Below are 115,058 nucleotides of genomic sequence, written 5' to 3' on the forward strand. Positions count from 1 at the left end.
CTGACAGCGCCTTTGGTCACACGGCGGGCCAGGTAATCATCCAGCGTGACTTTTTTCTCAGGCTGGTTTTTATCAGACGTTATAACACGTTCGATAAAATGAAAATTCTCAAAAGCGCGGGTCAGTGTGGATTCTTTAATACCCTCCTGACGTGCCATCGCTTTCAGCTGTTCAGCATAGGCCGGAAATTGTTCTGCTGTCCGTGAGTCAGCCGGAAATTCCCGCTGTAAATCCGCCACGGACAACCGTGCAGCGGCCGGCTGCTGCACTGCCGGAGCATCAGCCGTTAATTTGGCCGGTGATACCGGTGTCTGAGATGCACTGCATGCCGTCAGCGATGCCGTAATAATCACGGCGCTTAATAATGTCAGGCGCATAGCGATATCCTTTCTGGTTATTTCGCGGGGATTATTATTAGGATTTATCCTGAATATTCAGTGTATCCCGGTATTCCGATAACAGATCTTCCACCGGTGGCGGGAACTGCAGATAATAACCGGCATCTGTCAGTTCCTGTTTCACTTTCTCAATATCCGCATTGGCCAGTTTATCGCGGTTTGCAAGGTTGATCAGCATGCTGAAGACGGGCTTGCCGAAACTTTTCAGCAACTCTTCCGGGACACGGGAAAAATCATCTTTCTTTTCGATGAACAAATAGGTTTGATCGCGGTTCGGACTTCTGTAAATTGCACACAACATTGGAATTATCCCGTTTAAATCAAATCGTGACTTGCCAGTAAATGGCACTAACTATAACATGCTATTGTTTTTGATAATATCGTTACCCGGCATTGCGTCGCTGCAATGCAATTTATATATGGCTGAATAGCGGGCCGCTAATTATACTGAGTCGGACAGATGTCACCATCGCCAATTGATCTTAAAGGCAGTAACTTCACACTTTCGGTTCTTCATCTGAATAATGAGGATCCTCAGATTATTGAACAGGCTGTGCGCGAAAAAGTCAGCCAGGCGCCGGCCTTTTTCCAAAATGCTCCTGTTGTGCTTAATGTCAGCCAGATTTCATCCGGCGCGAACCTGAAAATTATCTGCCGTGCCGTCACTGACGCCGGTTTGCGGATTGTCGGGATCAGCGGCTGTCAGGATGAGAAAATGCGCCGGGCCGCAACCCGAAGCGGGCTTCCGCTGCTCAATGAGGGCAAGAGTGCCCGTGTTGCTGAACCGGAAGCGCCGGAGCCTGAAACACCGGCAGTATCATCCGCCGCAGATTCATCCTGCCGGAAGACCCGGCTGATTAATGTGCCTGTCCGTTCCGGCCAGCGCATTTATGCCCCGAACAGTGACCTTATCGTGACCGCCAATGTCAGTGCGGGCGCGGAACTCATTGCGGATGGTAATATTCATATTTACGGGCTGATGCGCGGACGTGTGTTAGCCGGTGCGGCAGGTGATACGGAAAGCCAGATTTTCTGCACCCATCTGCATGCGGAACTGATTTCTATCGCCGGACAATATTGGCTGAGTGATCAAATCCCGGGCGAATTCGCCGGGAAAGCGGCCAAACTCAGTCTGGTTAATAATGAACTCACTATCAACAATCTAATATAGACCTTTAACAAGGAATAATTCCATGGCACGCATTTTAGTTGTTACTTCAGGTAAAGGTGGCGTAGGCAAAACCACTTCCAGCGCGGCCATAGCGACCGGCCTTGCCCAGAAAGGAAAGAAAACCGTTGTGATCGATTTTGATATCGGTCTGCGTAACCTTGACTTAATCATGGGGTGTGAGCGTCGCGTCGTGTATGACTTCGTGAACGTTATTCAGGGCGATGCCACACTAAATCAGGCACTTATCAAAGATAAGCGGACTGAGAATTTATTTATCCTGCCTGCTTCGCAGACCCGCGATAAAGATGCACTGACCCGCGAAGGCGTGGAGAAAGTGCTGAACGAATTAGGTGAGATGGACTTTGATTTCATCATCTGTGACTCCCCGGCAGGGATTGAGAGCGGCGCACTGATGGCGCTCTATTTTGCTGATGAAGCCATTATTACCACCAACCCTGAAGTTTCATCTGTCCGTGACTCTGACCGTATTCTCGGGATCCTGTCCTCCAAATCCCGCCGTGCGGAACAGGGACAGGAGCCGATTAAAGAGCATCTGCTGCTTACCCGTTACAATCCGGGCCGTGTCAGCCGCGGTGATATGCTGAGTATGGAAGATGTGCTGGAAATCCTGTGCATCCCGCTTATCGGTGTGATTCCGGAAGATCAGTCTGTTCTGCGTTCATCCAACCAGGGTGAGCCGGTGATTCTGGATCAGGAATCAGATGCAGGTAAAGCTTATGACGATACCGTCGCCCGTATTCTGGGTGAAGATCGTCCTTTCCGTTTCATTGAGGAAGAGAAAAAAGGTTTCTTAAAACGCTTATTCGGGGGGTAAACCATGGCGCTGTTAGACTTCTTCCTGTCGAGAAAAAAACCGACAGCTAATATTGCAAAAGAACGTTTGCAAATCATTGTTGCAGAGCGTCGCCGCGGTGAATCTGAACCGAATTACCTTCCGGATCTGAAACGCGATTTACTGGCAGTTATCTGCAAGTATGTTCAGGTCGATCCGGAGATGCTGTCTGTCCAGTTTGAGCAGAAAGGCGATGATATATCCGTTCTTGAACTGAACGTCACGCTGCCTGAAGGCGATGAAGGCACGAAGAAAGACGAGACTGCAAAAAAAGAGTAGTTTTAGTGACTGATAATAACACGGCGGGTTACCCCGCCGTGTTTTTTGCTGTTTATTCCCCGGAGACAGCACTGACCTCAATACCGGCAACCACCTCTGCCAGAGCAGTCTCCAGCAATGGTTTACGCCAGCCGTTCAGCAGTTCCGGCTCTTCGGATGACGTTTTAAATCCCCACACTTTATTCAGATACTGGTTAATCTGACGGCGTGATGCCAGCAGCTCCGGACTGAATTGTTCCGCTTCGCTCAGCTCAGTAATGCGTGCTTTAATCGCCTTAAATGTTTTGCGGTATAACGGATGATCGGACACATTTTCCACCGGAGCCGGATAATCAGCCTCATTCAGTGCACGGCTTTCTTCCGTTAACGCCAGCAGGCGTCTGCCGTGACAGCGGATTTCCTGGCCGGTCAGCCCCAGTCCGTCCAGCTCGCCCAGCGAGGTCGGCATATAGCGCGCCACTTTCCACAGATGTTCTTCACGTACCACAAAATTGACCGCCATATCACGCTGACGCGCCTGTTCCAGCCGCCATTGCGCCAGTTTCTGTAAACAGGCCAGTTGCTGCGGACGCAGTTGTGCGGCACCGCTGAAATCGCGGTAAGCTTCCGCCGGGTCAGTCTGGGTAATACGGCGCTGCGCCATCATGGCACACTCTTCTTCCGCAGAAGCCAGGTAACCGGCCGCACGGACTTTTTCTGTCAGTTTTTCCGCCAGCGGCAACAGGTAATACACATCCGCCGCTGCATATTCACACTGTTTTTCTGTCAGCGGACGCGCCAGCCAGTCAGTGCGGGATTCACTTTTATCCAGGGTAACACCGAGGTAGGTTTCCACCAGCGTGGCAAACCCGCAGGAGAGCGGATGCCCGGTAAAGGCGGCCAGCACCTGGGTATCCACCAGCGGCTGCGGCACACATCCCATGCTGTTGAAAAAGACTTCGATATCCTCACTTCCGGCATGGAGATATTTGATCATATCCGGTGCAGCCAGTAAGGTTTTCAGCGGTGTCCAGTCAGTGATCCCCAGCGGATCGACCAGTGCGAGATGCTCCCCGTCATAAAGCTGAACCAGACCGAGATGCGGATAATAGGTTCGTATCCGGACAAATTCGGTGTCCAGAGCAAGATAAGGTTTGCCGGTAACCTGTCCGCAATAGGCGGCAAGGTGTGTATCGCTGGTAATCAACTGATAATTCAAAACAACTTCTCTTAGTCTTTGACGACGTGGTTAAGTGATGTGATACAGAATAATTCAACAGATCAGAGTATTTCAATCAATAGTCGTAACAGAACAGATAAACGCCGGTTTTAACCGGCGTTATTATTCTGCGGCCTGATGTGGTGTCATGCAACCGGCTGAACATCCGTTTTGTGCTTTTCCTCATCGCGCAGTTCGCGGCGCAGAATTTTACCGACATTGGATTTCGGTAATTCATCACGGAATTCAATGATTTTCGGGACTTTATAACCGGTCAGATAACGGCGGCAGTGCAGACGCAAATCATCTTCTGTCAGTGATTTATCTTTACGGACCACAAAAATCTTCACAGTCTCACCGGAGCTTTCACTCTCCACGCCGATAGCAGCACACTCCAGCACTGCCGGATGCAGCATGACCGCATCCTCAACTTCATTCGGATAGACGTTGAAGCCGGACACCAGAATCATGTCTTTTTTGCGGTCAACAATGTGCAAAAAACCGTTCTCATCAAACTGCGCGATATCCCCGGTGGCGACCCAGCCATCTTTCAGCACTTCAGCGGTGGCATCCGGGCGGTTCCAGTACCCTTTCATCACCTGCGGACCACGGACCCACATTTCACCCGGCTGCCCTTCCTGTACATCCGTGCCGTCATCATCCAGCAGGCGGATCTCAGTGGACGGTACCGGGAATCCGATACTGCCGCTGTAACTTTTCAGGTTATGCGGGTTGCCGGCGACCAGCGGGGAGCATTCTGTCAGCCCGTAGCCTTCCAGCAGATGTTTGCCGGTCAGTTTTTCCCAGTTTTCCGCCACTGCTTTCTGCACCGGCATACCGCCGCCGACAGAAAGATTCAGGGTGGAGAAATCGAGTTTGTGAAATTCCGGATTGTTGATCCAGGCATTAAACAGGGTGTTTACCCCGGTAATAGCCGTGAACGGGTATTTGCTCAGCTCTTTAATCGTTCCGCTGACATCACGCGGGTTAGTGATAAGCAGATTACGGCCGCCGATTTCAATAAACAGCAGGCAGTTCACTGTCAGTGCAAAGACGTGATACAACGGCAGTGCGGTGACAATCAGTTCTTTGCCGACATTCAGCTCCGGAATATAGGCCGCCCGCGCCTGCTCAAGGTTTGCCAGCATATTGCGGTGGGTCAGCATCGCGCCTTTAGCCACCCCGGTGGTACCGCCGGTGTATTGCAGAAATGCCAGGTCTTCACGGTGAATTTCCGGTTTGACATACTGCATGCGGTAACCCTGATGGATAGCGCGGCGGAATGAGATAGCATCCGGCAGGTTATATTTCGGTACCAGACGCTTGATATATTTGACCACAAAATCCACCAGCGTGGCTTTCGGACGGGAAAGCTGATCACCCATACGGGTCAGGATCACATGGCGGATTGGCGTGTTATAAACGATTTTTTCGAGGGTGTGTGCAAAATTGGAAACAATCACAATCGCGGCACAGCCGCTGTCATTTAACTGATGTTCTAACTCTCTTGGTGTATAGAGGGGGTTGACGTTCACCACCACCATCCCTGCACGCAGGATCCCGAATAAAGCTATCGGGTACTGCAGTAAGTTCGGCATCATCAGCGCGATGCGATCCCCTTTTTTCAGGCCCAGTCCGTTTTGCAGGTAAGCGGCAAATGCGCGGCTTCGCTCTTCCAGTTTCCGGTAGGTCATCACCTCGCCCATATTGATAAAGGCGGGCTGGTCCGCAAAGCGTGATACCGCATTCTCCAGCATCTCTGCCATTGAGGCATAGGTGTCAGGATTGATATCTGCCGGGACATCTTCCGGATAGTGTTTAAGCCAGACTCTTTCCAAGGTTTTACTCCTGATTATTGCTGCTCATCTCATGACCCGCCGGTGTTAACAAAATATTTACATAAATAAAGTATTTACATAAAACGGCGTTTTCGGATAATTTTTCTGTTTCAGGTTGAGAGTCACATCACTAATTTGTTTTATAAAGCCAGATAACAATCGAGGCGGCAAATGCCGCCTCTTAATCTATTCACTGTAACAAGCTGAGGATAATCATTCCTGCTTATCGTCACGGGCGGGATTATACACTCAAATCCGCATTTATGCTGAACTTTAAGGTTACCGTACCCGCAAATCCGCGCGATTAAGGTACTAAATAATCCTGCACCACTGCCGGTCCCGGCGGATAATACCAGCCGCCGCCATAATAGCCGCCGCCGTAGTACCCGTTATGCCAGCGCCACGGATCCGGACCATACACCGGCGGCGGCATAATCACCTGCCGTGCCTGGTGCCAGCGCTGGAAACCAGTGACATCAATCACCGGGAAAGTATAAGGAACATCGCCTATCTTACCGGCTTGTGTACCGTTCATCAGCCCGACCACCGTGACATACTGGTCGCGGAAGTTATCCGGCTCCATAAAACTGTTGATCCGGGCATACATCCGGCCGGTGATCGTTGAACCGAGGAATGGCGCACCGGTGCTGTTCAGCGGCATCACCGCGATTTCCAGCTGTGTCATATCCGGCTGATTCTGCACGCTGAGTACCCGCCCGCCGAAACGCGCTTCCATCCCTTTGTAAGCCTGCGGCGCTTTCTGAACGGCCTGAAAATCCGTCAGCATCGTGGTGCCGCTGCCCTTAATGGATTCCGGTACTGTGGCGCAGCCGGCCAGCGCCAGTGATAAAATCACAACACCATACTTCAGACTGCCCCGTAAGCGATTCATCATGATATGAGCTCCTGTGACGGATAGTATTCATTTATTGTGGCTGATGATTGCCGGTTCAACAATTGACACAGGCTATTTTTTTACGTTATTCCCGGCCCGGTAATTTCTTCCAGGTCACTTCGTTGCGCAAATACACCGGCTCTGCCGATTCAGGGGCAGATGTTTCCCCGCGGCGCAGTGCATTCAGTGCAGGCGGCAGCATATCCTGTGCATGCGGCAGCGTAATCTCTGTCATTTGTGTGCTGAGGGTCAGCGTTTCCTGCATCTGCGGATACGCCGCCCAGCCGGTGCCTGCCAGTCCCCATTCGCCGGTGAGTGCGGCACAGCGGGTGACAAAATCAGCCGGTTTCAGCACTGCTTCCGCCAGTTCCTGCCGGAAAATACCCTGCTCATCACGGACATACGCCGCGCAGTACACTTCATCCATGCGGGCATCAATGGCAACCAGCACACGGGAGAGCCCGGCAGTACGGAAAACCCCTTCCGCCATGGTTTCCAGTGATGAGACACCGATCATCGGCAGCTCAGCGCCCAGCGCCAGACCCTGCGCGATCCCGACACCAATCCGCACGCCGGTAAAGCTGCCCGGCCCCTGACCAAAGGCCAGTGCATCAAGATCACGGAGAGAGAGATTCTGCTGTGCCAGCACCGCCTGCACCATCGGCAGAATGCGCTGTGTGTGTTCGCGGGGGGTGACGGCAAAATCGGCGGTGATCTCACCATTGTTGTAAAGTGCAACAGAACAGGCTTCTGTTGCTGTATCTAAGGCTAAAATTCGGCTGGACATGCCATAACTCCGGCAAATAAATAAGGTTTATGGTAACAAAAAAATCACGGTAACAGTGACTTTTATTGCGAAACTGATTCAGTGTTATTCCGCTGTGCGGCGCTGTGACTGCCGTGCTGCCAGAAATTCCGCAGCTTTGGTCAGCGAACGGGTCCGTGGCGACGGCGGCAGACTTTTCAGGAAGATTTCCCCGTAAGGCCGCATAACAATCCGGTTATCACAGATCACAATCACGCCGTAATCCTCCGTATCACGGATAAGCCGCCCGACCCCCTGTTTAAGGCTGATCACCGCATCCGGGATCTGAACATCACGGAACGGATCGCCACCGCGTACCTGACAATCTTCCATGCGTGCTTTCAGCAGCGGGTCATCCGGTGCGGTAAACGGCAGTTTGTCGATGATGACACAGGTCAGTGCATCACCGCGCACATCCACCCCTTCCCAGAAACTGGCGGTGGCCACCAGCAAGGCATTACCGGAGGAGATAAAATCACGGAGCAGCTGTGTTTTACTGGTTTCCCCCTGCACCAGCACCGGCAGTGTCAGTGACTGGCGGAATTCGGCGGCGAGATCACGCATCATCTGGTGTGAGGTGCATAAAAAGAAACAGCGGCCACGGTTATGGTTGATCAGCGGGCGCAGTTGTTCCGCCAGCTGTTTTGCCGCACCGTACTGATTCGGCGACGGCAGAAAACGCGGCACACAGAGCAGAGTCTGTTCCTGATAATTAAACGGGCTCGGCAGGATCAGGGTTTCGGCGTTATCCAGCCCGAGGCGGCGGGTAAAATGGTGCAGATCATCATTCACCGACAGTGTCGCGGATGTAAATACCCACGCCATTTTCTGATTACTCATCATTTCGCGGAATTTGTCTTCCACGGTCAGCGGTGTCAGTGCCAGCAGGAAATGACGTCCATAGCTTTCAAACCAGTAACTGTAACCGGGGATGGAAACATCTTTCAGCCGTTTGAGCCGGTTGCGGTACAGGGTCGCCCGTTCAAACGCCGCATCCAGCATGGCAGAGCGGCCGAGAGAGAGCTTCATCACGTCATAACAGAGTTCCAGCGCATCATCGAGCAAGGTGAGCGCCCGCTGAAACTGCGGCTGTGCCAGCAGTTCCCGCAGATTACCGCGAAAACCGGTATCACCGAGTGCCAGCCGGAAATCCTGCACACTCATCGTCAGGCGATCCGCGCATTTCTGTAACTGCGCCTGGTCACGCAGCTCGCTGCGGTAGGCTAATGTGATATCGCGGGTCAGATCAAATAACTGACGGCTGCTGAGCTGCTGACCGAAATACTGACTGGCGATATCCGGGATCTGATGCGCCTCATCAAAAATAATCACATCCGCCTCAGGGATAAGCTCCCCGAAACCGGTGTCTTTCACCACGCGATCCGCCATAAACAGATGATGGTTGACCACCACCACATCCGCTTCCAGTGCCTTGCGCCGGGCTTTCAGTACAAAGCATTCTTTATACTGCGGACAGTCGCTGCCGAGGCAGTTATCGTTGGTACTGGTGATCAACGGCCAGACCGGGCTGTCTTCCGGAATATCGTGACAGGTGGTGATATCCCCCAGTTCAGTCGCTGTTGCCCAGCGCCGCGCTGCCACTATCTGCGTGAGCGTTTCCGGCTCCATATTAATATCGCCGAGAGTCTGCTGCTCCAGCCGCTCCAGACAGAGATAGTTCGAGCGCCCTTTGAGCAGTGCCACCCTGCCGTCATAATCCAGCGCCTGAATAATGGTGGGGAGATCGCGGTTATAGAGCTGATCCTGCAACGCTTTGGAGCCGGTGGAAATAATAGTTTTCTTTCCGGCACGCAGCGCGGGTACCAGATAGGCAAACGTTTTGCCGGTCCCGGTTCCGGCTTCCGCCACCAGTTGCCCCTGCGTTTCAATTATCCGGCTGATCGCCGCCGACATAGTGACCTGGGCTTCCCTCGGCTGAAAACCGGGAATGACACGGGCTAAGCGGCCGTTTTTTGCAAAATCGTCTGACACGCGCGTTCTCTTCTGACAAAATAGGCGCTAATTATGCCAAGGGTTGAGCAATAGCACCACCTTGCCGTGTAAGAAACTGGATATATTTACAGGAGAGAGAATGACAATTCAGCGAATTGATCCGGAAGACCGCTGGTCTGAAGCGGTTGTACACAACAACACCGTTTATTACACCAGTGTTCCGGAAGATCTGAGCGGCGATATTACTGCCCAGACCACCAGTGCCCTGCACGCGATCGATAAAATTCTGGCCCGCGCCGGTTCAGATAAAAGCAAAATCCTCGATGCGACCATTTTCCTGGCAGACAAAGCCGATTTTGCCGGTATGAATACCGCCTGGGATGCATGGGTCGCGAAAGGCAGTGCGCCGGTTCGCTGCACCGTGGAAGCTGCTCTGATGCACCCGGATTATAAAGTCGAAATCAAAGTGATCGCAGCAGTCTGAGTGTTGAAAAAAGCTCTGCCGGTCAGGTACTGAGCCGGTAACGGGCAAAGGAAACGAAAAGCATGCGAGCCATGGATGGCGAGCCTGAGCGTACAGGGACTGTATTCACAGCGACTTTTCGTTTTTGCCCGTTAACGGCCCTCTCCGGAGCCGGATTATACCCCCGGTTATTTCAGCCCCGGCGCCTTCCACATCGATGTTGTCAGGCCCGAATCCACCAGCGAAAGCTGATCCGCATATACCTTCTGCCAGTTCTGTTTGGCTTTGTCATAAACCTCGCGGTGTGCCGGATTTGGCTGATACTCATGCTGCCACTGCACCAGACGCTCACCCGCCGTCACCACATCATCATATAACCCGACACCCGCTCCGGCGGCGATCGCACACCCCAGCGCCGTGGCTTCTTTGACAACCGGTACCCGTACCGGCACACCGGTAACATCCGCCAGGATCTGGCTCCACAGTTTGCCTTTCGAACCACCACCGGCGAACACCAGTGAATCCGCTTTCACACCACTGAATTTTGCAATCAGATCAAGATTGAGGGATGAAACAATCGCTGCGTTCTCCTCCAGTGCGCGGAACAGCGAGGCTTTGTTACTCTTTTCCGCATCAATGGAGAGGTTAATAAAGGAAGGCGCAGCGTGATACCAGGATTTAAAGCGCATCACATCGGAGAAAATCGGCATAATACCGTGAGAGCCGGCAGGCACACGGGCCGCCATATCTTCCAGTAATGAGTAAGTGTCCACGCCGAGACGTTCAGCGATAATTTTTTCTTCCGCGCAGAACGCATCACGGAACCAGCGCATCGTCAGGCCGGTAAAAAAACTGATGGATTCCGCCTGTACCATCCCCGGGATCACATGTGGGTTGATGCGGGTATTCATATCCGGATCGGTGACCGGTGCCGGTAAATTCACCACCTGCTGCCAGAACGTGCCGCCGAGCACCGCAGTTTGTCCCGCTCTGACCACGCCCAGCCCGAGGCAGCCCAGTTGAACGTCCCCGCCGCCCATCACCACCGGCGTGCCTTCTGCCAGACCGGACTCTTTCGCGGCATTCGCTGTGATATAGCCCAACACGGTACCGGTTTCTTTAACCGGAGAGAGAATATCCGCGCGCAGCCCGGCCATTTCCAGCAGGCCAGGCCGCCAGTCACGGGTTTTCAGATCCAACATCCCGGTGGTACCGGCATTGGAAGGATCAACTGCCAGCTCGCCGGTCAGTTTGCAGGCCAGCCAGTCGCTGATCATAGTGAGTGTGCCCGCCTGACGGTAGATATCAGGCCGGTGATGTGCCAGCCACAGCAGACGCGGCATAGCACCGAGGGCTAAAGTCTGGCCGGAGCACTGATAAACATCATATTCAAAAGTGTTATCGTACAGCTCTTTTAATTCACTGACTTCATGGCTTGAGCGCGCATCCACGTTGGCACATGCCCAGATCGGTTCGCCGTTGCGGTCATACAGTACAATGCCTTCACGCATTGAGCAGGCCGCCACCCCGGCAATCGCCGAAGCAGGCAGACCGGCATTTTTCAGCGCCAGCGCAATACAGTGACACGCCAGCTGCCAGTTCACCGGCAGATCAAATTCCATCGAGCCCGGTACATCCGGCAGCTCATTGTGACGCCACTCCGCCTGTCCGACCGCCACCTGATTGCCGTGAAGATCAAAAATAACGGCTCTGATACTGCCTGTTCCCGCATCCAGCGCCATCAGGTATTTTTCTGATGAGCCGCTGCCCGTAATCTGATTCATGTCGCCATCCTCACAAATTCAATTGGACTGATACCGTTACACCATGAAATACAGCGTGATTTTCGTCTGCGGGACAGTCAGTGCATCAGGTTAATAATGTCAGCATCACCCGTGCCGTCTGCTCGTCTGTCACCAGGGAGTTGATATAGCCCCCCAGCAGTGCCGCCACAATCACCTCGGCCTTTTCCTCACCGCCCGCCACTCCGACCACCGTCGGAATATTTTTCAGTTCTGCGGGGGTGATACCGATAAGTTCGCGGTGCATCTCCACTTCTTCTGTCAGTTCCCCTTCGCGCCCGATAAAGTAGCCGAGGATATCCCCGACCGCCCCGCGCCGTGCCAGCATCAGTTGCTCACCGCTGCTGATATAGCCGGAACGCATAATGGTCGCATCCTGTTTCTGATTCACAGCGCCCAGGCCGACAACGGCAATATCAGCTGCACTGGCTGCCATCAGCACATCCTGCACGCTGCGTTCCTGACGGAATGTCGCTGCCACTGCGGCACTTGATGCCCGCAGCGGTGCCGGAATAATGCTGACCGGGCAGTTGGCATCAAGCTGGCCGATGCCGGTCATGTACTGCCCGACGCCGCCGGAGAGAGTCACCAGACGGATCTGCTGCGAAGAGACAAACCCGCTCAGATGCTGCAATGTCGCCATTGCCGCCTCCCCAAACCCGACTGCCAGCAACTGGCCGGGCGAAAGCTGAGACATCAGCAGATGTGCACCGGCCACGCCGAGGCGGGTATGGATCTCCGGGCCGTTCAACGCCGGGAGTATGCGAATTTGTTTTAACGAAAATCTTTTTTTCAGAATATCTTCAAGTTCAAGGCAGCCTTCAAACCGGGAATTTATCTGTACCCGGATGACGCCGGACTGACGTCCTTTTTCGAGCAAACGCGAAACTTTCAGCCGTGTCAGACCGAGCAGATCCCCGATATCTCCCTGCGTGAGACCATCGTGGTAATAAAACCAGGCAATACGGGCCAATAACTCTTCTTCATTCATACTAAGTCCTGAGGCGTCATAGTCCATCGAAGAAACGGAGCTTACCGGGGCTGCTTTCGTGTTTTTTGAAACTGTTGTCATGTGAACTTTTGTTTTCCGTTTTTACAGATAAGCACCTTTTACAGAAATCTGCCAGAGGTGCAGGCCAAAATTTTGAACAAATTCTAACGCAGATCTGATTTTTTCACAAAATATGGCCGAAATATTGTCTTATTTGATTTTTATGGCTTACATTTATGAACAAATGTGTTTATAAATTATAAATGTTCATTTTATTGATGTTTTCTTAACCACATAACATCCGGCAGCAATACCCATAACACCAGAGGTGCCGTTATGTCAGAGAAGCAACACCCGATTCAGCCGCTGCTCACCGCCCGCGGAATAGCCAAACAGTTCTCCGGTGTGGTTGTCCTCAAACACATCGATTTCACACTGTTGCCGGGACAGGTTCATGCGCTGCTGGGCGGCAACGGCGCGGGAAAATCCACGCTGATGAAAATTATTGCAGGGATTGAACAGCCGGATGCAGGCACCCTGACGCTGGAAGGTCAGGAGATATCGCACCTGACTCCGGCGAAAGCCCATCAGCTGGGACTGTATCTGGTTCCGCAGGAGCCGCTGCTGTTCCCGAATCTGTCTGTGCAGGAAAACATTCTGTTCCGGCTGCCGAAACATCAGGCGGGCAAAGCCAAATTACAGCAAATGCTGACATCACTGCGCTGCAATTTTGATCTCAGTGCGCGGGCGGGCAGCCTGAATGTGGCGGATCAGCAGCTGGTGGAGATCATGCGCGGTCTGATGCGGGATTCCCGCATCCTTATTCTTGATGAACCGACAGCATCTCTGACCCCCGCCGAAACCGAACGCCTGTTTGGGCGGGTGCGGGAATTACAGCAGCAGGGTGTCGGGATTGTCTTTATCTCTCATAAACTACCGGAAATACATGCCATTGCCGATTATCTGAGCGTGATGCGTGACGGCAATATTGCGCTGGCCGGTCCGGCAAAACAGTTTTCCACTGATGAAATCATTCAGGCCATCACACCTGAAGCGAAGAAAAAGCCGCTGTCAGAGACGCAGAAGCTCTGGCTGGATCTGTCCGCCACCCGTAACAGTCCGCAGGATGATACGCCGGTGCTGGATGTCCGTAATGCGTGCGGCGAAGGATTCCGTAACATCAGTTTTGTTGTCAACCCGGGGGAAGTGGTCGGGCTGGCCGGTGTCGTCGGCGCCGGCCGGACCGAACTCGCAGAAACATTATACGGGCTGCGCCCGCTGATCGCCGGAGAGGTTTTCCTCAACGGTGACAATCTGCGCGGTGTCAGCAGTGAAAAACGCCTCACCCGGGGGCTGGTCTGTTTACCTGAAGACCGTCAGGCCTCCGGACTTTTCCTTGATGCCCCGCTCACCTGGAATATCGGTGCGCTGGTGCATAACCACCAGGGGCTGCTGGTCAACCGCTCGCGGGATGATGCCTTGCTCGAGCGTTACCGCCGTGCCCTCAATATTAAATTCAGTGACGGGCAACAGACGGTACGCACGCTGTCCGGCGGTAATCAGCAAAAAATCCTGATCGCCAAATGCCTCGAAGCCAATCCGTCACTGCTGATTATTGATGAACCGACACGCGGCGTGGATGTCGGCGCCCGTAATGACATTTATCAACTGATACAAAGTATCGCACAGCAGAATGTGGCAATTTTACTGATCTCCTCTGACCTCGATGAAGTGGTGGCGCTGGCTGACCGCGTGCTGGTGATGCATCAGGGGGAATTCTCCGGGGAATTGCAGCACAACGAGCTGAACACCGACACTATTATGCATATGGCGTTCGGCGAACACCGCCCGCAGACAGAAACAGAAAGCAGCCCGTTACAGGAGGCCGCATCATGCTGAAATATATCCAGAATAACCGTGAAGTAACGGCACTGCTTGCTATTCTCTGCCTGTTTGTCCTGCTCGGCGGCATGGAAACCCGTTATTTCAGTCTGCAAACCGTCACCATGATTTTCGGCAGTGCGCAAATCCAGATGCTGCTGGCCATCGGTGCCACCCTGGTGATGCTGACCCGTAATATTGATGTGTCTGTCGGATCCACCACCGGGCTGTGTGCAGTGATTGTCGGTATCGCGCTGAATGCGGGACTGCCGCTGACGGTGGCGATCCTGCTGACTGTCGCTGCCGGTCTGCTGGCCGGATTCTTCAACGGCATCCTGGTCACCTGGCTGCGGATCCCCGCCATTGTTGCCACCCTCGGTACGCTCGGGCTATATCGCGGCATTATGCTGCTGCTCACCGGCGGAAAATGGATTGAAGGTTTACCGGCGGAACTGAAAGATCTGTCAAAACCGGTCTTCCTCGGGCTGTCGCCAATCGGCTGGTTTATTATCCTGCTGATTATTCTGATGACCCTGTTCCTGTCCCGCACCACCGCCGGACGCGGTTTCTACGCCACCGGCGATAACTTACAGGGCGCGCGCCAGTTGGGTGTGCCGGTTGATCGCACCCGCATCATTGCCTTCTCTGTAAACGGCATGATGGCGGCACTCGCCGGGATTGTGTTTGCCTCACAAATCGGTTTTATCCCGAATCAGACCGGTAACGGCCTTGAAATGAAAGCCATCGCCGCCTGTGTGCTGGGCGGGATCAGCCTGCTCGGCGGCACCGGTACCATCGTCGGCGCTATCCTCGGTGCCTATTTTATGACTCAGATTGACAGTGTGCTGGTGCTGCTCAGATTGCCGGCCTGGTGGAATGACTTTATCGCCGGCTTTGTTTTACTCGCGGTTCTGGTCTTTGACGGCCGTCTGCGTGTGGCGCTGGAGAAAAACCTCCGCGCCCAGCGCTATGCCCGGTTCCTTAATCCTTCCGCACCGCAGGAGGCGAAAAAATGAGCATCACCAAACGTTACGGCTGGGAAATTGCCCTGGCGCTGCTGATTGTCCTCGAAATCCTGTTATTCGGTATGGGTAACCCGCGCCTGCTGGATGTCAATGTGCTGCTGTTCAGTACCAGTGACTTTATCTGTATCGGTCTGGTGGCGCTGCCGCTGACGCTGGTGATTGTCAGCGGCGGGATGGATATCTCCTTCGGCTCCACCATCGGGCTGACCGCTATTGTGCTCGGGATCCTCAATCAGGCCGGTGTACCGATGATTGCCGCCATTCCGCTCACTCTGCTGACCGGCGCACTGTGCGGCCTGATTAACGCCCTGCTGATCCTGTTTACCGGGGTTAACCCGCTGGTGATTACGCTCGGCACCATGTATCTGTTCGGCGGCTGTGCCTTGCTGCTCTCCGGCCTGTCCGGTGCGACCGGTTTTGAGGGGATCGGCGGCTTCCCGGCAGCCTTTACTGATTTTGCTAACCTTGATTTACTCGGTATTCCGCTGCCGCTGATCATTTTTGTCCTGTGTGTGCTGGTGTTCTGGTTTTATCTGCACCGTACCCATCCGGGCCGTAATGTCTTTTTAATCGGGCAGAATGCCCGTGTCGCACGATACAGTGCTTTCCCGGTGACACGCACTATCTGTCTGCTGTATGCGATGGTCGGTGTCAGTGCCGCACTCGCCTCTGTCATTTTAGTGTCCTATTTCGGCTCTGCCCGTGCGGATCTCGGGGCATCGTTCCTGATGCCTGCTATCACCGCTGTTGTACTGGGTGGTGCCAATATTTACGGCGGTTCCGGCTCTGTATTAGGCACCGCGCTGGCTGTTTTGCTGATCGGCTTTTTACAGCAGGGATTGCAGATGATCGGCGTACCAAATCAGGTCTCCAGTGCACTCTCGGGTGCGCTGCTTATTGTTGCCGTTGTTGGTCGTTCCGTTTCTTTACACCGACATCACATCCTTGGCTGGTGGGCGCGTAAACGCAACAGGCAATTCGTATCAGAGTAAAACACGTTTGTTATCACAGATTTGACGAAATGGAGAAAACCATGAAACCCATCATGAAAAAACTGGCGCTCGCCACTGCATTAAGTCTCGCATGTGTTTCCTGGGCGAATGCAGCAGAAAAAGTCGCCTTTATTCCTAAACTTGTCGGTGTCGGCTTCTTTACCAGCGGCGGCCAGGGTGCTGTGGAAGCCGGGAAAAAACTCGGTATCGATGTCACCTACGACGGCCCGACCGAGCCGAGTGTGTCCGGTCAGGTGCAGCTTATCAACAACTTCGTTAACCGGGGCTATGACGCGATTATTGTTTCTGCCGTTTCGCCGGACGGGTTATGTCCGTCACTGAAACGCGCTATGCAGCGCGGTGTGAAAGTCCTGACCTGGGATTCCGATACCAACCCGGAATGCCGCTCCATTTATATCGACCAGGGCACACCGAAACAGCTCGGCGGCATCCTGGTGGATATGGCTGCGGATCAGGTGAAGAAAGAGAAAGCCAAAGTCGCCTTCTTCTATTCCAGCCCGACCGTAACTGACCAGAACCAGTGGGTCAAAGAAGCGAAAGCGAAAATCGAAGCCGAGCATCCGGGCTGGGAAGTCGTCACCACCCAGTACGGTTATAACGATGCCACCAAATCCTTACAGACTGCCGAAGGTATTCTTAATGCCTGGAGTGACCTGGATGTGATTATCGCGCCGGATGCCAACGCCCTGCCGGCGGCGGCTCAGGCCAAAGAGAACCTGAAACGTAACGATGTGGCGGTTGTCGGGTTCAGTACCCCGAACGTGATGCGTCCGTATGTGGAGCGCGGCACAGTTAATCAGTTCGCGTTATGGGATGTTGTCAAACAGGGCGAAATTTCTGTCGCCGTGGCTGATGCACTGATGAAAAAAGGCGAACTGAATGTCGGCGATAAGATTACCGTCGCCGGTGTCGGTGAAGTTGAAGTCTCCCCGAACAGTGTTCAGGGCTATGACTACGAAGCAAAAGGCAACGGGATTGTGGTACTGCCTGAGCGCGTGATCTTCACCAAAGAGAACATTAACAACTATGATTTCTGATGTAGTTGCTGATTTAACCAATGGCGCGGGCACCCTCCGCGCCAGTTTAACCAGGGGAGAATTCCATGGCTGATTTAGATGATATCCGTGACGGCAAAGACTTCGGGCTTAATACGCCGCAAAAAAACACCCTTTATACCCTCAAAGGCTGCGGTTCGCTGGATTGGGGTATGCAGTCGCGTCTGGCCCGTATTTTTAATCCGCAGGATAATAAAACGGTCATGCTGGCCTTTGACCACGGCTATTTCCAGGGGCCGACCACCGGCCTTGAGCGGATTGATATTAATATCGCCCCGCTTTTTGAGCATACCGATGTCCTGATGTGTACCCGCGGGATCCTGCGTGCCCAGGTGCCGGTCACGACCAACAAACCGGTGGTGCTGCGGGCATCCGGCGCTAACTCCATCCTGACCGAACTCTCCAACGAAGCGGTTGCGGTGGCAATGGATGATGCGGTACGCCTGAATGTGGCGGCGGTTGCGGCTCAGGTCTATATCGGTACTGAGCATGAACACCAGTCCATCAAAAACATCATCAAAATGGTGGATGCGGGGATGCGTGTCGGTATGCCGGTAATGGCAGTGACCGGGGTGGGTAAAGATATGGCGCGTGATCAGCGTTATTTCTCACTCGCCAGCCGTATTGCTGCAGAAATGGGCGCTAATATCATCAAAACCTACTTTGTTGAGGAAGGTTTTGAGCGCATCACCGCCGGTTGTCCGGTACCGATTGTCATTGCAGGCGGTAAAAAATTGCCGGAAAACGAAGCTCTCGACATGTGTTTCCGCGCCATTGACCAGGGCGCATCCGGGGTGGATATGGGCCGGAATATTTTCCAGTCCGAAAACCCGGTTGCCATGATGAAAGCGATCCGTGCCGTTGTGCATGGCGGTGAGAGTGCAGCACAGGCTTATCAGCTGTTCCTGAGCGAAAAGAACAAGGGGTAAATTTTGAACGTAACATTAGTGGAAATTAATGTGAAACCCGGCAAAGTGGATGAATTTATTGCCGTTTTTCGTGAAAACCATCTGGGATCGATAAAAGAGCCCGGTAACCTGCGTTTTGATGTGTTACAGGACCCGGAAGTGGAAACCCGCTTTTATATCTATGAAGCCTATGCCGATGATGCGGCCGTGGCGGCACATAAGAAAACCCCGCACTATTTACAGTGCGTGGAAAAGCTGGAAGACCTGATGACCGGCCCGCGTAAGAAAACTGTCTTTATCGGGCTGATGCCGGAAGTGAAATAAGCATATCCTGTTTGATCTGTTAAGTGACCGCACAATGGCGGTCACTTTTTTGTATTGATTATTCATTGTTTCATTTTTATGGATGATTATTTATCTTATTTTTTTATTTTTCCCGAAAAATCGGATTAATAAAATATAATACGCATGTTCATAATTGCACTCAAAAATAACAAGCATGTATTTTTTAATCTATCTCATATTTTCCTTCTGACATAAAATCGGGCTCAATCCATTTTGGTCCTTTCATATAAAGGCCGCCTTTCTCTTCTCCGCACATTATTTTTTCTTCATTCAGAAGCCGGTGCGTTTCGCGGAGAATCATAATATTACACGACTCATATTTATCCGGGCCATTATGACGATAAAAAAAACGATCTATTGCCGGGTAAATAAGACCACTTTCACGCCTGGCAACCAGAAACAGGATAACATCTTCCATCGATTCATTTTTTACCATTTCATTGTAATCAATCATTTTACATATTTTTCTCTCATAATAAAATCTGACTCAATCCATTCATCTCCTCTTCTGAACGCCATTCACAATGAATATGCTGTATCAGCTATATCATACATATTATCAGCAGCATTACTTTAAAATCTGCCTGCAGGTGATTTTATCTGGTGATTCTTTTCCGGACAATACTGAAATGCGTTACTCTGACTTTCTAAAACTGTTGTTTCGGCGAATATCATTAAGAGAATTTCAGAATAAATAATGCAGATTGTCTGTTTGTCTGGTTGCCTGAACGGAATAACTCCCTTACCATCGAAATAAATGAATCTGAATTTATAGCTTTCCGGAGAAATCGTGAAAAAACTCACAGTAACCTGCTCAGTTCTGCCTTTGGCGCTGTTTTCCGCTGTTTTCGCCCTGCCGTCTTATGCCGCAGAAACTGACTGCCAGCCGATATCTGAACAGACCCGGCTCAATCATATGAGGATGATGGGGCTTTCTTACCTGAACGGACCGGTAAAATCATCCTCCATGGTCACCGACAGCGACCAGCAGGACAGCGATATCAGGATATTTTCTGCCAGTAATGTGACACTGTCACCCTGCGGACAGATCACTCACTATGATTTCATCCGCAGAAGTATGCAATACGGCATGACCTTTGATATACAGGTAGCCGGAGCGGAAACCGCTGATGCCATCAGTATGGAATACCGTTTTTCCTCAGACGAAGTCGGCCGGAAAAAAGAGCGCCCGACCATCAGCCGGATTATCCTGCTCAAAGATGCACAACAAGTGATTAGCGGCTACCGGACAGAAAATTTTATTGAGGGCAACAGCACTATCCTGACCGAAAACGGCGCTGTGGAATACCGCGATGGCAATATACATTCTGTAGTGATAGACGGCGAAGTTCTCGCCAAACCCTACAGTATGATCTTTGAATATGACAGTGCCGGCCGGGTAACCCGTATTTACACCACGCCGACCCTTCTCAGTAATTACCATTTTACCTACAATGAGAAAGGCGGCCTGGATAAAGGAACAGAAAGAACGGAGTCGATCGGGATCGTCACCGGTAATGATATTCAGTGTACAGAATGGGATACCTATCAAAACTGTACCGCAGGGCTCTGGCTCCGGCATATTAACGGTGAACCGGCCGGTGAAGTACCTTTCCGTACCACTTATGAGTATTACAGTGATAAATAACAGCAGAAGACAATCAGCATAATCGTATTACCCGATTTTATCGGGTAATACCTGTTCTTTACTTCGCTGCTGCCGGCGATGACAGTACGCCAGAATAACCAGTACCAGATAAATGGCCGGTTCCGGTGTATCTGTCTTCGCTGCTAAAATATAGTGCGTAATAACAATAAACAACAACGGATACAGCAAATTATGAATTCGTTTCCACCACCGGCCTGATAAGTTGCGTATCCGGTCAGACGACGTCACTGCCATCAGGCACAAAATTAACCAGCCAGCCACACCGAGATTAAGATAAAAACGGGAAAGTATCTCACTGAAAAAGAGTGCCGTATTTTCTGCACCTATTTCAAGAAAAAAATAGCTGGCCAGATGCAGCGTTGCCCAGAAAAAACACCATAATCCGAGTAATTTTCTCACCTGATATAAACTGTTCAGCTTAAAATAAAAAGCAATCACCGGTATCACTGCGATAATAATAACTAAACGAAGTGCCATAATACCGGTGAAATGCTGAATGTCTTTTGCGGGATCTGCCCCCAGTACCCCGTAACTCACAGCATAAATAAGCCATACCAGTGGCAATACTGCCGTCATATGAAAAAAAAGTTTAACCACCGGGTAACGGAATAATTTCATCATCAGAAATATCTCCGCAAATCCATCCCTTTATATAATTCTGCCACGTCTTCTGCATACCCGTTAAACAGTAATGTCGGCTGCCGTGTTGTCCGGCCTAACCCTCCGGAGCCGATAAAACGTTCTGTAGCCTGTGACCAGCGCGGATGATCAACCTGCGGGTTTACATTGGCATAAAACCCATATTCACGGGGTGCTGAAAGATTCCATGTGGTCGGCGGCTCAGATTCTGTCAGGCGAATTTTAACAATGGATTTTATGCCTTTAAAACCATATTTCCACGGTACCACCAGCCGGACAGGTGCTCCATTTTGTTTCGGCAGTTCTTTTCCGTAAACACCGGTTGCCATCAGTGTCAGAGGGTGAAGTGCTTCATCCAGGCGCAACCCCTCAATATACGGATACTGAAGCCCGCCTCCGGTAAAACGGCTCTTTTGACCGGGCATTTGTTCCGGAGCGTACACCGTTTCAAAAGCAACATATTTCGCTTTGCTGTTCGGTTCCGCTGATAACAATAAATCTCTCAGAGGAAAACCAACCCACGGAATAACCATTGACCATGCTTCCACACAGCGCATCCGGTAAATACGCTCTTCGGCCTGAAATTTATGACGGATCTCATCGGCATTTAATACCAGAGGCCGGTTAACTTCCCCCTCAACCGTCAGTGTCCATTCATCCGTTTTCAGGGTATGTGCGTTTTCGGCCGGGTCCGATTTATTCAGGCCGAATTCATAAAAATTATTGTAACCTGTCACCTTATCCTCCGGCGTTAATACCAGATCGGACTGATACTTTTCAGGTTTTGTATAACTGAGGTCTTTTAAGATTATCTCCGGAACGCCGGGCTTATCATCGCCGGAAAACCACGAAAACAGACCGGCGCTGACTGACGGGCTGACCATTAATCCGGCCGTACCGGCACCTAATAATTTAAGCAGATTCCTGCGCTTCATCATAAAAACGGATTCCGGCGTAATCTCAGACGATCGTATTATTTTCTTCATGATGAGTCCCTGTATTCAACAATCACGGTGATAACATTCAGGAACTGTTATACCGCATAATCTGAATTTAAAGCTGACAGGACGATGACAAATTTGTCATGAAAGGGGATGAGTATCCGGAAAAATTAAGGTTACCGTGTTATATGACCCGGTACGTTCAAATCTGACCTCACCTGAATGCAATTCTGTTATTGCCTGAACAATCGATAAGCCCAACCCGCTTCCTTCTGACGTTCTCGCATTATCTCCGCGCCAGAAGCGGGTAAAGACCTGTTCACTGTTTGCAACAACATCACCTTTGTTCATCACTGAAATGACGGTACTGCCATGATTATTTTCTGCGCAGGCAATAACCTCCGTATTTTCATATGAATATTTAACCGCATTTGACACAACATTAACCATAATCTGCATCAGCAATACTTTGTCTGCTGATACCGTCACATCCGATATTTTATTAACCAGCCGGATATTTTTCTCATCGGCATAAAATGCCAGTAACTCATAAATATCCTCAACCAGCTCAGAAACAACGATGGTTTCCCGCTTCAGATTAATATTTTTATTCTCTGCTCTGGCGATAAACAGAATGTTTTGTATTATTTTTGCCAGTTTATCCAGCTCTTCTGTATTGCTGGCGATAATCGCTTCATACTCATCCGCAGTGCGCGTTTTTTGTAATGTGATCTCATTCTGAATTTTAATGGCATTAATGGGTGTTCTCAATTCATGCGCTAAATCATCCGCAAGTTGTGTCAGCCGGACAAAATCATTTTTCAGCCGTGCGCGCATGATATTCAGTGAATCACCCAAACTTTTCAGTTCATCCGGTAAGCGGCTGATATCCACCGTCTGTCCCAGAGAGTGCAGATCTGTTTTCGCGGTGATCCGGTTGAGATGCGTAATATCCTGCAATCCCCGGCGGATAAGCCATATACTGAAGACGACCATCAGAAGAATAGCAATAACGGAAACAATCAGACTTTGCTGTAAATATCCGCGTAAAACACTGCTGCGATCAACCGAACGCTTTGCCAGAGTGACATATAATTTACCTTCAGGAGCCTGAATCTCAAAATTAACCACGGAAACCGGCATGTTATCATCCGTATTCTGGTATGAGATTAAAGGCGTTTCCTGACTATCCGGATAATTAAGTTTGTCCCGGGTATTCAGGGTTATCTCTGGGTTGGTATCCACAATAACGTGATTATCAGCATCTGCTATCTTAATAACATCCTGCCGCATATCCATCATCCGCCGGAAATAAACAGGTAACGATTTAATATCAATACCACTGACAATCAGTTTAGCCAGTTGGTCGGCACGGTTAATCAGGATGTCATCATCTTTTGAGGCAAGTTCATTTTTCAGAGAGTGATAAAGGATCAGTGTGACAAAACCTGCGTTTGCCACCATCAGCAACATAAATAATGATACAATTTTAAATCTCAGTGAGCGTATTTTCATCATTCCGATCCGTTCAGGCGGTATCCCATACCACGGACAGTTTCAATTAATTTACGATCATGATCGTCATCTATTTTTTTTCTGAGCCGCCGGACAGCCACATCGACAATATTGGTATCACTCTCAAAATCCATTCCCCACACCTCACAGGCAATCAGTGTTCTGGGCAGGATCTCCCCTGAATGCAGCGCAAAAAAAAGCAACAGTGAATATTCCTGACGTGTCAGCGATATTTTCACGCCTCCCCGCTGTACATCATGACGGGTCAGATCAATGCTGAGATCGGCGATCTCAATCACTTTGGAAGCTGGTTGAGAAGTACGCAGTTGATTCCGGACTCTCGCCAGTAATTCGGAAAATGAAAACGGTTTAACCAGATAATCATTCGCGCCCAGTTCCAGTCCTTTTACCCGGTCAGCAACTGCATCCCTGGCTGTCAGACAAATAACCGGTACCATTTTGGCGGTTCTCAATATTTTCAGCACTTCCCAGCCATCCATACCGGGCAACATAATATCGAGAATAACCAGCCGGTAATTGTTCTCCAGAGCAAGATACAACCCGTCTCTGCCATCTGCCGTGATATCAACAATAAATCCGGCTTCCTCTAATCCCTTTTTAACCCAGCTGCCGGTCTTTTCATGATCTTCAATCAGTAATATTTTCATTTTTATAATCCGGAATTTTACCTGTACATCCTGCATCAGTGTATTTTAATTCCGGACATAAAAAAACAGCAGACAACTCCGGGTTGTCTGCTGTTTTTCTGTGACGCAATGATCAGGCAAACTTAATCATCACCATACCCAGCAGAAGCAGAATAATCCCGCTCCAGCCTTTGTAATTGAGGCGCTGGTTAAACAGGATCCAGCCTGCAGCCACTGTTGCCACAATACCGAATGCTCCCCACAATGCATACGCAACGGAAAGCTCGATACCGCGGACGGCCAGTGCCAGACAGCTGAATGCCCCCAATACCGCCAGCAGCGATAAAATACCCAGCCACAGACGTTTAAAGCCGTTTGACATTTTCAGCAGGATATTCGCCAGAATCTCCAGTACCACGGCCAGCAGTAAAAATGCACCGTGCCACCATTCAAATGTCGATAACATATTACGCCCCTTTCAGCATCTCATTCAGTGGCGCACGAACCGGTTTGGCAGCAGGCTGCTTTTTCTGCACTTTTTTGGTGCCGTATTTAATCAGGGTGATACCCGCGATTAACAGTGCCAGACCGCCCAGTTTCAGCGGTGACAGCGATTCATGGAACCACATCACACTAAACGTGGTGATGATCAGGATCCCGATCCCTTCCCACAGCGCATAAGCCACCCCGAGGGCCACTTTTTTCACTGCCATGGATAATAAAATATAAGAAGAGGCAATCATGATATACATCACAATCATCCCCGCACTGCCGCCGGAGACACTCGCGTATTTCATCGACAATGTACCGATCACCTCGGTAATAATGGCTAAGCCTAAAAACATCCAGTAAATCATAGTTATTTCTCCTGATGGACAACGCATACAGGTTCACGGCGCAAAACAGACTGTTTGCGTGAACGGGTGCGTTTATCGCGAAACGAAAACGTTAAATGTAACGATGTGACCAAAAACGCAGGCGCGTTTGGTTAGTCAGACGAAAAGAGAAATAGCTATAACTCGCCGTACCAGTAGTGTTCGCTTGATACGATAGCGGAAAGGAAAAGTACATGGGTAGAACGTCGGATTTTAATCCTGCTACTACTGTCGCTTTGCATGATGTCTTATTCTTTTGTCTGTCCCCGGACAGGGTGACAACAATGAAAGAATCCTCCGGTTATTAATATTCATATTATTTTTAGCACAAGTAACGCAGTTCAGCAATGGTGCGCTGAATTATTTTTCAGTAAATAATTTTATTTTTTAGACAGTTATAAAAAATGACCACCTTCTTATTCAGAAGATGGTCATAATTACGCAAATATTGAACCGGTTAACTACCTTTACTGATACCGCAGATGGATAATTATTCCACTTCGTTCCAGGCATGACCGTCACGGGCCATCATGGCGATAGAAGCTATCGGCCCCCAGCTGCCTGCCTGATACGGTTTCGGCGGTTCATTATCCATTGCCCAGGCGTGCATAATAGAATCCACCCACTTCCAGGCTTCCTCCACTTCATCACGGCGGACAAACAGTGCCTGAATACCGCGCATAGCTTCCAGCAGCAGACGTTCATACGCATCCGCAATATGTGTCTGGTTGAACGTTTCCGAGAAACTCAGATCCAGCTTGGTGGTTTGCAGACGGTGTTTATGATCCAGCCCCGGTGCTTTGTTCAGCACTTCAATATCAATACCTTCGTCCGGCTGCAGACGGATAGTCAGTTTATTCGGCGGCAGATGCTGATAGGTTTCATTGAAAATATTCAGGGACGGCTGTTTGAAATAGACCACCACTTCCGAACATTTTGACGGCATCCGTTTTCCGGTACGCAGATAGAACGGCACACCGGACCAGCGCCAGTCGTCGATATCCGCGCGGATAGCGACAAAGGTTTCGGTCTGGCTGACGGTATTCGCGCCCTCTTCATCCAGATAACCCGGTACTTTTTCGCCGTGAACAAACCCGGCGGTATATTGCCCGCGTACGGTTTTTTCACGGACATTCGTGATATCAATGGTCCGCAGTGAGCGCAGCACCTTCACTTTCTCATCACGGATACGGTCACTGGTCAGGTCATCCGGCGGTGACATGGCAATCATAGTCAGAATTTGCAGCAGATGGCTCTGCACCATGTCACGCATCTGCCCGGCTTTATCAAAGTAACCCCAGCGCCCTTCAATCCCCACTTCTTCCGCCACCGTGATCTGGACGTGGTCGATGGTACGGTTATCCCAGTTATTCACAAACAGGGAATTGGCAAAACGCAGCGCCAGCAGGTTCAGTACCGTTTCTTTGCCGAGATAATGGTCGATGCGGTAAATCTGGCTCTCTTTAAAATATTTCGCTACTTCGGTATTGATCGCCTGTGATGAGGCCAGATCATTACCCAGTGGTTTTTCCATCACCACACGGCTCGGTTCTTTATTCAGATGCGCTTCACCCAGCCCTTTGCACATGGCGCTGAACGTGCCCGGCGGCATCGCGAAATAGTAAACAGCAGTATTTTTGTTTTCCGCAATAATATTGGCGAGGCTTTTGAAATGAGATGTCTCATTCACATCGAGATTACAAAACAGCAGACGGGCACTGAATCGTTCCCAGAGCACCGGATCCAGTTGCTCGTTGAGGAAGGTATTGAACGCATCCTCAACAAATTTCTGATACTCCTCACGGGACCAGTCCGCACGGCCTGCCCCGATAATCCGCGTTTCCGGATGAATATTACCGGCTTTTTCCAGCTGATATAAAGACGGGAGTAACTTGCGGCGTGCGAGGTCGCCTTTGGTACCGAAAATGACTAAATCACAGGCGGGAACCGTTGCTGTCAGCGCCATAGAAAACCTCTCCTCGTGGCTGTGGAATTGTAATTTTGTTACAGAGATAACGAATAATGTACTCGTTTGCGCCTGACCAGTAAACATAAATGCGGGTTACCGCACATTCTGACAGGTCTCTGTCGCCGGTCTTTCTGTGTGCAGTTTTGTAATTTAATTACTTTTTTGATGCAAACTTACTAAAATGAAAATCAGACACAGCTCAAACTTTCAAAAAAAAGCCGGATCCGGGGGGATTTCCCCTCTCCTTTGCCCGGGCTTACGTAGTATATTTTCAAAAAATGAGGGTGGCCGGTGTGTCACACAGATCAATATAAAAGGCACAGTGGCATGAATATTTTAGACCGTCTCCGTAACAGTCTGGATTACCTGAGTAAATCGGAAAAAAAAGTTGCAGAGACGATCCTCGGTGCACCACAAATAGCTATTCATTCCAGTATCGCCACACTCGCCAAAATGGCGGATGTCAGCGAACCAACCGTTAACCGGTTCTGCCGCCGTCTGGACACCAAAGGTTTTCCAGATTTCAAACTGCTGCTGGCGCAAAGCCTGGCAAACGGCACTCCGTATGTCAGCCGCAATGTGGATGAAAATGATTCCGTTGAGGCATACACCGGCAAAATCTTTGAGTCCGCCATGGCTGGTCTGGATGCAGTCAGAAGCACCCTCGATATGCTGACCATCAACCGCGCCGTGGATTGCCTGACACAAGCCCGGAAAATCGCCTTTTTCGGCCTGGGTGCATCTGCGGCGGTCGCCCATGACGCGATGAATAAATTCTTCCGTTTCAATATCCCGGTGATTTATTCCGACGATGTGGTGATGCAGCGCATGAGTTGTATCAACAGCACCGAAGGTGATGTGGTGGTTTTAATTTCCCACACCGGCCGGACAAAAAACCTGGTTGAAATCGCCCGTATCGCCCGTGAAAATGACGCTACCGTGCTCGCCATCACCTCCGAGAACTCGCCGCTCGCGGCGGAAGCCTCTCTCACCATCATTCTTAATGTACCGGAAGACACTGATATTTATATGCCGATGATCTCCCGTCTGGCACAGCTGACGATTATTGATGTCCTCGCCACCGGTTTTACCCTGCGCCGCGGCCCCAAATTCCGCGATAACCTGCGCCGGGTCAAAGAAGCCCTGAAAGACTCCCGAATAGATAAACTCCGTTGATTTTTAACCATTTGTGTCAATTTGACACATTTCCTGCTGCCGGGTGTAATGACCATCACGAATTAGTAATATAACGGATGGTAGGATAACGTCTGACTCACTGTTTTGCGTTTGCTGACTCGATTTTTATTTTAAATACGCGATAATCAGACAGGAGTGAATCGATTTTACACTTTCCTGCCGGGAGCGATTTTCCCGGCGGGGAGTTTTTATCAACACCATTTCACCTTATTCAGGTCAACGGAGTAATTTATGTCAATACGCCTCAGAAGAACGAAAATCGTAACGACCCTGGGCCCCGCCACCGATCGCGATAACAATCTTGAAAAAATCATCCGTGCCGGTGCCAATGTGGTTCGTATGAACTTTTCTCACGGCAGCCCGGACGATCACGTTGAACGTGCGAATAAAGTCCGTGAAATCGCTGCCCGCCTCGGCGTACAGGTGGCTATCCTGGGTGATCTCCAGGGGCCGAAAATCCGGGTGTCCACCTTTAAAGACAATAAAGTTCTGCTGAATGTCGGCGATAAATTTATTCTGGATGCAGAGCTGGGCAAAGGCGAAGGTACCAGTGAGCACGTCGGGATCGACTATAAAAAGCTGCCGGAAGATGTGGTGACAGATGACATTCTGTTACTCGACGATGGCCGTGTGCAGCTGAAAGTGCTGGATGTCAAAGGCACTAAAATCATGACCGAAGTGACCGTCGGTGGTTTGCTTTCCAATAATAAAGGTATCAACAAACTCGGCGGCGGGTTATCTGCCGATGCGCTGACAGAAAAAGATAAAGAAGATATCAAAACCGCAGCCCGTATTAATGTTGATTACCTTGCTGTCTCCTTCCCGCGCAGTGCGGAAGATCTGCACTACGCCCGCCGTCTCGCCCGTGATGCCGGTTGTGAGGCAATGATTGTCTCCAAAGTCGAACGCGCCGAAGCGGTCGCCACCGATCAGGTGATGGATGAAATCATTCTCGCATCCGATGTGGTGATGGTCGCCCGTGGTGACCTCGGTGTGGAAATCGGCGATCCGGAGCTGGTCGGCGTCCAGAAAAAATTGATTCGTCGCAGCCGTCAACTGAATCGTGTCGTGATCACAGCAACCCAGATGATGGAATCCATGATCACTAACCCGATGCCGACCCGTGCGGAAGTGATGGACGTGGCAAACGCCGTACTTGATGGTACCGATGCAGTAATGCTCTCTGCAGAAACCGCTGCTGGCCAGTATCCGGCGGAAACCGTGGAAGCAATGGCGCGGGTTTGCCTGGGCGCAGAGAAAATGCCGAATGTGAATATCTCCAAACACCGCCTGGATATGACCTTCGACAATCCGGAAGAAGCAATTGCGATGTCCACCATGTACGCGGCCAACCACCTCAACGGCGTGAAAGCGATTATTGCCATGACCGAATCCGGCCGTACCGCGCGTATGATGTCCCGCATCAGCTCCGGCCTGCCGATTTTCGCCATGTCCCGCCATGAAAAAACTCTGAATCAGTGCTCACTGTACCGTGGTGTCACCCCGGTATTCTGCAGCACCCACACCGATGGCCTGGCAGCAGTCACCGAAGCTATCAGCCGCCTGAAAGAAAAAGGCTATCTGTGCACCGGCGACCTGGTCATGGTCACCCAGGGCGACCAGATGGGCCTGGTCGGCAGCACCAATACCAGCCGTATTCTTGAAGTGAAGTGATTTTCTTCAGATAAAAATGAAACCGCCTGTCGGATGACGGGCGGTTTTTTTTATGCCCCGTCTCAGGGCAATTCTTTGTGTTTATAGATTTTATACGGCTCTTCTTCACCGTCTTTGCGGGTTTTCAGCAGTTTCAGGATCCAGGTGTATTGTTCGATATTCGGGCGCACCAGGGCTTCCACTTCTTCGTTCATGCGACGGGCGATATACGGGTCGTCCTGACCGTCAATATCATCCATCGGCGGGCGGACGTGGATATGGAACTGGTGATTTTTATGATCGTACACCGGAAACAGCGGGACAATCGCCGCTTTGCACACTTTCATCAGCCGCCCGATAGCAGGCAGTGTGGCTTTATAGGTGCTGAAAAACGGAACAAACTCACTGTGCTCTTCGCCGTGATCCTGGTCCGGCAGATAATAACCGCTGAAGCCATTACGCACACTGGCGATAAACGGTTTGATACCGGCCTCGCGGGAATGCAGGCGGCCACCGAAGTGAACCCGGGCTTTATTCCACAGGTAATCCGCCACCGGGTTTTTCTGGTGATGGAACATACCCGCCACTTTATTTCCCTGCGCGGCAAACAACATAGCCGGTAAATCGATCGCCCAGCCGTGCGGCACCATAAAGATGATATTGCGCCCTTCTGCATGTAACGCGTCAATAATGTCCTGCCCGTGAACCTGCGTGCGGGAAATCACCCGCTGCGGATTGCGCAGACACAACTCCGCCAGCATCACAAAGGCGTGTGGTGCACTGGCAAACATCTCATCTGTGATCCTTTCCCGCTCCGCTTTCGGCATGTCCGGGAAACAATAATACAGATTGATCAGTGCCCGGCGGCGTCCGCCTTTGGCAAAACGCCCGGCAATCCGGCCCACACCGGCCAGCATCGGGTCACGTAATTTAACCGGCAGGTAGCTCAGACCGGCCAGTGCGCCTGCCGCAACCCACATGCCCCAGTATTTCGGGTGCAGGTAATGGCGGTGAAATGTCGGGATATAGCCCGCTTTGCTGTCTGTATCGTTTTCTTTATACACAGAGGGATACCCGTATTAAATTAAGCTTATTTATCATGATATTATAAATACCGTGATCTATTATTATTGATTATCTGAAATCAGAAGTACATTAAAATTCTGTACGCTGAGAATGCGGCAGGCGGGTGTCTGTGCACCCGCTGCCGGAATGAGAGGATTAATCAAGTGTCAGCTGTGGCCGGTATTGTTTGACCAGTGCCAGATAGCCGGTGCGGTCTTTGCCGGTCAGCCCGCCGGAACGCGGCAGTTTTGCTGTCAGCGGGTTCACAGCCTGTTGTCCGTTCCAGACTTCAAAGTGCAGATGCGGACCGGTTGAGCGCCCGGTATTACCGGATAACCCGACTTTATCACCGCGTTTGACTTTCTGGCCCGGTTTGACCAGCAGTTTGCGCATGTGCATATAACGGGTGGTGAACTGACGACCGTGACGGATAGCCACGAAATTACCCGCCGCACCACTGAATTTAGCCACAACCACTTCCCCGTCACCGACTGCCAGTACCGGTGTGCCGACCGGCATCGCGAAATCGACCCCTTTATGCGGGGCAACACGCCCGGTGACCGGGTTTACACGGCGCGGGTTAAAGTGTGAGGAAACACGGAATTGTCTGGCGGTCGGGAAACGCAGGAAGCCGCGCTCCAGCCCGTCGCCTTTGGCATCATAAAAACGGCCGTCTTCGGCGCGGAATGCATAATAATCACGTCCGTTAGTATGCAGACGTACAGCCAGCATCTGGCTCTGTTCCTGTTTGCCGTCCAGCATTTCACGGGAAGTCAGTACAGTGAAGCGATCGCCGTTTTTCACTTTACGGACATCCACCTGCCATTGTAATGCTTTGGAAATATCACGCACTTCGCTGCGGGTCAGTCCCGCTTTTGATGCACTGGCATTCAGGCTGCCGCTGACTTTGCCGGTCAGGCGTTTAGTCTGCCATTCACCTTCGCGCATCTCTTTGGTTTCTTTGAATCCGTTGCCGCTGCGGACATAGGTACGGGTTTCACGGCGGTTCACCGCCCAGCTCAGGGATTTCAGTTCGCCGTCGTCATTCAGCTCCCAGGCGAGGGTCTGGCCGATTTGCAGGTTACGCAACCCTTTGTACTGATTGGATAATAAAGCCACATCAGAGGAATCTATCCCGTACTGTGTCAGAATGGCAGACAGGCTGTCGCCGCTGGCAACAGTGTATTCAAGTGATGTCGGGATAACGGTGTCAGTCGGGGAGGCTTCGTCGATATCATCAGACTCTTTGGCAAGTCCTTCATCCGGCAGCTGATCACTGCTGTCGGTGATAATATCGTCAGTATCGGTATCAGTGTCCGTGCCGGTTCCTGCCTGCGTGCCGGAGGTGTCAGCAGGTGGCGCAAAATCAGTTTCAATATATTGTTCGTTATCAGCATTCCGCTCATGATATACAGCAAACGGGTGCCAGACAGCGACACCCAGTGTTGCGGCAGTTAACATCCCCAGCATCATGCGATGCGCTTTGGGTAACTGGTTGTATACCAGAACGGCGGATTTTGCCAGTTGCTGCAATTGCACGCGTTCTGTTCCTTATTTATTGCTCCAGGCAGGATGCGTACTGTGCTGATAACCGTGACAGGAAGTTGGTATAACCGTCCCGATCCACTGCAATTCCGCTGCCCAGCGGGTCAAGGACGCCCATCTTCGCGTTCGTCCCTTTGGCCACCGCTTTAATGACTGCCGGCCTGAACTGCGGCTCAGCAAACACACACAAGGCGTTTTGCTCAGCCAGCTTTAATTTGATGTTATTGAGTGTCTGCGCACCCGGCTGAATTTCAGGGTTGACCGTAAAATGCCCGGAAGGTGAAAGGTCAAAACGTTTTTCAAAATAACCATAGGCGTCATGAAAAACAAAATACCCGTGTGTTTTCACCGGTGCCAGCTGCTGAGCAATATTCTTCTCAGTTTCAGTAAGTTGTCCATTGAATTTACGCAGGTTTACGTCCAACACAGATTTTTTATCCGGATAACTCACCAGGAGTTTATTATACACTGCCTGAGCGGTCTGCCGGGCAATATCCGGCGACATCCACAGGTGCATATTGTACTCACCGTGGTGGTGATGCCCGTCCTCATCATGGTCGTCATCTTCATCGTTTTTCAGCAGAAAAGGTTTAACAGACTCAAGTTCGCTGATAACGATCTGTTTTTGCTCCGGAACAGCTGAAAGCGGCTTTTGCAGGAAGGTTTCCAGCTCCGGCCCGACCCAGACAACCAAATCCGCTGAACGGATTTTTTTCAGGTCAGACGGTTTGAGTGCATAATCATGCGGCGAAGCACCATCCGGCAGTAAAATCTGTGTGTCCGTGACGCCATCTGCAACCGCAGCGGCGATTAACCCGACAGGACGTACTGATGTTAACACATCTGCGCTGGCGGTTTGTGCGGCCAGACTCAAAAATGTGGCAATAAACGCTGTTTTTATTCCGTGCCGTGACTGGTGCTGCATAATGGAAACTCCGTGACATGATTGCGATAATGTTATATTATAACGTTTCATTCATTCTGCAAGATAATAATTTGTCATGTCAACACTTATCGCGGTAAATGATGTTTCTGTCGCTTTTGGTGCCAATACGGTACTCGAGGACATTTCATTTACATTATCCCCCGGGAAAATCATCACCCTTCTCGGGCCGAACGGCGCGGGAAAATCCACTATTGTCCGTGTGGTACTCGGCCTTACCGAACCGACGTCCGGCACCGTCACCCGCACACCGGGTCTGACTGTCGGCTATGTTCCGCAAAAACTCTATCTCGACCCGACAATGCCGCTGACGGTGGCCCGTTTTCTGCGTCTGAAGCGCGGTGTCAGCAAGGGCGAGAGTCTCGCGGCGCTTGAGCGGGTCAATGCCGCGCATCTGACCGGAAAACCGATGCAACGGCTGTCCGGCGGTGAAATGCAGCGTGTGCTGCTGGCCCGTGCCCTGCTCGCCCGGCCGCAGCTGCTGGTGCTGGATGAGCCGACTCAGGGTGTGGATGTCAACGGCCAGGTCGCGCTGTATGACCTGATCACCCGGCTGCGTGATGAACTGAACTGCGCGGTGCTGATGGTTTCTCACGATCTGCATCTGGTGATGGCAAAAACCGATACCGTGCTGTGTATCAACCGGCATATCTGCTGCTCCGGCGAGCCGGATGTGGTAGCCGCCCATCCGGAGTTTACCGCCATGTTCGGTAGCCGGGCCGCGACACAGATCGGCGTGTACCGTCATCATCATAATCACAGCCATGAAAACGGCAGTGCAGTGTTATCCCCTTCGGCACCCTGCTGCGGGAATCACGCCCCGGCAGATGCCTCTGTAAAATCCGCCCCGGAGTGCCGCCATGATTGAATTACTGTTACCGGGCTGGCTCGCCGGAATTTTACTGGCGATCGCGGCCGGTCCGCTCGGCTCCTTTGTGGTCTGGCGGCGGATGTCCTATTTCGGAGATACGCTGGCGCACGCTTCGCTGCTCGGGGTCGCCTTTGGCCTGCTGCTGAATGTCAGCCCTTTTTATGCCGTGATTGCCGTGACACTGATTCTGGCCATGCTACTGGTCTGGCTGGAACGCCGTCCGCAACTGGCGGTGGATACTCTGCTGGGTATTATGGCGCACAGTGCGCTGTCTCTCGGTCTGGTGGTGGTCAGTCTGATGTCGAATGTGCGGGTGGATCTGATGGCGTATCTGTTCGGTGACCTTCTCTCAGTGACCTATGAAGATTTGCTGCCGATTGCCGTGGGTGTGACTATCGTGACCGGTTTGCTGATGTGGCAGTGGCGCAATCTGCTTTCTCTGACTATCAGCCCGGAACTGGCGTTTGTTGACGGTATCAATCCGGGCAGACTGCGGATGATGCTGATGCTGGTCACCGCACTGACCATCGGCCTTGCCATGAAATTTGTCGGGGCGCTGATTATCACCTCTCTGCTGATTATTCCTGCCGCCGCCGCCCGCCGTTTTGCGCGGACACCGGAGCAGATGGCTGCGGGTGCAGTTGTCACCGGGATGATATCCATCACCGGCGGATTAGCCTTTTCCGCCTTTTATGACACCCCGGCGGGACCGTCTGTTGTACTGTGTGCCGCCTGCTGCTTTATTCTCAGCCTGCTGGTGAAACCACATAATTAATTGTCTGTACAGCAAAAAGCCCTGTTCTTTCAGGGCTTTTTACTTTCAGCTAAACTGTGTTATTACGCTGTTTCTGATTTTGTCCGCACTTTCGGTTTCACCGGATTCACACTCAGCACCAGCTTATCGAGAAATGTGATTAGTTTTTCATTCATTTCACTGTAGCTGTGTCTGCGGATAGCGCTTGGTGTATCAACAAAACGGAATCCGGCGGCAGATTTCAGATCATTTTCGCCGTTGAGGATCAGATACTCCACCACATCACGGGTCAGTTCCATATGACACTGGAAGCCGTAAACGCGTTTGGTGTATTCAATAATCTGACGCGGACAACCGGCACTGAAAGCGATAATCTGCGCGCCTTCGGTTAATCCCGGCATATCATAATGCCAGTGGCCCACCCCCAGCGAATCGCCGAAATGAGAAAACAGCTGGCTGCGTTTTCCGGCGTTGGTCATATGGATGGTAAATTTGCCGAACTCTTTTTCCGGACTTTGTGTATACGGCGCGCCTAATGCTTCGCCGATAAGCTGTGCCCCGAGGCAGACCCCGATGACAACTTTATTTGAATTGATAGCATTGGCGATAAACGCCTGCTCTTTTTTGGAATCAAAATAAGAGCATTGCGCAGTGGTGGTTTCCGGGTTTTGCGGCCCGCCCATGATAATCAAAAAATCAATTCCGCTGATGCTGTCAGGTAACTTGTCACCTTCATACAGACGGGTGAACGTGACATCGTAATTATTCTTCCTTGCCCAATACTCGTAAGCGCCCGGTGCTTCAAAATAGTCATGAATGATAAAATGAACACGCATAGTCAGTTCCTTTTCCCTTTAACGAAATCCTCCTTTTTACATTACAGGGTTCAGACGATGCATGCCAATTTTTAAATGTCGAAAAACAACCAATTACAGAGATATCCTCCCGGAATAATCCCCAAAAAAGCCATTTAATTATCACATGGGCAAAATGGTAAACATATTATGTTTACCCTAAGGTTTGACGGCCGGGTTCTTAATCGTTTCTACTGTGATCAATACCAAAGTGACGATAGGCATGTGCGGTGGCAAGGCGTCCGCGCGGTGTCCGCTGAATAAAGCCCTGCTGGATTAAGAAAGGTTCGATGACATCCTCAATGGTTTCCCGCTCTTCACCGATGGCCGCCGCCAGGTTATCCAGCCCGACCGGGCCGCCCATAAATTTATCAATAATGGTGACCAGCAACTTGCGATCCAGGTAATCAAACCCGGCAGAATCCACATTCAGCATATCCAGAGCCTGACCGGCAATCAGCCCGTCAATACCGCCGTCACCTTTCACCTGGGCAAAATCCCGCACCCGGCGCAGCAGACGGTTGGTGATACGCGGCGTGCCGCGTGAGCGCATGGCAATCTGACGGGCACCATCATCCGAGATATCCAGCCCCATATAACGTGCACTGCGGCTGACAATATGCTGCAAATCATCAGTATTATAAAATTCCAGCCGCTGCACGATCCCGAAACGGTCCCGCAGCGGTGATGTCAGAGAGCCTGCACGGGTGGTGGCACCGATCAGAGTAAACGGCGGCAGGTCGATTTTAATGGAACGGGCAGCAGGCCCTTCCCCGATCATGATATCCAGCTGGTAATCTTCCATCGCCGGATAGAGAATTTCTTCCACCACCGGAGAGAGGCGGTGGATTTCATCGATAAACAACACATCGTGGGGTTCGAGGTTGGTCAGCATGGCCGCCAGATCACCGGCTTTTTCCAGTACCGGTCCGGAGGTGGTGCGCAGATTAACGCCCATTTCATTGGCGACAATATTCGCCAGTGTGGTTTTCCCGAGCCCCGGCGGGCCGAAAATCAGCAGATGATCGAGGGCATCCCCGCGCTGACGGGCAGCCTCGATAAAGATTTCCATCTGTGAACAGACCTGCGGCTGACCCACATACTCCGCCAGTAATTTCGGCCGGATAGCGCGATCCACCACCTCATCATCCGGCAGCGTTTCCGCCGTAATCAGTCTGTCAGCTTCAATCATGACCTGTCACCCCGTTGTGTCATCATCGTTTTTATTATTACAGCGCGGCGCGCAGTGCTTCGCGGATCAGTGTTTCGCTGTCTGAACCGGCTTTTGAGACTTTCGCTATCATGCGGCTGGCTTCCTGCGGTTTATAGCCGAGGGAAATCAGTGCCTCAATGGCTTCAGATTCCGCATCTGCCTGGCTGTTACCCGCCTGCTGACTGGCCGGAAGCGACATTTCCGCATCACGGAACAGGTCACCGTTAAGCCCTTTGAAGCGGTCTTTCATTTCCACGACCAGACGTTCGGCAGTTTTCTTGCCCACACCCGGCAATTTAATTAACTGTGCCACAGCCCCCTGCTCAATCGCCGCCACAAACTGCTGCGCAGACATACCTGAGAGGATCGCCAGTGCCAGTTTCGGCCCGACGCCATTCACTTTGATTAATTCACGGAACAGCGCGCGTTCCTGCTTATCATTAAAGCCGTACAGTAACTGTGCATCTTCCCGCACAATAAACTGGGTGAACAGAATGGCTTCCTGACCGGCATCCGGCAGTTCATAGAAACAGGTCATCGGCATATGGACTTCATAGCCCACACCATTGGTTTCCAGTAATACGACAGGCGGCTGTTTTTCCAGCACAATACCTCTTAAGCGACCGATCACGCGCGTCTCCTTTATGATTGCGGCAGAGCCTGTTTATAGCATAAAAAAAGCTGGACGTATATCCAGCCATCAGAAAATCACGGGTATCTGCGACACCGGTTACTCTTTCAGCCGTCCGCGTGCCATCACCAGACGCGGCTGCCCCATCTGCACCAGGTTCTGGTTAAAGTGACAGTGAGTAATAGCAATCGCCAGTGCATCTGCCGCATCTGCCTGCGGTGCCGCTGACAGTTTCAGTATTGAGCGCACCATATGCTGTACCTGGGCTTTTTCCGCCGCCCCGGTACCGGTGACCGTTTGTTTCACCTGGCGCGCCGCATATTCAAATACCGGCAGATTATTATTCACCGCCGCCAGAATAGCCACACCACGGGCCTGTCCCAGCTTCAGGGCGGAATCAGCATTTTTGGCCATAAAGACCTGTTCGATAGCAAAACAATCCGGCTGATACTGGGTGATGATTTCACTGACACCGGCGTAAATTTTGCCCAGACGGGACGGAAGATCATCCACCTGTGTGCGGATACAGCCGCTGCCGATATACAGCAGACGCCGTCCCTGCTGGCGGATAACACCATAACCGGTCACCCGCGAGCCGGGGTCAATACCGAGAATAATTGCCATAGGAGGACCGTATTGTCACAACAGGAAAAAAGCAAGAAAACAGAGGGATGCGCACAGTGGCGCATCCTCTGCGGAGTGAGTGACGGAAATTACAGCAGTGCTGCAACTTCGTCTGAGATATCGCCGTTGTGGTAGACTTCCTGCACATCGTCAGAGTCTTCCAGCATATCGATAAGGCGCATCAGTTTTGGTGCGGTTTCCGCATCCAGATCCGCTTTGGTGGACGGGATCATCGATACTTCGGCAGATTCAGCTTTGAAACCGGCTGCATCCATCGCGTCTTTGACATCACCCAGAATTTCCCAGGCGGTGTAAACGTCGATAGCGCCGTCGTCAAAGGTTTCAACGTCTTCAGCACCGGCTTCGAGCGCCGCATCCATCACCGCATCCTCATCCAGACCCGGTGCATAGGAAATGATACCTTTGCGGGTAAACAGATAAGCGACGGAGCCATCGGTTCCCAGATTACCGCCGGTTTTGGTGAACGCGTGGCGCACATCCGAAACCGTACGTTTACGGTTATCCGTCAGGCACTCAACCATCACAGCAGTACCGCCCGGGCCGTAACCTTCGTATACGATGGATTCCATGTTATCGTTTTCATCATTACCCGCCCCGCGTGCAATCGCACGGTTCAGGGTATCGCGGGTCATGTTGTTTGCTAACGCTTTATCCACTGCCGCACGCAGACGTGGGTTAGATGCAGGATCAGGACCACCAATGCGCGACGCCGTGACTAATTCACGAATGATTTTCGTGAAAATTTTACCGCGCTTCGCATCTTGCGCGGCCTTGCGGTGTTTGGTGTTGGCCCATTTACTATGACCTGCCATTCTCTAATCTCCAGATTAAGTCTTACGACGTTCATTCATTTAAATCCGCTGTCACTGCGGAAGAACACACTGACGAACGAATTCTTCAATTGCTTCCCCGTTACTGGGTGAGATAGTTTTCGCGGCGGCATCCGCTGCCGGTAACCACTCATACGCCAGATGCTCCGTTAAGGGAACCGCTTTCAGCGCGGGTAAGCATAACACAAACCAGTGTTCCGTATTGTGCGTCACGTCCGGTGCATACCGGTGACGGAAATGCGGAAAAATGGTATAGCGGACGGTGCGCTGACAATCCGTCAGCCGCAGTCCCTCCGCAAGGATATCAATACCGGTTTCTTCTTTTACTTCCCGCAATGCGGCATCGCGGGGAGTTTCTCCCGGTTCCAGACTGCCGGTGACGGACTGCCAGAAAGCAGGATCGTCACGGCGCTGTAACATCAGAACACGCCCCGTTTCCTGCTCACAGATAACCACCAGCACAGATTCAGGGCGTTTAAAAGCCATCAGATTCAGTCACTCTCTTTCTGAGTTACTGCAATCGCCAGCTCTTTCAGAGCATCGTCATTCGCGAAGCTCGGTGCATCTGTCATCAGACAGGCGGCAGCCGTGGTTTTCGGGAACGCGATAACGTCACGGATGTTTTCGGTACCGGTCAGCAGCATCACCAGACGGTCAAGACCAAAGGCCAGACCCGCATGAGGTGGTGTGCCGTATTGTAACGCATCGAGCAGGAAGCCGAATTTGCGGCGCTGTTCTTCCGGGGTGATCCCGAGGATGCAGAATACCGTCTGCTGCATTTCGTTACGGTGGATACGGACAGAGCCGCCGCCCACTTCGTAGCCGTTGATAACCATATCGTAGGCATTGGCGATCGCGTCTTCCGGCGCGTTTTTCAGCTCTTCCGGTGACATATCACGCGGCGAGGTGAACGGATGGTGCATCGCGGTCAGACCGCCTTCACCGTCGTCTTCAAACATCGGGAAGTCGATCACCCACAGCGGACGCCAGCTGTTCAGGTCGGTCAGGTTCAGGTCACGGCCGGTTTTCAGACGCAGCGCGCCCATTGCATCGGTTACGGTGCCTTTCGCGCCCGCGCCGAAGAAAATAATGTCGCCGGTCTGTGCGTCAGTGCGCTCCAGAATGGCTTCAACGGTTTCTGCGGTCAGGAATTTGGCGACAGGAGACTGAACACCCTCAATACCGGCAGAGCGGTCGTTCACTTTCATCCATGCCAGGCCTTTCGCGCCGTAGATGCCGACAAATTTGCCGTATTCATCAATCTGTTTACGGGTCATTTCCGCGCCGCCGGTGACACACAGTGCCACAACACGGCCTTTCGGATCATTTGCCGCATCAGCAAATACAGAGAACTCAGAATCTTTCACCAGGTCGGCGATATCTGTCAGTTCCAGCGGGTTACGTAAATCCGGTTTATCAGAACCGAAGCGGCGCATTGCTTCCGCAAATGTCATCACCGGGAAATCACCCAGTTCAACATTGATGATTTCATTCCACAGTGAGCGGATCATACGCTCCATGGTCGCACGGACCTGGTCCGCAGTCATGAAAGAGGTTTCCACATCGATCTGAGTGAATTCCGGCTGACGGTCAGCACGTAAATCTTCATCACGGAAACATTTGACAATCTGATAGTAACGGTCAAAACCGGACATCATCAGAAGCTGTTTGAACAGCTGCGGAGACTGCGGCAGTGCGTAGAATTTGCCTTTGTGGACACGGCTCGGCACCAGGTAGTCACGGGCACCTTCCGGTGTGGCTTTGGTCAGCATCGGGGTTTCGATATCGAGGAACCCTTCGGTATCCATAAAGCGGCGGACAAACCCGGTGATGCGTGCGCGGGTTTTCAGGCGGTTCGCCATTTCGCTGCGGCGCAGGTCGAGATAGCGGTATTTCAGACGCATCTCTTCGGTGTTTTCGTGGTTGCTGTCGAGCGGTAACGGCTCGGAGCGGTTAAAAATGGTCAGGCCATCTGCATGCACTTCCACACTGCCGGTCGCCATCTCTTTATTAATTTGATTTTCAGGTCGCGCGCGGACAGTTCCGGTAATCTGAATACAGAATTCATTCCGTAATTCAGAGGCTTTGGCAAATGCTTCTTTTTGGTCGGGATCGAAGAAAACCTGAACGATGCCTTCACGGTCACGCATATCGATAAAAATCAAACCCCCGAGATCACGACGACGGTTTACCCAACCACTAAGGGTTACTTTTTGATCGATGTGAGCACTGTTGAGCTGCCCACAATAATTAGTACGCATACGATATCCTTTTGTCCGCTATTGTGCGTTTCTGCAAAATTTTGGCATGGTTCTTTATGAAGAAATGTCAAAAAGGCGATCATTATAGTGGAAAATTCCTGATGAGATAAGTGCAAACAGCACATCTGCCGCAGAGAATTTAGCCACTAATTGATAATTTTCAAATAATTCAGTATGCATTAATATTAAGGATTGTGTTACCCGCTGCTTTGAGGTTTATCATTCTTTTGCTGTTTCAATTGGCCATGGAGTAAAAAATGGTTAGTTCCCTTTATATTGTACTGGGTGCGCTGTTAATCATTAAACTGTCACTCGATGTGATTAAACTGCGGACACTTTACCGCGTCGCTTATGGTGACGGCGGATTTTACGAGTTACAGACGGCGATTCGCGTGCAGGGCAATGCGGTTGAGTATATCCCCGTTGCACTCCTGCTGTTACTGGTGATGGAGCAAAACGGCGCCCAGGTGTGGATGGTCCATGTCTGCGGGGTTATTCTGATTGCCGGCCGGCTGTTTCACTCTTACGGATTAAAACACCGCGAGAACCGCTGGCGGCGTACCGGGATGGCGGCCACCTTCACCGCCATGATCCTGATGGTGCTGGCGAATATCTGGTATCTGCCGTGGCAGCAGATTTTTTCGCCGTACATGTAACCGCTCACGCCGGGACATAACACTTTCTGCGCCGGGTCACCTCTGTTAGAATGCGCGCATCTTTTTGTATTGCAGATCTGTGTTATGTCCAAAGAAATTCCGAATCCGCCGCAGGATACTCTGTTCGCGGCACCGATTGCCCGTCTTGGTGACTGGACGTTTGATGAGAAAGTCGCGGATGTGTTTCCCGATATGATCAAACGCTCAATTCCGGGCTACTCCAATATTATTGCCATGATTGGCATGCTGGCCGGCCGTTTTGTCACGCCCGGCAGTCAGGTTTATGATCTCGGCTGTTCCCGCGCTGCCGCCACCCTGTCTATCCGCCCGAATATCGCGGATAAACCCGGCTGCCGGATCATCGCCGTGGATAATTCCGCGCCGATGGTGGAACACGCCCGCCGCCATGTGGAAAGTTATAAATCCCCGGTACCGGTTGAAGTAACCGAAGGCGATATCCGCCATATTGCGATTGAGAATGCCTCAATGGTGGTTCTCAATTTTACCCTGCAATTCCTGGCACCGGATGACCGCGCCGCACTGCTGAAAAAAATCTATCAGGGCCTGCTGCCGGGCGGCGTGCTGGTGTTATCGGAAAAATTCAGTTTTGAGGATGAGCAGATCGGCGATTTGCTGTTCAGCATGCACCACGATTTCAAACGTGCCAACGGCTACAGTGAGCTGGAAATCAGCCAGAAACGCACCATGCTGGAAGATGTCATGCTGACCGACAGTGTGGAAACCCACAAATCACGGCTGAAAGCGGCCGGTTTTGAACATTGTGAAGTCTGGTTCCAGTGCTTTAACTTCGGGTCATTACTGGCAGTGAAAGAGAATAACCATGATTGATTTCGGCAATTTTTATCAGTTAATTGCAAAAAATGAGCGCCTGAGCCACTGGCTGGAAACACTGCCCGCGCAGATTGCGAAATGGAATAAAGAGTCCCTGCACGGCTACTATCCTGGCTGGGTAAAAACTATTGAAAATCTGCCGGACATGACTCCGGACATTCTCGATCTGAAAACCGGGGTTACTGCACAGCGCACACAGCCGCTGACCGACGGGGAAACCCGCCGTATCAATAACATTCTGCGCAACCTGATGCCGTGGCGTAAAGGCCCGTTCTCGCTCTACGGTGTGGAGATTGATACCGAATGGCGTTCTGATCTGAAATGGGATCGCGTTCTGCCGCATCTGTCCCCGCTTGCCGGGCGCACCATTCTGGATGTCGGCTGCGGCAGCGGTTATCACATGTGGCGCATGGCAGGTGAAGGCGCGGAACTGGTGATCGGTGTGGATCCGACTCAGCTTTTCCTCTGCCAGTTTGAAGCCGTGCGCAAGCTGCTCGGCAATGACCAGCGCGTGCATCTGCTGCCGCTGGGTATTCAGGAACTGCCTGCACTTCAGGCTTTTGATACCGTGTTCTCCATGGGTGTGCTTTATCACCGCCGCTCCCCGCTCGACCACCTCTGGCAGCTGAAAGATCAGCTGGTGTCCGGCGGCGAACTGGTACTGGAAAGTATTGTTGTTGAGGGTGATGAACATCAGTGTCTGATCCCGGGTGAACGCTACGCGCAGATGAGCAACGTCTACTTTATTCCGTCAGCCAAAATGCTGGCTGTCTGGCTGGAAAAATGCGGCTTCATCAATATCAGGATCGTGGATGAGTCTGTCACCACCACGGATGAGCAGCGCCGTACGGAGTGGATGATCAATGAATCCCTCGCCGATTTCCTCAATCCTGACGACCCGTCACTGACGGTTGAAGGCTATCCGGCACCGCGCCGTGCGGTTCTGATCGCCGAAAAACCATAGCCATCAGTAATACGTATATACCCTGTTATTTGCAGGGTATATACCTCCGAAAAACTGACTGTTCTCTCCCCGGGGATTCAGCTACCCTGCCTGTCATATTATGACGAATAAAGGCCACTCCGGATCATGAAATATCGCCTGTCCGCACTGTATCTTCCGCTTCTGTTGTCTGCCTCTGCGGCCTCTGCCACTGTGTTAACGGATAATAATCATCAGGTTTTTATCGACCCGGAAACCCTGCACATAGCAGTGGCGGATACCACTGTCAGCCGGGGAACAGAAAAACAGCCGGTCAGTGATTTAACAGAATATCCCCGCCGTGTCAGCTGGTTCTGGCCGGACAGAGATATGAATGTCACCGCTGTCCTCAATGATACCGAGCTGACCCTGACATTCACCACCAATCAGCCGCAGAATTTTCAGTGGTTCACCCTGCCGGATAACACCGTTTCCTCCCTCTATATGCCGCTGGGCGAAGGACGTCATATTCCGCTGAACAATGAACAGTGGCGTCACTATATGGTCACTGAACAGGACAATATCGATACCAATCAGGATTTGCAGTTACCGCTCTGGAGTCAGCAGCAGGATCGGGTCTACAGCTGGTTGTTACTCAGTCCGTTTCATAACCGTCTGCACTTTGAGGAGAAACAACAGCACCTGCAGATGAGCGCAGTACATCAGTTTAACCGCTTTAATCAGCAGCAGCCGTTTACCGTTTTGCTGCACACCGGTGACACCCCACTGGACGGTGCGCTGCGCTACCGTCGCTGGCTGCAGGATAATAAGCAGTTCACATCACTGGAAGAAAAATTCGCACAGATCCCGGACGGCAAAAAGCTGATCGGTGCCACCCATGTCTATTTATGGGGAAAAAGTATTATCGATCAGCAGGATATTACTGACTGGCCGGGACTGGTGCGCTATCTGCAATCCCCCGCCGGTAACGGGTTATGGTCGGCAATGGAGCCTCAGAGCCGTGATGCTTTTGCTGCTCTGAACGGCAAAACACCGGAAAAATGGCAGCAGCCGTTTCTGGCCGATGCTCTCAACCAGGCGCTGAAGAAAGTCACACCACTGAGCCGCACCCCGGATGACAGTGACTTTATCGCTGCGCAGAAAACACAGGCACAGGCGATCCGTTCTGCCGTAAAACAGCAGCTGAGCCCGTTCCTGGCACCGGAAGCCAGTTGGGGTCAGGGGTTATCCCTTCCTCTTTTAACCGCACTGACCGGAGCAAAACTGGATAAGCTCTGGCTGGGTACTGATAACTGGACTGCCACCTGGTATCAGCCGCAGGCGGTCAGCTATGCCAAAGAGCACGGTTATCTCATCGCCAGCTATGATTCCTACGATACCGCCATTCCGGCAGGCAAAAATACGGAATGGCTGACGGCACAGATCCCGTCAGAATTACGGGAAAAATGCGCGATTGTGACCGGAACAGGCAGAAAACTGCCGGGATTCGGCGGGGATGGTTATTACCTGAATCCGGGCTGCATGCAGGACTTTTCAGAAAAACGCATGACCGAACTGGTACAGCTGACCGGTATCAATAGTCTGTTTCTTGACGTGGACGGCACCGGCATGGTGTCTGATGATTATAATCCGGCATCACACACCGGTGCGGATGCTATGGCGGCAGCAAGAAATAACCGCTTACGGTCAGTGGCGGAAAACATCCGTATCCCGCTGGGTTCGGAAGATGGTAATGCCGTGACCGCACAATATCTGATGTTTGCCCACGGTACCGAAACCCGCGGCTTCGGCTGGAGTGATGCAGATATTCACCGCAACAAACAGTCCCCTTACTACCTGGGTGCCTGGTGGCCGGAAAATGAACCGGCGATCTTTTTTGCACCGGGAAAACTGAAAGATATCTACCTGACCACGGAATTTGATCCGCGCTGGCGGCTGCCGCTGTATCAGGCTGTATTTCATGATGCGGTGATCACCACGCATCACTGGACGCTGGATAACCTGAAATTCCCGGCGGTTACCACCACACGGGAACTGCTGAGCCAGCTGTATAACACGCCGCCGCTCTATAACCTCAGCCGTAATACGGTACAGAAGCGTCTTCCTGCGATGATAAAATCGGACAGTATTTTCCGCCCTCTGCATCAGCAGTTATGGAATAAAGCCCTGACCGGCTTCCGCTGGCTGGACAGTGACGGCCTGGTACAACAGACTCAGTTCAGTGATGGCTCTGTCATCACCGTGAATTTTGCTGACCATGCCATTGCCGGTTATCCGCCGCGCTCACTCAGTGCGATACCGGCAGAGGGAAAGCCCGTTAACGCCGCCTTCTGACAGCAAAACGCCCTCAGTATGAGGGCGTTTTTGATGTAACCGGAAATGAACCGGATCAGTGCACGACCATACTGTGCAGATCCAAAACCCCTTTCATCGCCTCGACGGTGTCCCCGTCCACACAGGTATGGGAAAACTCATCAGCTTCGCTGTCACTGCCCATCGCCACACCGACTTTGCGGTAGCGCATAGTGGACGGCTTGGTTTTGGATGCTGAACTGTGCACTTCCTGAAGGTCGATATCAAGGAACTTCTGAATATTCGCCAGCCGCACACCGGCACCGGCCATAATCACCGGCCCTCTGCTGGCTTCCTGTAACTCTTTGAGCAGAGGTAATCCCAGCTCCGCACTCAGTTGCTGGCCGGATGTCAGAATACGGCTCACACCCAGGTCGGTCAGTTGCTGTAATGCCAGCATCGGATTCGCACACATATCAAAGGCTCTGTGGAAAGTGACCGCCATGTCGCCCGACAGTTTACACAGCATCTTCATCCGCGGCAGATCAACATGCCCGTCCTCATCCAGAATACCGGTGACCACCCCGGGAAAACCCAGGTCGCGGATTTTGGCGATATCATTCTTCATAACCGCAAATTCCGAGGCTGTATAGCAAAAGTCACCGCTGCGCGGACGGAGGATCGGGTGAACCGGGATCCGCAGCCGGTCGATAGTCTGTTTCAGCATGCCCCAGCTCGGGGTCAGCCCGCCCTCTGACGGCGCGGCACACAGTTCAATCCGGTCAGCGCCGGCTTTTTCCGCAGTGAGGGCACATTCCACGCTGTAACAACAAATTTCCAGTTTCGCCATTGATTAGCCTCATCACTTAATTTCGCAGGTAAATATCTCTCGTAAACGATTCAGTCATCCTGATACACACTATTACATGTAATTTAGATTAATGAATTGTTAAATATCACAAGATGCGAAATATCCGGCCGATTCGCACAGGGAAATGTCAGAATTGCAGGTTACCGCTCACTTTCGACAATCTCCTGCAATGTAAACGGATGAAACTTGATGGTGATATTTTCCCGGCTGACAGCCAGTGTCGGGTTCGGTAACCGCTCCTGTTCGCCGCGCGGATGGCTGGCTTTGGTGGTCACCCCGGCCGGTAATGGTGACGGCAGCAATGCGGCAGCCCGCTCTGTCAGGATCTGCGGGTCACCCGGTAATACCAGTTCGATATGTTCCCAGCCCTGATGTGCGTACTGTTTGCCTTTCGGGAACGGCAGTTCCACCACCGGGATCTGCCAGTGCAGCAGTGTCAGCGGCTCATGCAGTAAAAACAGATAAATCGGGCGGCCGTTAATCTGATTATCCGATAACACGGTGCCGCATTTGCGGAATCCGGCCAGCCACTGTTGCGCCAGTGCCTTATCATGAGCCCGCAGTGAGATGTGATCTGCCTGATAGTGCGTGAGATCGAGCTGCAAATCCGCCGCAAACTGCGCTATTTTCCCGGCAAACACCGGCAGCTCTGCCATCAGACCGGCAAGGGATGCTGTCTGTACGCTGTTTTTCATTATGATCCCCTGTGAGAATTCATCCGCAAAGGCGCAGATAGTAGCATGAGACCCTGTTTTTGTGGTATAAAACCAGCCAAATTTCACGACAACATCCCGCCCGGACGAGCCCGCTCCTCCGCCGCTGTTTCCGGGGTGTCATTTTGTTCTTTATATTAAGGTAAACCGGTGAATATTCAGGCAATTCTTTCAGATAAGATCCAACAGGCTCTTATCAGCGCAGGGGCACCACTTGATTGTGATGCTATCGTTAAGCAGTCCGCCAAAGCGCAGTTTGGTGATTACCAGGCCAATGGTGTGATGGCTGCCGCGAAAAAAATGGGTATGCCGCCCCGACAGCTCGCTGAGAAAGTGATTGAACTGCTGGATCTTGACGGAATTGCGGAAAAAACGGAAATCGCCGGTCCCGGTTTTATCAATATTTTCCTCTCCCCTGACTGGCTGACCGCTCAGCTGGAAACCGCGCTGGCTGACGACAAACTGGGCCTGACCCCGGTTGAGCCGATGACCATCGCCATCGACTATTCTGCTCCGAACGTAGCCAAACAGATGCACGTCGGTCATCTGCGCTCCACCATCATCGGTGATGCGGCAGCACGTACCCAGGAGTATCTGGGCCATAAAGTGATCCGCTGTAACCACGTCGGTGACTGGGGAACACAGTTCGGCATGCTTATCGCGTATCTTGAAAAAATGCAGAATGAAGATGCCGGCGATATGGCACTGGCCGACCTGGAAGCCTTCTACCGCGAAGCGAAAAAGCATTACGATGAAGACGAAGTATTTGCTGAGCGCGCGCGCGGCTATGTGGTCAAATTACAGGGCGGTGATGAATACTGCCGCACCATGTGGCGTAAGCTGGTGGACATCACCATGCAGCAGAACCAGGAAACCTATAACCGTCTGAATGTCACCCTGACCGAAGATGATGTCATGGGTGAAAGCCTGTACAACGACATGCTGCCGGGCATTGTCAGTGACCTGCTGAACCGCCGTATCGCCGAAGAGAGCGAAGGCGCGATTGTCGTCTATCTTGATGAATTCAAAAATAAAGAAGGCGAACCGATGGGGGTTATTATCCGCAAAAAAGATGGCGGATATCTCTACACCACCACCGATATCGCCTGTGCAAAGTACCGTCATGACGTACTGCATGCCGACCGCGTCCTTTATTACATTGATTCCCGCCAGCACCAGCATCTGATGCAGGCGTGGACCATCGTCCGCAAAGCCGGTTATATCCCGGAGAGCATGACACTGGAACACCATATGTTCGGTATGATGCTCGGCAAAGACGGCAAACCGTTCAAAACCCGCGCAGGCGGCACTATCCGCCTGTCCGATCTGCTGGATGAAGCTGTTGAACGCGCGGAGAAACTGATCCGTGAGAAAAACAGCGATATGCCGGAAGATGAGCTGAAACAGCTGGCGGAAGTTGTCGGTATCGGCGCGGTGAAATACGCGGATCTGTCAAAAAGCCGTACCACCGACTATATCTTCGACTGGGACAACATGCTGGCCTTTGAAGGTAACACCGCACCGTATATGCAGTATGCCTATACCCGTGTGGCATCCGTCTTCAAACGTGCGGATATTGATGCGGACAGCCTGACACAACCTATTATCCTGACTGACGACCGCGAGCGCCAGTTAGCAGCCCGTCTGTTACAGTTTGAGGAAACCATTACTGCTGTTGCCCGTGAAGGTTTGCCGCATATGATGTGCAGCTATCTGTACGACCTGGCGGGTCTGTTCTCGGGTTTCTACGAACATTGCCCGATTCTGGCAGCGGAAAGCGAAGAGCTGCGCCAGAGCCGTCTGAAACTGGCGCTGCTGACACAGAAAACCCTGAAAGCCGGTCTGGATACCCTGGGTATCGGTACTGTCGAGAAGATGTAATCCCGGCATTACCGGTGATTATTTCTGCAAAAAAGGAACCTGACGGTTCCTTTTTTATTGCCTTCTGAGTCTCTTACAGCAATACCCGGCACCCTGCTGCCTGTAATTTTTCTGCCACCGGCGGAATGACGGAGAAATTATTCCAGCGCAGGTCCAGTTTGCGCAGCTGTGTTAATGCTGCCAGGCTATCCGGCAGCGTACTCAGCTGATTCGCACGTAAATCCAGATATAACAGGGATGATAATTCACCGGTGTTTTCCGGCAAGGTTTTCAGGGCATTGAAACGCAGATTCAGTGTATTGAGTTGTTGTAACCTGCTTATTTCCGGCGAAATAAACGCCACCCGGTTATTATTCAGATCAAGAATTTCCAGCGCTGCCACAGCTGCAATCTCATCCGGAACCGCGGTTATTTTATTATTCATCAGATGCATTTCGCGGGTATTTTTCAGCCCGCTGACAGCAGAAGACAGTTCCGTTATCCGGTTATTATAAAGACGGATTTCTTCCATTTTTTCCATTTCAGAAAACCATGCCGGTATTGCTGTCAGTTGATTATCCGTTGCATTAAAATAACGCAGATTTTTCAGTCCGGAAAATGACGACGGTAAGCTGCTGTATCCGTTTTCACTGAGATAAAGATATTGCAGCTGATGTAATTCACCTATTTCCGGCGGAACATCCGCGATACAATTATGTCCCAGATCCAGCATTTCACAGGCAGTCAGCTGTGCAATATCCGGCGGAATATAAGCCAGCTGATTACAGGAGAGATTCAGTACCCGTAATGACGTACAGTGACGCAGTGCAGCCGGATATTCAGAGAGCTGATTGTTATAGGCACTGATAACCTGCCGGGTATACGGCGGCGTGATAAACGCATCAATTGACGTATACCCGCCGTTATCCAGGTTCAGTTCAGCATCAGAAACAGTGTGTTGGTGCAGCATCAGAAACAGTGTGTTGGTGCAGCATAGAAACGCTCCGGCATCCGCGATTCCGCAGGGCTTGTTATCAGCCCCGTCAGAATAAGATAAAAACAGTTTATAAGCTGCGCTGTGCAAAGTCCCGCAGGCGGAAACCAAGCGCATACAGTGCGGCAAAATAGGCACCGGCACCGGCAATCACCACACCCATCAGGCGCAGCATACGCATCAGCATATTGCCCTGTGACCATTCCGGCATCAGGTACATCATACCCACCAGTACCGCGGCCATAAACAGCATTGCGATCACCAGTTTGAGGAAAAATTTTCCCCAGCCCGGCAACGGTGTGAAGATATTCTGTTTGCGCAGCTGCCAGTAAAGCAGCGAGGCATTGAAACAGGCCGCGATACCAATCGACAGCGCCAGACCGGCATGTTTAAACGGCCCGATAAAGGCCAGGTTCATCAGCTGTGTCAGGATCAGTGTGGCAATCGCGATTTTAACAGGTGTTTTGATGTTCTGGCGGGAATAGAATCCCGGTGCCAGTACTTTAATCACAATCATCCCCATCAGACCGACGCAGTAGGCAATCAGCGCCTGTTGTGTCATCAGGGCATCAAAGGCAGTGAAGTTTTTGTACTGGAACAGGCTGACCGTCAGTGCTTCCGCCAGAATCGCGAGCGCCACCGCACACGGCAGAGCCAGCAGGAAACAGAGGCGTAATCCCCAGTCCATCAGTTTGCGGTATTCGGTGGCATCCCCTTTGGAGAAGCTTTTTGCCAGTGACGGCAGCAGAATCGTCCCCAGTGCCACCCCGAGCACACCGGACGGCAGTTCCATCAGACGGTCGGCATAATACATCCAGGAGACCGAGCCGGACACCAGGAATGAGGCAAAAATGGTGTTGATAATCAGTGAAATCTGGCTGACCGATACCCCGAGGATCGCCGGCCCCATCAGTTTCATTACCCGCCAGACACCGCTGTTACGGAAAGAGACTCTCGGCAGCACCAGCATGCCGATTTTTTTCAGGTGCGGGAGCTGATAGGCAATCTGTAATACCCCCCCTGCCAGCACAGCCCACGCCAGCGCCATAATCGGCGGATCAAAATACGGGGCGGCAAACAGCGCAAAGCCAATCATACTGACATTCAGCAGAGTCGGTGCAAACGCCGGGACGGAAAAACGGTTCCAGGTATTGAGGATCCCCCCCGCCAGTGAAGCGATGGAGATCAGAAAGATATACGGAAAGGTGACTTTCAGCAGATTGGCGGTCAGCGTAAATTTATCCGGGTCATCAGTAAAACCCGGCGCGGTGACATAGATAATCCACGGCGCGGCCAGCATTCCGAGCACGGTGACCACCGCCAGAATCAGTGTCAGCATCCCGGAGACATAGGCGATAAAGGTGCGGGTCGCTTCCTCGCCCTGCTGGGTTTTATATTCCGATAAAATCGGCACAAAGGCCTGGGAGAATGCCCCTTCGGCAAAAATACGCCGCAGCAGATTCGGCAGTTTAAAGGCGACAAAGAAGGCATCGGCGGCCATCGATGCCCCGAAAATCCGGGCGATAATGGCATCGCGGATAAAGCCGAGTACACGCGAGAACATCGTCATCGAGCTGACGGCGGCGAGAGATTTCAATAAATTCATGCTGAGTGTGCTGGTCAGATAACAAAGGCGGAAATAGTATCACGATAACGCGGGCGGAACAGAAAAACCCGCCGTTATCGTGGTTTAACCCAGTCCGGGGTGGTCAGTGCGGTCAGAACATGGTCACGCCACCGGCCGTTAATCATCAGATAATCTTTTGCGTAGCCCTCTTTTTCAAACCCGAGCCGGGCAAGGAGTTGTCCGCTGCGCTGATTATGCGGCATATAGTTTGCCATAATGCGGTGCATGCCCTGCTGACGCTGCATATAGCGCAGTGTCGGCTCCAGGGCTTCCTGCATATAATGCTGCCCCTGCCATTTTTCTCCCAGTGAATAACCGAGAAAACAGGCGTAAAACACGCCGCGGATGACATTACTGTAGTTCGCCACCCCCATCACCTCATTTTCAGCCTGATCCAGCAGCAGAAAATGGAAAGCGGTGCCCTGACGGTGCATATCCGTCATCAGCTGCAGGCGCGATGACCAGCCGGAAGGATGATAGTGGCTGCGGTCGCGGAGAGGCTCCCAGGGTTTCAGAAATGCTTCGTTTTCACAGTAATATTCACTGATGCGGTACGCGTCCCGCTCGTGCGCCAGCCGGACCACCATTCTGTCCGTGTTAAAACGCAGCTGCGGCGTATTCGCGCGGTAGCCGAACAACATAATTCCTCTCTCAGAAGGCCGTAGTCAGGGTGTGCTTAACCACGTTCCGTCGATAAAAAAATATCATCCTGAATTCTCTGTTATCAGACGCTGAATAAGCAGAGAATAGAAGGTCTAATCATCTCCCTTTTTTCTATTCCTTTCAATATTTAATGTGGTGCTGAATGTCACTTGTCAGACAAGCCCGGACGCTGGGTAAGTACTGGTTGCTGGTGGATAACCTGCTGGTTGTTCTCGGCTTCTTTGTGGTCTTCCCGCTGATCTCCATCCGTTTTGTTGAACAACTCGGCTGGGCGGGGATTGTGGTCGGGTTTGCTCTGGGGCTGCGCCAGCTTGTCCAGCAGGGGCTGGGGATATTCGGCGGTGCGATTGCTGACCGCTTCGGCGCCAAGCCGATGATCGTCATCGGTATGTTTCTCCGTGCCGGCGGTTTCGCCCTGATGGCCATGGCGGATGAACCGTGGATCCTCTGGCTCTCCTGTATTCTCTCGGCTATCGGCGGCACGCTGTTTGACCCGCCGCGCACTGCGCTGGTAATCAAACTGACCCGCCCGTATGAACGCGGCCGTTTCTATTCCCTGCTGCTGATGCAGGACAGCGCCGGGGCGGTACTCGGGGCACTGCTCGGCAGCTGGCTGCTTATCTATGACTTTCATCTGGTCTGCTGGGTGGGCGCGGCAATCTTTATTATCACCGCCCTGTGTAATGCCTGGCTGCTGCCCGCTTACCGCATTTCCACCACCCGCACCCCGGTCAAAGAGGGGCTGACCCGCGTACTGAGTGACAAACGGTTCTCCCGCTATGTGCTGACACTGACCGGTTATTTCATTCTCTCCGTGCAGGTGATGCTGATGTTCCCGATCATCGTCAACGAACTGGCGGGCACACCGGCGGCGGTGAAATGGATGTATGCCATTGAGGCTGCATTATCACTGACTCTGCTCTATCCGCTGGCCCGCTGGAGTGAAAAACACTTCCGGCTGGAAACCCGTCTGATGGCCGGTTTATTCCTGATGAGCCTGAGTATGTTCCCGGTCGCACTGACTCATTCACTGCATGTATTATTCGCGATTATCTGTTTGTTCTATTTAGGATCAGTGATTGCCGAGCCGGCACGGGAAACCCTCAGCGCGTCACTGGCGGATCCGCGCGCACGCGGCAGTTACATGGGCTTCCGCCGCCTGGGGCTGGCATTCGGCGGTGCCATCGGTTATACCGGCGGCGGCTGGCTGTATGATCTGGGTAAAGAAATGCAATTACCTGAACTTCCCTGGTTTTTACTCGGTACAATCGGGCTGATTACGCTGATAGCACTTTACCGCCAGTTTAACCCGAAGAAGATAAGCCCTGCCGTATTAAATTGATCCGGATATTTGGGATTTGCCGCAGCACAGGTTAGTATCGGGTGGTATACAACAGGAGATACCGATGAGATTATTCCTTTTTACCGCGGCACTGGTCGCAGCAACGGTTTTAACCGGCTGCGATAAATTAACCGAAATCAGTGTCAGTGAAGAGACCATTAACAGTGCGGTGGCAGAGAATATCCATCTGAATAAACAGATTGGTATGGATGGTGTGGCAGATGCGGATTTTACCCTGGAAAAACTGCTCACTGAAATTGGCCGTGAAGAGCCGGGCAAAGTAAAACTGACAGCAATCGGCTCGCTGAAGCTGGTTTCGCTGTTCGGTTCACGGGATTTCACCATCTCGATGTCCCTCAGCGCCGCACCGTATTTTGATGCCTCCAGCGGGTCAATCTATATGCGGGATGTTGAAATTACCAATTACACGCTGGATCCGGACAAATGGGATACTCTGATTTCCGCGCTGATCCCTTATCTCAATCATACACTGAGCACCTTTTTCAATATCACCCCGGTGTATGTGCTGAATGGCGATAATACAGCCGAAGCGGCTGCGAAGAAGTTTGCCAAGGGCATTGAAATCCGGCCGGGCCGGATCGTTATCCCGTTAACCGAATAATTTCGATTAAAAATTTTAATTGTGATAGTAAATTATTAATTCACTAAATTATGATACCGTTCCTTAACTATCCCGCCGGGAACGGTATCACCTTCCTGTTTTGCAGAAGAATATGACGAAAATTCAATGCATACGAAAAGATACCAGGTTATCCCATTCTGACGCATCTGCAGTACGCTTCCTGTAAAACAGAGCGAAACACTGATTTTTCTGCTGTTACAGATAAAATTAATTTGTGATTGAGCGCTTTTTTCTGAATCTGCAGGATTCTTTTTTGATGATATATTTCACAATTCATAAACATTTTTAACACTCACCTAATCTCTTTCAGTAACATCAGAAAATAACTATTCCGGATAAGGATCATCTGATGCTGACACTGATTGGGCTGCTGATCATCATTTCTATTGTCGTTCTGCTGATGACAGGAAAAACCAGCCCTGTAATTGCCATGTCTGTTATTCCCCTGCTCGGCGCCCTGCTGGCCGGCTACTCTCTGCCTGAAATCACTGAATTTTTTGATTACGGCATCAAGAAAGTTGCCAGTGTCGCGGTAATGTTCCTGTTTGCCATTCTGTTTTTCAGCATTATGAAAGACCTGCATATCTTCAATCCGTTTATCCGGCTGATGCTCGGGCTGACCCGGGGAAATGTGGTAATTGTGGCGATGGTCACTGCGTTGGTGGCAGCCGTTGTGCATCTCGACGGTTCCGGTGCGGCAACCTTTCTGATTATTATCCCGGCATTTCTGCCTATCTACCGGCGGCTGGGTATGAGCCCGTATCTGATGCTGCTGCTGATGTGTATGAGTATGGGGGTGATGAATATGGTGCCGTGGGGCGGGCCGCTCGGCCGCGCATCTGCTGTGACCGGTATTTCCGCCTCAGTGTTGTGGCAGCCGCTGATCCCGGTGCAAATTATCGGTATTACCGCATCGGTGCTGGTTGCCGCACTGTTTGGTCTGCGGGAAAAACGCCGTATCGCCCGGGCGGCACAATACGGCACCACACCGTATGAGCAGGATTCGCTTCTTGAATTGTATGATGAGGCGGATAACGAACACGGTACGGAAAAACCACAGCGCTTTCTGATTAATATCTCGCTGATCCTGCTGGCGATCCTCAGCCTGGCTCTGGGGTGGCTCGCGGCACCGTATATCTTTATGCTGGCGCTCTCCGCCGCTCTCATTGTCAATTACCCGAAACCGAAAGATCAGGTGGCAGTGATTAACCATCATGCCCCGCAGGCGTTATCCATGGCAGCAATTATCCTGTCCGCCGGGGTATTCCTGGGGATTATGGATAAAGGCGGGATGCTGGAGTCCGTGGCTAAGGATCTGCTGCTGATTATTCCGGGACACATGGCGGAACAGTTCCACATCATTATCGGCTTTATTGGTGTACCGCTGGATATCTTTACCAGTACCGATGCCTATTACTTTGCCCTGCTGCCGATTGTCCGTGATGTGGTGGCGTCCGCCGGTATTCCCCCTGCGGATGTGGTGTATGCCATGGCTATCGGTAATAACGCCGGAACCTTTGTCAGCCCGTTCTCACCGGCTGTGTGGCTGGCTGTAGGGATTGCCGGGGTGGATATGGGACGGCATCTGCGCTACTCCTTCTTCTGGATCTGGCTGTTCAGCTTTATCACCCTGGCAGCAGGCTGGTTCCTCGGGCTGTTCTGAGCCGGATACAAAAAGCCCGGTCATCTGACCGGGCCTGAAAAATAACATGTGACAACGTCACACATTAATCATCGTTTTCGTCTTCTTCTGCATCTTCTGTCAGCTCTTCATACAGCGCGGACAGTGCTTCGCGGGTCAGAATAGCCAGGGTGCGGTAAAAGCCGTGCTGTGCATGTGACTCAACTTTCCCGAGAAATGCATCACTCCACGGCAGCAGATAGTCCGCAAACAGCGCCGTCTGCGCACTGACTTCATCTTCCTGTGCCTGATCTTCCAGCCAGGATGCCGCCAGCAGCAGAGACCCGAAACTGTCTGTTACCGTATCAGTCAGCGGCATACCGCGCTCACTGAGAAACTGACGGACTTCACTTTCCGGTTCACCGGTATAGTCCGACCGGTGCTGAGCCACCGCCCCGTCAGTAAACAGCTGCTGATAATCCGCTGCCAGTTCCGCACTGTCACAATGCTCAGCCAGCCGTGTCAGCAGTGCATCCTGCTCCAGCGGCCAGTGGGCTTTCAGTTGCCCCTGCTTAATCATCGTCAGAACCGGTGCCAGCACAGGATCAGCCGGAGCGCGGTTAAACAGCGTTCCGAGCAGGCGGCAGACCAGTGAAAATTCATTCATACTTCAAATCCTTATTAACTGAGTTGCCGCTATTGTCCGGATTGTCCTTATCGCTGTAAAGAATTAATACCCCAGTTCCATATTCACCACACCCTGCGGTGCTTCGCCCCGCTCAATCCGATCAATATTGGCGGCAATCGCTTTCATTGCCTCTGACGGAATGGTAAATGCAGCAATGTGCGGCGTGACATCCACCCGCGGGTGGGTCCAGAACGGGTGCATTTCCGGCAGCGGTTCGGTGGCGAACACATCCAGGCTGGCACCGGCAATCTGTCCGTCATCAATGGCTTCCAGTAAATCGTTATCCACCAGATGCGAACCGCGCGCCAGGTTAATCAGGTAAGAACTCTGCGGCAGCTTACTGAACAGTGACTGGTTGAGGATCCCCCGGGTCTGCGGTGTGTCAGGCAGCAGGTTGATCAGCAGGCGGCTGTGGCTTAAGAATTCATCCAGCTGATCGTTGCCGTGAAAACTGGTCACGCCGGGGATCTGTTTTGGTGTCCGGCTCCAGCCATGGACTTTAAATCCGAACTCTGCCAGCTTTTCCGCCACAGAACGGCCGAGAACACCGGTTCCCAGTACGCCGATTTCAAATTCATCAAAGGTGAAAGCAGGCTGAGCTTTCCAGATACGCTGCTCCTGCTGGCGTTTATAAATATCCATCTTGCGGAAGTACCACAGCGCCTTGGCAACCGCGTACTCCTGCATCTGCGCCCCCATCCCGGTATCTTCAAGGCGGATCACCGGCACCCCGGCAGGCAGTGTGCCGGGGTTTGCCTGTTCCTGTTTCAGAATGGCATCCACCCCGGCGCCCAGCGCAAAGACCCCTTTCATGGTGGTCCGCCCGGCCAGACACTCACGCGGCGGTAACCACACCAGGGCATAATCCGCCGGCTGGTTATCACCCGGAACCCATTTGCGGATATCCGCCTGCGGCAGGTGTTTTTTCATGCCGTTGATCCACAACTCAGAATCAAAAAAAGGATGGTAGAAAATAATATTCATGCGGCGCTCCTCTGTTTTTTTACCAGCCTGATAGGATTACGCAAAGAATTCAAGCCCCGGACAGATTTTCGTATCGTTAAAATGTTGTTATTGTTAACTGACCTGCATATTTTTCCGGCAGATGATTTTCCGCCGGAAAAAAAATCAGCGTTCATTTTTCAGGCAGCCGGTACGCTGTTTTCAGCGGATTTGCTATGTTAATCACCAATATGCTGTTTTTTTGGTTAAACAAACGAAAAAACACATTTTTTTTCATGGCGTGTATTGACGGGTTACGTCGCTTCCCCTATAGTAGCGCCCCGTTGCAGCGAGATATCAACGCAACGAACAGTACCCCGGTGAGATGTCCGAGTGGCTGAAGGAGCACGCCTGGAAAGTGTGTATGCGCGAAAGTGCATCGAGGGTTCGAATCCCTCTCTCACCGCCATCTTAAGAGAAGAGCCTGCTGAGCAATCAGCAGGCTTTTTTCGTTTCTGCTTTTTCTTTTTTATGCTGCTATCCGGTCCGGCGGCAGAATATCCTGTTTTATTACACCTTAACTTCTTCATATTTTTGATTTTATTTTAATATCCGCTATTGTATACAGCGTCATTTGATGTATCTCAGCTAAATCTCTCCCTGTTTTGCGTAGACTAATGCGCGTTGGCGTCTCCCTATTTTTTTCATATGACTCAGAGGTGACAGTTGTCCGGAAATGAAAATTTCAACATTTAAAGGATTATCTCTTTTTACTGCATTAATTGACTCGTGCTGGAAACAGCCTTACTCCGTTTCCCGTCTGATAAAAGATACCATTGCAGGTATCACCGTCGGGATTATTGCTATCCCACTGGCCATGGCATTGGCTATCGGCAGTGGTGTGGCACCGCAATATGGCCTGTATACGGCCGCTATCGCCGGTATTGTGATTGCGGTGACCGGCGGCTCCCGTTTCAGTGTCTCCGGGCCGACCGCCGCGTTTGTGGTGATCCTCTACCCCGTATCCCAGCAGTTCGGGTTAGGCGGGCTACTGATAGCCACTCTGATGTCCGGGATTATCCTGCTGGCAATGGGTCTGGCGCGTTTCGGTAAACTCATTGAATATATTCCGATTTCCGTGGTGCTCGGCTTCACCTCAGGGATTGCGATCACCATCGCCACCATGCAGGTGAAAGACTTTTTCGGTCTGACCATGGCGCATGTACCGGAAAACTATGTTGATAAGGTTATTGCCCTTGTCAGAGCCATGCCGACCATCAATCTGTCGGATACCCTGATTGGCGTAACCACACTGCTGGTGCTGATCTACTGGCCGAAACTGAAACTTCGTCTGCCGGGACACCTTCCCGCTGTAATTGCCGGGATGCTGGTGATGCTGGTGCTGTCCCTGTTCGGCATGGAAGCGGCCACCATCGGCTCCCGTTTCAGTTATACCCTGGCGGACGGTACACAGGGTGCGGGGATCCCGCCGATTCTGCCGCAGTTTATCCTGCCGTGGAATTTACCGACCCCGGACGGCAAAGAATTTGTGTTCAGCTGGGCCACCATTACCGCCCTGATGCCGGCAGCGTTTTCGATGGCAATGCTGGGCGCGATTGAATCGCTGCTCTGTGCGGTGGTGCTTGACGGTATGACCGGCAAAAAACATAACTCCAACGGCGAATTACTGGGTCAGGGACTGGGTAATATCACCGCACCGTTCTTCGGCGGCATTACCGCCACTGCTGCTATCGCCCGTTCGGCGGCTAACGTGCGTGCCGGTGCCACATCGCCGGTCTCTGCTATTATTCACTCTCTGCTGGTGCTGCTGACTCTGCTGATCCTGGCGCCGCTGCTTTCTTATCTGCCGCTGGCCGCGATGTCCGCTCTGCTGCTGATGGTGGCATGGAATATGAGTGAAGCGGCTAAAGTCATTGAACTTATCCGCCGCGCGCCGAAAGACGATATTATCGTGCTGCTGCTGTGCCTGAGCCTCACTGTGCTGTTTGATATGGTCATTGCTATCAGTGTCGGGATTGTGCTGGCCTCACTGCTGTTTATGCGCCGTATCGCCAATATGACGCGCCTGAGTGAGTCTTCCTATACCGATCACGACAAAGGGCTTCTGGTTGTCCGGGTTAACGGCCCGCTGTTCTTTGCCGCTGCCGAGCGGATTTTTGATGATCTGAAAGTCAAAAGTTCGGGATATCACACCATTGTAATGCAGTGGGATGCGGTGCCGGTACTTGATGCGGGTGGATTAAAAGCCTTCCGCCGTTTTATTGACGAAGCTGGTGTGGATACACACATCGTGGTCACCGATATTCCGTTCCAGCCGCTGAAAACCCTGGCGCGGGCACGGATTGTCCCGGTTGAGAATAAAATCAGCTTTTACCCGTCGGTCAGTAAGGCACTGATTGAACTGGGGCTGATGGATGGTGTGACATCAGAGGCATGATAACCTCTGTAATCAGGCTATAATGAACAGAGCGGCGGGCGTAATGTCCGCCGTTTCTTTATCTGTTACCGGAGAAAAATCATGGCCGTATTCCGTCTTCCCTTTCTTAACTGGCTGATTATCAACGCCGTTGCAGCCATCTGGCTGTATGCCAAAGATGCACTGGTGATTCAGTTCAGCGGCTGGAGCGGCATTTTAGCCATATTGATCGGGCTGGAAAGTCTCGGCTGGATTGGTGCATCACTGGTGTATTTCCGCCGCCATAACACCACGCCGAACCCGCTCGGCGAAGCGACCCATCTCATCACCGGCGGACCGTTCCGTCTGTCACGCAATCCGGTCTACCTCGCGCTGACCACTGCCTGTATCGGCTTTGCCCTGCTGACCCACTCTTACTATTTTCTCATCGGCGGCCTTATTTTCTGGCTGATCACCGATCTGTTCAGCATCCCGCAGGAAGAAAAATTCCTTGCCGGAAAATTTAAACAGGAATGGGCGGCCTATTGCCAGCAGACACGGCGCTGGCTGTAATTCACGCTCAGATTGCGCTGCCCTGGCCGCCGTTTGCCAGCAGATACTGCCACAGGCCGTTCATGCCGAGCCAGCGGTTGCTGCACCAGTCCGGTGCCAGTAAGGTCGGACGCCGTGCGCTGGCGCAGATGCGGTGATAAATGACATCCGGCGGTGTGTGGCGGATTATCTCTCCTGCGGTGGCGACATACTCTTCGAGGGAAATGGTGGGCAAGCGCCCTGCCCGCCAGGCTTTTGCCATCGTGCTGCCTTCCACAATATGCAGCGGATGCAGTTTGATGCCTTCAACGCCGGTCTCCAGCACACGCTCAAGTGTGATGAGATTATCGGCTGCGGTTTCTCCCGGCAGACCGGTGATCAGATGACAACACACTTTCAACCCGCGTTCACGGGCGGCCCGGGTGGTAGCCTGATAACAGGCAAAATCATGACCGCGGTTGATACGTTTCAGGGTTTTATCATGGGCGGTCTGTAATCCCAGTTCCAGCCATACCTCATAGCCCTGCTGCTGATAGCTTTGCAGCAGCTCCAGCACCGCCTCCGGCACACAGTCCGGCCGCGTACCGACACACAATCCCACCACATCGGCCTGAGTCAGTGCGGATTCATACATCTCACGCAGCAGTTCAACTTCCGCGTAGGTGCTGGTATAGGCCTGGAAATAGGCAAGATAACGTTTGGCACGGGTGATTTTGCCGGACTGCTGGCTCAGTTGCTCCTCAATGGAATCATACTGTGCATTTTCATCCGCAAAAGAAGCCACATTACAGAAGGTACAACCGCCGCGCCCGAGGGTGCCGTCACGGTTAGGGCAGCTGAAGCCGCCGTGGAGGGTGATTTTATGGATTTTTTCGCCATAACGGCGCTGAAGATCAGCGCCGAACATGTTAACGACTGTGTGAAGCTGCATCGGAAATTATTCGGTATCCAGCTCAGGGAAGCTTTTCACCAGATCGTCGATGGCTTTAACCTGCTGCAGGAACGGCTCCAGTTTTGCCAGCGGCAGCGCGGAAGGACCATCACAACGGGCATTATCCGGGTCCGGATGTGCTTCCAGGAACAGACCGGCCAGGCCGACGGCCATCCCGGCGCGGGCCAGTTCAGCCACCTGACCACGGCGGCCGCCGGATGCGGCACCAAACGGGTCACGGCATTGCAGGGAATGTGTGACATCGAAAATCACCGGGCAACCGCCGGACGCTTTTTCCATCACTTTAAAGCCCAGCATATCCACAACCAGGTTGTCATAACCGAAGTTTGCACCGCGATCACATAAAATGATCTGGTCATTGCCGCCTTCACGGAATTTTTCCGCGATATTACCAACCTGCCCCGGGCTGATAAACTGCGGTTTTTTGATGTTAATGACCGCACCGGTTTTCGCCATGGCTTCTACCAGGTCAGTCTGACGCGCCAGGAAGGCCGGTAACTGGATCACATCCACCACGTCCGCCACCGGCTGTGCCTGCCAGGATTCGTGAACGTCGGTAATAATTTTCACACCGAAGGTTTTTTTCAGCTCTTCAAAAATCTTCATCCCTTCCTCAAGGCCCGGACCACGGTAAGAATTGATGGAAGAGCGGTTTGCCTTGTCAAAAGAGGCTTTGAAGACGTACGGAATATTCAGCTTCTGCGTGACAGTCACGTAATGTTCGCAGATTTTCATCGCCAGATCGCGGGATTCAAGGACGTTCATGCCGCCGAACAGAACAAACGGCAGCGCGTTGCCGACACGAATATCCCCGATAGATACGACTTTCTGTTGCATGGTATAACCTTTTGGCAGAGGCAATTAAATTGCGTTTATGAAAATATGTAAAACGATATCCGTTTATCAGTGCAGAACGATATGCTGCTGTTCGTAAGTGTGGATCTGCATTTTTATCATTTCAGATACCGGATCCTGCGGACATTGCTCAATAAAATAATTCAGATCGGAAACTGCAATATGGCTGCAGTCCAGCTGGGCATAAATCAGCCCGCGATCACGGATTTCATACGGGTCATCCGGATCAAATAATAAAATGGTTTCGCTGACTTTCAGTGCCTGCTCCATTTTTTTCTCTTCCATCAGCGCGACTTTAATACTGTCGAGGTATTTGCGCACCACATGGCTGTTTTCGGCTTCTTCGAGATCATCCCCGGTCAGGTGATGCGCCGGGCTGACTGTGCCTTTAATCCAGACATCCAGCGTGTGCTGATCCAGCAGATCGCCGTTAATCGGGTTAATAAACAGGGTTTCGTCATCAAGATCCGCCCGCAGAATCAGCTGGGTCGGGAAAACCACCGGCACAACCGGCAAACCGATGGCCTGTGCAATATGCAGAAACAGGATGCCGAGTGATACCGGCGAGCCGCGCTGAGTACGCAGCACATTATCCAGCCACAGCGTGTCAGACAGCGAATAAACGCCGCTGGCGCCGCTGAACTGCCATTTGTGGTAAAAGAGTGTGATCAGGGTCTGTAAACAGGTATGTTCGTCGGAATACGGCGGGAGGCGTTTACGGGTCTGACGGATAAGTTCATTGATGTGTGCTTCTGCCTTTTCCCGGTCAAAATCCGGACGGACAGTTTTTAACACTAACATAATGCCGCTCAGTAACGGCGCACCATTGAATTCAAAATCGGCAATGCTTTTCATTTCTCTTCCCGTTGACCTAAAGTAACCCGATCATTTCCGCCATAATCGCGGCGGGTTTCCACCCGGTAAAATCCGTTTTCCCGGAACAGTTCGCGGACAGCGTCTCCCTGCCGCCAGCCATGTTCCACAATCAGCCACCCGCCCGGTGTCAGATAATGAGCGGACTGCGCAGCGATTTCCGCCAGATCGGCCAGGCCGTTCTGCGGGGCGACCAGCGCACTGCGCGGCTCGAAACGGACATCCCCCTGCACCAGATGCTCATCATTCTCATCAATATATGGCGGGTTACTCACTATCATAGCAAATTGATGAATCGGCAGTGAAGCAAACCAGCGACTTTCTTTAAAGGTTGTATTCGTCAGCCCCAGACGGGCGGCATTGCGCTGTGCCAGCGCCACCGCATCCGGCTGGATATCCGCCCCGGTCACATGGCAATCCGGCCGTTCAGAGGCCAGTGCCAGCGCAATCGCGCCGGTGCCGGTACCGAGATCCAGAATATCGCAGGATGCTGCCGGTAACAATTCCAGCGCTGCCTCCACCAGACATTCGGTATCAGGACGCGGAATAAGTGTGGCGGGAGACACTTCCAGCGGCAGTGACCAAAACTCGCGCACACCGGTGATATACGCCACCGGCTCGCCCTGCTCCCGGCGGACAAGCAGCGCCTCAAGACGCTGCTGTTCATCCCCGCTGAGCGGGGTTTCATCAAAAGCAATAATGTAGCTGCGGGTTCGGCCGGTGACAAACGTCAGCAGGATTTCCGCATCCCGTTTCGGGCTGTCGCTGTGACTTAAACGGCTGACAGCCTCTGCCAGCCAGGTCCGGAACGTCATCAGTCCTGCTCAGACAGCGCGGCGAGCTGATCTGCCTGATATTCGTTCACCAGCGGCTGGATCAGTGCATCCAGCTTACCTTCCATGACCTCATCCAGACGGTACAGAGTCAGGTTGATACGGTGATCCGTCACCCGTCCCTGCGGGAAGTTATAGGTGCGGATCCGATCCGAACGGTCACCGGAACCCAGCAGGTTGCGGCGCTCAGAGGCTTCCGCCTCATGACGGCGGGACTCTTCCGCCGCTTTGATTCGTGCGGCCAGCACCGAGAGTGCTTTGGCTTTGTTTTTGTGCTGCGAACGCTCGTCCTGGCACTCCACCACAATCCCGGTCGGAATATGAGTGATACGGATAGCGGAATCCGTGGTGTTAACGTGCTGACCACCGGCCCCGGATGAACGGAAGGTATCAATGCGCAGATCCGCCGGGTTGATATCCGGCAGTTCCGCTTCCGGGACTTCCGCCAGCACCGCGACAGTACAGGCTGAAGTGTGAATACGGCCCTGGGATTCGGTTTCCGGCACACGCTGCACGCGGTGGCCGCCGGATTCAAATTTCAGGTTACCGTAGGCATTTTCACCAGTGACTCTGAAAATAATCTCTTTATATCCGCCGTGCTCGCCGTCGTTACTGTTCATGATCTCAATCCGCCAGCGGCGTGATTCCGCATAACGGCTGTACATACGGAACAGATCACCGGCAAACAGCGCCGCTTCATCGCCGCCGGTGCCCGCACGGACTTCCAGGAAGCAGTTGCGTTCATCATCCGGATCTTTCGGCAGTAATAAGACCTGTAATTCCTGTTCTAAGGTTTCATTCCGCAGTTTTGCGTCTTTCAGCTCTTCCTGTGCCATTTCCTTCATTTCAGGATCATCAAGAAGCATTTGGGCGGTGTCGATATCATCCTGAATGGTCTGCCAGGCTTCAAAACATTTCGCAACGTCAGTCAGCTGCGCATATTCTTTCGACAAGGCACGGAATTTATTCTGATCAGCGATAACATCGGCGTCCGCTAGGTGCGCCTGAATTTCTTCATAACGTTCTTTCAATGCTTCCAGTTTTGCGACAATAGAAGGCTTCATTCGTAGTCTGCTACCTTAAAAAATATATAGAGGAAGTTAATGATGCTCCAGCCCGAGGCTGTCGCGTAACAGAGTCAGACGACCGGTATCACCGTCACCGGCGGCCTGCTGAAGTGATTTGGTTGGTGAGTGGATCAGGCGGTTGGTCAGCTGCTGTGACATCTGGTTGATAACCTCTTCCGGGTCATGCCCCTGCTGAATCAGTGCCACGGCTTTTGCGGCCATGGCGGCGCGGATCTCTTCAGCCTGTTCGCGGTATTCGCGGATCGTATTGACCGCGCTCTGGGCGCGCAGCCATTCCATAAAGTGCCCGCTTTCCTGCACCACAATGGATTCCGCCTTTTGTGCCGCCACCTGGCGCTGCGCCAGATTGTGCTCAATAATCGCCTCAAGATCATCCACAGTGTAGAGATAAACGTTACTGAGTTTTTCCACATCGGCTTCGATATCACGGGGAACCGCAATATCCACCAGCAGCATCGGGCGGTTACGGCGCGCTTTCAGGGCGCGTTCCACCATACCTTTACCGATAATCGGCAACGGGCTGGCCGTGGAGCTGATAACAATATCCGCTTCCGCCAGCCGGCTGTCGATTTCCGGCAGTGTGATCACCTCTGCATTGACTTCCTGCGCCAGCACGCGGGCCCGCTCGCGGGTACGGTTGGCGATCATCATGTGTTTTACGCCGTGCTCGTTCAGGTGACGGGCCACCAGCTCGATGGTTTCCCCCGCCCCGACCAGCAGGATATTCAGTCTGGATAAGGATTCGAAAATCTGACGCGCCAGGGTACAGGCGGCAAACGCCACCGATACCGCATTGGCACCGATATCGGTTTCAGTACGCACCCGTTTGGCGACAGAGAAAGATTTCTGGAACAGGCGTTCCAGTTCACGGGAAAGTGAACGGTATGTCTGTGACTGAGCAAAGGCTTTTTTGACCTGCCCCAGGATCTGCGGCTCGCCGAGTACCAGGGAATCCAGCCCGCTGGCCACCCGCATCAGATGACTGACAGCTTCATTATCCTGATGCCAGTAAAGGCTGGACATCAGTTCCTGCGGGTTGATGTTGTGATAGCGGCACAGCCAGTCAATCAGTTGATCGCGCTGATTATTCTGTTCATCCACACTGAGATAGATTTCTGTCCGGTTGCAGGTAGACAGCACAACGCCGCCGCTCACGGACGGTTGTTCGAGCAGATTGGTTAATGCCGCTTCCATGCTGTCCGGTGAGAAAGTCACTTTCTCACGTAAGGCAACAGGTGCGGTTTTATGGTTAATGCCGAGAGCTAATAGAGTCATATCCTGCAATACAGACCGGGGTAAGTGTGTAAAATACCGGTTAAGTATACCGGAAATCAACACCCTTACTAAGGATAACTGCATGCATTTTAGCAGCCGATCCCGCGCAATTAAAGCGTTAAACGGGAAACAGTGATAATAAGCACGTAATGCGGTGCGCAACAGGCCGTGTCAGCCGGGCGGATAATTGCGTAAATCAGCGTAAGAGAGGTAGGAAACAGCCACTGAAACAGGCACAATACTGTTATTGCTTTTATAAGTTGTTAAAGGAAATTACAACGTGGCCTCTATTCAATTACCGCGCTTTATCCGGCTTCTGCCCCTGTGCAGCCTGATACTTGCCGCCTGTACCCTGCCCGACAATACAGAGAAAGGCGATGTTTCCGCCACCTCTGCCGGCTGGAAAGCACAGACAGAACAAATAAATCAGTTACAGCGTTATCAGACGCGCGGCTCGTTTGCCTACATCGGTACCACCCAGAAAACCTATGCCCGTTTCTTCTGGCAGCAGTATTCCCCGGACAACTACAAACTGCTGCTCACCAACCCGGTCGGCAGCACCGAGCTGGAACTGATTGTCAAAGACGGCCAGACCCAGCTGACCGATAACAAAGGTCAGAAATATTACAGTGATGATCCGGACAGCATGATTTACCAGCTGACCGGTATGACTATCCCGATGGAAAATCTGCGTCAGTGGATTGTCGGCCTGCCGGGTGACGCGCAGTCCTATGCCATCAGCAATCAGTATCACCTGAAAGCGCTGAGCTGGGCTCAGGGCATGGAAAAGTGGAAAGTCACTTATCAGTCCTATGATGAAAAAGTCTCCCCGCAACTGCCGAACCGCCTGGATATCGAACAGGGTGATAACCGCATCAAGCTGAAAATGGATTCATGGACACTCAACTGACATCACTGACCTGGCCGTCCCCCGCCAAGCTGAACCTGTTTTTATATATCACAGGCCGCCGCGCGGACGGCTATCATACGCTGCAAACCCTGTTTCAGTTTCTGGATTATGGTGACAGCGTCACAATTACACCACGTACTGACGGTGAAATTCGTCTGCTGACCCCGCTTGCCGGCGTACCGGATGAGCAAAACCTGGTGATCCGCGCCGCCCGTCTGTTACAGATTTATGCACGGGAGCATCACCTGACAGCGGATTTACCCGGTGCGGATATTGCCGTTAAAAAAATTCTGCCGATGGGCGGTGGTATCGGTGGCGGTTCCTCCAATGCTGCCACAGTGCTTATCGCTCTCAACTATCACTGGCAGTTACAGTTACCCGACGAAACGCTTGCAGAGCTGGGTGTGATGCTCGGTGCGGATGTCCCGGTATTTGTCCGGGGCCACGCGGCAATTGCTGAAGGAATAGGCGAAATTCTGCACCCTGCGTCTCCGCCGGAACGCTGGTATCTGGTTGCACACCCCGGAATTTCGGTTCCGACACCGCTTATCTTCACAGATCCGCAATTAATTCGCGACACGCCGATCCGCTCTCTGGCCGCATTATTACAGGCTCCGTACGCAAATGACTGTGAACCGATTGCAAGAAAACGTTTTCGTGAGGTTGATTGCCTTCTTTCCTGGCTGCTACAATATACTCCGTCACGCCTGACCGGTACGGGTGCATGTGTGTTCGGAGAGTTCGAAAACCAGGCAGCCGCCCGACAGGTGTTAATTAACGCGCCGGCGTGGGTGAAGGGCTTTGTGGCACGTGGTGTCAACATTTCGCCGCTTCATCAGTTCCGCGCTGGTCTACTGTAATTGCCCCTGATTCCGTCTCCGGACGCTTTCAGGTTCACAATTCAATCTCTCTGGACGCATGCCTGAGGTTTTTCTCGTGCCTGATATGAAGCTTTTTGCTGGTAACGCCATCCCGGAACTAGCACAACGTGTTGCCAACCGCCTGTACACTAACCTCGGAGACGCTGCGATCGGTCGTTTCAGCGACGGTGAAGTCAGTGTTCAAATCAATGAAAACGTGCGTGGTGGTGATGTTTTCATCATCCAGTCCACCTGTGCGCCGACCAACGATAACCTGATGGAACTGGTTGTCATGGTTGATGCACTGCGCCGTGCTTCTGCGGGTCGTATCACTGCTGTTATCCCGTATTTCGGCTATGCCCGTCAGGATCGCCGCGTCCGCTCAACGCGTGTGCCAATCACCGCGAAAGTGGTCGCTGACTTCCTCTCAAGTGTGGGTGTTGACCGTGTGCTGACAGTGGATCTTCACGCTGAGCAGATTCAGGGCTTCTTCGATGTTCCGGTTGATAACGTCTTCGGCAGCCCAATCCTGCTGGAAGATATGCTGCAGAAAGATCTGGACAACCCGATTGTGGTTTCTCCGGATATCGGTGGTGTGGTCCGCGCCCGTGCGATCGCCAAACTGCTGAACGACACTGATATGGCTATCATCGACAAACGCCGCCCGCGTGCGAACGTTTCTCAGGTGATGCATATCATCGGTGATGTTGCCGGTCGTGACTGTGTACTGGTTGACGATATGATCGATACCGGGGGCACGCTGTGCAAAGCTGCGGAAGCACTGAAAGAACGTGGTGCGAAACGTGTGTTTGCATACGCAACTCACCCTATCTTCTCCGGCAACGCGGTCAACAATATCCGTGATTCTGTGATTGATGAAGTGATTGTCTGTGACACCATTCCGTTATCAGCTGAAATCAAAGCACTGAATAAAGTCCGTTCTCTGACTTTATCCGGAATGCTGGCAGAAGCCATCCGCCGTATCAGTAATGAAGAGTCTATCTCCGCGATGTTCGAACACTGATTTCATAATCAGTATACACATTGCGTGCTTAAACCCGTTGTGAAGACAACGGGTTTTTTGTTGGCAGGCATTTTAACCGTTAGCGATAATATTTCGTTTACGGCATCCGGCGGCGGTAGCGGCTGTGGAAATGACGCAGCCAGTAATATTTATCCGCAATGGATTCACGGCGCCCGCTCAGACCGGCTCCGCCCAGCCACACCAGGGCACCGATAAAGATCCCCATCAGGGAGGCTTCGGAATAGATATCCGGTAAAGGAAGTGCAAAAATAAGGACACCGACAGTAAAGGCCATACTGCCGACCATCAACAGCATACCGACAACCATCAGCAGGTTACCGAGCAATAAGGATAATTTACGTTTCATAGGGACCTCCGCCACTCTTTTGTCTGCTAACAACTCAAAGTACGAAAGTAGGAATTCCTTCTTGACATAGATTATAGCCCGAATTGATACGTATATGTTGCGTATGAGATCACATAGACCAAAAATAAAACTTTTTATTTGGCTTATTGTGCCAAAAAGCGAAACTTAATAATTCATCGCTAAATTATTGCACAAATAGTCACATCCGTCCGGGAAGGACGTTTCTTTTGTACTCCGCGCGGGTGACGGGTAGAATAGCCCTCTTTGCAGTCAAAACCTGCCTGAACAACAAGTGATACAAGTGTGAGTCAGATAAAATTAATTGTGGGGCTGGCCAACCCCGGTGCGGAATACGCCCAAACCCGCCACAATGCCGGTGCCTGGTATGTGGATGAACTGGCCCGCCGTTATAATCAGTCATTAAAATCAGAAAGTAAGTTTTACGGTTATACCGCGCGTCTGAATATTCAGGGGAATGATGTCCGCCTGCTGGTACCGACCACCTTTATGAACCTGAGCGGCAAAGCAGTCGGTGCCCTCGCCGGTTTTTACCAGATTGCCCCGGATGAAATTCTGGTGGCACATGACGAGCTGGATCTCCCGCCCGGCGTGGCAAAAATGAAGCTCGGCGGCGGCAACGGCGGTCATAACGGTCTGAAAGATATCCAGAGCAAATTGGGTAACAACCCGAACTTTCATCGTCTGCGTATCGGCATCGGCCATCCGGGTGATAAAAGCAAAGTTGTCGGTTTTGTACTGGGCAAGCCCCCCGCCTCCGAACAACAACTGATTGATGAGACCATCGATGAAGCTGTGCGCTGCACCGATGTGCTGATGAAAGACGGCATGGCAAAAGCCATTTCACGTCTGCATACATTTAAAGCCGGTCAGTGAGCCGCAGGTATCGTCTGTTTATCCGTAACCGTGTATAATCGGCGGCAATATTTAACGTGCTTGCAGGCCGTTTTGGTCTGCTGTCATTTTTAAGGTGAAGAATTTATGGGTTTCAAATGTGGTATCGTCGGTCTGCCGAACGTCGGGAAATCAACGCTGTTTAACGCGCTGACCAAAGCAGGTATTGAAGCGGCGAACTTTCCGTTCTGTACAATTGAGCCGAACACCGGCGTGGTGCCGATGCCGGATGCCCGTCTGGATGCACTGGCGGAAATCGTAAAACCACAGCGTATTCTGCCGACCACCATGGAATTCGTCGATATCGCCGGTCTGGTGAAAGGCGCCTCCAAAGGTGAAGGTCTGGGTAACCAGTTCCTGACCAACATCCGTGAAACAGAAGCTATCGGCCACGTTGTCCGCTGCTTTGACGATGATAACATTGTTCACGTTTCCGGCCGTGTTAACCCGGCAGAAGATATTGATACCATCAATACCGAACTGGCGCTGGCTGACCTCGACACCTGTGAACGTGCTATCCACCGTGTGCAGAAACGCGCCAAAGGCGGCGACAAAGACGCGAAACTGGAGCTGGAAGTACTGGAAAAATGCCTGCCGCTGCTGGAAAACGCACAGATGCTGCGCACACTGAACCTGAATAAAGAAGAAATGGGGGCGATCCGCTACCTGAGCTTCCTGACCCTGAAACCAACCATGTACATTGCCAACGTCAATGAAGATGGCTTTGAAAACAACCCGTATCTGGATCAGGTGCGTGAAATCGCAGAGAAAGAAGGTTCAGTTGTGGTGCCGGTATGCGCGGCAATCGAATCCGATATCGCTGAGCTGGAGGATGGTGACCGCGAAGAGTTTATGGCTGACCTCGGTATCGAAGAACCGGGCCTGAACCGCGTGATCCGCGCAGGTTACGCCCTGCTTAACCTGCAGACCTATTTCACCGCCGGTGTGAAAGAAGTCCGTGCATGGACTATCCCTGTCGGCGCAACCGCCCCGCAGGCAGCCGGTAAAATCCACACCGACTTTGAAAAAGGCTTTATCCGCGCCCAGACCATCGCATTTGAGGATTTCATCCAGTACAAAGGCGAACAAGGTGCAAAAGAAGCCGGTAAAATGCGCGCAGAAGGTAAAGATTACATTGTGAAAGACGGCGACGTACTGAATTTCCTGTTTAATGTGTAATCTATATTCATAAGGCATCCGGGAGGATGCCTTACCTGATATATATTTATTTCCGTTTCTTATATAATTTTATTTTATTAAACAGCATCTTTCTTGCATCCAGAGTGTATGATAAAAACAGCATATACTTAAATCGGAATACTGATACGAGTAATATCACTATAGCTAAAAAACCATATACCAATCGTTGTTCCTTTATTAATTTCACAAGATAATCCTGGTCTGATTTATTATCAAAGGTGTTACAAATCATAGTGACCGTATCCTTATCTAAGGTTGATTTTATTTCTTCCGGAGATAAACAGTTATCTTTATTTACTATCCACGCTGGCGTATTCCCGCCAAAATACTGATATTCACGGGCACCATCTTTATTAATCAAAAACCACTCTGAATTATTGATACTGACCAATCCGGCAGGTTTGACGGCTATATTTAAAACCGGAATAAAAACCAGCGTAAGCAAAAATGCAATCTCTACCGGAAGGGAGAAAAATAATATCTTATTGATTTTTTTAATTTTTAATCTCTCAATGCAGAGGTTGCTTTTAAGCTTAGATATTAATTTAAAATCCAATTCGAACTTTCTGACCCAATGTTGAAATTTCTTTTTTTGCCGCTTCGATACTGCACTCGTGTTATAATAATAATTAAATTCTTCAATTTCTAATATATCATTAATAAAATCATTTTTATCCTTATAATTAAACCCAATACAAACCCTCCATATCCTTCTGACAACAGAAAATCCTGATTTTGATTTCTTCCTTATATAATAAAACAAGCCAATTGTTATTGATAAACATAAAATAAAAACCATTTCTTTGTTAAAAATTGATGATACATAAGATATTGATGTCTCAAATGAAATTGGCATTTTATTTATCATCCGCTAGTTAAATTGAGAATAAATTTTAATAAAAATTATGGCTGTAAACAATAGTGTTGTTACCTTTTATATCTCAATTTTTTATCAGCGATAACCTTCATCAGGATGATTTTACTATCTGCATCATTGTTCCGTGAATTTACGGAGATTAGTTATTGCTTTCAAAATCTTTGACCCGGGTAAAAGATATTATTTGTCACTGCGGTACATTGACCCTGTGCTTAATAGGTTCTATTAGTCAGGAGATAACATCTCCATAACGGAGTCATATAATGTCCGCAACAAAAATAATTATCATCATTTCCGGTATTATTATAGGGATCAGTGCTGTAGTCCTTGGTATATACGGAAACCCGCCAAATATGGGTGTTTGTGTCGCTTGTTTTATCCGGGATAGTGCAGGCAGTATGGGATTGCATAATACCGAAACCGTCCAATATCTTCGTCCTGAAATTTTTGGTTTTATTCTCGGCTCATTCGGGGCTGCGGTTATTTTTAAAGAATTTCAGTCCAAGGCCGGTTCTGCACCGGTTATCCGCTTTACACTCGGTTTTCTGATGATGGCCGGTTGTCTGGTTTTTTTAGGATGTCCGCTGCGGATGATCCTGCGGATTGGTGCCGGTGATTTAAATGCGGTTGTCGGGTTATTCGGCCTGGTCGCCGGTATTGGTATCGGCAGTCTGTTTATTAAGAAAGGATTTTCATTACCGCGTAATTATCAGCAGTCTGCCGCTGAAGGCTTAATATTACCGGCGGTGTGTCTGGTCTTATTTGTGCTGTTTATTATCGACAGTTCCATTTTCAAATCCAGTGTCAAAGGGCCGGGAGCCGCTCATGCTCCGGTCTGGATGGCAATAACCGCCGGGCTTATTATCGGGGTGATTATTCAGCGTACCCGTTTCTGTTTTATCGGTATGGCTAAAAATATCTTCCTGTCCCGCAATTACACGATGGCAATCGGCGTTCTCGCCCTGCTGCTGGTTGTTATTGCCGGTAATATGCTCACCGGAAAAATCAATATCGGGTTTGATAATCAGCCGATTGCCCATAATGACGGGCTGTGGAATTTCCTCTCCATGTCACTGGTCGGATTATGTGGTGTCTTTATTACCGGCTGCCCGCTGCGGCAATTAGCCAATGCCGGACAGGGTAATACCGATGCGGCTGTCAGCGTGCTGGGGATGCTGACCGTTGCGGCTTTTGCGCATAATTTTTCCTATGCCTCAAGCCCTGCCGGTGTGACTGAAAACGGCAAACTGGTTGTTATTATTGGCCTGGTACTGACCATCGCCGTCGGTATTATTTATACCCGGCTTGCCAATAAAAAATCCGGAGCTGAGAATGCCGCATAACGGTCTGTTTCATAACTATCTGTTCCTGTTCCATGTGCAGCACGGATTAAAAAAGCTGAAAATCCGTTTGCAGGAAGATTCCGTGGCATCATCCGTTATTGATGCGCCGCGCAGGATCACCACGGAATGTGAAACCGCGCTGGCTGTGCAATTTTCCGCTGAAAATGATTATCTGAAGTATGCCGGTGAAAATGTCCGTGAAATCTGGCGGACGGACGGTTCGGATTATCAGCGGGTGTGGGCTGACGAAACGATGTAATATGGCTTTTTTGTGCCGTTATACTGACAGAAGGCTGCTGCCGGTTGCAGCCTTTTTTGATCCTGCTGCGCTGTTCAGCTGAAAACAATTTACAATCAGCGGCAATCAGTTCACTATCAGCTATTTCGTATTATCTGCTGTTTATTTTAGAAAATCCGGTGGTCATCCTGTGATATCAACCCGTTCCCGAGTCATTATCCATCTGAGCAGTTTTCTGATAGTGATTTACAGCCTGACACTGCTATTACCGATGCTGGTTGCGCTTATTGCGCAGGAGCAGAGTTTTTTCGCGTTTGCCGGCAGTTTCCTGATTTTCTTTCCGGCCGGGTTAGTGTGCTGGTACCGCAGTAAAACCACCGGGCTGCAATTACAGACGCGGGACGGCTTCCTGGTTATTGCGGTATTCTGGCTGTTATTTTCTGTTATCAGCGCCATGCCGTTCTGGCTGGATGACCATCTGAATATGGCTTTTGAGGATGCCTTATTTGAAGGTGTTTCCGGTATTACCACCACCGGCGCCTCAGTATTTCACAATGTCACTGATTTGCCCCGCTCGGTTTTATATTACCGCGCCCAGCTTAATTTTATCGGCGGTCTGGGGGTTATTGTCCTGGCGGTGGCGATATTTCCGCTGCTGGGTATCGGGGGAATGCGTTTATATCAGTCCGAAATGCCGGGTCCGTTTAAAGATGAGAAATTAACGCCCCGTTTAGCCAGCTCCGCCCGCAATTTGTGGTTCACCTATTTATTACTGGGATTTTGCTGCACCGTTGCTTTTAAACTGGCCGGAATGACCTGGTTTGATGCCTTATGCCACGGGCTGTCGACCGTCTCTCTCGGCGGGTTTTCCACTTACAGTGAAAGTATCGGCTATTTTAACAGCTCCGCGATTGAGTTAGTGGCAGGGGCTTTTTCATTATTATCCGCCGTCAACTTTACCCTTTATTTTGTGGCGCTGGCAAAACGCAGCCTGAAGCCCTTATTCAGTAATACGGAATTACGTTTCTATTTTGCCGTGGCGGCATTGATTATCGGGCTGGTCTTTTTTGAAGTATGGCGGGCAAATATGTATTCGTCTGCCGAAGAATCCTTTGTGCATGCTTTTTTCCTCACCAGTTCCATGCTGACAGATAACGGGCTTGCCACCGGTGATTATGCGCAGTGGCCGTCTCATATTATTGTTCTCTTATTATTTGCCAGTTTTTTCGGTGGTTGTGTCGGCTCCACCTGCGGCGGAATAAAAGCGATCCGGTTTTTAATTCTCTCCAAACAGAGCTGGCGGGAAGTCTATTCCCTGATCCACCCGAAAGCACAAACCCTGATCAAAGTCGGTGATACCGTTGTGCAGCACCGGCTGATCAATTCCGTTCTGAGCTTTTTCTTCCTTTATGTTATTTGTACCTGCTTTTTTATCTGGTGCCTTAATCTGATGGGGTACGATTTAATGACCTCATTTGCCAGTGTCGCCGCCTGTATTAATAATATGGGGCTGGGATTCGGGTTAACAGCCCCCGGGTTCGGGGAGATCTCTCCGGCGGCAAAATACCTGCTCTGTTTCGCCATGTTATTAGGCCGTCTGGAGATTTATACCCTGCTGGTGCTGTTATCGGTCAGTTTCTGGCGTAACTGGCCGTAGTTCACATCACATTCCGGACGCAAACACATTGGTTTTCCCTGTATTTTTGATTACCGTGACCGGTAGTCAAAATAAGAAACAGGGAAAGCCGTATGTCTTCATCAGATAATATCCTCCGCAAAATCACCACCCTTCTGGATAATCACCATGCCCGCTATGAAATCATGAGCCATGATGCACTCGGTTTTACCTCTGATGAAGTGGCTCAGGTGCGCGGTGTTGAATTGGGGCAATGCACCAAAGCCGTGGTGTTAAAAGTGAAAGGCAACGGCGTGAAGAAAAATGTGCTGGCGGTATTGCCCGGAGATGAAAAAATTGACGGCGAAAAACTGGCCGGTTTTTTCGGTGCGAAAAAGATTTCCTTTGCCACCGCTGAACAGGTGAAAACACTGACTGATTGTGTCCCCGGGGCACTGGCACCTTTTACATTTAATCCGGAACTGGAGCTGGTGATTGACCCGGTTTTGTTTGAACGCTACACCGATATCGCCTTCAATGCCGGAACGCTGACAGAAACCATTGTGCTGAATGCAGAGGATTACCGGACGATTGTGAAACCACAGGAGTTCAGTTTTATTCTGTGATACGTTTCAACAACCACCAGCGAAAATTACAGTAAAATCAAATAATAAGTAAATCACATCTGTTGTTTGTGTTGTTTTATTTCAGAATTAATATCACCTGCTGATTTTATTTTGTGATTTAAGTTACATTAAAATGAAACACATTACATTGTTGCATTACAAACAATCGGTTCAGCGCGATTTTATCGTAATCCGTAAGTATTTTCACAAATGTCAATAAAAATACTTTCCGTATGGCAATAATAAAACGCATGAATTGTTTCTATTTGTGGGTTATTTTGTTAATTTTACGTTTCATTGATATGGTTTCATGTAATTTAATTACAATCATCGTTAACTGAAACAATTTGTTATCAAATTAATAACACACATATATCAATAATGGGCACAGATCACATTTTTAAGTTCTTCCTCCCCTTTTTATCATTCCTGCTCCTATAGTCAGGCTTCTATTTGGTCTCCCTGCAACACTCTCTGTATCCATATAAAAAGGGTTATTACCGATGAAGAAATCATTTTTTAAAGTTGCGGCATTATCTGTTGCACTCTTTTCCGCCAGCGTCATGGCAAAAGAATACGAAATCGTCAACGTCGTCAAAGTCTCCGGGATTCCGTGGTTTAACCAGATGGATAAAGGGGTTCAGCAGGCGGCAAAAGATCTGGGCGTCAATGCTTACCAGGTCGGGCCTTCCACGCCGGATCCGGCTCAGCAGGTAAAAATCATTGAAGACCTGATTGCCAAGAAAGTTGATGCCATCACCGTGGTACCGAATGACGTGACTGTTCTTGAGCCGGTCTTTAAGAAAGCCCGCGAACAGGGAATCATTGTGCTGACTCACGAAGCACCGGATGGCCATAACGCTGACTGGGATATCGAAACTATCGATAACGATGCTTATGCCAAAGCAACCATGGATGAACTGGCGAAAAACATGGGCGGCAAAGGCGGCTATGTGATTTATGTCGGCTCCCTGACCGTTCCTCTGCACAACAACTGGGCAAACCTGGCGGTTGAGTATCAGAAGAAAACCTATCCGGAAATGTTTGAAGTGACCAGCCGTATGCCGGTTGCCGAAAGCATTGATGCCTCTTTCGCGGCAACCAATGACCTGATGAAAGCCCATCCTGAAATGAAAGGGATTGTTTCTTACGGTTCACTGGGCCTGATTGGTGCCGGTGAGGCCATCAAGAAAAAACGTGCGAAAAACAAAATCAGCACCGCGGGTATCCTGATGCCTGCACAGGCTGCACCGTATCTGAAAGGCGGCGAAATCAAGAAAGGTTTCCTGTGGAACCCGGCTGATGCGGGTTACGCGCTGGTGTCTGTCTCCAAAGATATGCTGGACGGCAAAAAAGTAACTGACGGTGTGGAAGTCAAAGATCTGGGTAAAGCTGAAATCGATACTCAGAAACAGGTGATAAAATTCAATAAAATCCTGGAAGTTGACGGCAATAACGCCACCTCGCTCGGTTTCTGATCCTTCTTCATTTTTTGTTAAAAAGGGCAGCATCCGTGCTGCCCTGTCATGGGCTGGTATATGTCAAAAGACGCACTGATTACCTTAAAACAGGTTTCCAAACACTTCGGCTCCGTCATTGCACTCGATAATATAAATCTGACGTTTAACCGGGGTGAGGTTCATTGTCTCGCCGGCAAGAATGGCTGCGGCAAAAGTACCTTATTCAAGGTGATCTCCGGGGTTCATCCGCCGGAAAAGGGCGCAGAAATTATTATTAACGGGCAGAGCTACAACAGGTTAACCCCGCAGCAATCTATTGAGCAGGGTATCCAGGTGATTTACCAGGATCTCTCGCTCTTTCCTAACCTGACTGTTGCTGAAAACATTGTGATTCAGGAACATGTTAAGTGGTACAAAGGGCTGGCTAACCGCCGCCGCCAGATGAAACAGGCGCAGGAAATTATCAGCCGTATTGGCTTGTCCCTGCCCCTGCATAAACGTGTTGAACAACTTTCCATTGCTGAATGTCAGCTGGTTGCTATCTGCCGCGCGATGGCAAATGACGCCCGGCTGGTAATTATGGATGAACCGACAGCCTCACTGACGCGCAGTGAAGTCAATCAGCTGATCCGCGTGGTCGCTGATCTGAAAGCCAACGGCGTCACCGTGGTGTTTGTCAGCCATAAACTGGATGAAGTGATGGAAATTTCCGACCGGATCTCCGTGATCCGTGACGGGAAACTGATCGGAACTTATGATGCGGATAAGATGAACAGCGATGAGCTGGCATATCTTATGACCGGTCAGCGTTTCGAGTTCACACCGCTTTCTGCGTACAACACCGGGGGACTCTTACGTCTCAGCGCAGAGAAACTGACAAAGCAACATCAATTTTATGATATTGACCTGAAGCTGCATGCCGGCGAAGTAGTCAGCATTACCGGGCTGCTCGGTTCCGGACGCACAGAGTTGTGTCTGTCACTGTTCGGCATGACGAAACCGGACAGCGGCACCCTGCTGATCAACGGTTCACCGGTTAAGCTGCACTCCAACCGGGATGCGATTAACCACGGCATAGGCTATGTGTCGGAAGACCGCATGAGCACGGGGCTGGTGATGGCGCAGTCCATTCACGACAACACCACCTCCGTGATGCTGCCGCGTCTGACCCGCAAAGGCGGACTGCTCGATCACACCCGGGCGCATGAACTGGTCAGCGGACTGATTGAGGCACTGCAGATAAAAGTGTCCGATCCGGCGTTGCCGGTCACCAGTCTGTCCGGCGGGAATGCCCAGCGCATTGCGATCGCCAAGTGGATTGCGGCAAAACCGGATATTCTGATCCTCGATTCCCCGACAGTCGGCGTGGATGTCGCCAATAAAGAGAGTATTTATCAGATCATCAGAATGCTGGCCGCCGAAGGCATGGCGATTTTAATGATCAGTGATGAAATTCCTGAAGTATTCTATAACAGTCACCGGGTCATTGTGATGAAAGAAGGTCGTTTTACCCATGAGTTCAATCCGTTAACCACAACGGAGCAGGCAATCACGGAGGCGGTTAATGCTTAAGTCATGTCGTCATCTGTTTGCACATCATGAGTTCTGGCTGGCGGTATTAATTGTGCTGCTCAGTGTGTTTCTCAGCATCACCAATGAAGATTTTATGACATTGGGCAATGTGTTTGATATGACCACCAGCACCGCCATTCTGGCGATTATGGCCTGTGGTCTGTTTGTGGTGCTGGTCTCCGGCGGGATTGATATCTCCTTCCCGGCCACGGCGGCCACCGCGCAGTATGTGATGGCGACGTATGTGCTGTCACAGGGCGGCAATTTCTTTATCGCCTTTGCTATCGCAGCGGTTGTTGGTTTACTGCTGGGGCTGATCAACGCCCTGCTGATTTACCGCCTGAAAGTACCGTCTATTATTATCACCATTTCCACCCTGAACGTCTTTTTCGGCCTGCTGATCTATTTCACCAACGGCGAATGGCTGTACGGCTTCCCGGAGTGGTTTATGGATGGGGTTGAGGTGATGTCATTTACCGGCAGCGACGGTTATGACTACGGCCTGTCCCTGCCGATCCTGACCCTGATCACCGTAATTATTTTCACCGGCTTTCTGATGAGCAAAACCCGCATCGGCCGTCAGATTTATGCGGTCGGCGGTAATGCGGATGCCGCAAAGCGTGTCGGTATCAGTATTCTCGGCGTGATGCTGTTTGTTTACGGCTATATGGGCGCGCTGGCGGGGATTGCTTCTGTGGTGCAGACGCAGATCACCCAGTCCGTTGCACCGAATGCCCTGATGGGCTTTGAACTGACAGTGCTGGCAGCCGTGGTATTAGGCGGTGTCAGTATGACCGGCGGCAAAGGCTCTCTTACCGGGGTGATCCTCGGGGTTGCCCTGCTGGCAATTGTCAAAAACGGCCTGACCCTGGCCGGTGTTCCGTCTTACTGGCACACCGTACTGACCGGGCTTATCATTGTTATCAGTATCAGTTTCACCGCGTATAACGAAAAACGCCGTGCCGCTACGGGAGGTCATCTGTCATGATGTCAATGCTGAATCTGCGGAGTGACCGCAACATTATTTACCTGCTGGTGATCATGGCCGCTATCCTGCTGTTGCAGGGGATGTTTAATGCAGGTGCGTTTTTCTCTGTTTCCAACTTCCAGTCAATGACGTCCCAGATGCCGCTGCTCGGTATGCTGGCACTGGCGATGTCTGTCTGTATGCTGACCGGCGGGATCAACCTGTCCATTATCGCGACCACCAATGCCTGCGGGCTGGTGATGGCGAGTGTGATGGCCATGAGTCCGGGTGATGGCGCCATGTTACTGCCTGCCCTGCTGGCCGGGCTGATCACTGCCGTGATTATCGGGCTGATCAACGGTTTCCTGATTGCCTTTGTCGGCGTGTCTCCGATCCTCGCCACCCTCGGGATGATGACGTTAATCAACGGTCTGAATGTGCTTATTTCCGGCGGTACCGTGATTTCCGGCTTCCCGCCGTCACTGCTGTGGCTCGGTAACGGTACCCTTCTCGGTATTCCGATGCCGCTGATCCTGTTCCTGCTGTTTGCGTTCCTGCTGTGGGGATTACTGGAATATACGCCGCTCGGCCGTACCGTTTATCTGATGGGTTCCAATGAGAAAGCAACACGTTTTTCCGGCCTGAATACACAGAAAACCATTATGGCGGTGTATGTGATTTCATCTGTTCTGTGCTGGGTGGCCGCGATTATTATGATGGCTAAGTTTAACTCCGCCAAAGCGGGATACGGGGAGTCTTACCTGCTGATCGCTATTCTCGCCTCTGTGCTCGGCGGCGTGAACCCGGACGGTGGTTTCGGACGCATTATCGGCATTGTGCTGGCCTTGTTTGTCTTACAGATGCTGGAAAGCGGCCTGAACCTGCTGGGTGTCAGCAGTTACCTCATCATGGCACTGTGGGGCGGTATTCTTATCTTATTTATTGCATTGCAGAAAGCCCGGTCATAAGGGAGCGGATTATGAGTGTCTATTTTATTGGTGTGGATGTCGGGAGCGGCAGCGCCCGGGCCGGGGTTTTTGATGCTGCCGGACGCAAAAAAGGCGAAGCAAAGCGGGATATCCGTCAGTTCAAACCACAGGCGGATTATGTGGAACAATCCTCCGATGATATCTGGCGCAGTGTGTGCCTCGCGGTAAAAGATGCGGTGGCACAGGCACGTATCGACCCGATTCAGGTCAAAGGCCTCGGTTTTGATGCCACCTGCTCCCTGGTGGTGCTGGATAAACAGGGTCAGCCGCTGACGGTCAGCCCGACCGGCCGCAGCGAGCAGAACATTATTATGTGGATGGATCACCGGGCTATCAGTCAGGCGCAGCGGATCAATGACACCAAACATCCGGTGCTGGCGTATGTCGGCAACCGCATCTCGCCGGAGATGGAAACACCGAAACTGTTATGGCTGAAGCAGAACATGCCGACCACCTGGGCGAAAGCGGGCTATTTCTTTGATCTGCCGGATTTTCTGACCTGGAAAGCAACCTATACCAACAGCCGGTCACTCTGCTCCACCGTGTGTAAATGGACCTACCTCGGCCATGAAGATCGCTGGGATACCCATTTCTTCCGCCAGATTGGCCTGGAAGATCTTCTGGAAAACGATGCGCAGATTATCGGCCGCGAAATCCGCCCGATGGGTGAGCCGGTCGGTAACGGCCTGACACCAAACGCAGCGGCAGATTTGGGGCTGATCCCGGGCACGCCGGTTGCCACCTCGATTATTGATGCACACGCCGGCGGTATCGGCGTGCTGGGTGCCGCAGATGCCACCGGCGCACAACCGGATTTCAACACCCGGCTGGCGCTGATCGGCGGTACTTCATCCTGTCATATGGCGGTATCCAAAAATGCCCGCTTTATCGACGGGATCTGGGGTGCCTATTACAGTGCTATGATTCCGGGTTACTGGCTGAATGAAGGCGGACAATCCGCAACCGGCGCGCTGATCGACCATATGATCACGTCACACCCGCAGTACAGTGACGCGAAAAAACTGGCTGAACAGAACCAGCAGACGGTGTATCAGCTCCTCAACGACCGCCTGCTGGCACTGGCGGGTTCAAAAGAGGATATTGCCCTGCTGACACGGCATATCCATGTGCTGCCTTATTTCCACGGCAACCGCTCGCCGCGTGCAAACCCGAATCTGCGCGGTGTGGTGACCGGTCTGCGTATGACCCAGACCCTTGATGATCTCGCGCTGATTTATCTGGCGACCATCCAGGCGATTGCGCTGGGCACCCGTCATATCATTGAAGAGATGAATAAAGCCGGATATGCCATTGATACCATCATGGGTTGCGGCGGCGGCACCAAGAACCCGATCTTTATTCAGGAACACGCTAATGCCACCGGATGCGCCATGCTGCTGCCGGAAGAGAGTGAAGCGGTTCTGCTGGGTTCGGCCATGCTCGGCTCTGTGGCTGCGGGCTTTTATGCCTCTATCCCGGAAGCGATGCAGGCCATGAGCCGGATCAGCAAAACCGTGACACCGCAGACAGAGAGCATCAAACAGTTTTATGATGCCAAATACCGCGTATTCCATCAGTTGTATCATGATGATCAGCGTTACCGGCAACTGATGTCCGAAGTATAATATTCTGGTTTTATCTGCAGAGGCGCGTTTTTTAACGCGCCTTTTTCTTTGCCTCTGATTTGACCCTCATCACAAAATCACTGCGCAATCCTGTTGCTTATAACCTGCATGAGTGCACAATTCTGTTGCTTTTCGTGATAATCCTCACAGTTTACAGGGGTAACGCGTGTGTCACCTTCAGGGTTTCCATCGGCACTTCCGTTTTAACGCTTTGAATACTTGGGATTTGTGTCAGATGATCGGCATGAAAGCGGCGGTATGAGGTCAGGTCTTTGGTCACAATGCGGATCATCGCATCGCATTCACCGGCCATCAGATGACACTCCACAATCTCCGGCATTTCATTAATGGCCGCGACAAAATCATTGATAGTCTGTGCGTCCTGCCCCTTAAACCAGATACGGGCATAGAGCATCAGCCCAGCGCCTATCTTGCTGCCGTCCAGAATCGCCGCATAGCGCCTGATAACGCCGGTTTCCTCCAGACGACGTACCCGTCTCAGACAGGGTGACGGAGAGAGCCCCACTTCGCGTGCCAGCTCCACATTCTGCATTCTGCCGTTACGTTGCAGCTGGTCCAGGATCCGCCGATCCATCTTATCCAGTTCAATTGACATTTAAATCACCACCTGATAGTTTCCGCGCAATAATATTGCTAAGAATAGTTTTTTCGGGTCAATTTAACAACCTAATTTCCCGCAAAGCCCCGTATAATTTGCATAACAAATCATGACGTCACAATATTGAATTAAATTCTTAATATTCAACAGATTGTGAATTATTCATATATTTTTTGAACTTGGGGTGTCGTATGGTCATAAATACATTGATGGTGTTTGGCGCAACCGTGTTACCCATTGTATTTGCTCCCGGACCCGATATTTTATTCGTTTCATCACAAGGTCTCGCCAGCGGTTCCCGCGCGGCACTGAAAGCCAACATGGGCGTGCTGCTGGGTTACGGTATGCATTCCATTCTGGCGGCATTCGGGCTGGCAGCCGTTGTGGTGGCATCCCCGGTTCTGTTTAACGGCATGCGCTGGTTCGGCGTGGCCTATATTGCGTATCTGGCTTTCCGTATGGTGATGTCTGCCATGCACAAGAGCGAAATGCCGCCGATGCAGCCGGCAGCAAAATCGGTTATCACCAAAGGCTTTTTTACCAGCTTCCTGAACCCGAAAGGCCTGCTGGTCTACTTTGCTATCCTGCCGAACTTTATTTCCGGCAGTGAGAGTGTTGCGATGCAGTCCCTGTTGTTATCCGGTGTGTATATCGCCAGCTGTGCCATTGTTTACAGCGGTGTGGCACTGATTTTCGGCCAGATGAGCAAAGGGGAATATAACGACAAACGCCGCCGTATCGGTGAAGGCGTTGCCGGGGGATTACTGGCCACCGCTGCAATGAGCCTGGCATTCAGTTAATCTGCGGAAAGTCAGCGTAATCAGCAAAACGGGCACTGAAAAGTGCCCTTTTTTATATCTGTGCCATGACAAATTTGTATTACCCCTGTGTTTTCTTCAGTACATGACACAGCTGCCCCAGCACTTTCATGGCGTTATCCAGCCGCTCATTCCATTCAAATGAGCAGTTCAGGCGGAAGGCGTGATTAAACTGGTCACTGGTGGAAAACATCGAGCCGGGCGCGATGCTGATCTGTTCATTGAGTGCCATACGGTACAGTTTGACGGCATCAAACGGTGGTTCAAATTCCAGCCAGAGGAAATAGCCGCCCTGCGGGCAGTTGACCTTCACATCTGACGGGAAATATTCGCTGATGGCATACAGCATCCGGTGCTGGCGCTGCTCCAGCTGCTGACGCAGTTTTTTCAGATGCGCATCATAACCGCCCTGACCGAGATATTCCGCAATCGCCTGCTGTGTCGGCATACTGGCGGATACCGTACTCATCATCTGTAACTGCTGGATTTTCCGGGCATGTTTACCGGCCGCCACCCAGCCGACGCGGAAGCCCGGCGCCAGACATTTGGAAAACGAGGAGCAGTGGAAGAAATTGTTATCTTTATCCAGGCTTTTCGCCGGTTGCGGCGCATTGCTGCCAAACCAGAGCTCACTGTAGACATCATCCTCTATCAGCGCGATTTCATGCCGCGTCAGGATCTCCACCAGCCGCCGCTTGTTTTCCGGCGGCATGGTGCCGCCGAGCGGGTTCTGGAAGTGCGTCATCAGCCAGCAGGCTTTGATATCATAGCGCCCTGCCACCTCTTCCAGCGCATCAAGGTCAATCCCGGTCTGCGGATCGGTTTTGATCGCCACCGCTTTCAGGCGCAGACGTTCAATTGCCTGCAATGCGCCGTAAAATGCCGGTGATTCAATCACCACCCAGTCCCCCGGTTCTGTGACCGCCTGTAAGCTCAGTGACAGAGATTCCATTGCTCCGGCGGTGATGACAATATCATCCGGTGAGACATGGATCCCCTGTGCGGCATAGCGCCGGGAAATATTACGCCGCAGTTTTTCATTGCCGGGCGGCATATTGACCACCGCGCTCTGCGGTGCGATGCGACGGGCCACTGCACCCAGCGCTTTGGAGAGCTTCGGCTGCACCAGCAGCGAAGGATCGGGAAATGCCGACCCGAACGGAATAATGGCCGGGTCTTTGCAGGCCTGAAGGACATCAAACAGCGAGGCGTTGATCTCCACATTTTCACTCAGGTGCATACCCAGACCACCTTTGGCCTGGGCAAACGCCGGGGCGCGTTTGGCGACAAAATACCCGGACTGCGGACGGGCCACCACCCATCCCTGGCTCTCCAGTAACTGATACGACTGTACGACAGTCATCAGGCTCAGTCCCGACTGTCTGGCACTTTCCCGTAATGACGGCAGCCGGTCACCAACCTGCCAGATATCATCTTCGATCTGCTGTTTTATCTGCTCTGCTAACTGTTCGTAGCGTGTCATGGAGCGCTCTCCGTAAAACTGTTATGGACATTTCATGACTAATTGTCACTATTATACTTTAGCAACTCATGGTGTACTGTGCCACACATTTCATCTGCGTAATTATCATTTACATAGCTATAACAACGAGAGGTCACAATGTTTGGGTTAAGTGCCCTTGAGCTTGCGCGAATTCAGTTCGCCTTCACTGTGTCGTTTCATATCATTTTCCCTGCAATCACCATCGGCCTGGCGTCATTCCTGGCGGTGCTTGAGGGGATGTGGCTGAAAACCCGCAATGAGGATTACAAAAAGCTCTTTCATTTCTGGTCAGCCATCTTTGCCGTGAATTTCGGTATGGGGGTGGTTTCCGGTCTGGTGATGGCCTATCAGTTCGGTACCAACTGGAGTTTCTTTTCTGAGTTTGCGGGATCAATCACCGGTCCGCTGCTCACTTATGAAGTACTGACTGCGTTCTTCCTGGAAGCCGGTTTCCTCGGCGTGATGCTGTTCGGCTGGAACCGTGTCGGTGAAAAGCTGCACTATTTCGCCACCTGCATGGTTGCGCTCGGTACACTGATGTCCACTTTCTGGATCCTGGCCTCCAACAGCTGGATGCAGACCCCGCAGGGGCACGAAGTAATAAACGGTGTTGTGGTGCCGGTGGACTGGTTCGCGGTGATTTTCAATCCGTCCTTTCCGTACCGCCTGCTGCATATGACAACCGCCGCATTTCTGGCATCCGCCTTCTTTATCGCTGCTTCTGCCGCCTGGCACCTGTTGCGCGGCAACAAATCCGGTGCCATGAAAAAGATGTTTTCCATGTCATTGTGGCTGATTGTGGTTCTCGCACCGCTCCAGGCACTGATTGGTGATGCGCACGGGCTGAACACACTGAAACATCAGCCGGTTAAGGTTGCGGCAATGGAAGGTCACTGGGAGAACAAACCCGGTGAGGCCACACCGCTGATTCTGTTTGGTATTCCGGATAATGCACAGGAAAAAACCCGCTATGCCGTGGAAATTCCCGGGCTGGCCAGTCTGATTCTGACACACAGCCTTGATAAACAGGTGCCCGCACTGACCGAGTTCCCGCCGGAAGACAGACCGGACAATGTGTTCGCCGTGTTCTGGTCATTCCGCGTGATGGCCGGCCTCGGCATGCTGATGCTGCTGGCTGCCGCCCTGAGCCTGTGGCTGCGTTACCGGGGGCGTTTATATGATTCCCGGCCTTTCCAGCGCTTTATGTTATGGATGGCACCGTCCGGGCTTATCGCGATTCTCGCGGGCTGGTTTGTGACTGAAATCGGCCGTCAGCCGTGGGTGGTTTACGGGTTACAGCGCACAACGGATGCCGTTTCAGCACACGGTGAGATGCATATGAGCATCAGCCTGCTGATCTTCTTTATTGTTTATGGTTCTGTGTTTGGTATCGGCTACATCTATATGATGAAACTGATCCGCAAAGGTATCGCGCCGGAGGTGTCTCATGGGCATTGATTTACCCCTGATTTGGTTCGTCATTATTATATTCAGTACGCTGATGTATATCGTAATGGACGGCTTTGACCTCGGTATCGGCATCCTCTATCCCTTTGTGAAAAGCAATGCTGACCGCGACCTGATGATGAACAGTGTCGCCCCGGTCTGGGACGGTAACGAAACCTGGCTGGTGCTGGGCGGGGCCGCGTTGTTCGGTGCTTTCCCGCTGGCCTATGCCGTGATTCTGGATGCACTCGCCATTCCGCTGACACTGATGCTGGTCGCGTTAATCTTCCGTGGTGTGGCTTTTGAATTCCGCTTTAAAGCAGATGAACATCACCGTTATTTCTGGGATCGCGCGTTTCTGATCAGCTCAGTTATCGCCACTTTTGTACAGGGTGTAGTCGTCGGCAGCGTGATTGAAGGTTTTCCGGTTGCAAACCGCGCCTTTACCGGCGGTGCCTTTGACTGGCTGGCGCCGTTCCCGCTGTTCTGCGGTTTCGGTCTGGTGATCGCGTATGCCCTGCTCGGCTGCGGCTGGCTGGTGATGAAAACGGAAGGTCATTTACAGCAGCAGATGTATAAGGTGCTGAAACCTCTGACCCTGGTGATGCTGGCGGTACTGGCCGTGATCAGTCTGTGGACACCGCTGGCGCATGACACCATTGCGGCGCGCTGGTTCAGCTTCCCGAATATTCTGTTCTTCCTGCCGGTACCGCTGCTGGTGCTTGTCTGTGCCGTTGCGCTGTTCCGCAGTGTCAGCCGTCATCTGCACTATACGCCGTTTTTTGCGGCACTCGGCCTGGTTTTTCTGGGTTTCACCGGACTCGGTATCAGTATCTGGCCGATGATTATTCCGCCGGTGATCGATTATGAAATGGCCGCCGCCCCCGGCGAAAGTCTGAGCTTTATGCTGGTTGGCGCTTTATTCATCATACCTGTGATCCTGGTATATACCTGGTGGAGTTATTATGTCTTCAGAGGAAAAATCACCCATGACCAGGGCTACCACTGAGTCTGCCGCAGCGGCCCCCTGGTGGAAAAAAGCCGCCTGGATGGTCGCTATCTGGGCAGGCAGTGTTCTGGCATTGTTTGCAGTCTCATCGCTTTTCCGCTTATTAATGACGGCGGCGGGAATGAAAGTAAGATAGTCGTCATGTCTCATCAGTAAGTACCTCATCAGTACGTCATGCACTGTGTAAGCAGCTGCATTGCCCGGCACACCGTACCCCCATACGGTGTGCTTTTTTAAATAATTTTATTGATAATGATTACCATTCTTCTGAATTCCTGATACACTCCGCGAAATAGATATAACGAAACTAATAACAATAGAACGGAGAATTGCGCATGAGCCGGGAAAAAAATATCTACCGCCCTGCACCGCCGCGTCTGATTCAGGTGAAATCCTTTACCGACGTCACCCCCAATCTGCGCCGCATCACCTTTACGGCTGAGTCACTGGATACCTATCCGGCAGATTGCGAAGGTGGTCACCTGAAGCTGTTTATTGCCAAAGATGCGCCGAATCCGCCTGCTCTGCCGGTATTGTCCGATAAAGGACCGGTCTGGCCGGAAGATAAACCACGGCCGACCGCCCGTACCTATACCGTGCGTGCGATCCGCCCTGAACTGAAAGAAATCGATATTGAATTCGCTATGCATGATGATGCCGGTCCGGCGGTGGATTTCGCCAGAAATGCCAAACCGGGTGATTATATCGGTATTACCAATCCCGGCGGACCGGATCCGCTGCTGCCGGTGGCGAAACACTACTATATGGCAGCTGATTTAACAGCACTTCCCGCTGTTGCCGCGCTGCTGGAAAAAATGCCTGCAGAGGCTCAGGGCAATGTGGTGATCCGCATCGATCACGCGGATGACCAGCAGGTGCTGAACAAACCGGCGGGTATCACCCTGCACTGGGTGACCGGCGGCACAGAGAAAACCGCTGAAGTCACCGCACTGTTTAAAAGCTGGCCGGTCGCCGATGTGACAGAGTGTACGTTCTGGATTGCCGGAGAAGATGCGATGGTCAGGGATCTGCGCCGCTATGTGCGCCGTGAACTGAACGGGGAACACAGTCAGATGTATGCGATCCCGTACTGGCGTTTCGGTTATGACGAAGAAGGTTATCACCGCCTGCGCCATGATGTGATGGATGCTGACGACTGAGAATAAACAGGCTGCGGCAGTGTCTGCCGCCGCAGCCGCTGTGATCAGTTATACGCCTGCAATGCCCGCAGACAGAGTGACGAACGCACACAGTCATCCTGCGTGAAAGACACCACTGATACCATATCGTCATCCCGGAAACGGCGCAGCACATCGGCCAGCCCGGACGGGACATTGCCCGGTAAATCACACTGACTGACATCACCGTTGACAATCACTGTCACATTCTCCCCCATCCTGGTCAGGAACATTTTCATTTGTGTGACAGTTACGTTCTGTGCTTCATCGAGGATCACCACCGCATTCTCAAAGGTTCGTCCGCGCATGTAGGCAAACGGTGCAATTTCCACCTTACCTATCTCCGGACGCAGACAATACTGTAAAAATGAAGCCCCCATCCGTTTCACCAGAACGTCATACACCGGCCGGAAATACGGCGCGAATTTTTCACTGATATCTCCGGGCAGAAAGCCCAGATCCTCTTCCGCCTGTAACACCGGACGGGTGACAATAATCCGCTCGATTTCCTTATTGATCAGTGCATCTGCCGCCAGTGCGGTACTGATAAAGGTTTTGCCGCATCCGGCCTCGCCGTTGGCAATAATCAGTTGTTTATGCGCTATCGCTCTGATGTATTTATCCTGTGCATCATTTCGCGGTACAACAGCACTGTTGTCGCGTTTTTCCCGCGCCATGCCGATAGCTTCCACCCCGCCCGCCGGGATAAAAACCGCCACATTATCATCATTAAAACGTGCCCTGCGCGACTCTTTCCGGCTCATTCGTTTTGCCTCTTTGCGTGCTCTGACTACCGCTTTTTGTCTGCCCATAATCTTAATCCTGTTGATTTCTGATGACGGAATAACTGAAACAGTGAGTTGGCAACCGGCGGCTCCCTTCAAGCCATGAGTGAACATTCAGATAAAAAAAAGCCGGTGATAAATCCGCCCTGTTGTTCAGGGTATTTATCACCGGCCGGTACTGTCGTTCGTCTGTATGTCGCATTCGTTATCCTCAGATGACAAACTAAAGCGAACACTAAACTGACTTTGTGACAGTATAATGACAATACTTTCTTTTCAGCAATTAAAATCGGCGGATATTTAACATTTTTGCCACATTTCTGTTATCCGCCGCACATCAGCGTGCTTTGCAGTTCTTCGCCATACTATAGCCTGCGGCCTGTGCAGAAGCGGCATCAGGGAACATTTCAACATTTTTACTGCTGATCCGGTTATAGCCCGGGCAATCCGGAAAGTGGTAAATCTTACTGTTACGGTTACCGCGGATACGCTGATTTTCAGACTTTTTTTCTGCCTGCGGCGGTACGTTTACCGGTGTCACCGGCACGGACGGCAGGCGGGTAAAAATACCGTCAGCACTGTTGATATGCCCCGGCTCCCAGCGGCGTTCGCCGGTCACAAACGGGTTTGACTGCCCGGTAACCGCACGGATACGGCGATCCCGTTCCCGCTCGGCGGCAGACGGCGGAAATTCGCTGTCCCACACCATCAGTAATTTCTGCTGCTGTTCTGACATTGCCAGATCGTAGCGGTCATGCATATAGAACCAGACCCGCGCCACCTCGCCTTTGACTTCATCGCGCGGCTCGAAAACCCGCTGCTTAAAATCCACCCGGCTGGTGCACTGCCCGTAGCTCTGTGAACCGGCGCCGCGTGCGATCCCGTAACGAAAATTACTGCGATCCCCGTTGACTTCGCCGACAGACGGCGCCAGGTTGTGGAGATCTGCTTCCATTGCACGGAAGACCGGGTCCTCACTGACACAGTTTTTGCGCCCGCCGTTCTGCCAGCACTGACGCTGATGCCCGAACACCCAGGCAGGAACAATATGCTCCCACTCAATCCGCTCTGCGCGGGTCAGCTGTGACCGTACACGGTAACCGCAGCTGTTCAGATCCACCCGGCCGCCGGATTTTCCGGTCCACTCCCACTGACAGCCGCAATACAGTGTTCCTTCCCCCTGCGGGTTACGGTTCTGGTCGTAATAAATTTTTTCACGGGCCACTATTTTGGCCTCGTCAAACCGTTCCGGCGCAGCTGCAAATACCGCAGACGTAATAACACACAACAAGAATAATGAAACACGAAATGATTGAAAAATACGCATATAAATCATAAACCAACAGAATACCAGGGGTGGCAATTATGCCACGCCGTGCGGGAATTATCGCCACAGATTTTTTATTAATCTGTCAATCCGCCGGATAAGACAATTTCAGGGTGTTTTTTTACAGAATGGTTTTAATTCAAAACGTTATACTACGCAGCCATCAATACGAATTCCGGAGAATAACGATGCATCCGCTGGTCGATGAGATGATAGAAGAAATAGTCGGCACCGCCTGTGCCTACGATGATAATGAGGTTGATGTCCGTGTGCAGGAAAGCCGCAACCGGGTGCAGATTCAGATTAGTGTGACCGATAAACCGGTTATGGACATTATCCTGAATCTGACCCGTATCAGTTAAACGCGCGGACGCTTGCGGTACAACCACAAACCGGGAACAGACAGCCCGATAGACAACGCGCCGACCACAAAGCCCGCCCGCAGGAAATTGCTCACCAGCATCTCCAGCAGTTCCGGGGTAAAACCGGACTGTGACAGTTTGATCACCGCCAGCATTGCCATATAGGCATTAATACCCGGAAACATCGGGATTATGGCCGCTACGGTAAAGACTTTCGGGTGTGCCAGCCACCAGCGGGACCACTGAATACCGATGATCCCCACCAGCACCGATGCCCAGAATGTGGCGGCAACGATGTCAAAACCGGCGGCAATCAGCATAAACCGGCTGCCGTGACCTATCGCCCCCAGCAGTGCGCAGTATTTCAGTGCCCGTTTCGGCACGTTGAATACCATGGCAAACCCTGCCGCCGGAATAGCTGCCAGCAGCATATCCTGCGCCAGTGCAGCCAGAAAAGAGAGTACCGTCATCATATCCAGTCCCTCAGGCTGCCGAGTGTGATCGCGGTAAAAATACCGATACAGGTTGCCAGGGTGAGCAGGCTTGCCATCGCCCAGCGGGCAAGGCCGGTGTTAACATGCCCTTTGAACATGTCCGCAACCGCGTTGATCAGCGGAAAACCCGGCACCAGCAGCAGCACACTCGCCGCCATAGCAATGCCGGACGTTGCCGAAAACAGCGGAATTTTCAGCATCATTCCGGCCACCATCGTGGCAACAAACGCCGTAAAACAGAAGTTAATCAGCGGGTTCATATGCCGTGCGGTCAAAACCTGACGGACATACATCGCACAACCGCTGGCGGCAAAGGTAATCACCGCCCCGTCCCAGCCGCCGTTATTCAGCTTACAGAAACAGGCACAGGACAGCGCCACCATCAGCACCATCACCCAGCGCGGATAGCGCAGTGGTTTCATATGAGCGAATTTTTTCTGCACCCCTTTGCAGTCAAGATGACCGTGCTCCGCGAGGATCACCACATGCTGCACTTCTGTGACGATATGCATATTAATACCGCGATCGACCACCTTGCGGGTGGATGTCAGGCAATGCCCGTCAATGATCGTGGTCAGCACAATGGCATTCGCCGAGATGGCGCAATCCACCTGGTCAGCTCCCAGAGCCTTCCCTGTCCGTCCCGCCAGCTCCTCCACCAGCATACTTTCCGCACCGTGCTGTAACAGCAGCAGCCCGCACTCGATACACAGGCGGGTGATAGTCCGCTGCATATCCTGTGTAATCTCTTTCCCCTGTCCCATAACTTTACCGTTAACCGTTGATGGTCCGACTTTCCCGCTATTCTAATTCTTTGTATTAACAACTCACTGGGTTTGATCAATAGTTTGATAATAAATAGTCTTACTATGCCGTAATTGCAGTATGGCAGGGAAACAGGCTATTGAGCAATCCTGCGCGGCGTGGTTAAATCAGGACATATCACTGTCACAGGAGCCTGTATCTGTTATGTCATCCACCCCGTCACCATTAACCCCGAAAGGGCAGCGCCGCCGTCATGCCATTCTCACCGCCGCTGCGGATGTTTTTATCCTCCATGGTTACGAAGGCACGACTCTGGATATGATAATTGAACAATCCGGCGGGTCACGTTCCACTCTGTATACCTCTTTTGGCGGGAAAGAAGCATTGTTTCTGGCCGTTATAGACCATCTTATCAGCGGAATTTTTGAGGATAATGAAGAGGAAAAACCGGAAACAGCACCCGATGCAGAGACACTGTTATACACCAGCGGCAGACGCTACCTGTACAGTATTGTTCACCCGCAGTCACTCGGCTTATATCAGCTGATTCTGGCGGAATCACAACGCTTCCCGCAAATCAGTGAACAATTTTACCGCGCCGGTCCGCTGCGTGCCGCACAACAACTGGCGGCCGGGCTGAAAGCACTGCCCGGCATCACCGCGACTGAGGAAACATTGCTGGCCGTTGCCGCCCGTTTTCTGGAAATGCTGAAAGCCGACCTGTATCTGCCGGTTTTCAGTCATCGTCATAACAAGCCAACGGCGGAATTTATTGAAAAACAGCTGCCGTTATCTGTGGAGATAACGGCCTGTTACCTCCGCCACACATTAACCCCCCAATGAGCAGCGGTTATCATTAGCATCTGCCTTCAGGCGGTCACTTCTGCCGCCTTTTCCCGGGCCGCTGCCATGTCATCAGCAACAAACACCGGCACACCGTAGACTGCACCGGCCATCGGCGCGAATTTCTCCAGCTCCGCTTTGTCCCCGGTTTCCTGATTGACGGTCAGGATCATCACACTGCAATATGCCGCCATTTTCTCTTTTCCGGTTTTCAGCCAGCGGCGGACATACTTACGCGCATCCATATCTTCCTGTGTATCCGGCTTTTCCGGCCCGTCTTTCGGCGGGTAAATTAATGCGAATGGTGTCTGCTTGTCCAGCAGCGCATCCAGCTCTTTCACCCACTGTTCTGTTTGTGCCATATTTTCCGGGAATGACTGCATTATCACCACCGGGAAGACGCCTGTATCCATATGAACAAAATTAACTGCTGACATAATAACTCCGTAATCCTTTTTGTATTTATCGGTACATTATTATTCCGGCAGAAACCTGTCAACAAATAAGAATGCGTTTCAATTGCATCAGCACAAATTGCGCATTATCTGCCCGCAGGTGCCGGGCTGTGTTATTCTTATGCATAAAGTAAGTAATTATTCTGAGATTCATCTTATTCTTATATATATTCCATGATATTTCGGGGCATATTGATTAATTATTCATATCCGTTCCTGCCTACAACATAAGGTCTATAATGAAAAAGCTGACACTAATTACCCTGGGATGCCTGTTCTCTGTTACTGCTTTTGCTGCCAATGCCAGCAAAGTCTGTGATGAATATTTCACTGAAATCGACGAAATGGTCAAACTGGCAGAGCAGGAAGCCAAAGGTGATGCTGATGCGACTGCACAGATCACTGCCATGAAACAGCAGCTGGAAACCGCAAAAACACAGATTAAATCTGTACCGGAAGAGACTCAGGACATGGCGTGTCAGCAGGGCCTTGATGCACTGAAGGAATTCAAAGCATCGATGGCGAAACAGTAATTCTGTTTTCACGAAAAAGGTCCGCGTTTGCGGACCTTTTGGTTTTTATCGTTATACTTAATATTCAGCGGACAACCAGTACGGAAACCTGCGCATGTGCCACAATCCCGGAGGCGGTTGACCCCAGCAGATGGGTTGAAATACTCGGGTGACGCGAACCGACAACAATCAAATCAGCATGGATCTCTTTTGCTTTTGCCAGCACTTTATCTCTCGGCGTGCCGTAATCCACAAAATAACTGACCTGCTCTGCCGGTAAATCCACTTTTTCGGCAATCGCTTTTAACTCATCTTTTGAACGGGCAACGGCTTTTTCCGCAAATGAGTTCAGCAATTCATAGTGGTAATTATAGCTTATTGAGAATTTCGAAATATCCGGTACAGAGTGAAACAACATCAGTTTCGCCTGTGACATCTTTGCCAGATAAATCGCGTGTTTCAGGGCATTACTCGTCAGTACATCTTCTGTCACATCAATAGGAACTAATATCGTTTTATACATACCATCCCTCATTGTCAGTTCAATGTGTATTTGAATTAAGTATAGGCAATAAACAGGAAACCGCCGTGCCGGGCATCATAAAATTTCACTGCCTTTTTATGATTTTGTGTTTTCTATCCGGAAAAAAATCCGGCTATACCACGTATTATTCCTCTGTATTTTCGTATGAGACAGGCAGATAACCAGCAAGAAGAGAATGATTCTTTTATGAGTAGCGGGGATGACGGCAGGAAGAACAAAAAATACCGGTGGCATCATCGATACCACCGGATACAGATTACATCAGCGGACAACCATTACTGAAACCGGTGCGTAACGGACAACACCGCCGGCAGTCGAGCCCAGCAGATGAGTGGAGATATTCGGACGGCGGGAGCCGATAACAATAATATCGGCTTTTACCTCTTCCGCTGCCTGGATAATTTCATCACGCGGCGAACCGAACGTAATCGTGTAAGCAAGACGCTCCGGCGGCAGATCAATAGAATCCATCAGCATATGAAGATCTTCTTCCGCTTTAATGGTCGCTTTATCTTTTATCTCCATATAACCCAGCGCATACGCATTAATAATCGCGGATGAGATCGGCAGGACATGGACAATATGCAGCTTAGCCCCTGTTTCTTTCGCCAGATAGAGTGCATGGCGGACAGCCTTACTGGTCAGTTCTTCTTCTGAAATATCGATAGGAACCAAAATTGTATTATACATACTGCCTCCTTGAATAAATCATGCGATATATTGTCACTATATTAAACAGAGCGAAAAATATCTGTGAGATTGATACCGTTAACTCTTATTACCCGGCATTTCTGTTATCAGGCGGTTACGGATTAACCGCACATAATCAATAATTTCATGAGCAGTTAATCCGGCAGGGCCGATACCGGCGGCCACACATTCATCTGCCGCCGCGCCGTGCAGCCAGACCCCGCCACAAACCGCTTCCTGCACCGGCAGCCGTTGTGCCAGCAGACTACCGATAATACCGGATAGCACATCCCCGCTGCCGGCAGTCGCCAGCCCGCGGTTACCACTGTGATTACACCATAGCTCACCGTCCGGTGAGGCAATCAGGCTGCGGTGCCCTTTCAGCACCGCCCAGCAGTGATACTGAGCTGCCAGCGCCAGCACTGCCGCCGGGCGATCCGCCTGAATATCCGCCACGGTGGTATGCAGCAGACGGGCGGCTTCCTGCGGATGCGGGGTTATCACACAGTTATCATCCAGCGCGATACCCGGCGTGGCGGCCAGAATATTCAGTGCATCCGCATCCAGCACCTGTGGTTTACCGGTCTGCATAAATGCCGCTTCCGCCAGTACCCGGCTCTCTGTACTCTGCCCCAGTCCCGGACCGGTAACCTGTGCGGTCAGCGCCGGGTCATCCGCAAGGGCGCGGGCAGTACGCAGCATCAGCTCCGGTGCATTCTCAACAAACGGCACCGGCAACTGCGGCTGATTAAATCCCAGGATCACTTTGCCGCACCCGGTTTTCAGTGCGGCGCATCCGGCCAGAATAATCGCACCGGTCATTCCGGCAGCCCCGCCGGTGATCCCGAGGGTACCGAATGTACCTTTATGGCTGTCCTGCGGATCCGGCCTTTTTAATACCGGGTAATCGCGGGTTATGGCATTGATATCAATAATATTCATCTGATTATTTTGCCTTTTTCAGCGGATAATGAACGCACCCTGTTTATCAGCATAACGGGAAAATAAAAAAGAAGGTAGAGCAGTGACGGGCAGATCTGGTATTCTTTGCGGCTGATATATCCGGGACTGATAAATATAACGGTTGAGGTTAACCATGAATAACGCATTTAAAACTGAAAACGATACTGAAACACTGGCTGCGGAAGTGACCTGCTTAAAAGCACTGGTGACATATTTACTGAAGGCGGTGGGTCAGGCGGATGCCGGCCGTATTATCGTCAATATGGAACGCCAGATCAGCGAAATTGATGATGAGCATCTGTCAGGTACCTTTAAAAATACCATTGCCCAGATTAAAACTGAGTACCGGAAATAATTTCCGGCCTGGCAATTAATGCTGTCCGGGGATAATGCAACGAATCGCTAAAGAGAGAGGCCGCTGTTTGTGTCAGGATAATGTTCCTGTACTAAATACCCTTTCTTTTTTATTTTCGTTTCTGTCCGCACGCTGTTATACAACGTGCGGACTTTTTTTATGCTGTACGGTTATTTCTGTTCCGTTTTCATTTCTTTCAGCAGGCGGACAGCAAATAATCCGAGTATTACCACACCAGCCACCAGCACACCCCATAACAGCCAGGTTTTCCAGGCAAACGGCGGCGGGGCTTCCGGTTCAGGCAGTAACTTCGCTTCCCCGCCCAGTGTGACCACTTTTTCTGACACATCAGCCCGCGGAATCGCATCCTGACTATTCAGATTATTGCCCGGCAGAAGCTGGGACAGCGGTAAAAATACCGCATTGGCATCATGCGCCCCCCATACCAGCAGATACGGCGCAGAGCCCTGGGCGTTGAAGGTCAGATATTGTGCATATTTAACCCCGGTGACCTTCGGTGGTGTCCCGCGCCAGCTGCTGTTAATCGCGGTCAGTCTGACCTGGCGGACCGGCAGATCATTCAGCCGGATGTTACTGTTGCGGTTTTCCGCATCATCCGACACCAGTGAATAAAGCACTTTATTATCCAGCGGCAACCAGTTCCCTTCTGTACCACTCCGGTATTCTACCCGTACCGGCAGCACCGTATTTTCCCGGTCAATATGAAAATCCAGACGGCTGAGACTCTGGGTATTCGGCAGACTGTAAATCATACTGCCGTCAGTGTCCTCCGCAGGCACAAAATCAAAACGGTTCACCTCACGGCGCTCCACAGTCCGGGAACTCATCCCTTCTGCGGTGGTGATTTGCGGTGGTGCCTGATTGTTATCTCCGGTCACGGAAAGCAGCCAGTATTTCGCCCTGCTTTCATCACCGCTGATATAGCCCGGAATTTTTATCTGCTGCGCCAGCAGTGCATCCTCACCGGATTTCAGATCCATCAGCGGCACATCGAGGATCACCGGCGACCAGTTCTGTTTGTCATCACTGCTGAACAGTGAGGCTTTGGCCTGCATATTACCGGTCTGCTGCGGCCAGTTCAGAGTGACTTCCCGCAGCGGCAGCGGGAGCTGCTGTTTGTTATCCGGCACCAGCAGGTAAGTCGCGGTGGACGGACGCGCCAGGCTGTCCGCACTATCATTGTAAATCGTCAGTTCTGTACCGTTATCCGCTTTCAGGCGGATTTTGCGGTTGCCATCCTGCTCTTCCGTCCGGCTTTGTGACAGCGGATAAATAACGAAGCGAACACGCGCGCTTTCATCTTGTACCTGCTTCGCCGCCGTCAGTGACATCGGCACCGGCGTACCGGAGCTGTCAAAGATACGGATATCCCGCAGATCCGGCCAGGCACTGTTGAGCCAGACATTATCCGGGACTGTCAGCCGGTAAAATGGGGCATTCTCCGCCCGGAGCTGTAATTCCGCCCCCTGATTAAAATCATTCAGTGTCTTCGCCGGGGTATCCGCCCGCGAAAGGGTCGTCACCGATGTCAGCACCGCCGCCAGGAGCACAGCCCCGGTATGCCATTTGCGGCGCAGTGCCGCCTTTTTACCTGTGATCATCAGTTATCTTCCTTATTATTCTGTATGTCAGTGCCTGTTTTCGGCGGTAACGGCGAGAAATATCCCACAACCAGTATCAGCAGTGCCACCCCGATAAATGCACCGGCTCTGGCAAGCCCGCTGCTCTGGTTCATATCAACCACAAAGAGTTTAATAATCACCACGGCAAAGACGGCCGCCCCGGCCAGCCACAGATGGCGTTTATGCCGGCGGGTTGCGGAGGTCATCAGGATCACGGCAGTCAGTGCCCAGACAATCGCCAGCGTGGTCTGAATAAGACGGGACTGCAGCAGCCCGGTGGTTGTCCATGTGGTGCCGTCCACAAAGGCCAGGGCGCGGATCAGAATACCGTTCGCCCACCAGATACCAAGCACAGCGATGGCAATACCCAGGCCGCGCACCACATCTGCCCGGAAATGCACTGCCGGTGTGGTCCGTATCAGCGCATCACGCAGACACCACAGTGCAGCAAGCCCGAACAGCCCGGCTTCATCCAGCGGGTTCAGCAGCGGCACATACTGCCAGAGCGACAGCTGACCATCCTGCATATTTCCGGTAAACAGCGCCAGCCCCAGTAACACAGCCAGTGGATAGGCACTCTGCCAGTACAGCGCGGCATGATTGTCCATCGGCGGCCGGCGCAGGCGCTGCATGGCGTAAAGCACGAAAATCACACCGCACGCCGACAGCATGGCGATAAAGTAACCCCACTCTTCCATGCCCCACGGCAGCTGCATTTCCGCCCACATCACTTCGGCGGCGACCAGGCCGATGACGGTCCAGAGTGACGCGCCATGCATCAGATTGCTGACAATGCGCGGTGCCTGTTCCGGCAGCAGCCGGATAAAGGTGATCATACTGCCGATAACCAGCAACCAGATAAAGCCGCCGTACAGCGAACCGGCCGCATGTGTTCCGGTAAGGATATAGTCACACAGTATCAGCAGGCTCACTATCCACAGCGCACTGATGCAGTAATACAGCTGAGTCCACTGCACTTTGCGCGCCAGGAAGAACCAGCTCCAGACCGAGATCACAAGCCCGGTCAGCACATATTCCTCACCGGACAGTAATTCACCCGCCGGTGATAACCACGGCAGCATCCACAGCCACGAGAGCCAGGTGATCATGGCCGGGATAATCAGCAGTCCGGAAATCAGTTTGCTGCGGTTCATCAGGCGAAAATGGTGATGAAGCGCCCCGGCAACCAGCAACCCGCCCCACTGGAAGATATACATCCAGACGCTTTGTTCTGACCAGTAAATAAAGTCCATGCTGTAGAGCAGAGACGCAAACCCGAGCAGCACCAGCCCGGTGGCACTCCAGCCGACAATCCGCTGTTTTTGCAGACAGGCGAACCACAGTATCGCCAGCCCTTCAATCGTCCAGGCCACGGATGTCCACTGCGGCGACAGTGCCAGCGGTACCGCCAGCGAGATAAAGCCGATACTGAGCAGCAGGAAACCGAGCGACAGGCGCTGCCCGTCAGCACGGAAGCGACGCAGACTGACCACCGCCAGCAGCAGATAAATCAGCCCGAAGGCCAGCGATGACATTGCGGTACCGAGATAGAACGGCTCCGTAATGGCATATTGCAGGGAAAACGCCAGCACCGGCGGCGCAAACAGCAGCACCGAGTCCACCATCAGCTGTTTTCGCCCGTCATCTGTCCGGACATGATGCCGTGCATATTGCTGCGTCAGCAGCCCGTAGACCACCAGATTCAGAATAATGAAGATCTGACAATTCAGGTAATACTCCGGCTGATAGTTATCCACGCCCCAGATCACACCGACCACAAAGGTAAAGGCGAAACCGGCGATATTCAGCACCCGCCAGCCCTGCCAGTAGTTCATGATCAGAATGGAGACGGAAAGCATCAGATAATAGGAGAACAGCGCGATATAGTTACCGCTGCCGGTGGAGAGCAGCACCGGTGCCGCATAGCCGCCGATCACAGCCAGGACCGCCAGGCTGACCGCGTTCTGTATCACCGCAAAGAAAACAGATGCCAGGCAGATAACCACCATCAGCGGCAGTGCAAAGGCCAGCGGCAGGAACTCATAAAGCTTATAGGCGGCAAATATCGTGATATAAAACGCACCGAGGCTGCCGCCCTGAACAATCAGGCTGTACAGCCGGTTTTTATGGCGGACACACCAGCCGACAACAAAAAGTGTCACTGACAGGATTGCCGCGCCGATCAGACGGACTTCCGGTGTCAGGATATTATTTTCGATACTGAATTTCAGCAGATAGGAGAGGCCGATAAACAGCAGCAGAATACCGATTTTGGCCGGGAGGTTGCCGTTAAGCAGCCATTCGAGAATATTGGCCGCCGGGCTTTTGCGCTCCGCTGCTGCCGTATCCGCCGGGAACGGTATTGCCGCCGCGATAACAGGTTCCGGTTCAGAAACAGGATCAGATTCCGGTTCATACTGCATTTCCGGTGCCGGCTGTACTGGGATCGTTTCAGACAGCGCAGCGGCCTGAACGGTGGTCTCCGCCACCGGCTGACCGCCGGTCAGGGCATTCAGCTCGCGGCGCAGTGACTCCGTTTCCTCAGTCAGAACACTGACCTGCAACTTCAGCAGCGTTGTGCGCCGCAGCGCCGCAACAGCAATAAACGGCGTCACAACAATGAGCGCCACTAACACAAAACCCCAGAAGAGTAATGAATCCATGTTTATCCTGTTTTTCAGTCTTTAACTTAGAGTGTAGACAATTTTTAATTTCCGTTGTCTCACATACTGCCTGTTATGCTGCTAAAAATCAGGTGAATAAATCCGGGTATTTAACAAATGCCATAAAATGCTGTTTTGTCCCGTTAATCCGTTGTTAAAACACCGGAAACATCTGCGGATGCACGGGTTTCACACCTGTTTTGACTGAAAATCATTTTTCCGGTTTTTAAATATTGACTGTTATCACAAAAAGGGGCAATTTTGAGATACAGATCACAACAACATAAGGACACTCATTATGCGATTTTTAGCCCGCTTCTTAAAAGAGTTAGACAACGTCACCGCGTCCTTCTGTGTGGTCGCATTTTACCGTAACCGTCTCTGACGGACAGACTGAGCATTTTTGAGCTGTATCGGTTCAAATCAAATTTAGTTTAAATGTTAAATTTAATTTGTGAGAAAGATTGACACTCATCAACAAAGTGCTAAAGTTATGTCATCGAATTGTGAGAACGCAATAAACAAGAACGCAATTATGTTACCTGCAATAAAAAATATCAGACGTTTTATCTCAGAGCTCAATAAAATCGCCCGTATTATATTCTGAAGATAAACGCACATCGTTTTCAGGCTCCCTCTGCGGAGCCTTATTTTTTTCTGCCTGTACCCCATCCCCCTCTGAAAGGTTTATACTGACCGCATTATTTTTTATGAAATAAGGAGCAACTGTCGTTATGCAACATGACATCCAGCGTCTCAGAAGAATTCGTCAGACCCCGCAGATGCGTGATCTGTTCCGGGAAACCTCATTAAGCCTCAATGATCTCGCGTTACCGATTTTTGTCGAAGAAGGCGCTGATGACTATAAAGCCATCGACAGCATGCCCGGCGTTATGCGCATTCCGGAAAAGCGCCTCGCTTACGAAATCGAGCGGATCGCCAAAGCCGGTATCAAATCCGTCATGACTTTCGGTGTTTCACATCATCTGGATGCAACCGGCAGTGATGCCTGGGCGGAAGATGGTCTGGTTGCGCGGATGTCCCGTATCTGCAAAGAGACCGTGCCTGAGATGGTGGTGATGTCCGATACCTGTTTCTGTGAATACACCAGCCACGGGCACTGCGGTGTGGTGCATGACGGCGTGGTCGATAACGACGAAACCCTGCATAACCTCGGGTTACAGGCAGTGGTTGCCGCACAGGCAGGGGCTGATTTTATCGCGCCTTCCGCAGCCCAGGACGGCCAGGTACGGGCTATCCGTCTGGCACTGGATGCCGCCGGGTTCCATCAGACCGGGATTGTGTCCTACTCCACCAAATTCGCCTCTGCCCTTTACGGCCCGTTCCGTGATGCAGCCGGTTCCTGCCTGAAAGGCGACCGCAAAACCTATCAGATGGATCCGATGAACCGCCGCGAGGCTATCCGTGAATCCCTGATTGATGAGCAGGAAGGTGCGGATATGCTGATGGTGAAACCGGCCGGAGCTTATCTGGATATTCTGCGCGATGTGCGCGAGCGTTCAAATCTGCCGCTGGCGGCCTATCAGGTGAGCGGTGAATACGCGATGATCAAACTGGCTGCACAGGCCGGTGCTATTGATGAAACCCGCGTTGCACTGGAGACTCTCGGCTCCATCAAACGTGCCGGGGCAGATTTAATTTTCAGTTATTTCGCCCTGAGCCTGGCAGAGAATAAGATCCTGAGCTGATACGCTGAATTATCTTCTTTGCTGAAAAATCCCGGTTCGCCGGGATTTTTTGTGCTGTGACGCTTCCGGTACAGGCAGACAGAACGAAAAAACGCTGTAAATACATCCCTGTACGCTCGGATCGCGCCATCCGTGGCGCTTACGTTTTCCGTTCGCCTGTCTGCCTGTACCTGCGCGTCAGTCAGGCCGCCGATATGTCATCAGGATAATTTTTCTTCCAGAAATGCCTTCAGCACTTTAGCCTGGTTATGTTCTTTATCTTTTGCCGCAAACAACAGTGTCAGATTGCCCTGCACCGCTCTGGCCACCAGCGGTTGCCAGCTTTGCGGCCTGCTCTCCAGCTCTTCACGGTAACGCCGTTCAAACTCCGGAAACTGATCACTGTTAGCGTGGAACCACTTGCGTAATTCCGTATCCGGCGCAACATCCTTATTCCATTCATCGTAATTCAGATCGGTTTTTTTAATTCCGCGCGGCCACAACCGGTCAACCAGTACCCGGTAACCGTCACTTTCCGCGACCTCATCATAAACCCGTTTACAGAAAATCATGCTGATGCTCCTTTAACCTGTTTTTCATGAGCCAGTAACCAGGCTTTGCGGTCCGTTCCTCCTGCATAGCCGGTCAGTTCGCCGTTTTTGCCGGTAACGCGGTGACACGGTACCAGCACGGAAACCGGATTCATCCCGTTGGCCCGCCCGACAGCCCGGACAGCGCGCGGTGAGGATAATGACACCGCCAGCATACTGTAAGTAACGGTGCTGCCAAACGGCACAGACAATAATGCATCCCAGACTTTTTGCTGAAAAGGCGTTCCCGGCAGCACCAGCGGAACGGTAAATATCATCCGTTTACCGGCAAAATAGTCCTGCAGTTGTGACTCCAGCAACGCCAGGTGAGGATGATTTCCGTCTGTTACCGCCATTTTCAGCCGGGAAGAAACCAGCTGTAAGGTATCTTCACGGCGGTTGTCTTCCGTAAATTCCAGAAAACAAACACCCTGCTCTGTTGCCGCTGCCGACATTTCACCCAGTACCGTGCTGAATTGTGTACGAAATATCATCAGAATTCCTTTATTTTCCGTGTATCACTGTCAGGTGTACCGTTTTCTTTACAAAATCGTATATTTTATGAGTTAAAATTGATTTTATTGCGCTCAACTTCTTTTGAGTGAAAACTTGATTGAACTCACACTAATGAGTAAAGTACATCCCAACGATACAGCACATTAACTGTACCAGTTTAGATTAACAGATAAACACGTTCACCTGAGTATTGAACATTATTTTCAGAAATAATGGAGGAATTGTTATGGCTAAATTAATTAAATCCACAAAAACAACTTTTGATCGTATTACCACTGCAGTTATGACAATTTCTGTACCGCGCTTCTTTTAATTAATACGCGACGAATTGCCGGTGCCGCTGTGTTTATGCGGCACAAAAAAAATCGACAGCCTGAATGCTGTCGATTTTTTTATTGATGTTATTCCGTAAAATAACAGGTTATTGCGCACTCTTACTGATATCCGGCACTTTTGCCAGATCTGCTGCAATCTTAACGGTTTCATCAAGATACGCGTCCGGCCCTTCATAATCTTTCGGCAGTGCCTCGAGATTTGCCAGCGGTTTCTTGCCTTCACGGGCATAACGTTCATTAATCCGTTTCAGCTTAATCCCTTCCAGCTCTTTATCTTCTTTATCACGCTTCGCGTAATTCAGGGAAATAATATACTGAGTCGGTTTATTGGCTTTAAACCGTGCCAGGTCTTCGTAAATATAAGCGAATTCCGGATCGGTTTTTGAACGTTCCTGATATTTCTGAGCCAGTTCAGGTACCGCTTTGCGGATAATATCTGTCTGTGAATACTGCGCCGGGGCAATGCTGTCCCACGGTAATGCATTATCCTCAAAGCTTTCACCGATATCGTCGTTATCAAAGCCGGTCGGCATAATGATATCCGGCGTTACCCCTTTACGCTGGGTACTGCCGCCGTTAATACGGTAGAATTTCTGGATAGTATATTGCACAGAGCCCAGATCCGGCCATTCAGGGCGCAGCATCTGGTCATAAATACGGCTGACAGGGCGATGCTGCTGCACAGTACCTTTACCGAAGGTCGGTTCACCGACAATCAGTGCACGGCCGTAATCCTGCATGGCTGCTGCGAAAATCTCAGACGCGGATGCGCTCAGGCGGTCAACCATCACCACCAGCGGACCTTTGTAGTAGATAACATCATCGCTGTCCGCATCTTCACGGACACGGCCGTTGTTATCCCGCACCTGCACCACCGGACCACTGGTGATAAACAGGCCGGACAGATCAACCGCTTCTGTCAGTGCACCGCCGCCGTTACCGCGCAGATCGATAATCACCGCATCCACTTTCTCTTTGGCCAGTTTCTGCAGCTGGGTTTTGGTGTCATTGGTCAGACCCACATAGAAACCCGGAATATTGAGCACTGCGACTTTCTGGTCGCCGACCTGTTTGATGGTCATTTTCACCGCTCTGTCTTCCAGACGGATCTGCTCACGGGTCAGGGTCACAATACGTGGTTTGGCCCCTTTGGTATCACCCAGCACTTCCAGGCGGACTTTACTGCCTTTGGCACCTTTGATTTGTGATACCACATCATCCAGGCGCCAGCCGACCACATCCACCATCGGCTTGCCGGTCTGACCAACAGCCAGAATTTTATCCCCGACCGCCAGTTCCTTGCTCTTCAGCGCAGGACCACCGGCGACCAGTGAATTAATCACAGTGTAATCATCATCCATCCGCAGCACGGCACCAATGCCTTCCAGAGACAGGCTCATTTCTGAGTTAAACTGCTCGGTATTGCGCGGGGAGAGATAACTGGTGTGAGGATCGATCTCGCGGGCAAACGCGGTCATGATCAGCTGGAAAACATCCTCACTTTTCGTCTGTGTCAGACGCTTCAGAGCATAGGTATAGCGCTTGGTGAGGGTTTCTTTGATTTCATTGTCATCTTTGCCGGACAGTTTCAGGGTCAGCCAGTCATATTTGACTTTGGCATCCCACAGTTTATCCAGCTCGGCTTCTGTCTGCGGCCACGGTGCTTTGCTCCGGTCCACATCAATGACATCGTCGCCGTCAAAATTCATCGGCTGTTTCAGGCGGTTCAGTGCATACTGAAAGCGCTCGAAACGGCGTTTTTGTGACAGGTTAAACAGATCGTATAACGGCTGTAATTCCCCTTTGCGGAGATAATTGCCGACATCTGCTTTGTTTTTACTGAATTTCGCCACATCAGACGCCAAAAAGACGTTGTGGCTGTAATCCAGCAGATTCAGATAACGTTCCAGAATTTTCGCTGAAAATTCGGCGTCCAGCTGAAACTGACGGTAATGGGAATGCAGAAACCGGGACGTCACACGCTCACTGACCGTGGAGTGCTCCGGTGCCTGCTGAGTATCCGGCAGCTGGCTGATTTTGACATCCGGCAGCGCAGAGGTGCCGGTTTTTGCCATCGTATTGCCGGTTAAACTAAATCCGATGAGCAACGCCAGGGGTAAAAATTTGTTCATGCCTCGGTTGACTCCGTATCAGAATTTTAAGTGTTCCGCACGCACGATCATTGCCAACCCTGAAGGCAGCTGAACACGTACACCGTCTTTGGTGATCTCGAGAACCTGCGCATCCATAACGCCGGAACCGACTGTCACCTTCAGTTGCTGCCCCACCTTCAGTGCCTGAATATCAGTGATTGGTGTCAGTTCAGACTGAGATTCGGGACGTGGTGCACGTGGTTTACGTGGTGCATCAGCGGATTTCGGCGACGGAGCTTTACCGGTACGCGGCGCTTTAGGCTTATCCGTACGGCTGCGGCGGGAGTCAGCGGCGGCTTTATCTGCCGGACGCGGTTTTTTCTCACCGTCCTGCTCACGTTTCTGCGCGCGCTGCGCCTGGACTCTGGCTTTCGCTTCCGCTAACTGGGTACGGGCATGTTCAACATGTTCCGCTTCCAGATCGCCGCAATCGTTACCATCCAGGTCAACACGTTTGGCCCCTTCTTTGACGCCGTACAGATAGCGCCAGCTGGAGGTGTACATCCGCAGTGCGGTACGTAACTGTGTTTTACTGATACCATCTTCTTCAGTGATACGACTGACGATATCGCGGAAGATGCCGATTTTCAGCGGGCGGGCTTCGCCTTCTGCCACAAAGCATTGCGGGAAGCGCTGAGCCAAAAATGAAATAATTTCTTTACTGCTATTCAACTTGGGTTGATTTTCCATGAATTTTCCTGATTACAACGGTGCTTTGCCAACCAGCAGGCATGAACAGGCGTCATTATAATAGTGTTACAGACAAATGCTATGCTCCCGGAGGCCTAACTTGCGATCATTTCACGATATTTCGGCATAAAGCACGTTGCCAGATGTGCGCAGAGCGCGTCATTCAAGGCTTTGAGACCAATTTCATCATTATTATCAAAACGATTAAAAACCGGGCTGTCGATATCCAGTACGCCGATAATCTGACCATTTACCACGAGCGGCAACACTATTTCTGAGTTACTGGCCGAATCACAGGCAATATGTCCGGCGAAATCATGCACATCATCCACACGGATAACCTGCCCCTGAGCAACCGCAGTTCCGCAGACACCACGACCAACCGGAATGCGGACACAGGCCACTTTCCCCTGGAACGGCCCCAGCACGAGGGTATCCCCCTGAAGGAGATAGAATCCGGCCCAGTTTATCTGTTCCAGCTCGTCAAAAAGGACGGCACTGACATTGGACAGTGTCGCGATGACATCTTTCTCATCACTGATAAGCGATGTTAAACGGCGGGTTAAATCCTGATAAAGCGCGAGTTTATTCATGTGTCACACTACAGTTACGGGTTAATTATCCGGTTAAAGTAATGTTTAATTTATATCAAATAACGGGGCAGCCCTATAGGATTATTACAAATCCTTTCGCATTTTTCGTGAAAATGAGGGAGAAGAACGGCGGGAATAAAAAAGAGACCGGATAAAGTCCTCTATCCGGTCCAGGGAAAAAGGCTCATAGCGAGCCGTGCGCTAAAATTGCCATTGAAAATATCGTACAACCTACATGATTAAGATTAGTCGGTTTGGTTACATATGCAAAATATTTATTTATCAAATCGTTAACATATATCTGATTTAAATGGCTTATATTTCAGATGGTTAATTAATAACCGAATATTAATCGTTAAATTTCATAATTAATATGTGTTATTTATCACCACACAGCGCACCGGCAGCCTCAATGATCGGAGTAAGATCCATGCCTTTTTCCGTGTCTCCGGTTTGTTTTAATGTGATAACTGAGAGATCAGTCACCTTTATTTTCTGCTCTTTTGCCTGTTGTGCCGCCACATCATTCAGCGGATACGACATCAGTGTCGACGGATTAATCACCCACAGTGCATTTCCGTCCCGGCAGTTGATCATCACTTCCTCACGGGTAAACGGCCACTTTTCACCAAACTCAAACTTGCTGATGGTTTTCAGCGGCGCAGCCTGTGCCGCACCTGCCAGTAAAAGAGGAATAAATGCCAGAGCTTTCTTCATAGTGTGTCCCGGTTGTCAGCCTGTCCGGAGTTATGCAGGCTGATAAGTTGCAAAAATCGCCACCATTAAAATGGCCAGTGTGCCGAGAATTATCTCAACCCAGCTGTTAATCATCAACAGGCGGAAGCGGCCTGATTGTGCGATTTTCGGTACCACCGCATAACGGTTTATCACCGCCAGCAGCACCATCGTCAGCACCAGCCCGGTTTTCAGCCATAACAGTGCCTGATAATCACTGCCGCTCCACTGCGGCCAGTCCGGCAACAGCAGCATGGTGCTGATAAGACCGGTTGCCAGTACCAGAAAGACAGCAAGATGCCCCAGGTTTGAAAAACGGATCAGGGTTGCCACCACTTCTTTCGGCAGTCCCTGCGCGAGTGTGTCACGCCGCAACAGGATCAGCAGACAGACCAGGAACGGCCACAACCCGCCGAACCAGTAAGCGGCACTGAGCAGGTGAACAACCTGATTAAACTGATAGAGCCGCCCTGTCCAGCCGCTGTGCAGCATGCCGTGGCCGGTAAAGGCGTGCAGAGTCAGCATCGCCGCAGCACAGATCAGAAACAGGCAGCTTTGCGCCCGGCCGGACGGCAGCAGCAGTCCGCCGCAGAGAATAACGGCAAGCACCAGCTGCCAGCGCCAGATCTCCCCGAAAGAGGTGGAAAGCACCGCGAGGATAATATCCGGATCCTGCATATCCGCCCAGCCGTCCCCCATCAGTGCTGCCTGTAACAGCAGCCAGAGGAACGTTGTCAGGACCGTAAACACAGCTGCACTGCGGGCGGTATAACGCAGACGGACCCGCAGCAGCAGTGCCACCCGGTCACCGGGCAGCAGAACAGTGAACAGGCCGCAGCCCGCAAGGAGCATCACGGCCGTAAAATGAATGAAGCGGCAGATAATCAGCAGCGCTTCCGGTGTCAGTTCCATAACCGGTTTATTTCACCGTAAACTGATAGTCACCGTTGGTTTTGTGCCCGTCAACAGAAACCACTTTCCATTCAACGTGATAGACACCGGCCGGCAGAGTTTCTGTCAGCGGCAGGATCAGACGGGTATCATTCCCTTCCGCCAGCTCCGGTTTTCCGGCAGCAACCGGTTTATTCTGTGCATCTTTCACGCTGATTTTACTGAATTTCAGTTCAATCCCTTCCGAAAAATCCAGAGAGATATTTTCCGGTGAGCCGGTCACCGCCGCATCTGCCGCCGGAACCAGGGTTTTGACATGAGCGTGAGCAAACGCCTGCTGGCCGGATAAACCGACAAATAAAACAACAACAGCAGATAATTTGCGCCAGTGCGCGGTCAGGTTGGTTAACATGATGGTATGCCTCATTTTTGCAGGTGATGTAATTATGCGGGACATACTAGCGCAACCGGGGGCATTGCGGAAACCTTCACAGGCCGGAGAGTGTTTTTTGTGATCGGTAACACAAATAAAAACCACACAAATATCAGTATATTATGATAATTGTGTGGCTATATTATAAATAATAATGCTGTCAGAAATAATCAGCTTGCGGATGGTTCGCTTGCCATACGGCCCAGATCTTTATCCAGCAGGAACAGCGACTTACCACTATCACCCACCATTGCGAATTTATCCAGCACAGATTTGAACAGTTTTTCTTCTTCGTGCTGCTCAGCCACATACCACTGCAGGAAGTTAAAGGTAGAGTAATCCTGTGAGGTCAGCGCAGCATGAACCAGCTTATTAATTTCATCAGTAATTAATTTTTCATGTTCCAGCGTCAGGGTGAAAATATCACTCACTGAACTGAATTCTGACGGTGGTGCATCTATGGCCCCGAGCAGCGGCATCGCGCCGGTATCGCTGAGGTAATTAAACAGGCGCTGCATATGCTCCATTTCTTCCGCTGCGTGCGCTTTCAGGAATGCGGCAGCACCTTCGTAGCCTTTATCTGCACACCATGCACTCATCTGCAGATATAAATTTGAGGAATAAAATTCAAGATTCAGCTGGGCATTCAGTTGATTGACCATATCCGGCTTTAACATATACAGGCTCCTGTCAGTCGTTTATTTCATCATCTGCGGTCATTATGCACACTCCTGCCGGGAAGAAAAGTGCTATTTAATAAATTCACAACATATTGAAAACAAAATGATTTTGTAAAGATAATCAGAATTAATCGCATTCTCTTTATGGGGATGCCGAATACACGTCAATCCGGGCTTGCAGTCAGGCGGCAGCTCAGTTAAGTTAAGGCCGTCAGCCGTTACAGGAGCATATCGTGAGTTATAATCTTGCCGAACTCAGTCAGGAAGAGATGGATAAAATCAATGCGGACTTAGCCGCATCCGGTGTCGCCTTTAAAGAGCGCTATAACATGCCGGTGATCGCCGAGCAGGTGCAGCAGACACTGCCTGAATCCCTGCGCGCCTATTTTGCCGAACGTCTGGTGTTTTACCGCCAGCGCAGTGCCGGGCTTTCCCGCCTGCCGTATGAGCCGAATGCCAAACGCTGAATATAATAAAGGCGTGCCTGAGCACGCCTTTTTACGGTTTAACAGCCAGTATCATTACTGCGGCAGACTGTATGTCATGGTCTTCGCCGCACAATTGATATCAACGGTGTAACTGACCTGTTTTTTCGAGCCGCGCACAACCAGCGGCACACTGTAATTACCGTCTTTCTCAGTCACTTCCGCCACATTCACCCAGGCAACCGGCTTGCTGCCCAGCAGCGCTTTATCATCCTGCCAGCGCGGGTAGCGGCTCTGCACAAAGTCATATTTTACCTGTGCCGCTATCTGATCTTTATTCAGCGATTCACACGCCGGGAAAGTCACCATACGCTCATTTTTGACTTCCGCCGTGGCCGGAGCCTGTGCGCTGACGGTGAATGCCAGCAGAATACCTGCGCCTGCCAATCCGGTACGGGTGAACAGATTCATTGCCTTCATAAAACCTCCTGTTTTAATCCCGAAAGAGACTAAATGTCATTTTTATACAATAGCGCTTAATTAAATTTCACTTAATGCTTATTGCTGCAAAGTAACATATTTATTATCAGGAAATTGTGACATTTGTTAAATATTTGTTTCTATTCTTCGCTGTCGTCATCTTCCTCATCAAACAGCGCGCGGATCTGCTCACCGCCGTGATGCCGTTCGCGTAACTCCGCCGCGACCTGTGCGATAGCCTCACCACTGCTCATACCTTGCTGCATCAGGGTGTGGATCCGCTCAACTGCGGCCTGCTGTTCTTCATGACTTAACGCGGGCATTCCGGTAAACATAATCACCTTCTATAACATTTCAGTAAAAAACACATTATACTCATAAAGATGGCGGGACGCATCCGCCTGTTTTCCGATAAGATAACCGCCAGTTTCCGGACACAGATTACTGACAGACTGAATTATGACATCACATTCCGTACCTGTACTGACACCACTTGACTATCATCCCGGTCTCGCCCTGACCCTGTTTGCCCCGCTGTCACATCAGCCGTGGGCCATGCTGCTGCACTCCGGCAGTGCTCAGCATCAGCATAACCGCTTTGATATTCTGACCGCCGATCCCCTGATGACACTCACCACCAGAGGCGATGAGACCTTAACTGAAGATAGCCGGGGGCAGCGCCTCCGTCAAAATGATGACCCGTTTCAGTTACTGGATGCGGCGCTGACACAGTGCGGACTGGATCCGCAACCGCACGATGACTATCCGTTTGCGGGCGGCGCGATGGGATTATGGGGCTATGATCTCGGGCGGCGTACCGAGTCTCTGCCGTCACTGGCACGTAATGAGCTGTCGGTGCCGGATATGGCCATAGGCATTTACGACTGGGCGGTGATTGTTGACCACCAGCGCCGCTGCGCCACATTAATTACCTATACCGATCCCGCCGCGCGTCTGCACTGGCTGGAGAATCAGAAGGCACCGGAGAGTCTGCCTTTCGCCCTGACCGGCCACTGGCAGTCCGATATGACCGAAGCGGAATATCACGAAAAAATTGCCCGTATTCATAACTATCTGCAGGCCGGTGATTGTTATCAGGTCAATCTGTCACAGGGTTTTTCCGCCCCGTATGAGGGGGATGAATGGCAGGCGTTTCTGCGGCTGAATGACGAAAACCGGGCACCGTTTTCCGCGTTTCTCCGTCTGCCGGAAGCCGCCATTCTGTCGGTTTCACCGGAGCGCTTTCTGTGGCTGAAAGACGGCACCGCAGAAACCCGCCCGATTAAAGGCACCCGTCCGCGTCATCCCGCTGATCCGCAGGCCGACGAAGCAGAAAAACAGGCGCTGGCCGCGTCAGAGAAAGATCGCTCGGAAAACCTGATGATTGTGGATCTGATGCGCAATGATATCGGCCGGGTGGCACTTCCCGGCTCGGTCAGTGTGCCGTCACTGTTTGCGGTCGAGCCGTTCCCGGCAGTCTGGCATCTGGTCAGCACCATCACCGCACAGTTACCGGCGGCATGCCGGGCAGCACAGTTACTGCGCGCCTGCTTCCCGGGCGGTTCGATTACCGGTGCGCCGAAAATCCGCGCGATGGAAATTATTGAAGAGCTCGAACCTGTCCGCCGCCACACCTATTGCGGCTCCGTCGGTTATATCAGCGCCTGTGGCACCATGGATACCAATATCGCGATCAGAACCCTGATTGCGGAAAATAATCACCTTTATTGCCGGGCAGGCGGCGGGATTGTCGCAGACAGCCGTGCCGCAGATGAATACCAGGAAACGTTCGATAAACTGGGCCGCATACTGACGGTACTGCCGGAGAAAATATTATGAGTCCGCTTGAGCGCTTTATTCCCCGGTTTCAGTTAACCCGCCCTTCCGAAGCAGAAATTGCCGGTGAGCGGGATCGCCGGGCCGCCGTTTTGCTGCCTATCACCAATAAAGCCCGGCCAGGGATCCTGCTGACACAACGGGCGGTATCGCTGCGCTCTCATCCGGGACAGATTGCCCTGCCCGGCGGCGCGGCAGATCCGGGCGAGATTTCCCCCATCGCCACCGCACTGCGCGAAGCGCGTGAGGAAGTCGGCATTCCGCCACAGGCCGTGCAGGTACTGGGACAAATGGCACCGGTGGACAGTGTGA

General features: G+C 51.5%; 117 protein-coding genes and 1 tRNA gene (2 of these 118 cut by a window edge). 53 read left to right on the forward strand and 65 right to left on the reverse strand.

Annotation, left to right across the window (positions count from 1 at the left end; all coding sequences use genetic code 11):
* Both X965_RS07050 and X965_RS07055 read right to left on the reverse strand, forming a co-directional pair.
* Nucleotides 1-377, reverse strand: partial view of a lytic transglycosylase domain-containing protein gene (locus X965_RS07050; protein WP_004237514.1) — the 5' end (the start) only. 718 nt of this gene lie to the left of the window's left edge; only the first 377 of its 1,095 coding nucleotides appear in the window; the start codon lies at nt 375-377; its stop codon lies off the left edge, out of view.
* A gap of 37 nt (nt 378-414) precedes the next feature.
* Nucleotides 415-699, reverse strand: a complete 285-nt coding sequence (locus X965_RS07055; protein ID WP_015422698.1) for a YcgL domain-containing protein — start codon at nt 697-699, stop codon at nt 415-417.
* Nucleotides 700-858: 159 nt separating this feature from the next.
* Here X965_RS07055 and minC point away from each other — a divergent pair, with 159 nt between their 5' ends.
* Genes minC through minE form a run of 3 tightly spaced genes read left to right on the forward strand, consistent with a single transcriptional unit; the run spans nt 859 to nt 2,701 of the window.
* A complete protein-coding gene (minC, locus tag X965_RS07060) occupies nt 859-1,569 on the forward strand; it encodes a septum site-determining protein MinC (RefSeq protein ID WP_036417551.1) in 711 nt (236 codons plus the stop codon).
* A 22-nt stretch (nt 1,570-1,591) separates the two neighbouring features.
* Nucleotides 1,592-2,404 (forward strand): septum site-determining protein MinD, encoded by an 813-nt coding sequence (gene minD, locus X965_RS07065; RefSeq protein WP_004237510.1) that lies wholly within the window; start codon nt 1,592-1,594, stop codon nt 2,402-2,404.
* Nucleotides 2,405-2,407: 3 nt separating this feature from the next.
* Nucleotides 2,408-2,701, forward strand: coding sequence for a cell division topological specificity factor MinE (gene minE / locus X965_RS07070; RefSeq protein WP_004237509.1), 294 nt, complete (start codon nt 2,408-2,410; stop codon nt 2,699-2,701).
* Nucleotides 2,702-2,753: 52 nt separating this feature from the next.
* Here minE and rnd read toward each other — a convergent pair whose 3' ends face one another.
* The 5 genes from rnd to X965_RS07095 all read right to left on the reverse strand — a co-directional run bounded on the left by rnd (nt 2,754) and on the right by X965_RS07095 (nt 9,429).
* Nucleotides 2,754-3,899 carry a ribonuclease D gene (rnd, locus tag X965_RS07075; RefSeq protein ID WP_004237508.1) on the reverse strand — a complete coding sequence of 382 codons (1,146 nt, stop codon included), beginning with the start codon at nt 3,897-3,899 and terminating at the stop codon, nt 2,754-2,756.
* A 146-nt stretch (nt 3,900-4,045) separates the two neighbouring features.
* Entirely contained in the window at nt 4,046-5,737 is a 1,692-nt protein-coding gene (fadD, locus tag X965_RS07080; protein WP_036414727.1) for a long-chain-fatty-acid--CoA ligase FadD, read from the reverse strand.
* 304 nt (nt 5,738-6,041) lie between these two features.
* Nucleotides 6,042-6,632: a Slp family lipoprotein gene (locus tag X965_RS07085; RefSeq protein WP_004237505.1), complete on the reverse strand. Its 591-nt coding sequence runs from the start codon at nt 6,630-6,632 to the stop codon at nt 6,042-6,044.
* A gap of 85 nt (nt 6,633-6,717) precedes the next feature.
* Complete coding sequence (tsaB, locus tag X965_RS07090; RefSeq protein ID WP_036417553.1) at nt 6,718-7,419, reverse strand: tRNA (adenosine(37)-N6)-threonylcarbamoyltransferase complex dimerization subunit type 1 TsaB; 702 nt, start codon at nt 7,417-7,419, stop codon at nt 6,718-6,720.
* Nucleotides 7,420-7,503: 84 nt separating this feature from the next.
* Entirely contained in the window at nt 7,504-9,429 is a 1,926-nt protein-coding gene (locus X965_RS07095; protein ID WP_015422697.1) for an ATP-dependent DNA helicase, read from the reverse strand.
* A 100-nt stretch (nt 9,430-9,529) separates the two neighbouring features.
* Here X965_RS07095 and X965_RS07100 point away from each other — a divergent pair, with 100 nt between their 5' ends.
* Nucleotides 9,530-9,874, forward strand: a complete 345-nt coding sequence (locus X965_RS07100; RefSeq protein ID WP_004237501.1) for a RidA family protein — start codon at nt 9,530-9,532, stop codon at nt 9,872-9,874.
* A 167-nt stretch (nt 9,875-10,041) separates the two neighbouring features.
* Here X965_RS07100 and lsrK read toward each other — a convergent pair whose 3' ends face one another.
* Nucleotides 10,042-11,637 carry an autoinducer-2 kinase gene (gene lsrK, locus X965_RS07105; RefSeq protein WP_036417555.1) on the reverse strand — a complete coding sequence of 532 codons (1,596 nt, stop codon included), beginning with the start codon at nt 11,635-11,637 and terminating at the stop codon, nt 10,042-10,044.
* An 85-nt stretch (nt 11,638-11,722) separates the two neighbouring features.
* Nucleotides 11,723-12,673, reverse strand: coding sequence for a transcriptional regulator LsrR (lsrR, locus tag X965_RS07110; RefSeq protein ID WP_046024608.1), 951 nt, complete (start codon nt 12,671-12,673; stop codon nt 11,723-11,725).
* 309 nt (nt 12,674-12,982) lie between these two features.
* On the opposite strand from lsrR, the gene lsrA reads away from it, so the two are divergent.
* From lsrA to lsrG, 6 genes are all read left to right on the forward strand, one after another.
* A complete protein-coding gene (gene lsrA, locus X965_RS07115; RefSeq protein ID WP_036417557.1) occupies nt 12,983-14,545 on the forward strand; it encodes an autoinducer 2 ABC transporter ATP-binding protein LsrA in 1,563 nt (520 codons plus the stop codon).
* Nucleotides 14,539-15,543, forward strand: a complete 1,005-nt coding sequence (lsrC, locus tag X965_RS07120; RefSeq protein ID WP_004237497.1) for an autoinducer 2 ABC transporter permease LsrC — start codon at nt 14,539-14,541, stop codon at nt 15,541-15,543. The genes lsrA and lsrC overlap by 7 nt, the downstream gene beginning before the upstream one ends.
* Nucleotides 15,540-16,544, forward strand: a complete 1,005-nt coding sequence (gene lsrD / locus X965_RS07125; RefSeq protein WP_004237496.1) for an autoinducer 2 ABC transporter permease LsrD — start codon at nt 15,540-15,542, stop codon at nt 16,542-16,544. Before lsrC ends, lsrD begins: the two co-directional genes overlap by 4 nt.
* Nucleotides 16,545-16,585: 41 nt before the next feature.
* Nucleotides 16,586-17,602, forward strand: coding sequence for an autoinducer 2 ABC transporter substrate-binding protein LsrB (gene lsrB / locus X965_RS07130; protein ID WP_015422696.1), 1,017 nt, complete (start codon nt 16,586-16,588; stop codon nt 17,600-17,602).
* A gap of 65 nt (nt 17,603-17,667) precedes the next feature.
* Nucleotides 17,668-18,549 carry a 3-hydroxy-5-phosphonooxypentane-2,4-dione thiolase gene (gene lsrF, locus X965_RS07135; RefSeq protein ID WP_004237494.1) on the forward strand — a complete coding sequence of 294 codons (882 nt, stop codon included), beginning with the start codon at nt 17,668-17,670 and terminating at the stop codon, nt 18,547-18,549.
* A 3-nt stretch (nt 18,550-18,552) separates the two neighbouring features.
* On the forward strand, nt 18,553-18,852 hold the full coding sequence (lsrG, locus tag X965_RS07140) for a (4S)-4-hydroxy-5-phosphonooxypentane-2,3-dione isomerase (protein ID WP_015422695.1): 300 nt from the start codon (nt 18,553-18,555) through the stop codon (nt 18,850-18,852).
* Between the two features lie 184 nt (nt 18,853-19,036).
* On the opposite strand, the gene X965_RS07145 is transcribed toward lsrG, so the two are convergent.
* Nucleotides 19,037-19,327 carry a hypothetical protein gene (locus tag X965_RS07145; RefSeq protein WP_036417559.1) on the reverse strand — a complete coding sequence of 97 codons (291 nt, stop codon included), beginning with the start codon at nt 19,325-19,327 and terminating at the stop codon, nt 19,037-19,039.
* 336 nt (nt 19,328-19,663) lie between these two features.
* Here X965_RS07145 and X965_RS07150 point away from each other — a divergent pair, with 336 nt between their 5' ends.
* Nucleotides 19,664-20,521, forward strand: coding sequence for a hypothetical protein (locus X965_RS07150; protein WP_036417561.1), 858 nt, complete (start codon nt 19,664-19,666; stop codon nt 20,519-20,521).
* 27 nt (nt 20,522-20,548) lie between these two features.
* On the opposite strand, the gene X965_RS07155 is transcribed toward X965_RS07150, so the two are convergent.
* The 7 genes from X965_RS07155 to zwf all read right to left on the reverse strand — a co-directional run bounded on the left by X965_RS07155 (nt 20,549) and on the right by zwf (nt 27,125).
* Nucleotides 20,549-21,163: a sulfite oxidase heme-binding subunit YedZ gene (locus X965_RS07155; RefSeq protein WP_036417562.1), complete on the reverse strand. Its 615-nt coding sequence runs from the start codon at nt 21,161-21,163 to the stop codon at nt 20,549-20,551.
* A complete protein-coding gene (msrP, locus tag X965_RS07160) occupies nt 21,163-22,167 on the reverse strand; it encodes a protein-methionine-sulfoxide reductase catalytic subunit MsrP (RefSeq protein ID WP_004239433.1) in 1,005 nt (334 codons plus the stop codon). Before msrP ends, X965_RS07155 begins: the two co-directional genes overlap by 1 nt.
* Nucleotides 22,168-22,263: 96 nt before the next feature.
* Complete coding sequence (locus X965_RS07165; RefSeq protein WP_036417564.1) at nt 22,264-23,640, reverse strand: ATP-binding protein; 1,377 nt, start codon at nt 23,638-23,640, stop codon at nt 22,264-22,266.
* Nucleotides 23,637-24,305 carry a heavy metal response regulator transcription factor gene (locus tag X965_RS07170; protein WP_032098300.1) on the reverse strand — a complete coding sequence of 223 codons (669 nt, stop codon included), beginning with the start codon at nt 24,303-24,305 and terminating at the stop codon, nt 23,637-23,639. The genes X965_RS07165 and X965_RS07170 overlap by 4 nt, the downstream gene beginning before the upstream one ends.
* A gap of 112 nt (nt 24,306-24,417) precedes the next feature.
* A complete protein-coding gene (gene mdtI / locus X965_RS07175) occupies nt 24,418-24,750 on the reverse strand; it encodes a multidrug/spermidine efflux SMR transporter subunit MdtI (RefSeq protein ID WP_004237484.1) in 333 nt (110 codons plus the stop codon).
* 1 nt (nt 24,751) lies between these two features.
* Nucleotides 24,752-25,141: a multidrug/spermidine efflux SMR transporter subunit MdtJ gene (gene mdtJ, locus X965_RS07180; RefSeq protein ID WP_004239441.1), complete on the reverse strand. Its 390-nt coding sequence runs from the start codon at nt 25,139-25,141 to the stop codon at nt 24,752-24,754.
* A gap of 508 nt (nt 25,142-25,649) precedes the next feature.
* Nucleotides 25,650-27,125, reverse strand: coding sequence for a glucose-6-phosphate dehydrogenase (gene zwf, locus X965_RS07185; protein WP_004237480.1), 1,476 nt, complete (start codon nt 27,123-27,125; stop codon nt 25,650-25,652).
* 330 nt (nt 27,126-27,455) lie between these two features.
* Here zwf and X965_RS07190 point away from each other — a divergent pair, with 330 nt between their 5' ends.
* Nucleotides 27,456-28,304, forward strand: a complete 849-nt coding sequence (locus X965_RS07190; RefSeq protein WP_004237479.1) for a MurR/RpiR family transcriptional regulator — start codon at nt 27,456-27,458, stop codon at nt 28,302-28,304.
* A gap of 252 nt (nt 28,305-28,556) precedes the next feature.
* Entirely contained in the window at nt 28,557-29,999 is a 1,443-nt protein-coding gene (gene pyk / locus X965_RS07195) for a pyruvate kinase (RefSeq protein ID WP_004239443.1), read from the forward strand.
* 62 nt (nt 30,000-30,061) lie between these two features.
* Here pyk and lpxM read toward each other — a convergent pair whose 3' ends face one another.
* From lpxM to znuA, 3 genes are all read right to left on the reverse strand, one after another.
* Nucleotides 30,062-31,042 carry a lauroyl-Kdo(2)-lipid IV(A) myristoyltransferase gene (gene lpxM / locus X965_RS07200; protein WP_036417565.1) on the reverse strand — a complete coding sequence of 327 codons (981 nt, stop codon included), beginning with the start codon at nt 31,040-31,042 and terminating at the stop codon, nt 30,062-30,064.
* 157 nt (nt 31,043-31,199) lie between these two features.
* Nucleotides 31,200-32,576 carry a murein DD-endopeptidase MepM gene (mepM, locus tag X965_RS07205; protein ID WP_032098299.1) on the reverse strand — a complete coding sequence of 459 codons (1,377 nt, stop codon included), beginning with the start codon at nt 32,574-32,576 and terminating at the stop codon, nt 31,200-31,202.
* A gap of 22 nt (nt 32,577-32,598) precedes the next feature.
* Complete coding sequence (znuA, locus tag X965_RS07210; RefSeq protein WP_004239446.1) at nt 32,599-33,513, reverse strand: zinc ABC transporter substrate-binding protein ZnuA; 915 nt, start codon at nt 33,511-33,513, stop codon at nt 32,599-32,601.
* A 76-nt stretch (nt 33,514-33,589) separates the two neighbouring features.
* Between znuA and znuC the strand changes: the two genes are divergently transcribed.
* Together znuC and znuB are read left to right on the forward strand one after the other, a co-directional pair.
* Complete coding sequence (znuC, locus tag X965_RS07215) at nt 33,590-34,399, forward strand: zinc ABC transporter ATP-binding protein ZnuC (RefSeq protein WP_036417566.1); 810 nt, start codon at nt 33,590-33,592, stop codon at nt 34,397-34,399.
* A complete protein-coding gene (gene znuB, locus X965_RS07220) occupies nt 34,392-35,177 on the forward strand; it encodes a zinc ABC transporter permease subunit ZnuB (RefSeq protein WP_036414719.1) in 786 nt (261 codons plus the stop codon). The genes znuC and znuB overlap by 8 nt, the downstream gene beginning before the upstream one ends.
* A 62-nt stretch (nt 35,178-35,239) precedes the next feature.
* Here znuB and X965_RS07225 read toward each other — a convergent pair whose 3' ends face one another.
* From X965_RS07225 to aspS, 7 genes are all read right to left on the reverse strand, one after another.
* Nucleotides 35,240-35,992, reverse strand: coding sequence for a glutamine amidotransferase (locus X965_RS07225; RefSeq protein WP_036417569.1), 753 nt, complete (start codon nt 35,990-35,992; stop codon nt 35,240-35,242).
* 199 nt (nt 35,993-36,191) lie between these two features.
* Nucleotides 36,192-37,202, reverse strand: coding sequence for a Holliday junction branch migration DNA helicase RuvB (gene ruvB / locus X965_RS07230; protein ID WP_036417571.1), 1,011 nt, complete (start codon nt 37,200-37,202; stop codon nt 36,192-36,194).
* Nucleotides 37,203-37,239: 37 nt separating this feature from the next.
* The gene (ruvA, locus tag X965_RS07235; protein WP_004239448.1) at nt 37,240-37,854 is read right to left on the reverse strand and encodes a Holliday junction branch migration protein RuvA; all 615 of its coding nucleotides are present in this window, start codon (nt 37,852-37,854) and stop codon (nt 37,240-37,242) included.
* Between the two features lie 99 nt (nt 37,855-37,953).
* On the reverse strand, nt 37,954-38,478 hold the full coding sequence (ruvC, locus tag X965_RS07240) for a crossover junction endodeoxyribonuclease RuvC (RefSeq protein WP_004237294.1): 525 nt from the start codon (nt 38,476-38,478) through the stop codon (nt 37,954-37,956).
* 89 nt (nt 38,479-38,567) lie between these two features.
* On the reverse strand, nt 38,568-39,311 hold the full coding sequence (locus X965_RS07245; protein WP_004237295.1) for a YebC/PmpR family DNA-binding transcriptional regulator: 744 nt from the start codon (nt 39,309-39,311) through the stop codon (nt 38,568-38,570).
* A gap of 51 nt (nt 39,312-39,362) precedes the next feature.
* Nucleotides 39,363-39,815, reverse strand: a complete 453-nt coding sequence (nudB, locus tag X965_RS07250) for a dihydroneopterin triphosphate diphosphatase (protein ID WP_004237296.1) — start codon at nt 39,813-39,815, stop codon at nt 39,363-39,365.
* Nucleotides 39,816-39,820: 5 nt separating this feature from the next.
* Nucleotides 39,821-41,590, reverse strand: a complete 1,770-nt coding sequence (gene aspS / locus X965_RS07255; protein WP_036417573.1) for an aspartate--tRNA ligase — start codon at nt 41,588-41,590, stop codon at nt 39,821-39,823.
* Nucleotides 41,591-41,847: 257 nt separating this feature from the next.
* On the opposite strand from aspS, the gene X965_RS07260 reads away from it, so the two are divergent.
* The 4 genes from X965_RS07260 (at nt 41,848) to X965_RS07275 (ending at nt 46,375) form a co-directional block, all read left to right on the forward strand.
* Nucleotides 41,848-42,246: an MAPEG family protein gene (locus tag X965_RS07260; RefSeq protein WP_004239452.1), complete on the forward strand. Its 399-nt coding sequence runs from the start codon at nt 41,848-41,850 to the stop codon at nt 42,244-42,246.
* An 84-nt stretch (nt 42,247-42,330) separates the two neighbouring features.
* On the forward strand, nt 42,331-43,095 hold the full coding sequence (gene cmoA / locus X965_RS07265; RefSeq protein ID WP_004237299.1) for a carboxy-S-adenosyl-L-methionine synthase CmoA: 765 nt from the start codon (nt 42,331-42,333) through the stop codon (nt 43,093-43,095).
* On the forward strand, nt 43,088-44,062 hold the full coding sequence (gene cmoB / locus X965_RS07270; protein WP_036417575.1) for a tRNA 5-methoxyuridine(34)/uridine 5-oxyacetic acid(34) synthase CmoB: 975 nt from the start codon (nt 43,088-43,090) through the stop codon (nt 44,060-44,062). Before cmoA ends, cmoB begins: the two co-directional genes overlap by 8 nt.
* A gap of 126 nt (nt 44,063-44,188) precedes the next feature.
* The gene (locus X965_RS07275; RefSeq protein ID WP_036417577.1) at nt 44,189-46,375 is read left to right on the forward strand and encodes a glycoside hydrolase; all 2,187 of its coding nucleotides are present in this window, start codon (nt 44,189-44,191) and stop codon (nt 46,373-46,375) included.
* 55 nt (nt 46,376-46,430) lie between these two features.
* Here X965_RS07275 and cutC read toward each other — a convergent pair whose 3' ends face one another.
* On the reverse strand, nt 46,431-47,183 hold the full coding sequence (cutC, locus tag X965_RS07280; protein ID WP_036417578.1) for a copper homeostasis protein CutC: 753 nt from the start codon (nt 47,181-47,183) through the stop codon (nt 46,431-46,433).
* A gap of 161 nt (nt 47,184-47,344) precedes the next feature.
* The gene (locus X965_RS07285) at nt 47,345-47,899 is read right to left on the reverse strand and encodes a VOC family protein (protein WP_036417579.1); all 555 of its coding nucleotides are present in this window, start codon (nt 47,897-47,899) and stop codon (nt 47,345-47,347) included.
* A 168-nt stretch (nt 47,900-48,067) separates the two neighbouring features.
* Here X965_RS07285 and argS point away from each other — a divergent pair, with 168 nt between their 5' ends.
* Complete coding sequence (argS, locus tag X965_RS07290; RefSeq protein WP_036417581.1) at nt 48,068-49,798, forward strand: arginine--tRNA ligase; 1,731 nt, start codon at nt 48,068-48,070, stop codon at nt 49,796-49,798.
* Between the two features lie 73 nt (nt 49,799-49,871).
* Here argS and X965_RS07295 read toward each other — a convergent pair whose 3' ends face one another.
* From X965_RS07295 to rimJ, 3 genes are all read right to left on the reverse strand, one after another.
* Nucleotides 49,872-50,747, reverse strand: coding sequence for a leucine-rich repeat domain-containing protein (locus X965_RS07295; protein ID WP_036417680.1), 876 nt, complete (start codon nt 50,745-50,747; stop codon nt 49,872-49,874).
* A 94-nt stretch (nt 50,748-50,841) separates the two neighbouring features.
* Entirely contained in the window at nt 50,842-52,377 is a 1,536-nt protein-coding gene (gene murJ, locus X965_RS07300; protein WP_004237309.1) for a murein biosynthesis integral membrane protein MurJ, read from the reverse strand.
* Between the two features lie 74 nt (nt 52,378-52,451).
* Nucleotides 52,452-53,036, reverse strand: a complete 585-nt coding sequence (gene rimJ, locus X965_RS07305) for a ribosomal protein S5-alanine N-acetyltransferase (protein ID WP_004239462.1) — start codon at nt 53,034-53,036, stop codon at nt 52,452-52,454.
* Between the two features lie 167 nt (nt 53,037-53,203).
* On the opposite strand from rimJ, the gene mdtH reads away from it, so the two are divergent.
* From mdtH to X965_RS07320, 3 genes are all read left to right on the forward strand, one after another.
* Nucleotides 53,204-54,403, forward strand: a complete 1,200-nt coding sequence (mdtH, locus tag X965_RS07310; protein WP_036417583.1) for a multidrug efflux MFS transporter MdtH — start codon at nt 53,204-53,206, stop codon at nt 54,401-54,403.
* A gap of 64 nt (nt 54,404-54,467) precedes the next feature.
* On the forward strand, nt 54,468-55,025 hold the full coding sequence (locus tag X965_RS07315; protein WP_024472962.1) for a lipoprotein: 558 nt from the start codon (nt 54,468-54,470) through the stop codon (nt 55,023-55,025).
* Nucleotides 55,026-55,395: 370 nt separating this feature from the next.
* Nucleotides 55,396-56,709 (forward strand): CitMHS family transporter, encoded by a 1,314-nt coding sequence (locus tag X965_RS07320; protein WP_036417584.1) that lies wholly within the window; start codon nt 55,396-55,398, stop codon nt 56,707-56,709.
* Nucleotides 56,710-56,773: 64 nt separating this feature from the next.
* Here the strand turns inward: X965_RS07320 and X965_RS07325 are convergent, their stop codons facing one another.
* Nucleotides 56,774-57,334, reverse strand: a complete 561-nt coding sequence (locus X965_RS07325) for a molecular chaperone (protein WP_036417585.1) — start codon at nt 57,332-57,334, stop codon at nt 56,774-56,776.
* 63 nt (nt 57,335-57,397) lie between these two features.
* Nucleotides 57,398-58,339, reverse strand: coding sequence for a glyoxylate/hydroxypyruvate reductase GhrA (gene ghrA, locus X965_RS07330; protein WP_036417587.1), 942 nt, complete (start codon nt 58,337-58,339; stop codon nt 57,398-57,400).
* A 337-nt stretch (nt 58,340-58,676) separates the two neighbouring features.
* On the opposite strand from ghrA, the gene X965_RS07340 reads away from it, so the two are divergent.
* From X965_RS07340 to X965_RS07350, 3 genes are all read left to right on the forward strand, one after another.
* Nucleotides 58,677-58,766: transfer RNA gene (locus X965_RS07340), tRNA-Ser, on the forward strand.
* Between the two features lie 267 nt (nt 58,767-59,033).
* Nucleotides 59,034-60,755: a C4-dicarboxylic acid transporter DauA gene (dauA, locus tag X965_RS07345; RefSeq protein WP_004237318.1), complete on the forward strand. Its 1,722-nt coding sequence runs from the start codon at nt 59,034-59,036 to the stop codon at nt 60,753-60,755.
* 81 nt (nt 60,756-60,836) lie between these two features.
* On the forward strand, nt 60,837-61,286 hold the full coding sequence (locus X965_RS07350; RefSeq protein ID WP_036417588.1) for an isoprenylcysteine carboxylmethyltransferase family protein: 450 nt from the start codon (nt 60,837-60,839) through the stop codon (nt 61,284-61,286).
* Between the two features lie 7 nt (nt 61,287-61,293).
* Here X965_RS07350 and X965_RS07355 read toward each other — a convergent pair whose 3' ends face one another.
* From X965_RS07355 to hemA, 6 genes are all read right to left on the reverse strand, one after another.
* Complete coding sequence (locus tag X965_RS07355; RefSeq protein ID WP_036417591.1) at nt 61,294-62,196, reverse strand: TIGR01212 family radical SAM protein; 903 nt, start codon at nt 62,194-62,196, stop codon at nt 61,294-61,296.
* A gap of 6 nt (nt 62,197-62,202) precedes the next feature.
* Nucleotides 62,203-63,054 carry a 3-deoxy-8-phosphooctulonate synthase gene (gene kdsA, locus X965_RS07360; protein ID WP_004237321.1) on the reverse strand — a complete coding sequence of 284 codons (852 nt, stop codon included), beginning with the start codon at nt 63,052-63,054 and terminating at the stop codon, nt 62,203-62,205.
* Nucleotides 63,055-63,120: 66 nt separating this feature from the next.
* A complete protein-coding gene (gene sirB1, locus X965_RS07365) occupies nt 63,121-63,927 on the reverse strand; it encodes an invasion regulator SirB1 (protein WP_004237322.1) in 807 nt (268 codons plus the stop codon).
* Nucleotides 63,924-64,760: a peptide chain release factor N(5)-glutamine methyltransferase gene (gene prmC / locus X965_RS07370; protein ID WP_004237323.1), complete on the reverse strand. Its 837-nt coding sequence runs from the start codon at nt 64,758-64,760 to the stop codon at nt 63,924-63,926. Before prmC ends, sirB1 begins: the two co-directional genes overlap by 4 nt.
* Complete coding sequence (gene prfA / locus X965_RS07375; RefSeq protein WP_004237324.1) at nt 64,760-65,842, reverse strand: peptide chain release factor 1; 1,083 nt, start codon at nt 65,840-65,842, stop codon at nt 64,760-64,762. Before prfA ends, prmC begins: the two co-directional genes overlap by 1 nt.
* A 36-nt stretch (nt 65,843-65,878) precedes the next feature.
* Complete coding sequence (gene hemA / locus X965_RS07380; protein WP_015422676.1) at nt 65,879-67,141, reverse strand: glutamyl-tRNA reductase; 1,263 nt, start codon at nt 67,139-67,141, stop codon at nt 65,879-65,881.
* A 280-nt stretch (nt 67,142-67,421) separates the two neighbouring features.
* On the opposite strand from hemA, the gene lolB reads away from it, so the two are divergent.
* From lolB to prs, 3 genes are all read left to right on the forward strand, one after another.
* Nucleotides 67,422-68,051 carry a lipoprotein insertase outer membrane protein LolB gene (lolB, locus tag X965_RS07385; protein ID WP_004239473.1) on the forward strand — a complete coding sequence of 210 codons (630 nt, stop codon included), beginning with the start codon at nt 67,422-67,424 and terminating at the stop codon, nt 68,049-68,051.
* Entirely contained in the window at nt 68,036-68,911 is an 876-nt protein-coding gene (gene ispE, locus X965_RS07390; protein WP_036417593.1) for a 4-(cytidine 5'-diphospho)-2-C-methyl-D-erythritol kinase, read from the forward strand. The genes lolB and ispE overlap by 16 nt, the downstream gene beginning before the upstream one ends.
* A 76-nt stretch (nt 68,912-68,987) precedes the next feature.
* Nucleotides 68,988-69,935, forward strand: coding sequence for a ribose-phosphate diphosphokinase (gene prs / locus X965_RS07395; protein WP_004239474.1), 948 nt, complete (start codon nt 68,988-68,990; stop codon nt 69,933-69,935).
* A gap of 97 nt (nt 69,936-70,032) precedes the next feature.
* Here prs and X965_RS07400 read toward each other — a convergent pair whose 3' ends face one another.
* Nucleotides 70,033-70,302 carry a stress-induced protein YchH gene (locus X965_RS07400; protein WP_004237330.1) on the reverse strand — a complete coding sequence of 90 codons (270 nt, stop codon included), beginning with the start codon at nt 70,300-70,302 and terminating at the stop codon, nt 70,033-70,035.
* 303 nt (nt 70,303-70,605) lie between these two features.
* Here X965_RS07400 and pth point away from each other — a divergent pair, with 303 nt between their 5' ends.
* Together pth and ychF are read left to right on the forward strand one after the other, a co-directional pair.
* Nucleotides 70,606-71,196 (forward strand): aminoacyl-tRNA hydrolase, encoded by a 591-nt coding sequence (pth, locus tag X965_RS07405; protein ID WP_004239475.1) that lies wholly within the window; start codon nt 70,606-70,608, stop codon nt 71,194-71,196.
* 105 nt (nt 71,197-71,301) lie between these two features.
* On the forward strand, nt 71,302-72,393 hold the full coding sequence (gene ychF / locus X965_RS07410; protein WP_004237332.1) for a redox-regulated ATPase YchF: 1,092 nt from the start codon (nt 71,302-71,304) through the stop codon (nt 72,391-72,393).
* Nucleotides 72,394-72,439: 46 nt separating this feature from the next.
* On the opposite strand, the gene X965_RS07415 is transcribed toward ychF, so the two are convergent.
* Entirely contained in the window at nt 72,440-73,270 is an 831-nt protein-coding gene (locus X965_RS07415; RefSeq protein WP_015422675.1) for a DUF6216 family protein, read from the reverse strand.
* A 284-nt stretch (nt 73,271-73,554) separates the two neighbouring features.
* Between X965_RS07415 and yedE the strand changes: the two genes are divergently transcribed.
* The 9 genes from yedE (at nt 73,555) to X965_RS07460 (ending at nt 83,726) form a co-directional block, all read left to right on the forward strand.
* Entirely contained in the window at nt 73,555-74,634 is a 1,080-nt protein-coding gene (yedE, locus tag X965_RS07420) for a YedE family putative selenium transporter (RefSeq protein ID WP_036417595.1), read from the forward strand.
* Nucleotides 74,624-74,893 carry a hypothetical protein gene (locus tag X965_RS07425; RefSeq protein ID WP_036417597.1) on the forward strand — a complete coding sequence of 90 codons (270 nt, stop codon included), beginning with the start codon at nt 74,624-74,626 and terminating at the stop codon, nt 74,891-74,893. Before yedE ends, X965_RS07425 begins: the two co-directional genes overlap by 11 nt.
* A gap of 169 nt (nt 74,894-75,062) precedes the next feature.
* Complete coding sequence (locus X965_RS07430; protein WP_036414684.1) at nt 75,063-76,529, forward strand: TrkH family potassium uptake protein; 1,467 nt, start codon at nt 75,063-75,065, stop codon at nt 76,527-76,529.
* Nucleotides 76,530-76,621: 92 nt separating this feature from the next.
* Complete coding sequence (locus X965_RS07435) at nt 76,622-77,113, forward strand: YbaK/EbsC family protein (RefSeq protein WP_036417599.1); 492 nt, start codon at nt 76,622-76,624, stop codon at nt 77,111-77,113.
* Between the two features lie 503 nt (nt 77,114-77,616).
* The gene (locus X965_RS07440; RefSeq protein WP_004239483.1) at nt 77,617-78,591 is read left to right on the forward strand and encodes a substrate-binding domain-containing protein; all 975 of its coding nucleotides are present in this window, start codon (nt 77,617-77,619) and stop codon (nt 78,589-78,591) included.
* Nucleotides 78,592-78,651: 60 nt separating this feature from the next.
* Nucleotides 78,652-80,145, forward strand: a complete 1,494-nt coding sequence (locus X965_RS07445; RefSeq protein WP_036417601.1) for a sugar ABC transporter ATP-binding protein — start codon at nt 78,652-78,654, stop codon at nt 80,143-80,145.
* Nucleotides 80,138-81,133 carry an ABC transporter permease gene (locus X965_RS07450; RefSeq protein ID WP_036417603.1) on the forward strand — a complete coding sequence of 332 codons (996 nt, stop codon included), beginning with the start codon at nt 80,138-80,140 and terminating at the stop codon, nt 81,131-81,133. The genes X965_RS07445 and X965_RS07450 overlap by 8 nt, the downstream gene beginning before the upstream one ends.
* On the forward strand, nt 81,133-82,080 hold the full coding sequence (locus X965_RS07455; RefSeq protein WP_216598467.1) for an ABC transporter permease: 948 nt from the start codon (nt 81,133-81,135) through the stop codon (nt 82,078-82,080). The genes X965_RS07450 and X965_RS07455 overlap by 1 nt, the downstream gene beginning before the upstream one ends.
* A gap of 11 nt (nt 82,081-82,091) precedes the next feature.
* The gene (locus tag X965_RS07460) at nt 82,092-83,726 is read left to right on the forward strand and encodes an FGGY-family carbohydrate kinase (RefSeq protein ID WP_004237342.1); all 1,635 of its coding nucleotides are present in this window, start codon (nt 82,092-82,094) and stop codon (nt 83,724-83,726) included.
* Nucleotides 83,727-83,877: 151 nt separating this feature from the next.
* Here the strand turns inward: X965_RS07460 and X965_RS07465 are convergent, their stop codons facing one another.
* Nucleotides 83,878-84,342, reverse strand: a complete 465-nt coding sequence (locus X965_RS07465; protein ID WP_004237343.1) for an Lrp/AsnC family transcriptional regulator — start codon at nt 84,340-84,342, stop codon at nt 83,878-83,880.
* A 194-nt stretch (nt 84,343-84,536) separates the two neighbouring features.
* Between X965_RS07465 and X965_RS07470 the strand changes: the two genes are divergently transcribed.
* The gene (locus X965_RS07470; protein WP_004237344.1) at nt 84,537-85,145 is read left to right on the forward strand and encodes a LysE family translocator; all 609 of its coding nucleotides are present in this window, start codon (nt 84,537-84,539) and stop codon (nt 85,143-85,145) included.
* Between the two features lie 79 nt (nt 85,146-85,224).
* Here the strand turns inward: X965_RS07470 and X965_RS07475 are convergent, their stop codons facing one another.
* Complete coding sequence (locus tag X965_RS07475; RefSeq protein WP_032098240.1) at nt 85,225-86,646, reverse strand: PLP-dependent aminotransferase family protein; 1,422 nt, start codon at nt 86,644-86,646, stop codon at nt 85,225-85,227.
* A 138-nt stretch (nt 86,647-86,784) separates the two neighbouring features.
* Between X965_RS07475 and X965_RS07480 the strand changes: the two genes are divergently transcribed.
* The 4 genes from X965_RS07480 to X965_RS07490 all read left to right on the forward strand — a co-directional run bounded on the left by X965_RS07480 (nt 86,785) and on the right by X965_RS07490 (nt 90,282).
* Entirely contained in the window at nt 86,785-88,125 is a 1,341-nt protein-coding gene (locus X965_RS07480; protein WP_004237346.1) for a cytochrome ubiquinol oxidase subunit I, read from the forward strand.
* A complete protein-coding gene (gene cydB / locus X965_RS07485) occupies nt 88,115-89,122 on the forward strand; it encodes a cytochrome d ubiquinol oxidase subunit II (RefSeq protein WP_004237347.1) in 1,008 nt (335 codons plus the stop codon). Before X965_RS07480 ends, cydB begins: the two co-directional genes overlap by 11 nt.
* Nucleotides 89,103-89,258 carry a DUF2474 domain-containing protein gene (locus tag X965_RS18935; RefSeq protein ID WP_004239496.1) on the forward strand — a complete coding sequence of 52 codons (156 nt, stop codon included), beginning with the start codon at nt 89,103-89,105 and terminating at the stop codon, nt 89,256-89,258. The genes cydB and X965_RS18935 overlap by 20 nt, the downstream gene beginning before the upstream one ends.
* A gap of 199 nt (nt 89,259-89,457) precedes the next feature.
* A complete protein-coding gene (locus tag X965_RS07490) occupies nt 89,458-90,282 on the forward strand; it encodes a siderophore-interacting protein (RefSeq protein WP_004237349.1) in 825 nt (274 codons plus the stop codon).
* A 44-nt stretch (nt 90,283-90,326) separates the two neighbouring features.
* On the opposite strand, the gene phoH is transcribed toward X965_RS07490, so the two are convergent.
* Both phoH and X965_RS07500 read right to left on the reverse strand, forming a co-directional pair.
* Complete coding sequence (gene phoH / locus X965_RS07495; RefSeq protein WP_036417606.1) at nt 90,327-91,112, reverse strand: phosphate starvation-inducible protein PhoH; 786 nt, start codon at nt 91,110-91,112, stop codon at nt 90,327-90,329.
* A 310-nt stretch (nt 91,113-91,422) separates the two neighbouring features.
* Nucleotides 91,423-92,421, reverse strand: coding sequence for an endonuclease (locus tag X965_RS07500; RefSeq protein WP_036417608.1), 999 nt, complete (start codon nt 92,419-92,421; stop codon nt 91,423-91,425).
* Between the two features lie 179 nt (nt 92,422-92,600).
* Here X965_RS07500 and X965_RS19520 point away from each other — a divergent pair, with 179 nt between their 5' ends.
* Nucleotides 92,601-92,774, forward strand: coding sequence for a hypothetical protein (locus tag X965_RS19520; RefSeq protein WP_004237352.1), 174 nt, complete (start codon nt 92,601-92,603; stop codon nt 92,772-92,774).
* Here X965_RS19520 and X965_RS07505 read toward each other — a convergent pair.
* Both X965_RS07505 and X965_RS07510 read right to left on the reverse strand, forming a co-directional pair.
* The gene (locus tag X965_RS07505) at nt 92,771-93,244 is read right to left on the reverse strand and encodes a threonine/serine exporter (protein ID WP_024472934.1); all 474 of its coding nucleotides are present in this window, start codon (nt 93,242-93,244) and stop codon (nt 92,771-92,773) included. The genes X965_RS19520 and X965_RS07505 overlap by 4 nt on opposite strands.
* Nucleotides 93,244-94,032: a threonine/serine exporter ThrE family protein gene (locus X965_RS07510; protein ID WP_004239502.1), complete on the reverse strand. Its 789-nt coding sequence runs from the start codon at nt 94,030-94,032 to the stop codon at nt 93,244-93,246. Before X965_RS07510 ends, X965_RS07505 begins: the two co-directional genes overlap by 1 nt.
* A 205-nt stretch (nt 94,033-94,237) precedes the next feature.
* On the opposite strand from X965_RS07510, the gene X965_RS07515 reads away from it, so the two are divergent.
* Nucleotides 94,238-94,876 carry a TetR/AcrR family transcriptional regulator gene (locus tag X965_RS07515; RefSeq protein ID WP_032098295.1) on the forward strand — a complete coding sequence of 213 codons (639 nt, stop codon included), beginning with the start codon at nt 94,238-94,240 and terminating at the stop codon, nt 94,874-94,876.
* Nucleotides 94,877-94,902: 26 nt separating this feature from the next.
* On the opposite strand, the gene X965_RS07520 is transcribed toward X965_RS07515, so the two are convergent.
* The gene (locus tag X965_RS07520; RefSeq protein ID WP_004237357.1) at nt 94,903-95,313 is read right to left on the reverse strand and encodes a hypothetical protein; all 411 of its coding nucleotides are present in this window, start codon (nt 95,311-95,313) and stop codon (nt 94,903-94,905) included.
* A gap of 257 nt (nt 95,314-95,570) precedes the next feature.
* Here X965_RS07520 and X965_RS07525 point away from each other — a divergent pair, with 257 nt between their 5' ends.
* Entirely contained in the window at nt 95,571-95,864 is a 294-nt protein-coding gene (locus X965_RS07525) for a DUF5339 domain-containing protein (RefSeq protein ID WP_004237358.1), read from the forward strand.
* A gap of 64 nt (nt 95,865-95,928) precedes the next feature.
* Here the strand turns inward: X965_RS07525 and X965_RS07530 are convergent, their stop codons facing one another.
* The 3 genes from X965_RS07530 to X965_RS07540 all read right to left on the reverse strand — a co-directional run bounded on the left by X965_RS07530 (nt 95,929) and on the right by X965_RS07540 (nt 98,019).
* Entirely contained in the window at nt 95,929-96,366 is a 438-nt protein-coding gene (locus X965_RS07530) for a universal stress protein (protein ID WP_004237359.1), read from the reverse strand.
* Nucleotides 96,367-96,648: 282 nt separating this feature from the next.
* Complete coding sequence (locus tag X965_RS07535) at nt 96,649-97,077, reverse strand: universal stress protein (RefSeq protein ID WP_004239509.1); 429 nt, start codon at nt 97,075-97,077, stop codon at nt 96,649-96,651.
* A 78-nt stretch (nt 97,078-97,155) separates the two neighbouring features.
* Nucleotides 97,156-98,019, reverse strand: coding sequence for an NAD(P)H-hydrate dehydratase (locus X965_RS07540; protein WP_004237361.1), 864 nt, complete (start codon nt 98,017-98,019; stop codon nt 97,156-97,158).
* 154 nt (nt 98,020-98,173) lie between these two features.
* Here X965_RS07540 and X965_RS07545 point away from each other — a divergent pair, with 154 nt between their 5' ends.
* Nucleotides 98,174-98,395, forward strand: a complete 222-nt coding sequence (locus X965_RS07545) for a DUF2594 family protein (protein ID WP_004237362.1) — start codon at nt 98,174-98,176, stop codon at nt 98,393-98,395.
* A gap of 170 nt (nt 98,396-98,565) precedes the next feature.
* On the opposite strand, the gene X965_RS07550 is transcribed toward X965_RS07545, so the two are convergent.
* Both X965_RS07550 and X965_RS07555 read right to left on the reverse strand, forming a co-directional pair.
* On the reverse strand, nt 98,566-100,017 hold the full coding sequence (locus X965_RS07550; RefSeq protein ID WP_036417609.1) for a DUF3999 domain-containing protein: 1,452 nt from the start codon (nt 100,015-100,017) through the stop codon (nt 98,566-98,568).
* Nucleotides 100,017-102,701 carry a DUF2339 domain-containing protein gene (locus X965_RS07555; RefSeq protein ID WP_036417610.1) on the reverse strand — a complete coding sequence of 895 codons (2,685 nt, stop codon included), beginning with the start codon at nt 102,699-102,701 and terminating at the stop codon, nt 100,017-100,019. Before X965_RS07555 ends, X965_RS07550 begins: the two co-directional genes overlap by 1 nt.
* 734 nt (nt 102,702-103,435) lie before the next feature.
* Between X965_RS07555 and hemB the strand changes: the two genes are divergently transcribed.
* Entirely contained in the window at nt 103,436-104,410 is a 975-nt protein-coding gene (gene hemB / locus X965_RS07565; RefSeq protein ID WP_032098231.1) for a porphobilinogen synthase, read from the forward strand.
* Nucleotides 104,411-104,610: 200 nt separating this feature from the next.
* Here the strand turns inward: hemB and X965_RS07570 are convergent, their stop codons facing one another.
* From X965_RS07570 to ftnA, 9 genes are all read right to left on the reverse strand, one after another.
* Nucleotides 104,611-104,961 (reverse strand): DUF488 domain-containing protein, encoded by a 351-nt coding sequence (locus X965_RS07570; RefSeq protein WP_004237368.1) that lies wholly within the window; start codon nt 104,959-104,961, stop codon nt 104,611-104,613.
* Nucleotides 104,958-105,473, reverse strand: coding sequence for a methylated-DNA--[protein]-cysteine S-methyltransferase (locus tag X965_RS07575; protein ID WP_032098230.1), 516 nt, complete (start codon nt 105,471-105,473; stop codon nt 104,958-104,960). The genes X965_RS07570 and X965_RS07575 overlap by 4 nt, the downstream gene beginning before the upstream one ends.
* Nucleotides 105,474-105,916: 443 nt before the next feature.
* On the reverse strand, nt 105,917-107,962 hold the full coding sequence (gene prc, locus X965_RS07580; RefSeq protein WP_004239522.1) for a carboxy terminal-processing peptidase: 2,046 nt from the start codon (nt 107,960-107,962) through the stop codon (nt 105,917-105,919).
* A gap of 18 nt (nt 107,963-107,980) precedes the next feature.
* Nucleotides 107,981-108,673 carry an RNA chaperone ProQ gene (proQ, locus tag X965_RS07585; RefSeq protein ID WP_004239523.1) on the reverse strand — a complete coding sequence of 231 codons (693 nt, stop codon included), beginning with the start codon at nt 108,671-108,673 and terminating at the stop codon, nt 107,981-107,983.
* A 95-nt stretch (nt 108,674-108,768) separates the two neighbouring features.
* Nucleotides 108,769-109,266, reverse strand: coding sequence for a GAF domain-containing protein (locus tag X965_RS07590; RefSeq protein WP_036417612.1), 498 nt, complete (start codon nt 109,264-109,266; stop codon nt 108,769-108,771).
* A gap of 378 nt (nt 109,267-109,644) precedes the next feature.
* A complete protein-coding gene (locus X965_RS07595) occupies nt 109,645-109,983 on the reverse strand; it encodes a YebY family protein (RefSeq protein ID WP_036417614.1) in 339 nt (112 codons plus the stop codon).
* Between the two features lie 30 nt (nt 109,984-110,013).
* Nucleotides 110,014-110,913, reverse strand: coding sequence for a copper homeostasis membrane protein CopD (gene copD, locus X965_RS07600; protein ID WP_051997319.1), 900 nt, complete (start codon nt 110,911-110,913; stop codon nt 110,014-110,016).
* 7 nt (nt 110,914-110,920) lie between these two features.
* The gene (gene copC / locus X965_RS07605) at nt 110,921-111,304 is read right to left on the reverse strand and encodes a copper homeostasis periplasmic binding protein CopC (protein ID WP_036417616.1); all 384 of its coding nucleotides are present in this window, start codon (nt 111,302-111,304) and stop codon (nt 110,921-110,923) included.
* Nucleotides 111,305-111,495: 191 nt separating this feature from the next.
* On the reverse strand, nt 111,496-112,002 hold the full coding sequence (gene ftnA, locus X965_RS07610) for a non-heme ferritin (RefSeq protein ID WP_004237376.1): 507 nt from the start codon (nt 112,000-112,002) through the stop codon (nt 111,496-111,498).
* Between the two features lie 236 nt (nt 112,003-112,238).
* Here ftnA and X965_RS07615 point away from each other — a divergent pair, with 236 nt between their 5' ends.
* Nucleotides 112,239-112,472 carry a DNA polymerase III subunit theta gene (locus X965_RS07615; RefSeq protein ID WP_004239531.1) on the forward strand — a complete coding sequence of 78 codons (234 nt, stop codon included), beginning with the start codon at nt 112,239-112,241 and terminating at the stop codon, nt 112,470-112,472.
* A gap of 54 nt (nt 112,473-112,526) precedes the next feature.
* On the opposite strand, the gene yebF is transcribed toward X965_RS07615, so the two are convergent.
* Both yebF and X965_RS07625 read right to left on the reverse strand, forming a co-directional pair.
* A complete protein-coding gene (yebF, locus tag X965_RS07620; protein WP_004237378.1) occupies nt 112,527-112,910 on the reverse strand; it encodes a protein YebF in 384 nt (127 codons plus the stop codon).
* Nucleotides 112,911-113,050: 140 nt separating this feature from the next.
* Nucleotides 113,051-113,245, reverse strand: coding sequence for a YoaH family protein (locus tag X965_RS07625; RefSeq protein WP_004237379.1), 195 nt, complete (start codon nt 113,243-113,245; stop codon nt 113,051-113,053).
* A 124-nt stretch (nt 113,246-113,369) separates the two neighbouring features.
* Between X965_RS07625 and pabB the strand changes: the two genes are divergently transcribed.
* Both pabB and X965_RS07635 read left to right on the forward strand, forming a co-directional pair.
* Entirely contained in the window at nt 113,370-114,749 is a 1,380-nt protein-coding gene (gene pabB, locus X965_RS07630) for an aminodeoxychorismate synthase component 1 (protein WP_036417618.1), read from the forward strand.
* On the forward strand, nt 114,746-115,058 hold the 5' portion of the coding sequence (locus X965_RS07635) for a CoA pyrophosphatase (RefSeq protein ID WP_004237382.1). It continues 254 nt past the right edge of the window; only the first 313 of its 567 coding nucleotides appear in the window; the start codon lies at nt 114,746-114,748; its stop codon lies beyond the right edge, outside the window. Before pabB ends, X965_RS07635 begins: the two co-directional genes overlap by 4 nt.

It is taken from the genome of Morganella sp. EGD-HP17, assembly GCF_000512315.2.
Taxonomy (GTDB): Bacteria; Pseudomonadota; Gammaproteobacteria; order Enterobacterales; family Enterobacteriaceae; genus Morganella; species Morganella morganii.

Bases quoted from the DNA above. Each gene is read 5' to 3' on its own strand.
- mdtI (WP_004237484.1), bottom strand. From the start codon at position 24,750: ATGTTATCGACATTTGAATGGTGGCACGGTGCATTTTTACTGCTGGCC.
- ispE (WP_036417593.1), top strand. From the start codon at position 68,036: ATGGACACTCAACTGACATCACTGACCTGGCCGTCCCCCGCCAAGCTG.
- X965_RS07590 (WP_036417612.1), bottom strand. From the start codon at position 109,266: ATGAATAAACTCGCGCTTTATCAGGATTTAACCCGCCGTTTAACATCG.
- yebF (WP_004237378.1), bottom strand. From the start codon at position 112,910: ATGAAGGCAATGAATCTGTTCACCCGTACCGGATTGGCAGGCGCAGGT.
- cmoB (WP_036417575.1), top strand. From the start codon at position 43,088: ATGATTGATTTCGGCAATTTTTATCAGTTAATTGCAAAAAATGAGCGC.
- X965_RS07450 (WP_036417603.1), top strand. From the start codon at position 80,138: ATGCTTAAGTCATGTCGTCATCTGTTTGCACATCATGAGTTCTGGCTG.
- ftnA (WP_004237376.1), bottom strand. From the start codon at position 112,002: ATGTTAAAGCCGGATATGGTCAATCAACTGAATGCCCAGCTGAATCTT.
- cutC (WP_036417578.1), bottom strand. From the start codon at position 47,183: ATGGCGAAACTGGAAATTTGTTGTTACAGCGTGGAATGTGCCCTCACT.
- X965_RS07460 (WP_004237342.1), top strand. From the start codon at position 82,092: ATGAGTGTCTATTTTATTGGTGTGGATGTCGGGAGCGGCAGCGCCCGG.
- X965_RS07155 (WP_036417562.1), bottom strand. From the start codon at position 21,163: ATGATGAAATTATTCCGTTACCCGGTGGTTAAACTTTTTTTTCATATG.
- murJ (WP_004237309.1), bottom strand. From the start codon at position 52,377: ATGAATTTATTGAAATCTCTCGCCGCCGTCAGCTCGATGACGATGTTC.
- znuA (WP_004239446.1), bottom strand. From the start codon at position 33,513: ATGCAGCACCAGTCACGGCACGGAATAAAAACAGCGTTTATTGCCACA.
- ghrA (WP_036417587.1), bottom strand. From the start codon at position 58,339: ATGAATATTATTTTCTACCATCCTTTTTTTGATTCTGAGTTGTGGATC.
- X965_RS07400 (WP_004237330.1), bottom strand. From the start codon at position 70,302: ATGAAACGTAAATTATCCTTATTGCTCGGTAACCTGCTGATGGTTGTC.
- minE (WP_004237509.1), top strand. From the start codon at position 2,408: ATGGCGCTGTTAGACTTCTTCCTGTCGAGAAAAAAACCGACAGCTAAT.
- lsrA (WP_036417557.1), top strand. From the start codon at position 12,983: ATGTCAGAGAAGCAACACCCGATTCAGCCGCTGCTCACCGCCCGCGGA.
- minD (WP_004237510.1), top strand. From the start codon at position 1,592: ATGGCACGCATTTTAGTTGTTACTTCAGGTAAAGGTGGCGTAGGCAAA.
- copC (WP_036417616.1), bottom strand. From the start codon at position 111,304: ATGTTAACCAACCTGACCGCGCACTGGCGCAAATTATCTGCTGTTGTT.
- zwf (WP_004237480.1), bottom strand. From the start codon at position 27,125: ATGGCGCTGACAGCAACGGTTCCCGCCTGTGATTTAGTCATTTTCGGT.
- tsaB (WP_036417553.1), bottom strand. From the start codon at position 7,419: ATGTCCAGCCGAATTTTAGCCTTAGATACAGCAACAGAAGCCTGTTCT.
- X965_RS07225 (WP_036417569.1), bottom strand. From the start codon at position 35,992: ATGCGTGTTCATTTTATCATTCATGACTATTTTGAAGCACCGGGCGCT.
- X965_RS07545 (WP_004237362.1), top strand. From the start codon at position 98,174: ATGAATAACGCATTTAAAACTGAAAACGATACTGAAACACTGGCTGCG.
- X965_RS07350 (WP_036417588.1), top strand. From the start codon at position 60,837: ATGGCCGTATTCCGTCTTCCCTTTCTTAACTGGCTGATTATCAACGCC.
- nudB (WP_004237296.1), bottom strand. From the start codon at position 39,815: ATGGCTTTTAAACGCCCTGAATCTGTGCTGGTGGTTATCTGTGAGCAG.
- X965_RS07285 (WP_036417579.1), bottom strand. From the start codon at position 47,899: ATGAAAAACAGCGTACAGACAGCATCCCTTGCCGGTCTGATGGCAGAG.
- X965_RS07555 (WP_036417610.1), bottom strand. From the start codon at position 102,701: ATGGATTCATTACTCTTCTGGGGTTTTGTGTTAGTGGCGCTCATTGTT.
- cmoA (WP_004237299.1), top strand. From the start codon at position 42,331: ATGTCCAAAGAAATTCCGAATCCGCCGCAGGATACTCTGTTCGCGGCA.
- prmC (WP_004237323.1), bottom strand. From the start codon at position 64,760: ATGACGTTCCGGACCTGGCTGGCAGAGGCTGTCAGCCGTTTAAGTCAC.
- X965_RS07100 (WP_004237501.1), top strand. From the start codon at position 9,530: ATGACAATTCAGCGAATTGATCCGGAAGACCGCTGGTCTGAAGCGGTT.
- X965_RS07445 (WP_036417601.1), top strand. From the start codon at position 78,652: ATGTCAAAAGACGCACTGATTACCTTAAAACAGGTTTCCAAACACTTC.
- ychF (WP_004237332.1), top strand. From the start codon at position 71,302: ATGGGTTTCAAATGTGGTATCGTCGGTCTGCCGAACGTCGGGAAATCA.
- X965_RS07275 (WP_036417577.1), top strand. From the start codon at position 44,189: ATGAAATATCGCCTGTCCGCACTGTATCTTCCGCTTCTGTTGTCTGCC.
- X965_RS07055 (WP_015422698.1), bottom strand. From the start codon at position 699: ATGTTGTGTGCAATTTACAGAAGTCCGAACCGCGATCAAACCTATTTG.
- X965_RS07295 (WP_036417680.1), bottom strand. From the start codon at position 50,747: ATGCTGCACCAACACACTGTTTCTGATGCTGAACTGAACCTGGATAAC.
- lsrR (WP_046024608.1), bottom strand. From the start codon at position 12,673: ATGGACTATGACGCCTCAGGACTTAGTATGAATGAAGAAGAGTTATTG.
- X965_RS07550 (WP_036417609.1), bottom strand. From the start codon at position 100,017: ATGATCACAGGTAAAAAGGCGGCACTGCGCCGCAAATGGCATACCGGG.
- X965_RS07525 (WP_004237358.1), top strand. From the start codon at position 95,571: ATGAAAAAGCTGACACTAATTACCCTGGGATGCCTGTTCTCTGTTACT.
- prc (WP_004239522.1), bottom strand. From the start codon at position 107,962: ATGAACAAATTTTTACCCCTGGCGTTGCTCATCGGATTTAGTTTAACC.
- aspS (WP_036417573.1), bottom strand. From the start codon at position 41,590: ATGCGTACTAATTATTGTGGGCAGCTCAACAGTGCTCACATCGATCAA.
- X965_RS07320 (WP_036417584.1), top strand. From the start codon at position 55,396: ATGCTGACACTGATTGGGCTGCTGATCATCATTTCTATTGTCGTTCTG.
- msrP (WP_004239433.1), bottom strand. From the start codon at position 22,167: ATGAAGAAAATAATACGATCGTCTGAGATTACGCCGGAATCCGTTTTT.
- znuB (WP_036414719.1), top strand. From the start codon at position 34,392: ATGATTGAATTACTGTTACCGGGCTGGCTCGCCGGAATTTTACTGGCG.
- X965_RS07510 (WP_004239502.1), bottom strand. From the start codon at position 94,032: ATGGGACAGGGGAAAGAGATTACACAGGATATGCAGCGGACTATCACC.
- copD (WP_051997319.1), bottom strand. From the start codon at position 110,913: ATGGAACTGACACCGGAAGCGCTGCTGATTATCTGCCGCTTCATTCAT.
- X965_RS07145 (WP_036417559.1), bottom strand. From the start codon at position 19,327: ATGATTGATTACAATGAAATGGTAAAAAATGAATCGATGGAAGATGTT.
- X965_RS07535 (WP_004239509.1), bottom strand. From the start codon at position 97,077: ATGTATAATACAATTTTGGTTCCTATCGATATTTCAGAAGAAGAACTG.
- X965_RS07435 (WP_036417599.1), top strand. From the start codon at position 76,622: ATGTCTTCATCAGATAATATCCTCCGCAAAATCACCACCCTTCTGGAT.
- X965_RS07515 (WP_032098295.1), top strand. From the start codon at position 94,238: ATGTCATCCACCCCGTCACCATTAACCCCGAAAGGGCAGCGCCGCCGT.
- X965_RS07325 (WP_036417585.1), bottom strand. From the start codon at position 57,334: ATGAATGAATTTTCACTGGTCTGCCGCCTGCTCGGAACGCTGTTTAAC.
- ruvC (WP_004237294.1), bottom strand. From the start codon at position 38,478: ATGGCAATTATTCTCGGTATTGACCCCGGCTCGCGGGTGACCGGTTAT.
- X965_RS07530 (WP_004237359.1), bottom strand. From the start codon at position 96,366: ATGTATAAAACGATATTAGTTCCTATTGATGTGACAGAAGATGTACTG.
- X965_RS07475 (WP_032098240.1), bottom strand. From the start codon at position 86,646: ATGACACGCTACGAACAGTTAGCAGAGCAGATAAAACAGCAGATCGAA.
- X965_RS07425 (WP_036417597.1), top strand. From the start codon at position 74,624: ATGCCGCATAACGGTCTGTTTCATAACTATCTGTTCCTGTTCCATGTG.
- X965_RS07570 (WP_004237368.1), bottom strand. From the start codon at position 104,961: ATGATTTTCTGTAAACGGGTTTATGATGAGGTCGCGGAAAGTGACGGT.
- X965_RS07170 (WP_032098300.1), bottom strand. From the start codon at position 24,305: ATGAAAATATTACTGATTGAAGATCATGAAAAGACCGGCAGCTGGGTT.
- X965_RS07595 (WP_036417614.1), bottom strand. From the start codon at position 109,983: ATGAAGAAAGCTCTGGCATTTATTCCTCTTTTACTGGCAGGTGCGGCA.
- X965_RS07625 (WP_004237379.1), bottom strand. From the start codon at position 113,245: ATGTTTACCGGAATGCCCGCGTTAAGTCATGAAGAACAGCAGGCCGCA.
- X965_RS07505 (WP_024472934.1), bottom strand. From the start codon at position 93,244: ATGACGGTACTCTCTTTTCTGGCTGCACTGGCGCAGGATATGCTGCTG.
- X965_RS07415 (WP_015422675.1), bottom strand. From the start codon at position 73,270: ATGCCAATTTCATTTGAGACATCAATATCTTATGTATCATCAATTTTT.
- dauA (WP_004237318.1), top strand. From the start codon at position 59,034: ATGAAAATTTCAACATTTAAAGGATTATCTCTTTTTACTGCATTAATT.
- X965_RS07500 (WP_036417608.1), bottom strand. From the start codon at position 92,421: ATGATTTATATGCGTATTTTTCAATCATTTCGTGTTTCATTATTCTTG.
- X965_RS07575 (WP_032098230.1), bottom strand. From the start codon at position 105,473: ATGATATTTCGTACACAATTCAGCACGGTACTGGGTGAAATGTCGGCA.
- X965_RS07470 (WP_004237344.1), top strand. From the start codon at position 84,537: ATGGTCATAAATACATTGATGGTGTTTGGCGCAACCGTGTTACCCATT.
- mdtH (WP_036417583.1), top strand. From the start codon at position 53,204: ATGTCACTTGTCAGACAAGCCCGGACGCTGGGTAAGTACTGGTTGCTG.
- X965_RS07455 (WP_216598467.1), top strand. From the start codon at position 81,133: ATGTCAATGCTGAATCTGCGGAGTGACCGCAACATTATTTACCTGCTG.
- cydB (WP_004237347.1), top strand. From the start codon at position 88,115: ATGGGCATTGATTTACCCCTGATTTGGTTCGTCATTATTATATTCAGT.
- znuC (WP_036417566.1), top strand. From the start codon at position 33,590: ATGTCAACACTTATCGCGGTAAATGATGTTTCTGTCGCTTTTGGTGCC.
- hemB (WP_032098231.1), top strand. From the start codon at position 103,436: ATGCAACATGACATCCAGCGTCTCAGAAGAATTCGTCAGACCCCGCAG.
- pyk (WP_004239443.1), top strand. From the start codon at position 28,557: ATGTCAATACGCCTCAGAAGAACGAAAATCGTAACGACCCTGGGCCCC.
- X965_RS19520 (WP_004237352.1), top strand. From the start codon at position 92,601: ATGCATCCGCTGGTCGATGAGATGATAGAAGAAATAGTCGGCACCGCC.
- X965_RS07355 (WP_036417591.1), bottom strand. From the start codon at position 62,196: ATGCAGCTTCACACAGTCGTTAACATGTTCGGCGCTGATCTTCAGCGC.
- X965_RS07245 (WP_004237295.1), bottom strand. From the start codon at position 39,311: ATGGCAGGTCATAGTAAATGGGCCAACACCAAACACCGCAAGGCCGCG.
- lsrD (WP_004237496.1), top strand. From the start codon at position 15,540: ATGAGCATCACCAAACGTTACGGCTGGGAAATTGCCCTGGCGCTGCTG.
- sirB1 (WP_004237322.1), bottom strand. From the start codon at position 63,927: ATGAAAAGCATTGCCGATTTTGAATTCAATGGTGCGCCGTTACTGAGC.
- ruvB (WP_036417571.1), bottom strand. From the start codon at position 37,202: ATGATTGAAGCTGACAGACTGATTACGGCGGAAACGCTGCCGGATGAT.
- X965_RS07520 (WP_004237357.1), bottom strand. From the start codon at position 95,313: ATGTCAGCAGTTAATTTTGTTCATATGGATACAGGCGTCTTCCCGGTG.
- kdsA (WP_004237321.1), bottom strand. From the start codon at position 63,054: ATGCAACAGAAAGTCGTATCTATCGGGGATATTCGTGTCGGCAACGCG.
- X965_RS07190 (WP_004237479.1), top strand. From the start codon at position 27,456: ATGAATATTTTAGACCGTCTCCGTAACAGTCTGGATTACCTGAGTAAA.
- hemA (WP_015422676.1), bottom strand. From the start codon at position 67,141: ATGACTCTATTAGCTCTCGGCATTAACCATAAAACCGCACCTGTTGCC.
- X965_RS07085 (WP_004237505.1), bottom strand. From the start codon at position 6,632: ATGATGAATCGCTTACGGGGCAGTCTGAAGTATGGTGTTGTGATTTTA.
- X965_RS07480 (WP_004237346.1), top strand. From the start codon at position 86,785: ATGTTTGGGTTAAGTGCCCTTGAGCTTGCGCGAATTCAGTTCGCCTTC.
- X965_RS07540 (WP_004237361.1), bottom strand. From the start codon at position 98,019: ATGAATATTATTGATATCAATGCCATAACCCGCGATTACCCGGTATTA.
- lsrB (WP_015422696.1), top strand. From the start codon at position 16,586: ATGAAACCCATCATGAAAAAACTGGCGCTCGCCACTGCATTAAGTCTC.
- X965_RS07260 (WP_004239452.1), top strand. From the start codon at position 41,848: ATGGTTAGTTCCCTTTATATTGTACTGGGTGCGCTGTTAATCATTAAA.
- lsrF (WP_004237494.1), top strand. From the start codon at position 17,668: ATGGCTGATTTAGATGATATCCGTGACGGCAAAGACTTCGGGCTTAAT.
- X965_RS18935 (WP_004239496.1), top strand. From the start codon at position 89,103: ATGACCAGGGCTACCACTGAGTCTGCCGCAGCGGCCCCCTGGTGGAAA.
- yedE (WP_036417595.1), top strand. From the start codon at position 73,555: ATGTCCGCAACAAAAATAATTATCATCATTTCCGGTATTATTATAGGG.
- lsrC (WP_004237497.1), top strand. From the start codon at position 14,539: ATGCTGAAATATATCCAGAATAACCGTGAAGTAACGGCACTGCTTGCT.
- lsrK (WP_036417555.1), bottom strand. From the start codon at position 11,637: ATGAATCAGATTACGGGCAGCGGCTCATCAGAAAAATACCTGATGGCG.
- prfA (WP_004237324.1), bottom strand. From the start codon at position 65,842: ATGAAGCCTTCTATTGTCGCAAAACTGGAAGCATTGAAAGAACGTTAT.
- phoH (WP_036417606.1), bottom strand. From the start codon at position 91,112: ATGGGCAGACAAAAAGCGGTAGTCAGAGCACGCAAAGAGGCAAAACGA.
- X965_RS07315 (WP_024472962.1), top strand. From the start codon at position 54,468: ATGAGATTATTCCTTTTTACCGCGGCACTGGTCGCAGCAACGGTTTTA.
- pabB (WP_036417618.1), top strand. From the start codon at position 113,370: ATGACATCACATTCCGTACCTGTACTGACACCACTTGACTATCATCCC.
- minC (WP_036417551.1), top strand. From the start codon at position 859: ATGTCACCATCGCCAATTGATCTTAAAGGCAGTAACTTCACACTTTCG.
- mdtJ (WP_004239441.1), bottom strand. From the start codon at position 25,141: ATGATTTACTGGATGTTTTTAGGCTTAGCCATTATTACCGAGGTGATC.
- X965_RS07165 (WP_036417564.1), bottom strand. From the start codon at position 23,640: ATGATGAAAATACGCTCACTGAGATTTAAAATTGTATCATTATTTATG.
- X965_RS07465 (WP_004237343.1), bottom strand. From the start codon at position 84,342: ATGTCAATTGAACTGGATAAGATGGATCGGCGGATCCTGGACCAGCTG.
- proQ (WP_004239523.1), bottom strand. From the start codon at position 108,673: ATGGAAAATCAACCCAAGTTGAATAGCAGTAAAGAAATTATTTCATTT.
- X965_RS07440 (WP_004239483.1), top strand. From the start codon at position 77,617: ATGAAGAAATCATTTTTTAAAGTTGCGGCATTATCTGTTGCACTCTTT.
- X965_RS07490 (WP_004237349.1), top strand. From the start codon at position 89,458: ATGAGCCGGGAAAAAAATATCTACCGCCCTGCACCGCCGCGTCTGATT.